Annotated in this window: 101 protein-coding genes; 38 read left to right on the forward strand and 63 right to left on the reverse strand. The window is 57.9% G+C overall.

The features are described from left to right. Window positions 1–266: 266 nt before the first annotated feature. The gene (locus QC823_RS09530; protein WP_309656112.1) at window positions 267–587 is read right to left on the reverse strand and encodes a cupin domain-containing protein; all 321 of its coding nucleotides are present in this window, start codon (window positions 585–587) and stop codon (window positions 267–269) included. A 50-nt stretch (window positions 588–637) separates the two neighbouring features. On the opposite strand from QC823_RS09530, the gene QC823_RS09535 reads away from it, so the two are divergent. From QC823_RS09535 to QC823_RS09550, 4 genes are all read left to right on the forward strand, one after another. Continuing rightward, window positions 638–1,261, forward strand: coding sequence for a rhomboid family intramembrane serine protease (locus tag QC823_RS09535; protein WP_309656113.1), 624 nt, complete (start codon window positions 638–640; stop codon window positions 1,259–1,261). 357 nt (window positions 1,262–1,618) lie between these two features. Next, window positions 1,619–2,671, forward strand: a complete 1,053-nt coding sequence (locus QC823_RS09540; protein WP_309656114.1) for a type 2 periplasmic-binding domain-containing protein — start codon at window positions 1,619–1,621, stop codon at window positions 2,669–2,671. An 84-nt stretch (window positions 2,672–2,755) separates the two neighbouring features. Then, the gene (locus tag QC823_RS09545) at window positions 2,756–3,271 is read left to right on the forward strand and encodes a TRAP transporter small permease subunit (protein ID WP_309656115.1); all 516 of its coding nucleotides are present in this window, start codon (window positions 2,756–2,758) and stop codon (window positions 3,269–3,271) included. A 20-nt stretch (window positions 3,272–3,291) separates the two neighbouring features. Beyond that, complete coding sequence (locus tag QC823_RS09550; protein ID WP_309656116.1) at window positions 3,292–4,596, forward strand: TRAP transporter large permease; 1,305 nt, start codon at window positions 3,292–3,294, stop codon at window positions 4,594–4,596. A gap of 140 nt (window positions 4,597–4,736) precedes the next feature. Here QC823_RS09550 and lhpI read toward each other — a convergent pair whose 3' ends face one another. The 5 genes from lhpI to uraH form a co-directional block, all read right to left on the reverse strand. After that, complete coding sequence (gene lhpI / locus QC823_RS09555; protein ID WP_309656117.1) at window positions 4,737–5,681, reverse strand: bifunctional Delta(1)-pyrroline-2-carboxylate/Delta(1)-piperideine-2-carboxylate reductase; 945 nt, start codon at window positions 5,679–5,681, stop codon at window positions 4,737–4,739. Window positions 5,682–5,912: 231 nt separating this feature from the next. Beyond that, window positions 5,913–6,680: an AraC family transcriptional regulator gene (locus QC823_RS09560; RefSeq protein WP_309656118.1), complete on the reverse strand. Its 768-nt coding sequence runs from the start codon at window positions 6,678–6,680 to the stop codon at window positions 5,913–5,915. A gap of 115 nt (window positions 6,681–6,795) precedes the next feature. Further along, window positions 6,796–7,521 (reverse strand): GntR family transcriptional regulator, encoded by a 726-nt coding sequence (locus tag QC823_RS09565; RefSeq protein WP_309656119.1) that lies wholly within the window; start codon window positions 7,519–7,521, stop codon window positions 6,796–6,798. Between the two features lie 11 nt (window positions 7,522–7,532). Beyond that, window positions 7,533–8,732, reverse strand: a complete 1,200-nt coding sequence (locus QC823_RS09570) for a urate hydroxylase PuuD (protein WP_309656120.1) — start codon at window positions 8,730–8,732, stop codon at window positions 7,533–7,535. Between the two features lie 41 nt (window positions 8,733–8,773). Beyond that, the gene (uraH, locus tag QC823_RS09575; protein WP_309656121.1) at window positions 8,774–9,130 is read right to left on the reverse strand and encodes a hydroxyisourate hydrolase; all 357 of its coding nucleotides are present in this window, start codon (window positions 9,128–9,130) and stop codon (window positions 8,774–8,776) included. 96 nt (window positions 9,131–9,226) lie between these two features. Between uraH and uraD the strand changes: the two genes are divergently transcribed. Continuing rightward, entirely contained in the window at window positions 9,227–9,769 is a 543-nt protein-coding gene (gene uraD, locus QC823_RS09580) for a 2-oxo-4-hydroxy-4-carboxy-5-ureidoimidazoline decarboxylase (RefSeq protein WP_309656122.1), read from the forward strand. Here uraD and guaD read toward each other — a convergent pair. The 4 genes from guaD to xdhA are packed head-to-tail and all read right to left on the reverse strand — an operon-like array spanning window position 9,766 to window position 15,980. Next, complete coding sequence (guaD, locus tag QC823_RS09585) at window positions 9,766–11,103, reverse strand: guanine deaminase (RefSeq protein WP_309656123.1); 1,338 nt, start codon at window positions 11,101–11,103, stop codon at window positions 9,766–9,768. The two genes, uraD and guaD, sit on opposite strands and share 4 nt — an antisense overlap. Before the next feature lie 2 nt (window positions 11,104–11,105). Further along, the gene (gene xdhC, locus QC823_RS09590) at window positions 11,106–12,017 is read right to left on the reverse strand and encodes a xanthine dehydrogenase accessory protein XdhC (protein WP_309656124.1); all 912 of its coding nucleotides are present in this window, start codon (window positions 12,015–12,017) and stop codon (window positions 11,106–11,108) included. Continuing rightward, window positions 12,014–14,509 (reverse strand): xanthine dehydrogenase molybdopterin binding subunit, encoded by a 2,496-nt coding sequence (gene xdhB, locus QC823_RS09595; protein WP_309656125.1) that lies wholly within the window; start codon window positions 14,507–14,509, stop codon window positions 12,014–12,016. The genes xdhC and xdhB overlap by 4 nt, the downstream gene beginning before the upstream one ends. Further along, the gene (xdhA, locus tag QC823_RS09600; RefSeq protein WP_309656126.1) at window positions 14,493–15,980 is read right to left on the reverse strand and encodes a xanthine dehydrogenase small subunit; all 1,488 of its coding nucleotides are present in this window, start codon (window positions 15,978–15,980) and stop codon (window positions 14,493–14,495) included. The genes xdhB and xdhA overlap by 17 nt, the downstream gene beginning before the upstream one ends. A gap of 100 nt (window positions 15,981–16,080) precedes the next feature. On the opposite strand from xdhA, the gene QC823_RS09605 reads away from it, so the two are divergent. Next, window positions 16,081–16,740, forward strand: a complete 660-nt coding sequence (locus QC823_RS09605) for a TetR/AcrR family transcriptional regulator (protein WP_309656127.1) — start codon at window positions 16,081–16,083, stop codon at window positions 16,738–16,740. A 168-nt stretch (window positions 16,741–16,908) separates the two neighbouring features. On the opposite strand, the gene folK is transcribed toward QC823_RS09605, so the two are convergent. Then, complete coding sequence (gene folK, locus QC823_RS09610) at window positions 16,909–17,358, reverse strand: 2-amino-4-hydroxy-6-hydroxymethyldihydropteridine diphosphokinase (protein ID WP_309656128.1); 450 nt, start codon at window positions 17,356–17,358, stop codon at window positions 16,909–16,911. 184 nt (window positions 17,359–17,542) lie between these two features. On the opposite strand from folK, the gene QC823_RS09615 reads away from it, so the two are divergent. Further along, complete coding sequence (locus QC823_RS09615; protein ID WP_309656129.1) at window positions 17,543–18,301, forward strand: SDR family oxidoreductase; 759 nt, start codon at window positions 17,543–17,545, stop codon at window positions 18,299–18,301. A 93-nt stretch (window positions 18,302–18,394) separates the two neighbouring features. On the opposite strand, the gene ybiO is transcribed toward QC823_RS09615, so the two are convergent. The 6 genes from ybiO to serA form a co-directional block, all read right to left on the reverse strand. Then, entirely contained in the window at window positions 18,395–20,722 is a 2,328-nt protein-coding gene (ybiO, locus tag QC823_RS09620) for a mechanosensitive channel protein (protein ID WP_309656130.1), read from the reverse strand. 92 nt (window positions 20,723–20,814) lie between these two features. Continuing rightward, window positions 20,815–21,243 (reverse strand): YqaA family protein, encoded by a 429-nt coding sequence (locus QC823_RS09625; protein WP_309656131.1) that lies wholly within the window; start codon window positions 21,241–21,243, stop codon window positions 20,815–20,817. A gap of 6 nt (window positions 21,244–21,249) precedes the next feature. Further along, on the reverse strand, window positions 21,250–22,071 hold the full coding sequence (locus tag QC823_RS09630; RefSeq protein WP_309656132.1) for an IclR family transcriptional regulator: 822 nt from the start codon (window positions 22,069–22,071) through the stop codon (window positions 21,250–21,252). Window positions 22,072–22,197: 126 nt separating this feature from the next. Next, complete coding sequence (locus tag QC823_RS09635; RefSeq protein WP_422823644.1) at window positions 22,198–22,989, reverse strand: enoyl-CoA hydratase; 792 nt, start codon at window positions 22,987–22,989, stop codon at window positions 22,198–22,200. 17 nt (window positions 22,990–23,006) lie between these two features. Beyond that, window positions 23,007–23,972, reverse strand: coding sequence for an oxygen-dependent tRNA uridine(34) hydroxylase TrhO (gene trhO, locus QC823_RS09640; RefSeq protein WP_309656134.1), 966 nt, complete (start codon window positions 23,970–23,972; stop codon window positions 23,007–23,009). 121 nt (window positions 23,973–24,093) lie between these two features. Continuing rightward, the gene (gene serA / locus QC823_RS09645) at window positions 24,094–25,338 is read right to left on the reverse strand and encodes a phosphoglycerate dehydrogenase (RefSeq protein WP_309656135.1); all 1,245 of its coding nucleotides are present in this window, start codon (window positions 25,336–25,338) and stop codon (window positions 24,094–24,096) included. 254 nt (window positions 25,339–25,592) lie between these two features. Here serA and QC823_RS09650 point away from each other — a divergent pair, with 254 nt between their 5' ends. From QC823_RS09650 to QC823_RS09670, 5 genes are read left to right on the forward strand one after another with little or no spacing between them, the layout of a single operon-like run. Next, on the forward strand, window positions 25,593–25,892 hold the full coding sequence (locus tag QC823_RS09650) for an exodeoxyribonuclease VII small subunit (RefSeq protein WP_309656136.1): 300 nt from the start codon (window positions 25,593–25,595) through the stop codon (window positions 25,890–25,892). Beyond that, window positions 25,886–26,779 carry a (2E,6E)-farnesyl diphosphate synthase gene (gene ispA, locus QC823_RS09655; RefSeq protein WP_309656137.1) on the forward strand — a complete coding sequence of 298 codons (894 nt, stop codon included), beginning with the start codon at window positions 25,886–25,888 and terminating at the stop codon, window positions 26,777–26,779. Before QC823_RS09650 ends, ispA begins: the two co-directional genes overlap by 7 nt. A 22-nt stretch (window positions 26,780–26,801) precedes the next feature. Further along, window positions 26,802–28,736 (forward strand): 1-deoxy-D-xylulose-5-phosphate synthase, encoded by a 1,935-nt coding sequence (dxs, locus tag QC823_RS09660; RefSeq protein WP_309656138.1) that lies wholly within the window; start codon window positions 26,802–26,804, stop codon window positions 28,734–28,736. A 30-nt stretch (window positions 28,737–28,766) separates the two neighbouring features. After that, window positions 28,767–29,525 carry a co-chaperone DjlA gene (gene djlA, locus QC823_RS09665; RefSeq protein WP_309656139.1) on the forward strand — a complete coding sequence of 253 codons (759 nt, stop codon included), beginning with the start codon at window positions 28,767–28,769 and terminating at the stop codon, window positions 29,523–29,525. Window positions 29,526–29,566: 41 nt separating this feature from the next. After that, window positions 29,567–30,190 (forward strand): glutathione S-transferase family protein, encoded by a 624-nt coding sequence (locus QC823_RS09670; protein ID WP_309656140.1) that lies wholly within the window; start codon window positions 29,567–29,569, stop codon window positions 30,188–30,190. 14 nt (window positions 30,191–30,204) lie between these two features. On the opposite strand, the gene trhA is transcribed toward QC823_RS09670, so the two are convergent. After that, window positions 30,205–30,891, reverse strand: a complete 687-nt coding sequence (gene trhA / locus QC823_RS09675; protein ID WP_309656141.1) for a PAQR family membrane homeostasis protein TrhA — start codon at window positions 30,889–30,891, stop codon at window positions 30,205–30,207. A 47-nt stretch (window positions 30,892–30,938) separates the two neighbouring features. Continuing rightward, window positions 30,939–31,574, reverse strand: a complete 636-nt coding sequence (gene ribA / locus QC823_RS09680) for a GTP cyclohydrolase II (RefSeq protein ID WP_309656142.1) — start codon at window positions 31,572–31,574, stop codon at window positions 30,939–30,941. A 205-nt stretch (window positions 31,575–31,779) separates the two neighbouring features. On the opposite strand from ribA, the gene hemE reads away from it, so the two are divergent. The 6 genes from hemE to QC823_RS09710 all read left to right on the forward strand — a co-directional run bounded on the left by hemE (window position 31,780) and on the right by QC823_RS09710 (window position 38,168). Then, window positions 31,780–32,862 carry a uroporphyrinogen decarboxylase gene (gene hemE, locus QC823_RS09685; protein WP_309656143.1) on the forward strand — a complete coding sequence of 361 codons (1,083 nt, stop codon included), beginning with the start codon at window positions 31,780–31,782 and terminating at the stop codon, window positions 32,860–32,862. Continuing rightward, the gene (speE, locus tag QC823_RS09690; RefSeq protein ID WP_309656144.1) at window positions 32,859–33,719 is read left to right on the forward strand and encodes a polyamine aminopropyltransferase; all 861 of its coding nucleotides are present in this window, start codon (window positions 32,859–32,861) and stop codon (window positions 33,717–33,719) included. The genes hemE and speE overlap by 4 nt, the downstream gene beginning before the upstream one ends. A 217-nt stretch (window positions 33,720–33,936) precedes the next feature. Next, window positions 33,937–34,959, forward strand: a complete 1,023-nt coding sequence (locus QC823_RS09695; protein WP_309656145.1) for an amino acid ABC transporter substrate-binding protein — start codon at window positions 33,937–33,939, stop codon at window positions 34,957–34,959. Window positions 34,960–35,049: 90 nt separating this feature from the next. Next, entirely contained in the window at window positions 35,050–36,240 is a 1,191-nt protein-coding gene (locus QC823_RS09700; protein WP_309656146.1) for an amino acid ABC transporter permease, read from the forward strand. A gap of 16 nt (window positions 36,241–36,256) precedes the next feature. Beyond that, window positions 36,257–37,357: an amino acid ABC transporter permease gene (locus QC823_RS09705; protein ID WP_309656147.1), complete on the forward strand. Its 1,101-nt coding sequence runs from the start codon at window positions 36,257–36,259 to the stop codon at window positions 37,355–37,357. A gap of 49 nt (window positions 37,358–37,406) precedes the next feature. Next, window positions 37,407–38,168 (forward strand): amino acid ABC transporter ATP-binding protein, encoded by a 762-nt coding sequence (locus QC823_RS09710; protein ID WP_309656148.1) that lies wholly within the window; start codon window positions 37,407–37,409, stop codon window positions 38,166–38,168. A gap of 7 nt (window positions 38,169–38,175) precedes the next feature. Here the strand turns inward: QC823_RS09710 and QC823_RS09715 are convergent, their stop codons facing one another. After that, window positions 38,176–39,657 carry a sensor domain-containing diguanylate cyclase gene (locus QC823_RS09715; protein ID WP_309656149.1) on the reverse strand — a complete coding sequence of 494 codons (1,482 nt, stop codon included), beginning with the start codon at window positions 39,655–39,657 and terminating at the stop codon, window positions 38,176–38,178. 152 nt (window positions 39,658–39,809) lie between these two features. Here QC823_RS09715 and QC823_RS09720 point away from each other — a divergent pair, with 152 nt between their 5' ends. Beyond that, window positions 39,810–40,244 (forward strand): host attachment protein, encoded by a 435-nt coding sequence (locus tag QC823_RS09720; protein ID WP_309656150.1) that lies wholly within the window; start codon window positions 39,810–39,812, stop codon window positions 40,242–40,244. Window positions 40,245–40,409: 165 nt separating this feature from the next. Then, a complete protein-coding gene (locus tag QC823_RS09725) occupies window positions 40,410–42,269 on the forward strand; it encodes a methyl-accepting chemotaxis protein (protein ID WP_309656151.1) in 1,860 nt (619 codons plus the stop codon). Window positions 42,270–42,293: 24 nt separating this feature from the next. Here QC823_RS09725 and QC823_RS09730 read toward each other — a convergent pair whose 3' ends face one another. Continuing rightward, window positions 42,294–43,220, reverse strand: coding sequence for a LysR family transcriptional regulator (locus QC823_RS09730; protein WP_309656152.1), 927 nt, complete (start codon window positions 43,218–43,220; stop codon window positions 42,294–42,296). Window positions 43,221–43,408: 188 nt separating this feature from the next. Here QC823_RS09730 and QC823_RS09735 point away from each other — a divergent pair, with 188 nt between their 5' ends. Further along, window positions 43,409–44,185, forward strand: a complete 777-nt coding sequence (locus QC823_RS09735) for a ferredoxin--NADP reductase (protein WP_309656153.1) — start codon at window positions 43,409–43,411, stop codon at window positions 44,183–44,185. Window positions 44,186–44,354: 169 nt separating this feature from the next. On the opposite strand, the gene glnK is transcribed toward QC823_RS09735, so the two are convergent. From glnK to QC823_RS09750, 3 genes are all read right to left on the reverse strand, one after another. Further along, on the reverse strand, window positions 44,355–44,693 hold the full coding sequence (gene glnK / locus QC823_RS09740) for a P-II family nitrogen regulator (RefSeq protein WP_009098335.1): 339 nt from the start codon (window positions 44,691–44,693) through the stop codon (window positions 44,355–44,357). A 136-nt stretch (window positions 44,694–44,829) separates the two neighbouring features. Beyond that, entirely contained in the window at window positions 44,830–46,080 is a 1,251-nt protein-coding gene (locus tag QC823_RS09745) for an ammonium transporter (protein WP_309656154.1), read from the reverse strand. Window positions 46,081–46,124: 44 nt separating this feature from the next. Continuing rightward, window positions 46,125–46,463: a P-II family nitrogen regulator gene (locus tag QC823_RS09750; protein ID WP_106231078.1), complete on the reverse strand. Its 339-nt coding sequence runs from the start codon at window positions 46,461–46,463 to the stop codon at window positions 46,125–46,127. 347 nt (window positions 46,464–46,810) lie between these two features. Here QC823_RS09750 and QC823_RS09755 point away from each other — a divergent pair, with 347 nt between their 5' ends. Together QC823_RS09755 and QC823_RS09760 are read left to right on the forward strand one after the other, a co-directional pair. Beyond that, window positions 46,811–47,155, forward strand: coding sequence for an accessory factor UbiK family protein (locus tag QC823_RS09755; protein WP_309656155.1), 345 nt, complete (start codon window positions 46,811–46,813; stop codon window positions 47,153–47,155). Window positions 47,156–47,238: 83 nt separating this feature from the next. Continuing rightward, window positions 47,239–48,750, forward strand: a complete 1,512-nt coding sequence (locus QC823_RS09760) for a YifB family Mg chelatase-like AAA ATPase (RefSeq protein ID WP_309656156.1) — start codon at window positions 47,239–47,241, stop codon at window positions 48,748–48,750. A 76-nt stretch (window positions 48,751–48,826) separates the two neighbouring features. On the opposite strand, the gene QC823_RS09765 is transcribed toward QC823_RS09760, so the two are convergent. Continuing rightward, window positions 48,827–49,801 carry an alpha/beta hydrolase gene (locus tag QC823_RS09765; RefSeq protein WP_309656208.1) on the reverse strand — a complete coding sequence of 325 codons (975 nt, stop codon included), beginning with the start codon at window positions 49,799–49,801 and terminating at the stop codon, window positions 48,827–48,829. 212 nt (window positions 49,802–50,013) lie between these two features. Between QC823_RS09765 and QC823_RS09770 the strand changes: the two genes are divergently transcribed. Together QC823_RS09770 and QC823_RS09775 are read left to right on the forward strand one after the other, a co-directional pair. Further along, window positions 50,014–52,188, forward strand: a complete 2,175-nt coding sequence (locus QC823_RS09770) for a malate synthase G (protein WP_309656157.1) — start codon at window positions 50,014–50,016, stop codon at window positions 52,186–52,188. Window positions 52,189–52,337: 149 nt separating this feature from the next. Continuing rightward, window positions 52,338–52,754 carry a PaaI family thioesterase gene (locus QC823_RS09775; protein ID WP_309656158.1) on the forward strand — a complete coding sequence of 139 codons (417 nt, stop codon included), beginning with the start codon at window positions 52,338–52,340 and terminating at the stop codon, window positions 52,752–52,754. A gap of 65 nt (window positions 52,755–52,819) precedes the next feature. On the opposite strand, the gene QC823_RS09780 is transcribed toward QC823_RS09775, so the two are convergent. Further along, window positions 52,820–53,197 (reverse strand): DUF423 domain-containing protein, encoded by a 378-nt coding sequence (locus QC823_RS09780; protein ID WP_309656159.1) that lies wholly within the window; start codon window positions 53,195–53,197, stop codon window positions 52,820–52,822. Between the two features lie 117 nt (window positions 53,198–53,314). Here QC823_RS09780 and thiS point away from each other — a divergent pair, with 117 nt between their 5' ends. The 3 genes from thiS to trmB all read left to right on the forward strand — a co-directional run bounded on the left by thiS (window position 53,315) and on the right by trmB (window position 55,164). Continuing rightward, window positions 53,315–53,536: a sulfur carrier protein ThiS gene (gene thiS, locus QC823_RS09785; RefSeq protein ID WP_422823638.1), complete on the forward strand. Its 222-nt coding sequence runs from the start codon at window positions 53,315–53,317 to the stop codon at window positions 53,534–53,536. A 34-nt stretch (window positions 53,537–53,570) separates the two neighbouring features. Then, window positions 53,571–54,365, forward strand: a complete 795-nt coding sequence (locus QC823_RS09790) for a thiazole synthase (RefSeq protein WP_309656160.1) — start codon at window positions 53,571–53,573, stop codon at window positions 54,363–54,365. Between the two features lie 64 nt (window positions 54,366–54,429). After that, window positions 54,430–55,164: a tRNA (guanosine(46)-N7)-methyltransferase TrmB gene (gene trmB, locus QC823_RS09795; RefSeq protein WP_309656161.1), complete on the forward strand. Its 735-nt coding sequence runs from the start codon at window positions 54,430–54,432 to the stop codon at window positions 55,162–55,164. A 28-nt stretch (window positions 55,165–55,192) separates the two neighbouring features. Here the strand turns inward: trmB and QC823_RS09800 are convergent, their stop codons facing one another. Together QC823_RS09800 and QC823_RS09805 are read right to left on the reverse strand one after the other, a co-directional pair. After that, window positions 55,193–55,807 carry a glutathione S-transferase family protein gene (locus tag QC823_RS09800; RefSeq protein ID WP_309656162.1) on the reverse strand — a complete coding sequence of 205 codons (615 nt, stop codon included), beginning with the start codon at window positions 55,805–55,807 and terminating at the stop codon, window positions 55,193–55,195. A 268-nt stretch (window positions 55,808–56,075) separates the two neighbouring features. After that, the gene (locus QC823_RS09805; RefSeq protein WP_309656163.1) at window positions 56,076–57,005 is read right to left on the reverse strand and encodes an AEC family transporter; all 930 of its coding nucleotides are present in this window, start codon (window positions 57,003–57,005) and stop codon (window positions 56,076–56,078) included. Window positions 57,006–57,119: 114 nt separating this feature from the next. Here QC823_RS09805 and QC823_RS09810 point away from each other — a divergent pair, with 114 nt between their 5' ends. Beyond that, complete coding sequence (locus tag QC823_RS09810) at window positions 57,120–57,623, forward strand: hypothetical protein (RefSeq protein WP_309656164.1); 504 nt, start codon at window positions 57,120–57,122, stop codon at window positions 57,621–57,623. A gap of 4 nt (window positions 57,624–57,627) precedes the next feature. Continuing rightward, window positions 57,628–58,290, forward strand: coding sequence for an SCO family protein (locus QC823_RS09815; protein WP_309656165.1), 663 nt, complete (start codon window positions 57,628–57,630; stop codon window positions 58,288–58,290). Window positions 58,291–58,321: 31 nt separating this feature from the next. On the opposite strand, the gene QC823_RS09820 is transcribed toward QC823_RS09815, so the two are convergent. The 7 genes from QC823_RS09820 to QC823_RS09850 all read right to left on the reverse strand — a co-directional run bounded on the left by QC823_RS09820 (window position 58,322) and on the right by QC823_RS09850 (window position 64,620). After that, window positions 58,322–59,401 carry an alpha/beta hydrolase-fold protein gene (locus QC823_RS09820; protein WP_309656166.1) on the reverse strand — a complete coding sequence of 360 codons (1,080 nt, stop codon included), beginning with the start codon at window positions 59,399–59,401 and terminating at the stop codon, window positions 58,322–58,324. A gap of 2 nt (window positions 59,402–59,403) precedes the next feature. Next, a complete protein-coding gene (locus tag QC823_RS09825) occupies window positions 59,404–60,084 on the reverse strand; it encodes a BamJ family beta-barrel-assembly machinery protein (RefSeq protein ID WP_309656167.1) in 681 nt (226 codons plus the stop codon). A 145-nt stretch (window positions 60,085–60,229) separates the two neighbouring features. Beyond that, window positions 60,230–60,673 (reverse strand): universal stress protein, encoded by a 444-nt coding sequence (locus QC823_RS09830; RefSeq protein WP_309656168.1) that lies wholly within the window; start codon window positions 60,671–60,673, stop codon window positions 60,230–60,232. A gap of 29 nt (window positions 60,674–60,702) precedes the next feature. Beyond that, the gene (locus tag QC823_RS09835) at window positions 60,703–61,986 is read right to left on the reverse strand and encodes a TRAP transporter large permease (protein ID WP_309656169.1); all 1,284 of its coding nucleotides are present in this window, start codon (window positions 61,984–61,986) and stop codon (window positions 60,703–60,705) included. A 62-nt stretch (window positions 61,987–62,048) separates the two neighbouring features. After that, window positions 62,049–62,627: a TRAP transporter small permease gene (locus tag QC823_RS09840; RefSeq protein ID WP_309656170.1), complete on the reverse strand. Its 579-nt coding sequence runs from the start codon at window positions 62,625–62,627 to the stop codon at window positions 62,049–62,051. 222 nt (window positions 62,628–62,849) lie between these two features. Then, on the reverse strand, window positions 62,850–63,887 hold the full coding sequence (locus tag QC823_RS09845) for a TRAP transporter substrate-binding protein (protein ID WP_309656171.1): 1,038 nt from the start codon (window positions 63,885–63,887) through the stop codon (window positions 62,850–62,852). Between the two features lie 157 nt (window positions 63,888–64,044). Continuing rightward, window positions 64,045–64,620 (reverse strand): TIGR02444 family protein, encoded by a 576-nt coding sequence (locus tag QC823_RS09850; RefSeq protein ID WP_309656172.1) that lies wholly within the window; start codon window positions 64,618–64,620, stop codon window positions 64,045–64,047. Between the two features lie 31 nt (window positions 64,621–64,651). Here QC823_RS09850 and QC823_RS09855 point away from each other — a divergent pair, with 31 nt between their 5' ends. Beyond that, complete coding sequence (locus QC823_RS09855) at window positions 64,652–66,610, forward strand: ABC-F family ATP-binding cassette domain-containing protein (protein ID WP_309656173.1); 1,959 nt, start codon at window positions 64,652–64,654, stop codon at window positions 66,608–66,610. 7 nt (window positions 66,611–66,617) lie between these two features. On the opposite strand, the gene dtd is transcribed toward QC823_RS09855, so the two are convergent. The 10 genes from dtd to QC823_RS09905 form a co-directional block, all read right to left on the reverse strand. Continuing rightward, complete coding sequence (gene dtd / locus QC823_RS09860) at window positions 66,618–67,055, reverse strand: D-aminoacyl-tRNA deacylase (protein ID WP_309656174.1); 438 nt, start codon at window positions 67,053–67,055, stop codon at window positions 66,618–66,620. Window positions 67,056–67,118: 63 nt separating this feature from the next. Continuing rightward, complete coding sequence (locus QC823_RS09865; protein WP_309656175.1) at window positions 67,119–67,718, reverse strand: chalcone isomerase family protein; 600 nt, start codon at window positions 67,716–67,718, stop codon at window positions 67,119–67,121. A 106-nt stretch (window positions 67,719–67,824) separates the two neighbouring features. Continuing rightward, a complete protein-coding gene (locus tag QC823_RS09870) occupies window positions 67,825–68,670 on the reverse strand; it encodes a universal stress protein (protein WP_309656176.1) in 846 nt (281 codons plus the stop codon). A 241-nt stretch (window positions 68,671–68,911) separates the two neighbouring features. Next, entirely contained in the window at window positions 68,912–69,742 is an 831-nt protein-coding gene (gene thiD, locus QC823_RS09875) for a bifunctional hydroxymethylpyrimidine kinase/phosphomethylpyrimidine kinase (RefSeq protein ID WP_309656177.1), read from the reverse strand. A 139-nt stretch (window positions 69,743–69,881) separates the two neighbouring features. After that, complete coding sequence (locus QC823_RS09880) at window positions 69,882–70,994, reverse strand: TRAP transporter substrate-binding protein (protein ID WP_309656178.1); 1,113 nt, start codon at window positions 70,992–70,994, stop codon at window positions 69,882–69,884. Between the two features lie 125 nt (window positions 70,995–71,119). Continuing rightward, entirely contained in the window at window positions 71,120–72,526 is a 1,407-nt protein-coding gene (locus tag QC823_RS09885; protein WP_309656179.1) for a TRAP transporter large permease, read from the reverse strand. Beyond that, window positions 72,526–73,086, reverse strand: a complete 561-nt coding sequence (locus QC823_RS09890) for a TRAP transporter small permease subunit (RefSeq protein WP_309656180.1) — start codon at window positions 73,084–73,086, stop codon at window positions 72,526–72,528. The genes QC823_RS09885 and QC823_RS09890 overlap by 1 nt, the downstream gene beginning before the upstream one ends. 106 nt (window positions 73,087–73,192) lie before the next feature. Then, a complete protein-coding gene (locus tag QC823_RS09895) occupies window positions 73,193–74,002 on the reverse strand; it encodes an endonuclease/exonuclease/phosphatase family protein (RefSeq protein WP_309656181.1) in 810 nt (269 codons plus the stop codon). Between the two features lie 34 nt (window positions 74,003–74,036). Next, window positions 74,037–74,669, reverse strand: coding sequence for a thiol:disulfide interchange protein DsbA/DsbL (locus tag QC823_RS09900; RefSeq protein ID WP_309656182.1), 633 nt, complete (start codon window positions 74,667–74,669; stop codon window positions 74,037–74,039). Window positions 74,670–74,788: 119 nt separating this feature from the next. After that, entirely contained in the window at window positions 74,789–75,415 is a 627-nt protein-coding gene (locus tag QC823_RS09905; RefSeq protein ID WP_309656183.1) for a c-type cytochrome, read from the reverse strand. A gap of 290 nt (window positions 75,416–75,705) precedes the next feature. On the opposite strand from QC823_RS09905, the gene yihA reads away from it, so the two are divergent. Further along, complete coding sequence (gene yihA / locus QC823_RS09910) at window positions 75,706–76,344, forward strand: ribosome biogenesis GTP-binding protein YihA/YsxC (RefSeq protein ID WP_309656184.1); 639 nt, start codon at window positions 75,706–75,708, stop codon at window positions 76,342–76,344. A gap of 65 nt (window positions 76,345–76,409) precedes the next feature. On the opposite strand, the gene QC823_RS09915 is transcribed toward yihA, so the two are convergent. The 8 genes from QC823_RS09915 to QC823_RS09950 form a co-directional block, all read right to left on the reverse strand. Next, on the reverse strand, window positions 76,410–77,150 hold the full coding sequence (locus QC823_RS09915; protein WP_309656210.1) for an HAD family hydrolase: 741 nt from the start codon (window positions 77,148–77,150) through the stop codon (window positions 76,410–76,412). An 11-nt stretch (window positions 77,151–77,161) separates the two neighbouring features. Continuing rightward, window positions 77,162–78,100: a tyrosine recombinase XerC gene (locus tag QC823_RS09920; protein ID WP_309656185.1), complete on the reverse strand. Its 939-nt coding sequence runs from the start codon at window positions 78,098–78,100 to the stop codon at window positions 77,162–77,164. After that, the gene (locus tag QC823_RS09925) at window positions 78,093–78,803 is read right to left on the reverse strand and encodes a DUF484 family protein (RefSeq protein WP_309656186.1); all 711 of its coding nucleotides are present in this window, start codon (window positions 78,801–78,803) and stop codon (window positions 78,093–78,095) included. Before QC823_RS09925 ends, QC823_RS09920 begins: the two co-directional genes overlap by 8 nt. 146 nt (window positions 78,804–78,949) lie before the next feature. Then, window positions 78,950–79,783, reverse strand: a complete 834-nt coding sequence (gene dapF, locus QC823_RS09930) for a diaminopimelate epimerase (RefSeq protein ID WP_309656187.1) — start codon at window positions 79,781–79,783, stop codon at window positions 78,950–78,952. Beyond that, entirely contained in the window at window positions 79,783–81,072 is a 1,290-nt protein-coding gene (gene lysA / locus QC823_RS09935) for a diaminopimelate decarboxylase (protein ID WP_309656188.1), read from the reverse strand. Before lysA ends, dapF begins: the two co-directional genes overlap by 1 nt. Continuing rightward, window positions 81,073–81,198: an LPS translocon maturation chaperone LptM gene (lptM, locus tag QC823_RS09940; RefSeq protein ID WP_309656189.1), complete on the reverse strand. Its 126-nt coding sequence runs from the start codon at window positions 81,196–81,198 to the stop codon at window positions 81,073–81,075. Further along, window positions 81,195–82,598, reverse strand: coding sequence for an argininosuccinate lyase (argH, locus tag QC823_RS09945; RefSeq protein ID WP_309656190.1), 1,404 nt, complete (start codon window positions 82,596–82,598; stop codon window positions 81,195–81,197). Before argH ends, lptM begins: the two co-directional genes overlap by 4 nt. Before the next feature lie 111 nt (window positions 82,599–82,709). Then, a complete protein-coding gene (locus QC823_RS09950; protein WP_309656191.1) occupies window positions 82,710–85,583 on the reverse strand; it encodes an EAL domain-containing protein in 2,874 nt (957 codons plus the stop codon). A 159-nt stretch (window positions 85,584–85,742) separates the two neighbouring features. On the opposite strand from QC823_RS09950, the gene hemC reads away from it, so the two are divergent. Together hemC and QC823_RS09960 are read left to right on the forward strand one after the other, a co-directional pair. Continuing rightward, entirely contained in the window at window positions 85,743–86,684 is a 942-nt protein-coding gene (gene hemC / locus QC823_RS09955; protein ID WP_309656192.1) for a hydroxymethylbilane synthase, read from the forward strand. Then, on the forward strand, window positions 86,681–87,457 hold the full coding sequence (locus QC823_RS09960; RefSeq protein ID WP_309656193.1) for a uroporphyrinogen-III synthase: 777 nt from the start codon (window positions 86,681–86,683) through the stop codon (window positions 87,455–87,457). Before hemC ends, QC823_RS09960 begins: the two co-directional genes overlap by 4 nt. A 36-nt stretch (window positions 87,458–87,493) precedes the next feature. Here the strand turns inward: QC823_RS09960 and QC823_RS09965 are convergent, their stop codons facing one another. Next, on the reverse strand, window positions 87,494–87,877 hold the full coding sequence (locus QC823_RS09965) for a hypothetical protein (RefSeq protein ID WP_309656194.1): 384 nt from the start codon (window positions 87,875–87,877) through the stop codon (window positions 87,494–87,496). 55 nt (window positions 87,878–87,932) lie between these two features. Between QC823_RS09965 and QC823_RS09970 the strand changes: the two genes are divergently transcribed. Further along, window positions 87,933–88,955, forward strand: coding sequence for a uroporphyrinogen-III C-methyltransferase (locus tag QC823_RS09970; RefSeq protein ID WP_309656195.1), 1,023 nt, complete (start codon window positions 87,933–87,935; stop codon window positions 88,953–88,955). Next, window positions 88,952–90,232 (forward strand): heme biosynthesis HemY N-terminal domain-containing protein, encoded by a 1,281-nt coding sequence (locus QC823_RS09975; RefSeq protein ID WP_309656196.1) that lies wholly within the window; start codon window positions 88,952–88,954, stop codon window positions 90,230–90,232. The genes QC823_RS09970 and QC823_RS09975 overlap by 4 nt, the downstream gene beginning before the upstream one ends. Window positions 90,233–90,298: 66 nt before the next feature. Here the strand turns inward: QC823_RS09975 and aroQ are convergent, their stop codons facing one another. From aroQ to QC823_RS10020, 9 genes are all read right to left on the reverse strand, one after another. After that, the gene (gene aroQ / locus QC823_RS09980) at window positions 90,299–90,739 is read right to left on the reverse strand and encodes a type II 3-dehydroquinate dehydratase (RefSeq protein WP_309656197.1); all 441 of its coding nucleotides are present in this window, start codon (window positions 90,737–90,739) and stop codon (window positions 90,299–90,301) included. 102 nt (window positions 90,740–90,841) lie between these two features. After that, on the reverse strand, window positions 90,842–91,495 hold the full coding sequence (locus QC823_RS09985) for a NapC/NirT family cytochrome c (RefSeq protein ID WP_309656198.1): 654 nt from the start codon (window positions 91,493–91,495) through the stop codon (window positions 90,842–90,844). Next, entirely contained in the window at window positions 91,492–91,983 is a 492-nt protein-coding gene (locus QC823_RS09990) for a nitrate reductase cytochrome c-type subunit (RefSeq protein WP_309656199.1), read from the reverse strand. Before QC823_RS09990 ends, QC823_RS09985 begins: the two co-directional genes overlap by 4 nt. 20 nt (window positions 91,984–92,003) lie before the next feature. Then, on the reverse strand, window positions 92,004–94,508 hold the full coding sequence (napA, locus tag QC823_RS09995) for a nitrate reductase catalytic subunit NapA (RefSeq protein ID WP_309656200.1): 2,505 nt from the start codon (window positions 94,506–94,508) through the stop codon (window positions 92,004–92,006). 32 nt (window positions 94,509–94,540) lie between these two features. After that, window positions 94,541–94,813, reverse strand: a complete 273-nt coding sequence (locus tag QC823_RS10000) for a chaperone NapD (protein WP_309656201.1) — start codon at window positions 94,811–94,813, stop codon at window positions 94,541–94,543. Between the two features lie 12 nt (window positions 94,814–94,825). After that, a complete protein-coding gene (napF, locus tag QC823_RS10005; RefSeq protein ID WP_309656202.1) occupies window positions 94,826–95,347 on the reverse strand; it encodes a ferredoxin-type protein NapF in 522 nt (173 codons plus the stop codon). A 70-nt stretch (window positions 95,348–95,417) separates the two neighbouring features. Further along, on the reverse strand, window positions 95,418–95,600 hold the full coding sequence (locus tag QC823_RS10010; RefSeq protein WP_309656203.1) for a periplasmic nitrate reductase, NapE protein: 183 nt from the start codon (window positions 95,598–95,600) through the stop codon (window positions 95,418–95,420). 153 nt (window positions 95,601–95,753) lie between these two features. Then, window positions 95,754–96,143: a fluoride efflux transporter FluC gene (locus tag QC823_RS10015; protein WP_309656204.1), complete on the reverse strand. Its 390-nt coding sequence runs from the start codon at window positions 96,141–96,143 to the stop codon at window positions 95,754–95,756. A 34-nt stretch (window positions 96,144–96,177) separates the two neighbouring features. After that, window positions 96,178–96,591 carry a fluoride efflux transporter FluC gene (locus QC823_RS10020; RefSeq protein ID WP_309656205.1) on the reverse strand — a complete coding sequence of 138 codons (414 nt, stop codon included), beginning with the start codon at window positions 96,589–96,591 and terminating at the stop codon, window positions 96,178–96,180. Window positions 96,592–96,621: 30 nt separating this feature from the next. Here QC823_RS10020 and QC823_RS10025 point away from each other — a divergent pair, with 30 nt between their 5' ends. Both QC823_RS10025 and QC823_RS10030 read left to right on the forward strand, forming a co-directional pair. Next, the gene (locus QC823_RS10025) at window positions 96,622–97,476 is read left to right on the forward strand and encodes a DUF72 domain-containing protein (RefSeq protein WP_309656206.1); all 855 of its coding nucleotides are present in this window, start codon (window positions 96,622–96,624) and stop codon (window positions 97,474–97,476) included. 277 nt (window positions 97,477–97,753) lie between these two features. Beyond that, entirely contained in the window at window positions 97,754–99,097 is a 1,344-nt protein-coding gene (locus tag QC823_RS10030; RefSeq protein WP_309656207.1) for a sodium-dependent transporter, read from the forward strand. Window positions 99,098–99,251 lie beyond the last annotated feature (154 nt).

Here is a 99,251-nt window from a genome sequence, read left to right on the forward strand (position 1 = left end):
CGTCGTTCGATAGCCTCAACGCGCCCACCATGCAGACGTAAAGCGCTAAATAATGGCCCTACCACTGCCGCGATGAATGAGGCGGGTTAAAGGGTGTCTACAGGCGGCGCCCACGAAGGGGGCTTCGCTCACGTTCCATTGTATACAACAATAAAGGCCATCACTCCCCGCTTCGTTTTGCGTATTCAAATGCCCGCCGCCAACGGAAGGCGCCGCGGTGCAATCCAGGGGCGCTACGGCAGCTGGGATCGATTGATCGTCTAAGTTCACGCTTTTGGATAATGCACGGCCAGCCAGACGGTTGGCCGTGCAGGGTGGGTCCATTTGACGCGATGTTGGCAGCGGGCGGGGATCATCAGATGATCGCCCGCTTTAAGGTGCGCGTCTTCGCCATTCGCAAAGGCCACCACGGCCTCTCCCTCAAGCACCGTCACCCATTCGTGCCAATCTTGATCGTACCAGCCGCTAACCGGCGAGGATTGGCCGTGAGAGACGATTCGCTCCACCCGAACGCCCTCTTCATCGACAATATTCTCAAACACCTCCGCGTCGCGGTTATCAGGAAGGTCTTGCAGAATGTTTCGCATCGGTCTTCTCCTGCTACCCTAGAATCCACTGTTTCCCCGGAGGTCTAAAAATGTTGGATTTGAGTCAAACCCCCGTCACTTTGCTACTGCTTGGTGTCAATATTCTCTTAAGCCTGTTTGTATTGATGCGTCAGCCGGCCCTTCTCGATCGCCTGAGCCTTGTACCGGTGCGCGTGCTGCAAAACGGCGAAATTTATCGATTAGTAACGGCTGGCTTCGTGCACGTCAACGGCACGCATCTGCTGGTCAACATGATCACTCTCTACTTCTTCGGCCCCTGGATGGAGATCACGCTAGGCTCGGCAGCCTTTCTGCTGCTCTACTTCGGTGCCGAACTCGCGGCCCACGGGGTTTCCCTGGTCATCCACCGGCGCAATCCGCGCTATGCGGCAGTGGGCGCCTCGGGCGCCATCAGCGGGGTGCTCTTCGCCTTCTGCCTTTATGAGCCCTTCCGGCTACTGTTTTTGTTCTTTGTGATTCCCATCCCCGCTATTGTCTTTGCCATCGGCTTTGTCATTGTCTCGCTAATAGCCATGCGCCGGCAGGCAGGCCAAGTCGGCGGATTCGCCCACGAGGCTCACCTCGGCGGCGCGTTAGGCGGTGTGGTGATCGCCATTGCCCTTAACCCAGCGGTGCTGCCGGCATTGCTGCAGACAATAACGCTTAACGGGTGATGTCAGGCGCCCACCCGCGCGCCTTACGCGTAGATCGACTCCATGCTCAGGTGACGATATCTCCAGCAACAGCGGCTGGGTATAGATTATTCGTAGCGGCTGCAAAGCCTGAGCACCTCCCCACTCGCTCGTCCTCAATCACGCCATGCATCACAGGAATACCGTTTTGCTGACTGAGCGATGACTCATCCAACCGTTTTTATGCGTTGAGCTTGCTCACTTCTGAGGTTCAGCATAATACTTCTGAGTTTGGGCCAAATGCCGTACACGCGAAGGTGGTAACTTCAAAAAAAAACGATAACTATAAGAAATGGTCAGCGCACACACTTAGAACGCTCCGTTAATGAGGAAACCACTATGTATAACGTAAATAAAATCGCCCTAGCAGTTGGTCTAAGTATTGGCGTGTCCGCCACTGCCGCCGCAGCAGATATCAATTGGCGTATGGCAACGCCCTGGAGCGGTGGCCCGTGGCTTGAGCGCGATGCGCAGATGTTTGCTGATCGCGTTAGCGAGCTCACCAACGGCAAAATCGCTATCGAAGTCTACCCAGGCGGCACACTCGGTAGCGCACTGCGTGTTACCAACACCGTTACGTCTGGAGTTGCCCAAGTTAGCCATAACTACATTAACTATGACTATGGCACCGACCCCACTACCGCTTTGTTAGCAGGGCACTCCAGCGGCCTAACGCCGGAAGAGTTCATGCTATGGATGTATGAGGGCGGTGGTGCATACCTTTACGAAGAGTATCGTCGTGAAGTATTCGATGTCGTCGCGTTCCCGTGTGCCATTCTCGGCACCGAGATTTTCCTTCACTCTAATAAGCCGGTTAGAACGCTTGAAGACTTCCAAGGGCTGCGGCTGCGGACCTCTGGCGCATGGGCAGAAATTGCCTCTCGCTTAGGTGCTTCTACGGTCGTCATGGCGGGTAGCGATATCTACAGCTCTCTAGAGCGAGGCGTGATTGATGCGGCCGAGTGGGGTAGCCCTGAAATGAACCGACCGACAGGGTTTCAGGAAGTCGCGCAGTACGTGATTACCCCTGGCGTTCACCAGTCCGGTGGTTTTCTTGAGTGCCAGGTGAATAACGACACCTGGGAAGAGTTAACGGAGCAAGACCAAAGCATGCTGCGTCTTGCCGGTAAATTGTCGGTTTTTGACACCTGGCTTGCGAGCTCGTTTGCTGATCTTGAGGCCTATCAAGCGTTAGTTGACGGCCCTAATGAGATGATCGAACTGGATCAGTCCTTCATCGATGCCATCTATGAAGAGACAACCAAGTGGGAAGATGAGTATGCCGCTGAAAACGAGTGGTTTGCCCGGGTTCTCGAATCTCAGCGCTCCTTTAAAAACGACATGAACAGCTGGTCGGAATATCGACTGCCCATTGGTGTCATGGGCCGTTAATACCCACTGTTACAACACTCAGAGGGGCCTCAACGGGCCTCTCTTTTGTTTGTTGTTATGTCCCTGACCCGTTGAGACTCCCTCATGAAACTAATCCGATCCATAGAGGCGCTAACTCGCTTTGCTGGCTGGGTGGGCGCGCTCCTCATTCTTCCTTTAATAGGTGCATTGATCATTGAAGTATTTAGCCGCTACGTAGTCGGTAGGCCAACAGTATGGGCCTTTGAAGTGAGCTACATGGTAATGGGGGCAATTTTCATGCTGGGTATGGCCAATGCATTGCGTATAGGCCAACACGTTAGCGTCGATATTGTCACGCTAAAGCTGAGCCAGCGTGCCAATGCGGCCATTCGCACGATAGGGTACGTGCTATTTCTGCCCGTATTGGCGTGGCTGGTATGGGAGCTATCCAAGTATGCACTGTCTGCTTTTGAAACCAATGAACGCTCAGGTCGTTCCGCTTGGAACCCGGTGGTTTGGCCGATATTCACGGTATGGTTCGTGGGATTTGCGCTCCTAGCACTACAGGTAGTGGCTGAGCTTCTAAAATCACTATGTTTGCTAATGGGTAAACATCCAACAGAGGAGTCAGCCGAATGAGTAGCTACCTTTCGTTGTTGATGTTCCCTGCGCTGATAACCTTAATTATTGCGGGTTTTCCGATCGCTTTTTCAATGATTTTGGTAGCAACCGGCTTTGGCATTATCCAGTTTGGTGATGTTGCCGCTTATCAGTTGTTGACCAAAATCGAAGATACGGCGTCTAACTCAATCCTTGCGGCCGTACCGCTGTTTATCTTTATGGGGGCAATGCTTGAGCGTTCAGGCATCGCCGAGCGCTTATTTGAAGCGATTCATATGTGGACGCGCCGTCTGCCTGGTGGGTTGGGTATCGGAGCCATTATTTTGGGCACACTGTTTGCCGCTTCTAGCGGTGTTGTAGGGGCAACGGAAGCGGTCATTGGTATGCTGGCCATTCCCGTTATGCTCAAGCATCAATACAGCAAAAGCCTGATGTCAGGCACTATCTGTGCTAGCGGCTCATTGGGAACGGCGATACCACCGTCGATTACCGTCGTAGTTCTAGGCCCTGTTGCCGGGGTGTCGGTAGGTTCACTGTTCAGTGGTTTGCTGATCCCAGGTTTCTTAATGGCGTTGATGTTCATGGCCTATATCATTGGGGTTGCGTACTTCAAGCCAGAGATGGCGCCACGCATTCAAGATCAAGAGCCGGATATTGCGCTCGGTGAAAAATTGCGCATTACATTGGTGGCGTTAGTGCCGACCATGCTGCTGATTTTTACCGTGCTGGGCACTATTCTGTTGGGTATGGCCACCCCCACAGAAGCGGCCGCCTGTGGTGCTTTGGGTGCAGTTCTCTTGGCGGCGGCTTACCGAAATTTGACTGTCTCTGTCCTTTCGACATCAGCCGTGAAGACCGTCAATATTTCCGCGATGATCCTGCTCATTGTGTTAGGTGGCAGTATGTTTGCTGGGGTATTTTTTGCCTCAGGCGGAATGGCGACGGTTCAGGCATTGCTGATGGACACCGGCTTAAGCCCATGGATGATTTTAGGCATGATTCTGCTGATTGCGTTTATTGCCGGGTTTGTGCTGGATTTGATCTCGGTGGTGCTTATCATTATCCCTGTGGCGATGCCCATTGTAAGAATACTGGGCTTTGATGAGATCTGGTTCTGTGTTGCGTTCTTGGTGGTCCTGCAAACCAGCTATCTAACCCCGCCATTGGCACCGGCAATATTCTACTTAAGGGCGATCACTCCTCCAGAAGTGACCCTCAAGCATATGTATAAAGGGGTTGTGCCCTTTATCCTAGCGCAATTGGTGGTGTTAGCGCTGGTATTAGCGTTCCCACAAATCGCGCTGTGGTTGCCGGATGTCATGGGAGGCCCTTCCTGGCGCTAGCGACCCATTAGCGACGCGCCTCGCACAGCACGATTCTCACGCTGCGCGAGGCGCGACCACTACTGCGGGTATTAAAGGCGCGGCTATTAAAGGCCTTAGCATCAGGCCAAGTGGCCGCCCTTGAGCAGGCAATTCAGCCTTTAGCTCGGTGAGCGGGGTAGCGACTCCCACAGTTCAATGGCGGCGGCCAGGTCTTCTAACGACGCACCGACGGATTTAAACAAGGTTATCGCATCTTCAGAAGTGCGCCCTAGTTGGGTGCCTGATAACACTTCCTCTAGCTCGCCACGGATCTCGTCAAAGCGAAAGCCCTCTTCCTCAATGGCTTGCAGAATATCCCCCGCTTCGCCTTTGGCCCCGGCGTAGGTGTCCACAAACACATCGGCACGGCGCAAGCACTCTGCGTCGGTTTCGCGCATTTGCGGCCGAAACGCACCAATTAAATCCAGGTGCGTTCCTGGCGTCAGCCATTCGCCCTTGATAATCGGTTGGGTTGAGAGCGTCACACAGCTCACGATATCCGCCTCTGCGACGGCGGTGGGTAACGACTCCACCACCTGCGTGTCAAAACGGTCAGCGTACTCGTCGGCAATCGCAGCAGCCTTGCTCGGGTTGCGCCCCCAAATCAGCACCCGTTTGATAGGCCGAACGCTGGCGTGGGCTTCGATCACCATCGGCGCCAGCTTGCCCGTTCCCACCACCAGCAGCGTCTCTGCGTTCTCATTGGCTAACGCTTGAGCGGCCAATGCCGAGGCAGCGGCTGTGCGGCGGCGGGTTAATTCGCTGCCGTCGATACAGGCCAACGGTTGGCCGTGCTTGCCTTCGCTAAGCAGGTAAAGCCCCGAAATAGCGGGCATACCGTGATCGGCATTTTGCGGAAATACGTTAACCATTTTGACGCCGATATAGCCTGCTGCCTCCCAGGCGGGCATCAGCAGCATGGTCGCTTCGCCATCGGGGCGGTGCATGGCGTGGTGGTGACGCGGCGGGGACTCAACCCCGTTCACAAACGTATGATGCAACCGGCGAATCACGCCCTTCCAACTAAGATAACGTGCCACATCTGGCGCGGAAACAACCTGCATGGCTTAGCCCTCCCGCCATGCCACATCGCCCCGAGAGGGCTGATAGGACGGTATGTTGTTGGCTAAAGTCAGCGCGTGAAAGCGGTGACAGTCTGGATAAGAAGCGCCCATTGAGAGATCTCCAATCATAGTGGTAGACATTGGAGCCTACGACGATGCAAAACCGCGTGCTTGCCCGAAACTATGACAAATTTGCCCGGAAATCAGGAAGACAGGGGGGGCAAGCGCAGCTTATCTTTCAGAAGAAGGGGAAATCGCAAAGTAGCGCCGGTAGGCTCGGGAGAAGCTGCCCTGGTCGCGAAAGCCAACCAACATGCCAATATGCCCCAACGTCAGCGTGCTGTGACGAACGAGCGTACGCGCATGCTCTAAGCGCCTGCGTTGCACATAAGCCAACGGTGTCAACCCGGTTAGCTCGCGAAAGCAGCTATGAAAATGCCCAGGGCTTAAGGCACAAAGGGCGGCTAACTGCTCAACACGCACTTCATCCGCTAAATGCTGGTCTAGCCAGGCATCCACACGCGCTAAGTCCAGCCGTTCGCTGATACAACGGACACCCATCTGACCTGTCGCTTGCTTCGACGTATCTTGCAGGTACATATAAAGTGCCCGCAACAACAGCACGGCGATCTCATTTTGCAACGCCGGGCACTGTTCAAGCTGATGGGTAAGCGCATGGGTGAGCTGGTTCAATGCAGGAGGCACCGTAAAGAAACGCGGCTTATCGAATAAGCGCTCAATCTCACTGCCTTTTTCCAGCGTGGCTAAGTGCTGTACGGGAATATCCAGCACCAGCGTTCGGTTGCTGCCATCGCCCTGATACTCGTGATGGCGCGAGGAGGGGATCAAACATCCCCGACGAGCGGTCACTCGCTCTCCCTGGCCTTCCATGGCAAGCTCTGTGACACCACACGTCGCCAGAATCAGCTGGTGAAAATCGTGGGAGTGCGCCACATGTTCTGGGGCCAAATTGCGGCTATTCAGCTCAAACTGGGCCATGGGCATACCGTTAGGTTGGTTCTCAACAACACCATTTACTATAAAACGGTTGCGCTAAAAATAACCAGCACGCAATAAACTATTAACTAACGCAACGCCACACAGAAGTAACGCGCTAGCGCATAGCGCCCTTACCCCCGAATATCTGCTGCAGATCGGGTGCGCTATCGTCTTCTTCGACCATGGATAGCGACGCTTCAATCGCTTTCAAGTGGCGGCTCATAAAGGCTTTGGCCCGCTCGCCGTCATTTGCCTCTAGGTAGCCAATCAAGTCATCGTGGTCGTGGGATTCGCAGCCTAAATGGCCACGCTGACCGTAAACGGCAAGGATCAGCGACGAGCGTGAGCAAAGCTGCTCAACAAACGCCGCTAGCGTGGTGTTCCCCGATAGCCGCGCCAGGTGAACATGAAAATCCGCGGAGAGCTTAATCGCCGCACTGCGCTCACCGCTGCGTAGCGCTTCCCGCTCTCGGCGGGCCATCTCGCGCAGCACGGCCGCCTCGTTTGGCTCCATTTGGCGCGCGACATCGGGCATAAGGCCGCACTCTACTAGCTGGCGAGCGTCGAACACGTCTTTGGCTTCCTCCGCCGTTGGACGCGTCACGCTGGCCCCGCGCCGCGGGGTTAACGTGACCAACTGCTCCAGCGCCAGGCGCTGAAGAATCTTGCGCACCCCGGTGCGGCTGACGTTAAACACCTCGGCCAGGGCATCTTCGCGCAACCGCGCGCCGGGCTTTAAGCGCTGCTCGATAATCGCGTCGCTCAATGCCTTATAAATTGGCTCGTGGCGCGCTTCGCCTTTTTTTTTCACCAAATGTGGTGCTCCCTGCGCATCGTTCATCGTGGCTCCTATTACTTCTCCCAGGCCGCGATGATATCGCGCTCCTCGGCGGTCATGTTAGTGACGTTGCCAAGCGGCATGTAATGGTTACCCACGACTTGCTGAATTACGCTCTGCTGGCGCTTGATCGCCTCCCAGCTTTCAAACGCATAACCCGCCGGCGGCGCATTAAAGCCCGCGTGCTCGGGGTCGCGAGCGTGGCACTGCACGCAGTGCTGCTCGATCACCGCGCTCACCTGCTCGCGGCCCGGCGCTTCACCCTCCCCTGCGGGTGGGCCTGAAGCGCTCGGCGCGCCAACCCAGAATGCCAGGACGATCAATCCCGCCCCGGCCACTAGGTAAAGCGGCTTTTGCTGGCCTGCGTGCATCAGCACGAAGAACTGGCGAATCACCGCGCCGGCGAAGATCAGCAGCGCCATGACCACCCAGGCCATCTCATGCGAATACAAAAACGAGTAGTGGTTGCTGACCATTAGCAGCACCACCGGCAGGGTGAAATAGGTGTTATGCACCGAGCGCTGCTTACCGCGTTTGCCGTCGAGCGGGTTGGGCGCCTCGCCTGCCTTCATGGCCTTCACCATGCGCCGCTGCCCAGGGATGATCCAGAAGAACACGTTGGCCGACATGGCCGTGGCCATCACCGCGCCGGTGAGCAAAAAGGCCGCGCGCCCGGTGAAAAGCTGGGTGCTCAGGTACGCCACCACCACTATCATGACCGCCACGGCGAGGCTTAGCAGGCCATCGCGCTCCATGTTGGGGCTGATACGCTTGCACAGTTCGTTATAGACCACCCAGCCGCCAAGCAGAAATGCCAACGCCAACAAGTTAGCCTGCCAGCCACTGAGGCTCGCCGCCCACGCCCAAGGGCTATTGGCATTCACCAAATAAAATGCCGGGCTTGCCATGTACAGCACCACGAACAGGCCAAAACCGGTGAGCCAGGTAGTGTAGGCCTTCCAGAACGACCAGTGCAGGTCATTGGGCAGTTTGGCGGGCGCGGTGGTGTATTTCTGGTTGTGGTAAAAGCCGCCGCCGTGAACGGCCCACATTTCGCCGAACACGCCCTTGTCGCGGTCTTCCGCAGCCTTGGGGGCTCGCAAGCTGTTATCCAGCATCACGAAATAGATCGACTCGCCAATCCACGCAATGGCCGCAATCACATGCAACCAGCGCAACAGCAAATTGACGACATCACCGATGTAGCCGTACATGGCGCTCTCCCTTTACGCGTCGTCTTTCGTTATTAACGACATTAGCTGCCGCGATAGGTGGTGTAGCCGTAAGGCGAGAGCAAAAGCGGCACGTGGTAGTGCTGGCTGGCATCGGCGACGCCAAACCGCAGCGGAATCATATCCAGAAAGCGCGGCTCAGACGCCCCCTCGTGATGGCGACGCAGGTAGTCGCCGGCGTGAAACACCAGCTCATACTCCCCCGGCGTGAACGCCTCGCCTTCCAGCAGCGGGGCATCGCAGCGGCCGTCATCATTGGTGGTGACACTGGCGAGATGATCGCGCTGGGTACCCGACAAGCGATATACATCGATGGTAATGCCCCTGCCGGGGCCGCCTTTCGCCGTGTCCAGCACGTGCGTGGTGAGATAACCCGTCATAATTAACCTCGTCTGCTATTAGCCTTAAAAAGTATACGTTTTGGTATTTTATTGTATACGATAAAATACCTGACCGCGCCGCCAAAGGAGACCCTCATGGCTACCCATACGCCCACCAACGCACTGTTATCACCGCGCCCTAGCGAACTTGGCCGCGAGGCGTTTGTCACCCACTACGGCGATATTTTTGAACACTCGTCTTGGGTCGCCGACGCCGCCTGGCACGCGGGGTTAACCGCTACCCACGACACCCCCGACGCTTTAGCCGAGCACATGGGCGAGCAGCTCAAACAGGCAGCGCCGGAGCAGCAGATCGAGGTGATCCGCGCCCACCCTGATCTGGCCGGCAAGGCCGCGATGCGCGGCGAACTCACCGCCGACTCGACCCAAGAGCAGGCCGGCGCCGGGCTGGATCAGTGCTCTCCCGAGGAGTTCGCTCGCTTTGAACAGCTCAATAACGCTTACAAAGCGAAGTTCGATTTCCCGTTTGTTATCGCCGTCAAAGGGCTTGATCGCCACGCGATTTTGGCCGCCTTTGAGCAGCGCCTGAACAACGACCCGGCGAGCGAGCGGCGCACGGCAATTGCGCAGATTATTCGCATCGCCACGCTACGCCTGCGCGCACGCGTCGACGGCTAGCGCCGATGCTGGCAGTGGCCGTTGGCCCAGGTTTCAAAAATTGCTCGGTCGTCGCCGAGCATCATCAACGCAAACAAACGCTCGGCGAGGCTTTCACCGCGCGCGGTGCGCCGCGCGAGTAGCGGCGTCGCGGCCAAATCCAGCACCACGAAATCCGCCTCCATCCCTTCGGCCAACCGGCCAATGTTAGCGTCAAGCGAAAGCGCCTGTGCGTTGCCCAGCGTTAGCGAATAAAACCCCTGCCACGCGGTCAGCGCCTCCCCGCGCAGCTGGCCCACTTGATACGCGGCTTTAAGCGTCGCCATCCCGGAAAGGTCAGTGCCGGCACCGATATCGCTTGCCACACTCACCCCAAGCCCCGCCTCACGGGCGGCGCGACGATCAAACAAGCCGCTGCCCAGAAACATATTGGAGCTGGGGCAGAAGGCGATATTAGCGCCGCGCTCGGCCAGGCGGGCGCGCATGCCGTCGTCCAGGTGAATACCGTGAGCAAAGGTGCTGCGCGGCCCCACCAAACCCGACTGCTCGTAGACGTGCAGATAGTCGCGGCTTTCCGGGAACAGCTCGGCGACCCAGGCGATCTCGCCGGTGTTTTCGGCCAAATGCGTCTGGAGCCACAGGCTTGGGTCGCTGCGCAAAAGCCCGCCGGCGCCGTCGAGCTGCGCGCGGGTGGACGTCGGCGCGAAGCGCGGTGTCACGCTGTAGCCGAGGCGCCCCTTACCGTGCCAATCCGCGATCAACCGCTCGCTGTCGCGAATACCGCCAAACGTGTCCTCGGTGAGCGCTTCGGGAGCGTGGCGGTCCATCAGCACCTTGCCGGCGAGCATGCGTAGGCCGCGGCGCTCGCTGGCGGCAAAGAAGGCGTCAATGGAAGCCGGGTGGCTGGAGCCAAACACTTGCGCCGTGGTGGTGCCCACACGCAACAGTTCCTCAAGAAACGCCTCGGCGATGGCGTCGGCGTGCTCGCGCGCGGCAAAGCGGCACTCTTCGGGGAAGGTGTAGTCATTAAGCCAATCGAGCAGCTGGCGCCCAAAGGAGGCCATGATGTCCAGCTGCACGTAGTGCACATGGCTATCGATAAACCCCGGCATGATCAGCTTGCCGCGATGGTCGATCACCTCGATGCCCTCGGGCAGCTGGGGGGCAAGGCGCGCGTAATCCTCCACGGCGCGAATGCGGCCCTTGTCGATCCACAACGCACCATCGGCTAGATGGCGCACGCTACCCGGCAGCGGCGTATCGCCCTCGCCGGGGTCGGCGTCAAAACTTAACAGTTCGGCGCGCAGCACAAAGGCGCCGTTGCGGGGAGCAGTGAAAGCGTCAGTAGCGGTCATGGTTAGGTTTCGTCAGCGTTAACAGAAGGAGTAGAAACAGAAGGAGTAGAAATATAAGAGGGAGAAAACAGCGGCCGCAGCGCGTCAGCCGATAAGCCGCGTTGCTCACCGCGTTCAGGGCGTGCCACACACGGTAAAAGCTCGGCGACGGCGGCCAGCGCGATGGCGTAAGGGGTTTTGTCACCACCCGTCGTTTTTTCACCGTTTGGGCCGCTTGCCATGCCAATAGGGCAGCGCACCTTGGAAAGCGTCGCCTCGTCATGGCCTGCGCGGTGGAGCCAGCCGCGAAAGCTTGCCCACTTGCTTTGCGAGCCGATCAACCCGATCGAGGCGCAATCGCCGCGCGCAAGCAGCGCGTGGAGTAGCGCGCGATCTTCGCCGTGGTCGTGGGTCATCACCAGCGCATGCACCCCGGCGGGCAGCGGCGCAGCGTCCGGGTCGTCTGTGTGATGGCAACTTAAGCGCGGTTGCTCAGCGGCCCACCCGGGAAAAGCCGCTTTGCGGCTATCAAACCACAACATGCGCCAGCCCAGCGGCGCGGCAAGCGGCACGATTTCACGCCCGACGTGGCCGGCGCCAAATAGCGCCAACGTCGTGAGGCTACCCGGAAAGACCTCAATCAATACGTTCACAAAGCCGCCGCAGCACTGGCCGCTGCGCCCTCCGAGCGAAAACGCTTCAAGCGACATCCCCGTCTCGCCTGCGGCGAGTTTCTCGCGCGCGGCGGCGATGGTCTGCCACTCAAAGGTGCCGCCGCCCAGGGTATCGAAAACCGTATCTTCAGTGATCACCATGCGCGCCCCCGGCTCCCGGGGCGTGGAGCCGGCGCTGGTCACTTGCGTTGCCAGCACGTGGGGCAGGCCCTCGCGCTGCAGCCGGTGGAGCGCGGCGTGCCAGGTGTCGGCGGCGTTCACGTTGTCTCCTGGGCGCGCAGTGCCTCAGCGGCGAGCAGCACGCGTTCCGGCGTGGCCGGGGTATCCAGGCGCGGCGCCTCGCGATAACCGGCAAGGCTGGCTAAGGCATCGCGCAGCGCCGACCACACCGAAATCGCCAGCATAAACGGCGGCTCGCCCACTGCTTTCGAGCGGTAGATACTCGCCATGGAATTGGGGTGGCCTTCCATCAGCGCGACGTTAAACACCGGCGGCAGATCGCCAAACGTGGGGATTTTATAAGTCGCGGGGCCGGTGGAAAGCAGCTGCCCGGCGTCGTTCCACTTGAGCTCCTCGCTGGTCAGCCAGCCCATGCCCTGGATAAAACCGCCCTCGACCTGGCCGATATCAATCGCCGGGTTCAGCGAATCCCCCACGTCGTGGAGGATATCCACCCGCGTGACCTGGTATTCGCCGCTTAAAGTATCGACGCTGACTTCCGAGACCGCCGCGCCAAAGGCGTAATAATAGAAGGGGTTGCCCTGGCCGACGCTGCGGTCGTAATGGATCAGCGGCGTGGCATAGAAGCCCTTTTCCGAGAGCGATACACGGCCAAAATAGGCCGCCTGAACCAGCTCGCCCCACGGGATGCGCTGCTCGCTCTCGCCATACCCGGCGATGAGGTAGCCCGCTTCCAGGCGCATATCGTCGCTATCCGCGCCCTGCCCTGGAAAAAAGTGATCCGCGGCGAAATCAAACAGGCGCGCTTTGAGCTTCACGCTGGCATCGCGCGCCGCCTGGCCGTTAAGGTCCGCCCCGCTGGAGGCGGCGGTGGGCGAGGTATTGGGCACCTTGTCGGTGCGCGTGGCGCTGATACGCACCACGTTGACATCCAATCCTAGCTCGCGGGCCACCACCTGGGTGATTTTGGTGTGCAGGCCCTGGCCCATTTCGGTACCGCCGTGGTTGATCATCACGCTGCCGTCGGTGTAGACGTGCAATAGCGCCCCGGCCTGATTGAGGTGTTTAGCAGTGAACGAGATACCGAATTTCACCGGCGTCAGCGCCAAGCCCTTTTTGATCACGCTGCTTTGTGCGTTGAAAGCGGCGATTTCCTCGCGACGCGCCCAATAATCGCTGCTTGCTTCCAGCTGCTCGACCAGCGTATGCAGCAACCCCGTCTGGTCCACCGGTTGGCCATAGTGGGTAATGTCGCGGCGGGTCGTCTGATGATCTTTGCGGTAGAAATTGCGCTTGCGCACCGTGAGCGGGTCTTCGCCCAGGTGCCTTGCGATGTCGTCCATCGCCGCTTCGATCGCCATCATGCCCTGGGGGCCGCCAAAGCCGCGAAAAGCCGTGTTCGAAGCGGTATGAGTGCGCGCCCGGTGGCCGGTGACGCGCGCCGCGCCCAGTGAGTAGGCGTTGTCGCTGTGGAACATGGCGCGGTCGACGATGGCGTCCGAGAGATCCGGCGAGTAGCCGCAATCGCCAATCACCGTAATCTCGCCACCCTGAATTATGCCGTTTTGATCCACGCCCAGCCGGTAGCGATTATGGAACGGGTGGCGCTTGCCGGTGGCGCGCATATCCTCGCTGCGCGGCAGGCGCACGCGCGCGGCGCGCCCGGTACGACGACAGAACAGCGCAGCAATACACGCCCAGGGCGAGGCTTGGGTTTCCTTGCCGCCGAAGCCGCCGCCCATGCGGCGTACTTCCACGGTTACCGCGTGCAGGGCAATCCCCAGCACCTCGGCCACCAGTTTTTGCGTTTCGCTGGGATGTTGGTTCGAGGTGTGAACCACCACGCCCTCATCTTCGGTGGGCGTCACCAAGCAGGCCTGGCCTTCCAGATAAAAGTGCTCCTGACCGCCAACAAACTGCTCGCCTTCGATCACGTGCGCGGCATCCGACAGCGCCTTTTCCCAATCGCCGCGCTGCTGCACGTGGGTGGGCCGCACGAACTCGCCGCGCTCGGCGGCGGCCACGGCGTCAAGGCTTGGTAGCTCGACATCGACGGTGATCATATTGGCATCGAACGCGGCCTTAACGGCTTCCCGCGCCGCGCGATAGCTCTCGGCGGCCACGGCAAACAGCACCTGCCCGGCGTAGCTGATCTCTTCCTCGACGAAAATCGGGTCGCCGGGAAACACCGGGCCGATATCCGTATGCCCCGGCACGTCGTCCAGGCCGACGGCATCGACCACGCCGGGCAGCGCCCGAATGCGGGCCAGGTCGAGGTGGGTCAAACGCCCGTGGGCCACCGGAGAAAGCCCCAGCGCAATATGCAGCGTATCAGCGGGCGCCTTGAGATCATCGATATAAGCGGCGCGGCCGGTAACATGCTTGACCGCGCTTTCGTGGGCTTGAGCGTGCTGGTGAACGTGCCGATGAGGCGGCGCCTCCACGGTATCGCGCGCTAGCGGGCCGTCACCCTTGATGCGCCCTGCTTGTTCCTCGCGGGCAGCGGCGGAATCGTCCCCCACATCAGAGGCAGCCTCTGGGTCCAACGGGTTCAACTTAGTGAGCGTACGCATTGAGCATCACCTCCTCGGCGGTGTCAGTGGCGGTCACCACGCGGCGCAGCCGTTCCAGCAAATTGGCGGCGGCTAACTGGCGGTAATCAGCGCTGCCGCGTACATCGCTCATGGGCGAAAACTCATCAAGCAAGGCCGCGCGGGCCGCCGTGAAAGCCGCCTCGGTGGGGGCTTGGCCCTCCAGTGCGGCCTCGGCGATATACGCGCGCTTAGAAATGGCCGCCATGCCGCCAAAAGCCAGCCGCACCTCGCGCAACACGCCTTCTTCCAGGCGCCAATGAAAAGCCCCCAGCAACGCGGAAATATCGTCTTCCCGGCGTTTGGAAAGTTTCCACACGTTAAGATTTCCCGTTGGCTCAGGGTGAGGCAAAAAGATGGCGCGGATCACCTCGTTCTCGCGCAGGGCAGTTTTTTTATAATCGAGGAAGAACGCATCCAACGCCAGCTCCCGCTCACCCTCGGGGCCGGCGAGCAACAGCCGCGCGTTTAGGGCGAGCAGCACCGGCGGGGTATCGCCAATCGGCGAGGCGTTGGCGATATTGCCGCCGAGCGTGCCGCGGTTGCGAATCTGCGCCGAGCCCAAGCGGTGAAGCAGATGGGCAAAGGCGGGGTAATGTTCGTCCAACAGCGGCGCCAACCGGGAGTAGGTCACCGCCGCGCCGATCCACCACCCTTCGCGCCCATCGTCTAACGTGGCGGTTTCGATACGCGAAAGCTCGTCGACGCGACTGACATCGATCACGCCGTCATAGCGCGTCAGGTTCTGGGTGACGTTTAGCCACAGGTCGGTCCCGCCGGCCACCAACGGCGCGTCAGGGAAGCGCACCCGCTCGGCAAGCAGCGCGGCCAAGGTGGTCGGCTGGAGAAAGCGCTCGCCGGGTGGTGTACTATCGGTCTTTACTGCATCAGTCTTTACTGCATCCGTCTGTGCCGTGTTCATCGGCGCCAGCGCCTGGCGCCACCACGCTTGGCGCGGCGCCGGGTGCTCGCTCATGGTCAAAGCGGCGTCGCGGATCGGCCGGTAGCCGGTGCAGCGACACAGATTGCCACCAAGCGCGGCTTCTAAGCGCTCGGGGGTTAACGGCGCGGGGGTCGCGGTTTGCGCCTCGTGCAGGGTGAACAGCGACATCACAATCCCAGGCGTGCAGAAGCCGCACTGGCTACCGTGGCAAGTGACCATCGCCGCCTGCGCCGGGTGCAGGGTATCCCCATCGGCCAGGCCTTCGACCGTCACCAGTTGGCGGCCTTGCAGCTGATGGGCGGGCATGATGCAGGCGTTTGCACTATGGTAGTGCATTTGCCCGGCGGCATCGGGTTCACCGATGGCCACGGTACAGGCGCCGCAGTCGCCGGAGGCACAGCCCTCTTTGGTGCCCGTCTGGCCGAGCGTGTCGCGCAAAAGTTCGAGCACGCTGGTATCGGGCGCGGCCGCCACGCTGCGCGGCTGACCGTTTAGGTGAAAATTGATCATGGCATTAACTCACATGTTGACCAAATGGTCAGGAACATACCCAAGCATGGGTCAGTCCGTATCGCAATGCAAGTCTCGGACCATTATGGCAGGAGCCGATATGTCGCAAGAAAATGCCGCCACGAAAACACCGGTTAAACGCAATGAGGCCACGCGGGCGCGCAACGAGCAGGCCATTCTCACCGCTGCCGAGTGCATTTTCGCCCGCCACGGCTACCGCGGCGCGAGTGTGCAGGCCATCGCAGAGGCGGCGGGGCTGCCCAAATCCAATGTGCTCTATTACATGGGCAGCAAGCAGGCGCTTTATGTGCGCCTACTCGCGCGGATGATGAAGCGCTGGAACGCACTGCTCGACGATATCTCGGTAGAAGATGACCCCGCCGAGGTACTGACGGCCTTCATTCGCCGCAAAATGGAGCTCTCGCGCCGCCACCCGGAGGGCTCTCGGCTATTTGCCGCGGAAATTCTCGGCGGCGCGCCCTTTTTACAAGAGTACCTGCGCGGCGAGCTGCGCGAATGGGTGGAGGACCGTGCGCGCGTTTTTGAACAATGGGCCGAACGCGGCTTAATGGACCCGGTTAACCCAACGTGGCTGATTTTTCTGATCTGGTCGTCGACCCAGCACTACGCCGACTTCGAAGCCCAGGTGCTAGGCATCACCGGCAAAGACGCCCTCGACGATGACGATACCGAAGAGATCACCGCCTTTCTTACCCGCATTGTGCTGAAAGGTTGCGGCGTGCGGGCGAAAAGGGGATAAGAGAAATGCCGAACGCATTTTTTAAAAATTTTAAAAACAATAAGTTAAAATTATCTTTGTATGCTTATGCGGCATTTGTAAAGAGATGACGCGCATGCGCGTTGATTAACTGTTGTAGGTGAAAATTCCAAAACGCTGCATGCTTCAGGCATTAGCTTCAAGTAAGTATTAACGCCCGTCGCTCAGCGTGCGCCCGCTTTCGGCGAGTAGCGCATCGACCGGTTCGCGTACGTAGTCGTGCTGGTAGTAACCATCGTCGACCACCTCGCCATCCCAGGCGACGATATCCAGATCCATCGTCCGTGGGCCGGATTTAATTGGCCCGCGCTCGCGGCCTAGCCGGTCCTCCACGGCTTTGAGATACGCCTTGAAATCCACCCGAGTAAGCGGCGTGGCCACCAGCACCGCGCTATTGAGAAAATCTGGCTGCGCCTGATACCCCACCGGCGTGGTGAGAATGGGCGTGGTGTGGGCGATTAGCTCGCACTCTTGGTTAAGAATCTCGATCACCTGCGCGTAGTGATGTTCGGGGTCGATGTTCGAGCCCACCGAAATCACGCACTCGTGCCGCGGCGGCGTAGCCATTGAGGTGGGAGACGTCGCTGAAGCGTGAGGCATAAACACATCCTTGGCTTGGCCGGATCGTAGTGTTGGCTTACTAGCCTAGCGTTTCCTCTTTTTTGTGCAAGCCCTGTTTGTGAAAGTACTGTACAACTTATTGACAATAGCCACGCGCCCGCAGACAGTAGCGGTCTACACAATACACTATCGTGACGAGGACATTTGCCATGAGGACACTGACATGAGCGCCCACGCCGCACTGGTGACCGGAGGCGCTACACGCTTAGGTCGCCACTTTGCCGAAGCATTGGCGGATGCCGGCTACGATATCGCCCTTCACGTCAACAGCTCGCGCCATGAGGCCGACGAGGTCGCTAAAGGCATTCGTAAGAAAGGCCGCGCGTGCGAGGTCTTCGCCTGCAACTTTTTAAGCGATGCCCCAGAAGACGATCTTGGCCTGTTGATAAGAAACGTCAAAGCGCGCTTCACAAACGTAAGTGTGCTGCTTAACAGCGCCTCAGCCTACGAGCCCGCGACGCTCGCCAAAACGGATTTAGGCATGCTGGAAACGCAGTTTCGCGTCAACATGTTCACCCCGCTTTTGCTCACACGCCACTTTGCCAACGTCGTTGATGAAGGCTGCGTGGTCAATATCATCGATAACAAAATCGCCTACCACCAGTACCCCTATGCGGCGTATCTATTATCCAAAAAGAGCTTGGCCGAGATGACCCGCATGGCGGCATTGGAGTTTGCCCCGCGCATCCGCGTCAACGGCATCGCTCCCGGCGTGGTGCTGCCCGCTTCACAGCGGACGAGCGACTATATTCAGTGGCGCATTGAGGGCATTCCGGCCAAACGCCAAGGCGATCCGGAACACCTCGTGGCCGCGCTTCATTACGTGCTGGATAACCCCTTTGTGGCCGGGCAGATTTTATTTGTCGACGGCGGCGAATCGATCAACGTCGAGGGGCGCCACTCGGAAAACTATCCCGGCTAATTGTTTAGCTTAACGCGCTCTTTAAGCCCCAAAACAAACCGGGCCGCCCCTGAGGGCGGCCCGGTTTGTCTGGCGAATACAACACCTAACGCATTAGGTGGCTTCTTCGTCGGTGGGTTTGGTGTGGTCTTCCTCGGCGGATGTCTGCACTCCCTTATTTGGGTCATCGTGGCTGATCGCTTGGGAGGACGTGCGATCCCCCTGGGCCTGAAGCACCCGCACATTCGCCGCCGGGGAGTTGCCTTCCTTGTCCTCGCCGAAGTAGAGCGTGGTATGCGGGAACGGAATTTCGATTCCGGCCTCGTCAAAGCGTAGCTTGACCAAGCGGTTGTAGGCGCGGCCCACGGCCCACTGGTCGCCCGGCGTGGACTTGATCACCACGCGGATATTCACCGAGCTATCCGCCAGCGCCGTGACGCCGGCCACGGTAAGGTCATCCAGCAGCTTATGGCCGTGCTCTTCACTGGCTTTCAAGTCTTCAAAGGCCAGCTTGAGCTGATCCACCGCATCATCGATGCTCTCACGGTAGGCGATGCCGTATTCACCCACGTGGTTGCCGTATTCGCGCATGTAGTTGGACACGGTGTCCACGCTTGAAAACGGTATCAGGTGGAAGGTGCCGGAGAGATCGCGAATCCCCACCGAGCGAATGCTCAACTTCTCGGCGGTGCCAGTAATACCGCCCACCGTGACCACGTCGCCGGTATTCATGGCGTTTTCCACCTGAATAAAGATCCCGGTGATGACATCCTGCACCAACTTCTGGGCACCAAAACCAATCGCCAAACCAAGCACACCGGCACCGGCGATCAGCGGGCCGATGTTGATGCCGATTTCGGACAAAACGATCATGCCAGTGATGGTCACCATGGCAATCGCCAGCGCGTTACGGAACAGGCTCAGCAGGGTTTTGGCCCGGGCGGACGGTTCGCCGTAGCCCGTTTCCGGGTTGAGCTTGTGCTCAATCAAGCTAGCCAGCCCCAGCCAGATCCCCAGCGCGAAAATCAGAATCACCGCGACGCTGGTGAGATTCCCGACGAGGTTGGCGCCGCTCTCAGACGCGTACCACGTCGCCAAATCAAAGGCGCCCCAGGCATCGAGCACCACCATGATCACCGCAATACCGATCACCGTGCGTAGAACCCGCAGGGCGTTGGGGACGTAGCTATTCAGGCGCTTTTCCAACAGCGGTAGCTTGCGACGCAAATCCGCCGAAAGCGTAATCCGCCGACCAATGGTCTGAGTGAGAAATGACGAAGCCAAAAGCCCAACCACCACCGCCACCAGCGTTTTCAACGTGGCAAACATCACAAAGGGCAGCGCATCACCGGGGCGCGTAAGCGTAAGCACAAACACCACCAAAAAGTAGAGCAGTGCGAACAGATGCCAGCTGCGTGCAAAGAGCTGCAGCGACACGCGGCTAGCGGTAAAGCTGGCGTTGGCAGACATCGCGGTCAAGTTGTCGCGCAGGCGCGCGCGGTTTTTCAAAATCACTGCCACGGCATAAATAAACGCGGCCACCATGATCAAGGTGCCCAGCGCCTGGCCGAGGGCGGGCGCCACGTAGAAGTTCACCAGCGGCACAACCACCATCAACCCGTAGCCGACCATCCCGACAAGGCGCGCCAACCAGCGGTTCCAGTAGGAAGCCTCGGGCGCGGAAATCGGCAGCAACCGCAGCCCTTCGTAGCGCGACGAGAATAGCATCCGCACCGCGGCTTTGATCAGCTCAATCACCAGGAAGGCATTAAGAAATAGTGACGCGCGCGTGGAAAGTTCCCCGCTCTCGCCAACCGCAAAGGTGGCGATGAGGTTACCGCCGACATAAGCAAAGGAGACGATCAGGACATCGACCAACGCGGCCACTGCGACGCACACAATCAACCGCAGTACCGGCGTTAACCCGGTGCCATTTTGCGACCAGAGGCTAATCTTGCCGAATAGCGGTTTGCACAGCCGGCGAAACAGCGTAAACAGCACAAAGGTGGCGAGAATCACCAGCCCTAAGTTAATCGCCGCCGTGGTGAATGCTGACAGTTCAAACGTGCTGGCACCGGCGCCGCTGAAGAGGTCGCTGACAATGGTCACCGACTGCTCCAACTGCCCGCCCACGTCATTCACCACACGGCTGGTAAGCTGGGCTAGCTGGCGCGGCAGCGACACCTCGTCAGGCGCCATCTCGCTGCCTTGCGCGGCTTCACTTTCCAGCTCGCCAGGCGCCTGCGTTGCTTGGTTACGCAGCAGATCAATCAGCTCCTGGCGCGACTGTTCGTTTTCCAGCAAGTCGGCCAAATTCGTTAAAGAGACTTCACCACCATTGCCCGCTTCACTAGCGGTTTGTGCCATTGCCGGTGTCACCATCAGCGCTAAGAGCGCCAATAGCCAAACGCTAAGCCAGGGCAAGAGTCGTAATCGCGTCACACTGCTTCCTCCTTATTGAGTCGTGTTTATCGAGACACGGTTTGCGCGGTAGACTAACACGCTGTTTGGCGAGCTTCGCGCCCTTAAAGGGTCTAGCATAGAGGCACAAGCCATGTCTGTGCCAGAACCAGCACCAGGGCGTAGCGCGTACCCTTCGCCAGCAAAATCCATAAAATGGCGCGCCACCAGGGCAGGCGAAACACGCCAGCCAGTACGGTAAGCGGGTCGCCAATCACCGGCACCCAAGAAAGCAGCAGGCTGTATTCCCCCAGGCGGTGATACCAACGCTCGGCGCGGGCAAGCCCTTGCGGGGAGGCGGGAAACCAACGGCGGTCTTGAAACTGGCGGGCATAACGCCCAAGCGCCACGTTGATTAAACTGCCCAGCGTATTGCCCAACGTGGCCACTACCCACAGCGCCAGCGCCGGCTCATTCAGGCACCACTGCCGCGCCAGCCACACTTCCGAGCCACCGGGCAGCAGCGTGGCGCTCGCCAACGCAATAAAAAAGAGGCTAAGCAAGGATCACTATGCCGGCACGTGGCCGCCTAGTTGCGCGGTAATTTCCGCCGCGGTGGCCTGCACCAAACCACCGAGCTCTCGTAACCGCGTTTCGGGAATGCGCGCCATGGGGCCGGAAACGGAAATCGCCCCCAAAGGGCTGCCATGCTCGTCGTAGATACAGGCGGCAACACAGTGCAGGCCAATGGCATGTTCTTCGCGGTCACAGGCAAAGCCATCGGCGCGCACGCGGACCATCTCGTCTTGCAGCGACGCCGTCGTGGCGAAGGTATTGTCGGTCACTTGCTCCAGCTCGCGGCCTTCAAGCAGCTGCGCGCACTCATCGGCGGGCATCCCTGCCAGCAGCGCTTTGCCCACGCCCGAGGCGTGCAGCGGCGCTCGCGAGCCCAAGCGCGTGATCATGCGCATCATCTGGGGGGATTCGTGCTGGGCGAGAAACACCACCGTGGCGCCATCGCGAATGCCGAGGTTAGCGGTTTCACCGGTTGCCTGGGTTAAACGGCGCAGAAACGGGCGGCTGGTGGCGACAAAGTCCCGCGCTTCGAGAAAGCTATTACCAATACGGAAGGTTTTAACATCGATGCGCCACAGTCCCTGCTCGTTCTCCTGGGTGACAAACCCCTGGCTTTGCAGGGCCTGCAGCAGCCGATGGGTGGTCGAAGGCGCGAGCTCCGCCATCTCCGCCACCTCAGAGAGCGAAAGCCCGCGCGGGCTTTGCGACAGATACGCTAAAAGCGTTAACCCGCGTACCAACGATTGACTATGACCACCGCTTGCTTTGGTCGCACTCGCCGGCCGCCCGGCGGCTTTGCGCTTAACCTCGCTCACCCTAGAGTCTCCTAACGCTGCAAAAGCGAGAGGATAACGCGCTTTGGCGCCGGCTGTCGCGTTTACGGAAACGCTTTCCAGCTTTTAAGACCGCCTCCAACACACGCGCAGGCAGTTTGGCGCACGCTAGCGGTGCTTCCACTCGGGCGGGCGTTTCTCAATAAACGCATCAATGCCTTCGGCCACGTCGTCGGCGAGCATATTGCACGCCATGGTGTCGCCAGCATAGGCGTAGGCCTCATCGAGTGGCATGGCGAGCTGGCGGGCAAACATGGCTTTGCCGGTACGCACCGCCACCGCGCTTTTCGCCCGGATACTGTCGGTCAACGCGGTAAGCGCCTCATCCACGTTATCGTCTTCGGCGACGCGGTTGATCAAGCCCCACTCCGCGGCGGTGTCGGCGCTGATAAACTCACCGGTTAGCAGCATTTCCATCGCTCGCTTGCGCGGCACATTGCGCGACAGCGCCACCGCCGGCGTCGAGCAGAAAAGCCCCACGTTGATGCCAGACACGGCAAAGCGCGCGCTTTTGGCCGCCACCGCCAAATCGCAGCTCGCGACTAGCTGGCAGCCGGCGGCGGTCGCAATGCCTTGCACCTTGGCAATCACCGGCACCGGCAGATTCACGATCGACTGCATCACCGCGCCACAGCGGGCAAAGAGCGTCTGATAGTAGGCTTTATCGGGGTTGGCGCGCATCTGCTTTAAATCGTGCCCGGCGCAGAAGGCCTTGCCTTCGGCGGCGAGCACCACGCAGCGCACGCTGTCGTCGGCTTGGATCTCGTCAAGTGCGCCTTGTAACGCATCGAGCATGGCCTCGGAAAGCGCGTTGAAGCTTTTCGGGGCGTTGAGCGTCAAGGTGACAACACCTTGGTTATCGTCGCGTGTTACCAGCGATTCAGCGGTTGTTTGCGTCATTGTCATTGTTCTCTCTCCTATCGCTTAGCATCGCGCGGGTCGCGCCCAAGGGGGTGCGGCTTGCCGCGCGCGATGGCTAACTCAATCTGGCGTTGGCGCTCACGCGCCGCCGCACGGGTTTTTTCCGGCAGCGAATCAATGCAGTGCGGGCAACTGATGCCCGGTTCGTAATCCGGCGAGCGCATGTCCTCAGCAGAAATCGGCCGACGGCAGGCGTGGCACTGCTCAAATTCGCCTTCGCTTAAATCGTGGCGCACAGTGACGCGGTTATCAAACACAAAGCATTCGCCGCGCCACAATGACTGTTCTTCCGGGACTTTTTCCAGGTAGTTCAGCACGCCGCCTTTCAAGTGATACACCTCGTCAAAGCCCTCTTTGAGCATAAAGCTGGAGGCTTTTTCGCAGCGAATGCCGCCGGTGCAAAACATGGCGACTTTTTTGTGCCGGGTGGGATCATAATGCGCGCGCACGTAATCGGGGAATTCGCGGAACGTCGCCGTTTTGGGGTCAATCGCGCCTTCAAAGCTGCCGATGTCGACCTCGTAATCGTTGCGGGTATCAATCACCAGCACTTCTGGGTCGGCAATGACGTCGTTCCACTCTTCGGGCTCGACGTAGGTGCCGACCGTATCGTTAGGATCGATCCCCGGCACGCCAAGCGTCACGATCTCTTTTTTGAGTTTGACCTTGGTGCGGTAAAAGGGCATCTCGTCGCAGTACGACTCTTTATAATGCGCCGCGTTATGGGGAATATCACGCAAGCGTGGGTCGGCGGTAAGCCAGGTAAGCAGCGCCTCCACCCCCGTGCGAGACCCCGCGACGGTGCCGTTAATGCCTTCTTTTGCCAACAGCAGCGTGCCTTTGACGCCGTTATCCAGCATGGTTTGGCGCAGCGGCTCGCGCAGCGCTTCAAAGTCATCGAGCGTGACAAATTTGTACATCGCCGCGACCACTATGGGCGACGCTTCGGTGGGGTGTGGCATGTAAAACTCCTGGTTGTCGCCCCCGTAAAGGGCGGACCATTAACAACGACGACGCCCCACATCAGCGGGGCGTCGAATACGACAACAAAAAAGACTAAGCGTTGAGCCGTTTTGCGCCAAGCTAGCTATTTTGCGCCGAATAAAGTACGCGAATTTTCAGCGTGTGCGTGACTTTCTTCAAGGCTTCAAGCGCCTGCGGGCCGTAGGCTTTGTCCACGTCGATGACCACGTAGCCGACTTTTTCGTTGGTCTGCAGGTACTGCCCAGAGATGTTGATGCCGTTTTCCGACAGCACGCGGTTAATCTCGGAGAGCACACCCGGCACGTTATCGTGGATATGCAGCAAACGGTGTTTATCCGGATGCGCCGGCAGCGCCACCTCGGGGAAATTCACCGAGGTCACAGTGGTACCGTTATCGGAGTAGGTGATCAGCTTCTCGGAGACTTCGATGCCGATGTTCTCCTGCGCTTCCAACGTCGAGCCACCAATGTGCGGGGTCAAAATCACGTTGGGCAGACCGCGCAGCGGGCTTTCGAACTCTTCGTCGTTGCCTTTCGGCTCGACCGGAAAGACGTCGATCGCCGCGCCGTTGAGCTTGCCGGCTTTTAGCGCTTCGGCCAGCGGTTCAATTTCCACCACGCTGCCGCGCGAGGCATTGAGTAAAATCGCCCCCGGTTTCATCGCCGCGATCTCTTTCTCGCCGATCATCCAGCGGGTCGAGGGTAAGTCCGGCACGTGCAGGCTCACCACATCGGCGCGCGTCAGAAGTTCTTCAAGACTGCCGACCTGGGACGCGTTACCCATGCCCAGTTTTGAAATGACATCGTAATAAATCACGTTGAAGCCGAGCGACTCCGCCAGCACGGAAAGCTGCGCGCCGATGTTGCCGTAACCCACGATCCCCAGCGTTTTGCTGCGCGCTTCGTGAGAGTTTTTGGCTGATTTCAGCCAGCCGCCTTCATGAGCGCGGGCATTCTTTTCGGGGATACCGCGCAGCAACATGATCGCTTCGGCCAGCACCAGCTCGGCCACCGAACGGGTGTTGGAGTAAGGCGCGTTAAAGACCGCAATACCGCGCTTGAGCGCCGCATCAAGGTCGACCTGGTTGGTCCCGATACAGAAACAGCCAACACCAACGAGTTTCTCCGCCGCCGCAAACACACGCTCGGTGAGCTGAGTGCGTGAGCGAATGCCGATGAAGTGAACGTCGCGAATCTTCTCGATCAGCGCGTCTTCATCTAACGATGTCGGCAGGTGCTCGATGTTCTCGTAACCTGCGTTATGAAAATTGTCCACCGCGCTTTGGTGGACGCCCTCGAGTAGCAGGATCTTGATCTTGCTCTTGTCCAGGGACGTTTTAGCCATGGCTGAATCAACCTCATTGGTCGGCGCTTGCGCCGTGTATCGGTTCACGAAAGGCCCGTATACTAGCATAGCCACGGCGCTCGCGCCGGGCGGCACGGATGAAAAGTCTACGCGCTTGGCATGAACGCGATGCATCCACCCGCCTATTTAACGACATTCGTCCAAACCCGGGCAGACGCGCCGGGGGGTGGTCGGTGTATACTGAGCGGCCATTTTCCATGACACTGGTCGTAAACAAACGTGGACTTTGAGACATGACACCTTCCTCCCCGCAGGACGATCCCGAACAGGGCGCTCCCAAGCAGGACTTTGCGGCCACGGTTGAGCAGCTAGAAGCGCTCATCGAGCGGTTGGAATCAGGCGCACTGTCGCTTGAGGATTCGCTCACGGCGTTTGAACAAGGCGTGCGCCTCACCCGCGAGGCACAAAACCGCCTGGATAACGCCGAACTGAAAGTGCGCGCGCTAAGCGAGGATGGCGACGGCCGGCTGGCGGTCACACCGTTTAACGCGCCAGACGATGACGCCACCGGCGAGGAGACGCCGCCATGGTAGCCACTCAAACGCCCGTTCTGGAAACCTTGCGTCACGCGAGCAATGCCCGCGTCGATGCCACGCTTTCCGCACTGTTTGAGGCGCGTCCGGCCACCGCCCCACGGTTAGAAGCGGCCATGCGCCACGGCCTACTGGTCGGCGGTAAGCGTCTGCGCCCGCTTCTGGTTTACCTTGCGGGCCGCGCCCTAGGCGCCGATGATGAAGCACTCGATGCCCCAGCGGCAGCGATTGAGCTGATCCACGCCTACTCGCTAATTCACGATGACCTGCCGGCAATGGACGATGACGACTTGCGTCGCGGCCAGCCCACCGTCCATATCGTCTATGACGAAGCCACCGCGATTCTTGCCGGCGATGCGCTGCAGACGTTAGCGTTTGAGGTGCTGGCCAATACGCCCCACCCGCGTTTAGGCAGCCTTGTGCGCACGCTGGCGACCGCCTCCGGTCGTGATGGCATGGTGGCCGGCCAAGCGTTGGATTTGGACGCCGTGGGCGGCCACCCGGACGTTGACGCCCTGGCGCACATGCACGCACACAAAACCGGCGCGCTGATCGAGGCCGCCGTGCGCTTGGGCGGTTTGGTCGCAGTGGCCGAGACCGACCCGCGCCTGGAGGCGCTATCTCGCTACGCGCGCGCGATTGGTCTCGCCTTTCAAATTCACGACGACGTATTGGATGTTATCGGCGATACGGCGACGCTGGGTAAAACCTCCGGCGCCGATGCGGCCCGGGAAAAGCCCACCTACCCCGGTTTGCTCGGGCTTGAGAACGCACAGCTTAAAGCCCAGACCCTAATTGACGAGGCCATCGCCGCGCTTGCCCCGCTGGGCGAGAACGCCGTACCGCTGGCCGATTTAGCCCATTATATGATCGAGCGCGACCACTAGCGCTTCTGATAGACGAGTGCCCATGAAGCTGTTCGACGAGATTCCCCGCGAGCGCCCGGCCACGCCGATGCTCGACTCTTTTGATCATCCCGCACCGCTGCGGGCCATGAACGTGGCGCAGCTTAAAGAGCTCGCCGACGAACTGCGCGCCTATTTGCTCTATAGCGTCGGCGTTTCCGGCGGTCACTTCGGTGCCGGATTGGGTGTGGTGGAACTGACGGTGGCGCTACACCACGTTTTTCACACCCCCCACGACCGGTTGGTATGGGACGTGGGCCATCAGGCTTACCCGCACAAGGTGTTGACCGGGCGGCGCGACGCGATGCTCGGCATTCGCCAGCAAGGCGGGCTGGCGGCGTTTCCGCGCCGCGCCGAATCCGCGTACGACACCTTCGGCGTCGGCCATTCGAGCACCTCGATTTCCGCCGCGCTGGGGATGGCGCTGGCGGCCAAAGCGCAAGGCGAAAACCGCCGCGTTTGCGCGGTGATCGGCGACGGTGCGCTCAGCGCGGGCATGGCGTTTGAGGCGTTGGCCCACGCCGGGCACGTCGACGCCAACATGCTCGTGATCCTCAACGACAACGAGATGTCGATCTCCGAGAACGTCGGCGGCATGGCAACGTATCTGGCGCGGATGTTGTCCAGCAAGCCGTACCTTAAGATGCGTGAAGAGGGCAAAAAGGTACTCTCTCACCTGCCCGGCGCCTTGGAGCTGGCGCGCCGCACCGAAGAGCACATGAAAGGCATGGTCAGCCCCGCCACCCTGTTTGAGGAGATGGGCTTTCACTACGTTGGCCCCATCGACGGCCACGACCTGGACTCGCTTACCCAGGCGCTGACCCATTTAAGCGAGCTTGATGGCCCGCAGTTTTTGCATATCAAGACGGTCAAGGGCAAAGGCTTTCTTCCTGCCGAGGCCGATCAAATTGGCTACCACGCGATTACCAAGCTGGAAAAAACCGAACCGTTGACGACGAAAACCGTTACCGCGCCGGCGCCAGCCTCTTCTGCTCCTAAAAACTCAGTTCCTAAAAAGAAATATTGCAACGTTTTCGGCGACTGGCTGTGCGACATGGCGGCCGCGGATAGCCGCTTGATGGGGATTACCCCGGCGATGCGCGAGGGCTCCGACCTGGTGCGTTTCTCCCAGCAATACCCCGAGCGCTACTTTGACGTGGCGATTGCCGAGCAGCACGCGGTGACACTCGCCGCTGGCATGGCCTGCGAGCACATGAAGCCCGTCGTGGCGATCTACTCGACCTTTTTGCAGCGCGGCTATGATCAGCTGATTCACGACGTCGCCGTGCAAGCGCTCGACGTGACGTTTGCCATCGACCGCGCTGGGTTGGTGGGCGAAGACGGTCCCACCCATCACGGCAGCATGGACCTTTCATTTCTGCGCTGCGTGCCCGGCATGGTGATTTTAGCGCCGGCGGACGAAGCCGAGTGCCGCGCCATGCTAAGCGCGGCTTATCATCATCCTGGCCCGGCAGCGGTGCGTTACCCGCGCGGCACCGGCCCCGGTGTAGAGATCCCCGCGCACCTTGAGCCATTGCCCATCGGCCAGGCCGAAATCCGCCGCAGCGCCCAGGGTGGCGAGGGCATGCGCATTGCACTACTTGCTTTCGGCAGCCTCAACGGACCCGCCGCTGACGCTGCCGATCGATTGAACGCCACGCACATCAACATGCGCTCGATCAAACCGCTCGACCGCGACGCGGTACTTCACGCCGCCGATGAACACGAGCTTTTGGTCACGCTGGAAGAAAACGTGATTGCCGGGGGCGCCGGCAGCGCGGTCAACGAACTCCTGGCCGCCGAAGGCGTTCAGATCGAAGTCCTCAACCTCGGCCTGCCGGACGCTTTCGTTGAGCACGGCACCCCCGCCGAGCTTTTACTCGACTGCGAGCTGGATGCCGCGGGGATTGAGCGCGCCATCCGCGCCCGGCTGCCGTAACCTTTATTATTTTCAACGCTAGAGACTGCCATGTTATTTCTGATTATTGTGTTTGCGCTGATCGGCCTTGCCATTGGCGGCCCGCTTGGTTTATTGATTGGCGGCGGCCTGGGCTGGTGGCTAGGGCGACGCCTCAAACGCCGCCTGAATATTGCGCGACAACGCCTTCAAGAGGGCTTTCTGGACTCCATTTTTTCGGTCATGGGATGTTTGTGCCAAGCCGACGGTAAAGTGACCGACGGCGAGCTGGGCATTGCCGAAAAGCTATTCGACCAGATGCGACTGCAAGGTGAACAGCGCGACCGGGCACGCGCGGCATTTGAACGCGGCCGCGCTGACGACTTCGACCTGGACGCCGAGCTTGCCAGCGTAAACCGCCTTACCCGCCACCAGCCCGTCATGCGCCAGGTGTTCCTGCAGGTTCAGCTATCGGCGATTGCCGCCGATGGCGTGCTGCACGACAGCGAGCACGAGATGATGCTGCGCGTCGCCCGGGGCGTCGGCTGCAGCGAGACCGAAGTGCAGCAAATTGAGGCAATGCTGCACGGCGCGGCGGCCAACTCCCAAGGCGCCAGCGAAGAAGCGCTCAAAGACGCCTACAAGGTGCTTGGCGTCTCCGAAGACGCCAGCGACGCCGACATCAAAAAGGCTTACCGGCGCCTAATGAGCCAAAACCACCCAGATAAACTGGCGGGCAAAGGGCTCCCCGAAAGCATGCGCGAAGTGGCGCAGGCGCGCACCAGCGAGATCGCCAACGCCTATGAGCGCATCAGCAAAGCGCGGGAATAACCCCGTGTGACACCCGTTCGATATCTTTGGCAGGAGGCGCCATGATCACCCTTTACAGCCACCCCAACTCTCGCTCGCTGCGGGTCGCCTGGACGCTTGAAGAGCTTGGCCTGGACTATCAGTGTCAGCACGTTGCACTGGACCAAGGCGAAGGCCAAGCCGCGGCGCACTTAGCGCGCCACCCGGATGGCAAGGTGCCGGTGCTGGAGGATGGCGATGTGACACTTTTCGAGTCGGCGCCAATTTGCCGCTACCTTGCCGAGCGCTACGGCAACGGGGCACTGCTGCCGGCCGATATTGCCGGGCGCGCAGCGGTAGATCAGTGGCTGAGCTTTATCATCACCGAAGTCGAGCAGCCGTTATGGACACAGGCTAAACACAAATTTGCCTTGTCGCAGGACAAGCGGGTGCCGGCCGTGATCCCCACCGCCGCGTGGGAATTTCAGCGTGCGCTAGCCGCGCTTGAACGCCGCCACAACGGGCAAGAAACCTTGGTCGGCGAGACGTTTACGCTGGCAGATATTTTTCTCACCCAAACGCTTGGCTGGGCCGTAAAAATGAAAAATCGTCTGCCGGAGGCGCTTGCCACCTACCGCGAACACCACGCCAAGCGCCCGGCGATGGCACGTGCTATTGCGCGTGAAACAGCGGCCGCTGAAGGCTAAGTCACCGGCAAACACTAGGTCGTCGCTGGGTGCGGCAAAACAGCGCTGTAAACAGCCGCGTAATGGCAGGCGCTTCCGGCAATCACGAACAGATGCCAAATCGCATGATTAAAAGGGATAGCGCGCACGGCGTAAAAGATAACGCCTAAAGTGTAGGCGATGCCTCCACTGGCCAGTAGCACAATGCCGGTCGACGATAGATTCGCCGCCATTTCATCTGAAGCCAGCACGATCATCCAGCCCATGAGCAGATAGATCACCACGCGTAGCACCGCAAAACGCTCGGGCCAGAGCAGTTTACAGGTAATCCCTACCAGCGCCAGCGACCACACAGCGGCAAACAGTACCCAGCCCGTGGGGCCGCGCATGTTAACAAGCAGAAAGGGGGTGTATGTCCCCGCGATGAGCAGGTAAATCGAGCAGTGATCCAGCAGCCGAAAGCGCTGCTTCCAGCGCTGATGAGGGATGCCGTGGTACAGAGTCGAGGCGGTATACAACAGGATCAGCGTCGTCCCATACAGACTCAAGCTGACGATCTTCCACGGGTCAACATGACTCGCTACGCTTGCGGCTACCAAGAGTACCGCCATTCCCACCAGGCTAAACACAGCACCGATACCGTGACTAATGCTGTTTAGGCGCTCTTCCATATCACTGAACTCGCACAATGCTTCACATGATTCTTCACGTTCGATGTTCATCACAGGGCACTCCCCTCTAACGCCCCCGTACCATCATCACCGACCCATCATCCCTTGCGTTCGATATCCACATCGCTTGCCTGAGTGAAGTCGCCCAGCACCATCATGTGCCCGAGCTTGCCTGCCTTGGTGGTGAGGTACTGCTCGTTGTGGGGGTTCAAACCGGTGGTGATCGGTAAACGCTCAACAACGTTAACGCCATCGCGGGTTAAGGCTTCGACCTTGCGCGGGTTGTTGGTCATTAGCTTAAGCGCCGTAATCCCCAGGTGATCGAGCATCGGCACGCAAAGGTCGTAACGACGCATATCGGCACCAAAACCCAACCGCTCGTTGGCCTCTACCGTATCAGCGCCTTGGTCTTGCAAATGGTAGGCGCGAATCTTGTTCAAAAGGCCAATCCCGCGGCCTTCCTGGCGTAAATAAAGCAACACGCCACGCCCTTCCGCGGCAATGCGCTTGAGCGCCTCTTGCAGCTGATAACCGCAGTCACAGCGCATAGAAAACAGCGCATCGCCGGTTAAACACTCCGAGTGAACACGCCCGAGTACCGGAATATCCCCGGTCACGTCACCGAGCGTCAACGCGATATGATCTTTGCCCGTCGCTTCATCTTCGAAGCCGTGCATGGTAAATGTCGCCCAGGGGGTGGGCAGCTGGGAAGCGGCAATAAAGCGAATGGTCACAGGTTACCTCGGTGATCAGCACACCCGTACATGAAAAGCGTGTTAACAAAATGGTGACTTATTTTAGCAGGAACCGTCAGCAATTACCGCGATGAACGCCGAATCCGATAAGCGCTTGGCATATCATCCGGCGGCCCTGCTGCCCTATAATCGGCACCATCGTATATCTACCCCAAGAGCCATTCGACGCCGAGAGCCCCTATTTATGACTCAAGCCCTTCACAATGACCGTTTTCTTCGCGCACTCGCGCGCCAGCCCGTCGACCGCACGCCCGTGTGGATGATGCGCCAAGCCGGCCGCTACCTGCCGGAGTATCGCGCCAGCCGTGCCGATGCGGGTAGCTTTATGGACCTATGCCGTAACCAGGATCTGGCCTGCGAGGTTACCATGCAGCCGCTTGAGCGCTACCCGCTGGATGCGGCGATTCTGTTCTCGGATATTCTGACGATTCCCGATGCCATGGACTTAGGGCTTTACTTTGTTACCGGCGAGGGGCCTAAATTCAAAAAAACCGTGCGCACCCCAGAAGAGGTGGACGCGCTGAAAGTGCCCGATGCCGAGCGTGATTTGGACTATGTCATGAACGCGGTCTCGACCATTCGCCGCGAACTCAACGGCCGCGTGCCGCTCATCGGCTTCTCCGGTAGCCCCTGGACTCTCGCGACCTACATGGTAGAAGGCAGCTCAAGCAAAGACTTCCGCCACGTCAAAACCATGCTTTACGACACGCCGGATGCCATGCACCAGCTGCTCGATAAGCTAGCACACGCGGTAACCGACTACTTGAACGCGCAGATTCGCGCGGGCGCGCAAGCGGTGCAGATTTTCGACACCTGGGGGGGAGCCCTGTCCACCCCGGCCTACCTTGAATTCTCGCTGCGCTATATGGAGCAAATCGTCTCCGGGCTGATTCGCGAGCATGACGGTCGCCGTGTGCCGGTGATTATGTTCACCAAAAACGGCGGCCAGTGGCTGGAGCATATCGCCTGTGCAGGCGCAGACGGCGTAGGGCTAGACTGGTCGACGGAGCTTTCCGACGCCCGTGCCCGCGTGGGGCATAAAGTAGCGCTACAGGGCAACCTTGACCCCAACGTGCTGTTTGCTCGCCCGTCCGCCATTCGCGCCGAAGTCGCACGGATTTTGGAGAGCTACGGCCCCGGTCCCGGTCATGTGTTCAACCTTGGCCACGGCATCAATCAGTTCACCAACCCCGATCACGTCACCGCCTTTATGGACGCGCTGCATGACCTCAGTCCACAGTATCATCGGGAGATCGCGACCCAATGAACCCGTTACCGCATGACGCATGGTTTACCGAAGTCTTTGACCACCATGGCAGCGCCTTTTCGCTCAAAGTGAGCGAAAAGTTGCTCGATTTTCAAAGCCCCTACCAGCATCTTGAAGTGTACGCCACCGACACCTACGGCAACCTGATGGTGCTGGATGGCTGCGTAATGCTGACCGAGCGCGATAATTTCCTCTACCACGAAATGATCGCCCATCCGGCGCTGTTTACTCACCCAGACCCCAAGCGCGTGGTGATTATCGGCGGCGGCGACTGTGGCACGTTAAAAGAGGTGTTACGCCACCCAGGGGTTGAGCACGTCACGCAAATCGACATCGATGAAGAAGTTACCAAAGCCGCCGAGCGTTTCTTCCCGTCGCTGGTGGAAGCCAACGACGACCCGCGCGCCGAGCTTCTCTTCGCCGATGGCGTCAAGTGGGTGGATAACGCGGAAGACGCCAGCATCGATGTGCTGATCATTGATTCCACCGACCCGGTCGGCCCAGCGGAGGGGTTATTTAAAACCGACTTTCTCAAGCGTTGCCACCGCATCCTCGCTCCCGACGGCGTGATGGTGCAACAAAGTGAATCGCCGCTTTACCATAGCGCTACCATCATCCGCGAGCTGCGCCATGATATGCGCGAAGCAGGCTTTAATAGCGTCGCCACACTGCCGTTCCCCCAGCCTGTCTACCCTTCCGGCTGGTGGAGCGTGACGCTTGCCGGTAAAGAGACCGATGTGAATCGCTTTCGCGAAGAGGCTGCCGCAGGCCACGGCATGCCGCTGCAGTACTACACACCTGAAGCGCATCGCGGCGCACTCGTGTTACCCCCCTTTATGCGCAACGCCCTTGCCTAGTCAAGACAGGGGCGCACGCGGCACGCATACGCACCAATAAAGTGCAAAAATTAGCCGCCTGAGGCACGTTTTATCGCAAAACGTGCCTCAATATCGCTGATATTACGTTGAAAACCGCTGAATTTCCCGGCGTATCTTCTTTGGCACATTCCTTGCTAGTTTTTATTGTCATGCATCTGCATGCATAACGACAGTAAACCAAGTAAGGGGAACGACCATGTTGAACAAGAAACACTTATTCCTGCTGGCCTCCACGGGTGCCATTACGTTAGCCGGTGCCACCGCTCAAGCCGACACCTTGGAAGACACCCAGGAAAACGGTGCCGTTCGTTGCGGCGTCAGCGACGGCCTGCCGGGCTTTTCGGCACCGGATGACGATGGCAACTGGCAGGGGCTTGACGTTGACGTCTGCCGCGCCGTCGCTGCCGCCGTACTTGGTGATGCTGACGCGGTAGACTTTATTTCTCTTAACGCTGTTGAGCGCTTCACCGCACTGCAGTCGGGGGAAGTGGATGTTCTTTCACGTAACACCACCTGGACCACCACGCGCGATACCACCCTTGGCCTTAACTTCACCGGCGTTAACTTTTACGACGGCCAAGGCTTTATGGTCGCACGCGACCTGGGCATTACCAGCGTTGATGAACTCGACGGTGCGTCGATTTGTATTCAGTCCGGTACGACCACCGAACTGAACCTGGCCGATTATTTCCGTGCCAACGACATGGAATTCAACCCCATCGTGTTCGATACCTCGGAACAGACCGTGGGTGGCTACCAGGCAGGCCGTTGCGACGTGCTGACCTCTGACACCTCTCAGTTGGCCGCACTGCGTATCCAGCTTGAGAACCCACAAGACTCCGTAATCCTCTCGGATGTCATTTCCAAAGAGCCGCTCGGCCCCGTCGTTCGCCAAGGCGATGACACTTGGTTCAACATTGTCAAATGGTCGCTGTTTGCCATGTTGAATGCCGAAGAATACGGCGTGACCAGCGACAACGCGGAAGAAATGCTGACCTCCGACGATCCTAATATCGCGCGCCTGTTGGGCCAAGACGGTAACTACGGCGAAGGCATGAACCTTGACGCTGACTGGGCTTACAACATTGTCAGCCAGGTGGGTAACTACGCTGAAAGCTTTGACCGCAACGTGGGCATGGACTCCCCGCTGGAAATTGAACGCGGCGTTAACGCGTTGTGGAACGAAGGTGGCTTCCAGTACGCACCGCCGATTCGCTAAGCGTCTCGCTTGACCCTGGCCCGCCGCCCCTTATTTTAAGGGCATAGGCGGGCCATCTGATTGACCTTGTGTATCGCGGAGACGCCACCCATGTCTGTACGACCCGATGCTCGCCCCGTCGGCCAAAAGCCGCCGTTTTGGCGAGACCGCGCGAAGCGCGCGCTTATTTTTCAGCTCATTTTAGTCGCCGCCGTCGTGGCGTTTCTGATCTATATTATCGGCAATACCCAAGCCAACTTGGATGCCCGTGGTATCACCACTGGTTTTGGCTTTTTAAACAACACAGCCGGCTTCGGTATTGGTCAAACGCTAATCGAGTACTCTTCCCAAAGCACCTACGGGCGCACCTTTATCATTGGCTTGCTTAACACCCTGCTGGTCGGTGGGTTGGGGGTATTAGCCGCATCGATTATTGGTTTTATCGTGGGTATCGCACGGCTATCGCCCAACTGGCTGATCTCTAAACTGGCCAACGCGTATATCGAAACGTTTCGTAATATCCCCCTGCTGTTGCAGATTTTCTTCTGGTACTTCGCCGTTCTGCGTACCTTACCCAGCGCCAGAGAAAGCATGGCGTTTGGCGAGGCGATATTTTTGAACGTGCGGGGGCTATATCTTCCCCAACCGCTGTTTGAATCCGGCTTTGGCTTGATTCCCGCCACCTTTGTCGTCGCCATTGTTGCCAGCATCGCACTGGTTGTGTGGAATAAACGACGTCACGAAGCCACTGGCAAGCGCCTGCCGGTTTTCTGGATGTCGCTGGTGCTTATTTTCGGCCTTCCGTTGCTGATCCTGGTGGTCACCGGCGTCCCGGTTACCTGGGAAATGCCGGTACTGCGCGGCTTTAATTTCGGTGGTGGTATCACCATTATTCCCGAATTTTTGGCACTGTGGCTGGCACTGTCCATTTATACCGCCTCCTTCATTGCCGAAATTGTGCGTTCGGGTATTCAGGCGATCCCGCATGGACAAACGGAAGCCGCTCAGGCACTCAGCTTGCCGCGCAAGCTCGTCCTGCGCCTGGTGGTCATTCCCCAGGCCATGCGCGTCATCATTCCGCCGCTCACCAGCCAATACCTAAACCTGATTAAAAACTCCTCACTGGCCACCGCCATCGGTTACCCCGATCTGGTCTCGGTTTTCGCCGGTACCACGCTTAACCAGACCGGTCAGGCCATCGAAGTGATTGCCATGACCATGGCGGTTTATCTGATCATCAGCTTGCTGGTGTCCATGTTCATGAACTGGTTCAACGCTCGCGTTGCGCTGGTGGAACGCTAGGCCGGAGGCGACCCTTATGATTCACAACAAAGACATGATACCCGAGCAGCCGGCCCCCAAAGGCACCATTGGGCCCATTGCGTGGCTACGCGGTAACCTGTTCAACGGCCCGATCAATAGCCTATTCACGCTGTTGGGCCTTTATGTACTCTACCTGCTGCTGGTGCCGACTATTCAATGGGCGTTTATCAATGCCGATTGGGTGGGCGATAGCCGCGAAGACTGTTCCCGGGTGGGTGCCTGCTGGGTGTTCGTCAACGCGCGTTTTTCCCAGTTTATATATGGCCTTTATCCCAGCGAGGAGTACTGGCGCGCCAATATCGTGTTTGCCATGTTCGCCGGCATTATCGCCTGGATGGTGATTCCCCGGCTGCCGTTCAAGCGCTGGGTAACCGTATTTGCCTTGTTAGGTTTCCCGGTCATCGCCTATGTGCTGCTGCACGGCGGCTACTTTGATTTGCCGCAGGTTTCCACTCACCGCTGGGGCGGCTTGATGCTAACGCTGCTGCTGGCCAGTGTCGGGATGATTGGCGCGCTGCCCATCGGCATCGTACTGGCGCTTGGGCGACGCTCCAATATGCCCATTGTCAAAACCTTCTGCGTAATCTTCATCGAGTTCTGGCGCGGTGTTCCGCTCATCACCATCCTGTTTATGGCGTCAGTGATGCTGCCATTATTTTTGCCAACAGAACTGAGTGTTGATCGCCTTATCCGTGCGCTGATCGGCTTGACGCTGTTCCAGAGCGCCTATATGGCAGAGGTGATTCGCGGCGGTTTGCAGGCGATTCCCAAAGGCCAGGATGAAGCAGCGGCCGCGTTGGGGATGACCTACTGGAAACGCATGGGGCTGATCGTCATGCCGCAGGCGCTGAAGATGATGATTCCCGGTATCGTCAACACCTTTATCTCGCTGTTCAAGGACACCACGCTGGTGATGATCATTGGGCTGTTTGATCTGTTGGGTATCGTGCAAGCGGCGCTTTCCGACTCGCGTTGGCTGGGCTTCTCGTTGGAGGGATATGTATTTGCCGCGTTTGTCTTCTGGATTTTCTGTTTCAGCATGTCGCGCTACAGCCAGTACTTAGAGCGCAAACTAAATACCGGTCATAAGCAGTAATGTCGTTTTTGATGCGTTTAAACATCCAGGTTTTGAGTAGGACTTCAACATGACACAAGCAGCCACTAACACCGCCGACCTGATGGTCGAGATGCACAACGTCAATAAGTGGTTCGGCGATTTTCACGTACTGCGAGATATCTATCTTGAGGTCAAGCGCGGCGAGCGTATCGTGGTGTGCGGCCCCTCGGGTTCGGGTAAATCAACGCTGATTCGCTGTATCAACCACCTTGAAGAGCACCAAAAAGGGGACATCGTCGTGGGCGGCGTCCCGCTGACCCAAGACGTGAAGCGTATCGAGCAGATTCGCCGCAGCGTCGGCATGGTGTTTCAGCACTTCAACCTGTTCCCGCATTTATCAGTGCTGGAAAACTGCTGTATCGCACCGATGTGGGTGCAGAAAAAGCCGCGCAAAGAGGCGGAAGAATTGGCCATGCAGTACCTGGAACGGGTGCGTATTGCCGAGCAGGCTACCAAGTACCCAGGGCAGCTTTCTGGCGGCCAACAGCAGCGCGTGGCGATTGCCCGCTCACTGTGCATGCACCCGGACGTCATGCTATTCGACGAACCCACGTCAGCGCTTGACCCTGAGATGATCAAAGAAGTGCTGGACGTGATGGTGGAACTGGCCGAGGAAGGCATGACCATGATCTGTGTGACCCACGAAATGGGTTTCGCCAAGACCGTCGCCGACCGGGTGATCTTTATGGACCAGGGGCAAATCATTGAGGAAAACGCGCCCGAGCCGTTTTTCAACAACCCGCAGTCCGAGCGCACCCAGCTGTTCCTGAGCCAGATTTTGGGGCACTAACGAACGCCTAACGCTGCCAATAGGCCACCACACGGTTACGGCCGCTTTCTTTGGCGATGTAAAGCGCTTGATCCGCTTGGGCGATGGCCATCGACTGGCAGTGGCCGACACTCTCACCCGGCATCATGGTGGCCACGCCCAAGCTGACCGTCATTGGTACGCTCACCTCGCAAGCACTCAGCGTACCGCCGATGCCGGGCAGGGCATCGAGCACAAACGGGTCTTCGGCAATACAGCAACGCAGGCGCTCAGCAAGCTGCAGCACCTGCGTTTCTCCCATCTCACCGACGACCACCGCAAATTCCTCCCCGCCTAAGCGCACTAGGCAGTCATCGGGGCGTAGCTCCCCAACAAGACGCTTGGCCAGGGTTTTCAACAAGGTATCTCCTGCCGGATGACCATAGCGGTCGTTAATGATTTTGAAGTGATCAATATCCAGCAACAATAAATACGGGCGCTGGCACTTTCGGCTTTCCAAAAGTTCGCGAATATAGCGCACCATGCCCCGCCGATTATGCGCGCCGGTGAGCTCGTCAAATTCCGCCTCCGTTTGCGCTTGCACCTCGCCTTGTTTGCGCTGAGAAATATCAATCGCCAAGCCGGCGATGCCCGCAAGCCGCCCGCAGGAGACGTAATGAGCCTCAATCACGAGTTCGTGCCAGCGGGTATTTCCTTGCAGGTCGATCAAGCGCACATCGACACGGCAGCTGCTGTTACACACCCCACAGCATTGGCGCAAAAGGGCCCATAGCGTAAGGCGATCTTCTGTCACGATATGCGCTAAGAGCCGCCGAAGCGGCAGCCGAGCATAATCTTGCGGATAACCCAGGGAAGCTAATAGCCCTGAAGAGCACCAGGTGGCACCACTAGCGGGGTTCACTTCCCAAGCACCGCAGGCGGCGACACGCTGGAGCAGATCGACCTGCCGCTTGCGGCTATTGAGCTGATGGCGGTAGATCGCTGAAGCAATCAGCTCTGCAGCAATGGTTAATGCTTGAAGCCCAGAGCCTTCCCAGGCGATTTCGCGCTCACAGTCATCAAAACCCAGCGTGCCCCACCATTGGCCGTTGACCATGATCGGCACCGTGACCATGGAGCGAATAGCCTGGCTTTCCAGGTTCTCGCGCAGCGGACCGGGGGAGAGTTGCGAGACAATGCAGGCATGAGCATCACCGCGCTGGCGGCGCGTGACCATATCGGCGTACTCAGGATCATCAATCGCCATAGAGAAAAAGCGAAAGCGCTTTTGCGTCAACTGGCGATAGTCGGTCGTGGACGCCCACTCAAACACATAGTCCTGGAGTAGGCCGCTAGGAGATTGCTCAAGCAGCTGAAAAATCCATACGCGACTAACACCCGAGGCCTCACCCAGTTCTTGCAACAACTGATTAACCCCGTTGCTCCAAAAGCGGCGTTGCAATAACGCCGCGCTGCCGGTGGCGAGCGCATTAAGCAAACGCGGCGCATCTGGGGTAAGAGGAACAGGCATCGTCGCACTTCTCAACATTGTTGAACGCCCTGAGCCTAGCACAGCATGGTTAACTTGCATTAGCGACACTCACTTGCATTTGACCAAACCACAAACGCTTGCCATGGTGGAAAGACAAGCAAGCACTCGCGAAAAGAAGGAGGATGCGTACGATGACAACCTATATCGTGGTAGCGGACGCCGCACGAGCGCGTATTTTTACCCGCGACGCTCTAACATTAGAAGAACACGGGAGTTTAGTCCACGCCGAAGGGCGCTTACACGAAGGCGATTTAATCACCGACCGCCGCGGCGGCGATGTCCACGAAACAATGTCCACCACCTCACGCTCCTCCGCCGGTGAAGAAGGCACTGCCTCGCAGCACGAAAACGAGCTCTTCGCCAAAGAGGTCGCCCAACGCCTTTATAGCGCTCGTACCGAAAATCAGATCAGCAAGCTTGTGCTGGTGGCGCCGCCCAAATTTTTGGGTCTTTTGCGCGAAAAACTCGATGGGCCGACGCAAAAGCTCATCATTCATACGCTACCAAAAGACTTAACCAAGTCTTCCCTGAAAGCTATTCAAGACGCTGTTAGCGACCTGCGTTAATACAATAAATCGTTTTTCGCTTACAACTATTCGTTTACAACTATTTACTTACAACTATTCGTTTACAACTAAAGAAGTGCGTATCTCTGCCGATGACAGGAGGATTCGCAAATGCCGCGTGGCACCCGCGCGGCATTTTCTTGTCTCCTGATCTTGAGAGCCACCATGTTTACATCCCTAAGAGTCCGCATTCTGCTCGCTGCTCTAGCGGCGGTCGCTATCGCCCTTATCGTCAATGGCATTGTCAGTTATTCCACGGTAAAGCATCATAATAACGCCCAAGTGAGCCGCAACCTCAACGCGGTCGTCAACGGCAACACGCAGGCGCTTAACGAGTGGTTTAATGCCCGCCGTTCCATGCTTGAAAGCATGGATGAAGCCGCCCGGAGCGACGACCCCAGCGCCGCCCTGCGCCAGCTCACCGCTTCCGGCGATTTTATGGCCACTTATATTGGCTACGCCGATACCGGGGAGACGATCTTTTTTAACGACTGGCAGCCCCCGAGTAACTTTGACCCGCGCGAACGTCCTTGGTATAAGGCCGCCGTTGCCAAGCGCGACACTATCATTACCGCGCCTTACGTAGATGCTCAAACCGGCAATTTGGTCGTCACTTTTGCCCGCCCCTACTACGCCGATGGCGAACTGACGGCGGTGATCGGCGCCGACATCACCATCACTGAGGTCATTGAGATCGTGGCGAATATCGCGCCCACGGATTCAAGCTTCGCCTTCTTGACCACGGCAGACGGCACCTTGGTGGCCCATCCCGATGCGGATCTCACCTTAGAGCGCGCCACCGCGATCAGCGACACCTTGACGCCGGAAAAACTGAGCGCGATAGCCCGCGCCAAACAGCCTACGCCACTAACGCTTCAAGGCAGCGATAAACGCCTACTAGGCGGCAATGTCGGTGGCGATAGCGGCTGGCAGCTGATTGTGGCGCTTGATGAGCACGAAGCCACCGCCGGTCTTCGCGCCATCGCCACCACCACCACCATTACACTGGTGATTGTCGCGGCGTTAACCGCGGTTGTGCTGAGCCTACTGCTCAAGCTGTTGCTACGCCGCTTGCTTTCCGCGCGCGATGCCATGAACAGCATTGCCTCGGGCGAGGGCGACCTGACCCAGCGACTGCCCGAAGACGGCAACGATGAAGTGTCCCAAATCGCCGCGGCGTTTAACCGCTTTGTGGCGCGCATGGAAGCCGTGCTGATCGACGTGCGCCAAAGCAGCGAGGCGGTCAACAACGCCGCCACCGAAATTGCCCACGGCGGCCATGATCTCTCCCGACGTACCGACAACACTGCGTCCAGCCTGCAGCAAACCTCTGCGTCAATGGAAGAGATCACCAGCACCGTTGAGCACACTGCGTCATCAGCGCGAGAGGCAAACACGCTTTCACAGGGCGCCTCTGACGTTGCCGAACGCGGCGGCCAAGCGGTGTCTCAGGTGATTGCCACCATGGACGATATCGCCGAATCCTCGGGCAAAATTGGCGACATCGTCACGCTGATGAACGGCATTGCATTTCAGACCAATTTGCTCGCGCTTAACGCCTCGGTGGAGGCCGCGCGCGCGGGCGAGCACGGCCGTGGGTTCGCCGTTGTCGCCGAGGAAGTGCGCAATCTGGCGAGCCGTTCCAGCGAGGCCGCCAACGACATCAAGAGCCTGGTCGAAACCTCGCAAGGTAAGGTGGAAAATGGCACCAAGTTAGTGCAAAACGCGGGCGCGACCATGGACGAAATCGTCAGCCATATTGCGCGGGTCACGGAAGTGCTTCGAGAGATCACCTCGGCCGCCGGTGAACAAAGCGATGGCATCAGCCAAGTCAACGTCGCCGTGGCCGAGCTTGATCGCATGACCCAAGAAAATGCCGCCATGGTCGAAGAGTCCACCACCGCCGCTGAACAGCTGCGCGAACAGGCGGATCACCTCACCAGCGTGATTAGCCGCTTTAAGCTCTCATCGGCCCCTTCAACAACGCCCGCACTCGGCGCTCCGCGCAAACGCGACTGCCGCTGACTCTTGTCACTGACGTGTTCATGGCTAGGGAATCGGCGGCAGCGTAATATCATCGCTGCGCTTGGCGCCGGCGGTCATCTCACGGCACAGGCGCAAGAACTCGCGCACCCCGGTGGTGAGGTACTTGTGCCGGTGCCAGATAAAGGTGAACTGGCGCTTTAAATCGAGCTCCGGCGTGAGGAGCGGTACCAAGCTCCCGCGCCGGAACGCATCGCGCAGGGCCAGCCGCGAAATACAGCCAATTCCCAGTCCGGATTCCACCGCCCGCTTAATGCCTTCGGTGTGCTCAAGCTCTAGCAGGGTATTAAAACGCCCGCGTCGGTGGCGGGCGGCCTGCTCTAGGGTTAGCCGCGTGCCGGACCCCTCCTCGCGCATGATCCAGTCTTCGCGCAAAAGCTCATCCAGTTCCAGGTGCTCACGCCCGGCAAGCCGGTGACGTGGCGAGCAAAACACGCACAGCTCATCTTCCACCCACGGCTGGCTAATAATCCGCTCGTCGTCACATAACCCTTCGATCAGCCCAACATCCAGCGTGTGCTGGCGCACTCCTTCGATAATATGCCGCGTATTGCGCACCGCTAAACGCGCCCGGCTACCGGGGTGGCGCTGCATAAAATCACTGATCAATAGCGTGGCCAGGTAGTTGCCGATGGTCAGCGTGGCGCCCACGTCCAGCGTGCCAACCCCCTGCTGGCCGCGCAATAGTTCCTCGACCTCCTCGGCACGGTCCAAAAGCGCCACCGCCTTGGGGAGCAACTGAAACCCCAGCGCATTGAGCTTTAACCGCTTGCCCAAACGGTCAAGCAGCAAGCAATCAAACTGGCGCTCCAGCTCAGCCAGTGCCGTGCTCGCGGCGGATTGCGAGAGTGACAACGTTTTTGCCGCATGGGAGACGCTTTCGTGTTGTGCCACCGCGACGAAGACTTCCAACTGACGCAGGGTAAAGTGCATAAAAACTGACCTATATCTATATACTAGATAAACGTTATCAATATAATTCGCTTAACAGATATACCACGCTTTTTTTAGACTTGGTAGAAACACTTAATCTATTTCTTATTCTTTTTCAGCATATAAAGCCGGTGCGTTAACACGTGTAGCGCTGGTTAGCCTACATAACGGGTATATTAGGAGCCATTATGAGCAAATTTGCCTTGGAAGAAGTGCTCAGTGTTCATCACTGGAATGACTCGCTGTTCAGCTTTCGCACCACGCGCGAGCGCAGCCTGCGCTTTAAAAACGGTCAATTTGTGATGATTGGTCTGGAAGTCAACGGCAAGCCCTTGATGCGCGCCTACTCCATCGCCAGCCCTAACTACGAAGACCATTTAGAGTTTTTCAGCATCAAGGTGCCGGATGGCCCGCTCACCTCACGGCTGCAGCATTTAAAAGTGGGTGATCAAATCATGGTCAGCCGCAAACCCACCGGCACATTGGTGACCGACGATCTCCTGCCGGGGCGTAATCTCTACATGCTTTCCACGGGCACGGGCTTGGCGCCCTTTTTAAGCCTGATCCAAGACCCGGAAGTTTACGAGCGCTTTGAAAACGTGGTGCTGGTTCACGGCGTGCGCCACGTCTCCGAGCTGGCCTACGATGACTTCATTACCCAAGAGCTTCCGGCGCATGAGTACCTGGGCGACGATATCGCCGAGAAACTCGTTTACTACCCCACGGTCACGCGTGAAGATTTTCACACCATGGGGCGTCTCACCGATCACATTCGGACCGGCAAGCTGTTTGAAGACACCGACCTTCCGCCCATCGACCCGCGCCAAGACCGCGCGATGATCTGCGGCAGCCCCTCCATGCTCGACGACACCAGCGCCTTGCTGGATGAGCTGGGCCTGAATATCTCACCACGCATGGGTGAGCCGGGCGACTACGTCATCGAACGCGCGTTCGTGGAAAAATAGTGTAAGTGGAAAAATAGAGTAAGAGGAAAAACAGAACCATCTGCTCTTCGATAGGCTCAGAGCGAACGGTTTCGTCGGTCTTACTTACGCGCAACCTGTTGCCGGTCATCCTGAGCTTGTCGAGTTGCCGGTCATCCTGAGCTTGTCGAAGGACAACCGGCCACCCCTCCTACACCGCGTCTTTGCCCGTTTCACCGGTACGAATACGGATTACCTGCTCAAGCGGCATGACAAAGATTTTGCCGTCGCCGATCTTGCCGGTATTGGCCACTTGGGTAATGGCATCAATCACCTGTTCGGCCATGTCGTCATCCACGGCCACTTCCAGCTTTACCTTGGGCAGAAAGTCCACCACGTACTCGGCGCCACGGTAGAGCTCGGTGTGCCCTTTTTGGCGGCCGAAGCCTTTCACTTCCGTCACGGTAATACCCTGCACACCGATATCGGAGAGCGATTCGCGCACGTCATCAAGCTTGAACGGCTTGATAATGGCAGAAATCAGTTTCATGGAAGATGTCCTCTAGCGCTTGTGAGTCACACGTTAACGTTAACCCGCCAAGCATACACCGCTATCGCGCAAGAATAAAAAAGCCTCCCCGAAGGGAGGCCAAGAGGAGCACGCCAGCTCACTTAATAAGCATCGCTTATTTATTCGCGACGCTAAACTCGGGGTAGGCTTCCATACCGCACTCGGTAAGGTCGACACCTTCATACTCTTCTTCTTCGGTCACACGAATTCCCATGATCGCCTTGAGAATCAGCCATACCACAAGACTGGCAATAAAGACCCAGGCGAAGATACCCACGATACCGATAAGCTGCGGGCCGAACGATGCACCATCATTATTTAATGGCACGGCCAACACGCCCCAGATACCCACCACACCGTGAACGGAGATGGCACCGACCGGGTCGTCCAGTTTAGCTTTATCCAGCGTGACGATGGCGGCAACCACAATCAGACCACCAATCGCGCCAATAATCGTCGCACCCAACGCTGAAGGCGACAGCGGGTCAGCCGTAATGGCGACCAGGCCAGCCAGCGCGCCGTTAAGCGCCATGGTGAGGTCCGCTTTACGGAACCACAGCTTGGCAAGGATCAGCGCGGCGATCACACCACCTGCAGCCGCAGCGTTGGTATTCACGAACACCTGGGCAACATTGTTGGCGGAATCGACCGCAGCCAACTTCAATTCAGAGCCGCCGTTAAAGCCGAACCAGCCCATCCACAGGATGAAGGTACCCAGCGTGGCCAGCGGCATATTGGCGCCGGGAATCGCATGGATAGAACCGTCTTTGCCGTACTTGCCCTTACGCGGACCCAGTACGATAACGCCTGCCAACGCGGCGGCGGCACCGGCCATGTGGACAATGCCCGAACCGGCGTAGTCAGAATAGCCGACTTCGGCCAACCAGCCGCCGCCCCAGGTCCAGTAACCGGAAACAGGATAGATCACCGCGGTCATGACCACGGCGAAGGCCAGGAAGGCCCACAGTTTCATGCGTTCAGCGACAGCACCCGAGACGATCGACATCGCGGTTGCCACAAACACAACCTGGAAGAAGAAGTCGGAGCGCATGGAGTAATATGGCGCGTCATCCCCGCCTGCGGTGACTGCATCCACGCTGTTCTCAGCGCCGATCAGGAAGCCCAGGTTGGGCAGGAAGCCACCGGCGTTGCCGGAATACATGATGTAGTAACCCACCAGCAGATACATGGTGCAGGCAATCGCAAACAGCGCAATATTCTTGGTAAGAATTTCGGCGGTGTTTTTGGAACGCACCAAGCCAGCTTCAAGCATCGAGAAGCCAGCGGCCATCCACATTACCAACACACCGCAAATCAAAAAGTAAAACGTATCGAGCGCGTAGCTCAGATCAGTCAACTCATTCATTGTAAGTTCCCCGTTGAACTAAAAAATGATCCGTAAAGCCAGGTTTAAACGGCGTCCGCACCGCGCTCACCCGTCCGAATCCGGATAACGTCTTCAAGCGGCGTAACAAACACCTTGCCGTCGCCGATTTTGCCGCTGTTGGCCGCGCTGCAGATCGCATCGAGCACCGTCTCCAAGCGCGAGTCATCGACAGCGACTTCCACTTTGACTTTGGGCAAGAAATCGACCACGTATTCAGCACCGCGATACAGCTCGGTATGGCCTTTCTGGCGGCCAAAGCCTTTTACCTCGGTGACGGTAATGCCTTGAACACCGTTGTCGGCCAGTGCTTCACGCACGTCGTCGAGCTTGAACGGCTTGATGATGGCGGTGATGAGTTTCATCCCGTATCCCCCTTGCATGGTTAACAAGTGCTGGTAAAAGCAGCATGACTGCATATACCAGGTGCTTGCTTTACCTAATGCGCATTGCGTGCCAAATATAAAAAAAACGTTAAAAACCAAAAATATAAAATCAAAAAATCATACCAAGCCAGCATCAAAAAACACCGCGGCGCGCCACACGTTTGCCTCGCGCACCAAAAAAGCGCAACGCCTTAGCCATCCTGCATCATTACAATGCAACGAATTTCACCCGATAAATTTGCCCAATTCACCGCCCGACACATGCGCGAAAGCCCTGGGTTGCGTATCCTTACGGAAGTGATTGACCATTGAGAAAGGAGAGAGCCATGATGCCTCACGACCGTATCAGCCAGCTGGCGCAACAAATCGGCGACCGTCTGCAGAACGCCTCGCAAGCGCCTGACGATATTCAAAAAGGGGTGCAGCAAGTCGTGCGCGGCGCCTTTGACCGTTTGGAGCTGGTATCCCGAGAAGATTTCGACATCTTGATGGACGTACTGCAGCGCACCCGTTCTCGCGTCGAAGCGCTAGAGGGCCAAGTTGCCGCCCTTGAAACCGCGATTGTTGCCAAGGAAGAGGGCGTAAATGCGCCGGCTCCAAGCGAGCACGATACCGCCGAAAGTAGCCCGGAAAGTCCGCGCGACGAAGAACCCGGTTCTGAAAAAACGTAACGGAGTGCCTATAACCCTATACACATGCTTATTACAGGGAATCTGTTAGCTCGGTAGGTTCATTACGCGAGGGAGCGCACGTCATGACATTAGCCATTGTCGCCACCCGGGCAGGGCTTGGGTTGGAAGCACCGCCGGTGCATGTGGAAGTCCATCTAGCCAACGGTTTGCCGGGGCTGACGCTTGTTGGCTTACCCGAAGCCGCCGTTAAAGAGAGCCGCGAGCGCGTGCGCAGCGCGCTGGTCAACGCCGGCTTTGATTTCCCCAACACTCGGCGTATCACTTTAAACCTTGCCCCGGCCGATTTGCCCAAAGAGGGCGGCCGTTTTGACCTGCCCATTGCGCTGGGCATTCTCGCCGCCTCGGGCCAAATCCCCGTTGAAGCCTTGGAAGGCATCGAGTGTGCCGGGGAGTTAGCGCTGGATGGCAAACTGCGCGCCGTGCCCGGCGTATTGCCCTTCGCACTCGCCACCAAAGCCGCCGGACGCGCGCTGATTGTGCCCCGCGCTTGCGCCGATGAAGCAGCGCTCGCGGGGGCGTCGCTCACCGTGCTGCCCGCCGATTCGCTGTGGGAGGTGGTTTCGCACCTGCTGGATCAAGAACGCATTGCCCCGCACCAGCTGAGTGTGCCTCCCGCCGCCAAAGTCCCAATGGCCGACCTCGCTGACGTACGCGGCCAGCAGCAGGCGCGCCGCGCGCTGGAGGTCGCCGCCGCCGGCGGTCATAACCTGCTTTTCGCCGGGCCACCCGGCACCGGCAAGACCATGCTGGCGAGCCGCCTGCCCGGGATTCTGCCGCCGCTGTCTGAAGAAGATGCCCTGGCCGTGGCTGCCGTGCGTTCAGTGTGCGGGCTATCGCTTGACGAGCACTGGGGGCAGCGGCCGTTTAGGCAACCCCATCACAGCGCCAGCGCCGCCGCGCTGGTGGGCGGCGGCTCAAAACCGAAACCCGGCGAAATCTCGCTCGCGCACAAAGGCGTGCTGTTCTTGGATGAACTGCCGGAGTTTTCCCGCCACGTACTAGAAGTGTTACGCCAGCCGCTGGAAACCGGTGAAATTCACCTCGCCCGCGCCAGCCACGAACGGCGTTTTCCCGCCCAATTTCAGTTGGTAGCGGCAATGAACCCATGCCCTTGCGGGCATTTGGGTGACCCCCGCCAACGCTGCCAATGCACCGCCACGCAAATTCAGCGCTACCAGGCGCGACTTTCCGGCCCATTACTGGATCGCATCGACCTACAAGTGGAAGTACCGGCGCTGCCGCCAGAGCAGCTGACGGCACAAACCGAGGGCGAATCTTCGGCGGCGGTACGCCAACGCGTCATTGCCGCCCGCGAGCGGCAGATGACCCGCGGCGCCCTCAACAGCGAGCTCAGCGGTAAGGCCCTGGAAGCGGCCTGCGCGCTGGATGATGCGGAGCGCGCTTGGCTCGCCGGGGTGCTGGAAAAACTCAAGCTTTCCGCCCGCGCCTACCATCGGGTGCTGCGCGTCGCGCTCACCCTCGCGGATTTGCAGGGTGAACCCAAACCTAGCCAGCCGCACTTGATCGAAGCCATCGGCTACCGCCAGTTGGATCGGCTATTGAAAGGGGGATAATCTTATCTGAAGAGTTTATGCAGCCGATGGGGTTGAGCAAAAACGCATTAGCAAAACAGATGGGGGTGCCACCCTCCTAAGCACCGGATAAACCGTCGACAAAATCATCAATCGCGACAAATAGCTCCCCACGAATAGACTCGGTTTCATTGACCAGATGATGGCGCGCCTCAGGATGGCGGTGAATTTCAGCGTGGGGAAATTTCTTTGCCAGAACCTGCAAGTTCCACGCCCAATCGACGGTGAGGTCCTGTTCGCCTTGCAGGATAAGCGTCGGCACGGAGACCGGCTCTAGCGCCAACAGCTGCGGCATCCAACGGCGCATGGCGCTGATCCACGCCACACTGAGCTTGTCGGGCTGAAGCGGATCGTGATCGCGTAAAAAGTCGGTAAAAGCCTCATCGTTAGAGTTAACCCGGTGCTTGCGCGGGATTTCCTTAACAAACGGGCTAGCAATCCAATGCAGCCAACTGGATTGATGCCAGCCCCAAGGCCGCACCAGCGGCGCCAATAGCACCAGCCCCGCCCACGGTGAAGGCTCCCCCTGGCTTAACGCATGGGTCGCCAAAATGGCCGCACCGGTGCTCTGCCCCACCCCTAACCACGGCGTTGGCGCCAGATTTTCATCGCACAAGTGGGTTTGTAGCGCCGTTAAGCAGTGCTGGTAGTCAGCGAAATCGTCGATTGAGGCGCGTGCCCCACTCGAAAGCCCATGGCCCGGCAAATCCCACAACACCACCCGCCAATGCTTGGCCAGCAAACACTCCAGTAAATGGCGATAGAGCCCCAAGTGGTCAAAATAGCCGTGTACCACAAACGCCGTACCGCACGGTTCGGGCGGGCTCCACACCTGACACCAAAGCGAAAAGCGCCCGGTATCCAGAAAGCCCGCGTGCACGTCACGGGTATCGCTCAACAGCGCACTTAGCCCGTAATGGCAAAAGTAACCTTCCAGCGCTTGCGCCAAAGCCCCGCCGGGCTGCAACCGAGCTAACGTCGCCTCCCCCGGCACGCGGCGAAATAGGGCTTCAAGGTGATGAAAGTCGTGCACGTTCACGTGTTCTTCTGCTCCCACGGCTTTTTTTGACAACGCTGTCTGCCTTTCTGGGGTCAAATCCTATCTTTTGGTCGAGCATCGTGGCGCTTTACCGTCTATGCTGTTTACATGCCACCACATATGTGGAATTATTTTCCATAAATCATTTTACCGCACTAAGTTGGCTCTAACGAATCAACTTAACGCCCTCAACAGGAGAATTTTCGATGAGCGAGCGTATCACGCGCCACCGTTTACAAGTGGCAACCGATCTAGACCGTTTTATCAACGAGCAAGCATTGCCGGGCACTGGTGTCGATCAAGACGCTTTTTGGGCCGGCGTGGATGCTCTGTTTCACGATTTGACCCCGAAAAATCAGCAATTACTTGAAGAACGCGACGCGCTACAAGCGAAGCTCGACACCTGGCATCGCGAAAACCCCGGCCCGGTGAAAGACATGCCGACCTATCGCGGCTTTTTAAAAGATATCGGTTATCTCACGAATGCCCCCGCCAACGTCAAGGCCACCACGGCCAATGTTGATCGGGAGATTGCCGTGCAAGCCGGTCCGCAGTTGGTGGTACCGGTGAGCAATGCCCGCTACGCCTTGAATGCCGCGAACTCGCGCTGGGGTAGCCTCTACGACGCACTCTACGGCACCGATGCCATTTCTGAAGAAAACGGTGCGGAGAAGGGCTCAAGCTTCAACCCCAAGCGCGGCGAAAAAGTCATCGCCTACGCCCGTGGCGTGCTCGACCGGGCCGCCCCCCTGGCGACGGGTTCGCACCGTGACTCGGTGAAATACGCCATTCGCGACGAGCACTTGATCGTGACGCTGGAAGGCGGCCGCGAAACCGGCCTGAAAGACCCGGATAAGCTGATTGGCTTTACCGGCGCGATGGCCAAGCCTGATACTATTTTGCTGGCCAACAACGGCCTGCACGTTGAGATTCAGATCGACGCGGAACACTCAATCGGCAAGACCGACCCAGCCCATGTGAAAGACGTTGTCGTCGAAGCGGCGTTGACCACCATCATGGACTGCGAAGACTCCGTCGCCGCGGTAGACTCAGAAGACAAAGTAGGGGTTTACACCAACTGGCTCGGCCTGATGAAGGGCGACCTGGAAGAGAACATCGAGAAAGGCGATAAAACCTTCAAGCGTCAACTCAACGCTGACCGCACCTGGCAAACCACCGATGGCAGCAGCGTGACCCTTCCCGGCCGTTCGCTGATGTTCGTGCGTAACGTGGGCCATTTGATGACCACGCCGGCGATTCTGGATGAAAACGGCAACGAGCTGCCGGAAGGCCTGCTGGATGCGGTCATGACCTCGCTGATCGCCCTGCACGACCTTAAGAAAGACGCCGACCAACCGCGAAACTCGCGCACTGGCTCGGTGTACATCGTCAAACCCAAGATGCACGGCCCCAAAGAAGTCGCTTTCTCCAACGAGATCTTTAACCGCGTGGAAGACATCCTCGGCATGAGCCGCGACACCCTAAAAATGGGCATCATGGACGAAGAGCGCCGTACCACCGTCAATCTTAAGGCGTGTATTAATGAGGCCGCCTCGCGCGTGGTCTTCATCAACACCGGCTTTCTGGACCGTACTGGCGACGAAATGCACACCGCCATGGAAGCGGGTCCGATGGTGCGCAAAGGCGATATGAAAAGCGCCGCGTGGATTCAGTCTTACGAGAAGAATAACGTCCAAGTTGGCCTCGCCTGTGGCCTACGTGGGCGCGCGCAAATCGGCAAAGGCATGTGGGCGATGCCCGATTTGATGCACAACATGCTGGAGCAGAAAATCGGCCACCCGAAAGCCGGTGCCAACACCGCGTGGGTGCCCTCGCCCACCGCCGCGGCCCTGCACGCGCTGCATTACCATCAGGTCAACGTCACCGACGTTCAGCGTGAACTGGAAGGCTTGGGCGAGCCAGACTACCTTGATGACCTGCTCACCGTGCCGGTCGCAGAAAACACCAACTGGTCAGATGACGAGATTCAGCAAGAGTTGGATAACAACTGCCAGGGCATTCTGGGCTATGTTGTGCGCTGGGTAGAGCACGGCGTAGGCTGCTCTAAGGTGCCGGATATCCACAACGTCGCCTTGATGGAAGACCGCGCCACGCTGCGTATTTCCAGCCAGCATATCGCTAACTGGCTGCATCACGGCATCGTCGATGCGCCACGCGTCGAAGAAACCTTAAAGCGTATGGCCAAAGTCGTCGATGAGCAGAACGCCGGTGACCCGAACTACACCGCCATGAGCGCTCATTTTGACGACTCTACGGCGTTTAAGGCCGCGTCGGATCTGATCTTCAAAGGCCGCGTACAGCCATCCGGCTACACCGAGCCGCTGCTGCACGAATGGCGCCAGGTCCACAAAGCGAAGTAAGCGCCAAGTCTACACACGACAAATCTACACATTAGACGATAGTCGCTATGCACCCCTTAAGGTCTCGCACCTTAAGGGGTTTTTGTTTAGCTTAGGGCAGCATTAACGTTTACGTTCAGGTAAGCAAAAGAACAATGGAAGGAAACACTATGACCGTCATGACCGTCGAACAGATCGAGCACTTCCTCGATGACGTCTTCCCCCAGCACATGGGCAAGATCGAAAGCGTGGGGGACATGCGCGCCACCATGCGGCTCACCATCGGCCATGAGCATTTGCGCCCTGGCCCGCGCGTCTCAGGTCCTACCATGATGGGCTTTGCCGATGTCGCGCTTTATGTCGCGATCCTGGCCCAGATTGGCCCCGAGCCAATGGCGGTGACCAGCGATTTGAATTGCCACTTTCTACGCGCCGCCTCGGGTGAGCACGACATCATCGCCCACGCCAAGCTGATCAAACTGGGACGCCGCCTCGCGGTAGGCGAAGTGCTGATTGTCTCCGCCGCCGACGAAACCAAGCCCGTGATCCATGTCACGGCAAGCTACGTACTACCAGATAAAGCATAGTTTTATAAAGCACAGTTGCGTAGAGCATAGTTGTGTAAAAAATAGCTGTATAAAACATAGCTGCGTTAGTGTTGGCGCAGCGCCACCACGCCCAACCCCAGCCAACCTGCGATCAATAGCATGCCACCGAGTGGCGTCACTAATCCCAGGTTGAGCCCTGCTAGCGCCATGAGATAAAGCGAGCCGGAAAAACACGTCATACCCAACGCCCAAAGCGCCATCACCCAGCGCAGCCCGGCAAGCGGGGTGACGCTTTGCCATACCAAAAGCGCCATTATCGCGAGCGTATGCCACGCCTGATAGCGCACACCGGTTTCAACCGCGCTGACGAATTTCGCGCTGACACGCGCGTCCAGGCCATGAGCGGCGTAAGCGCCTAGCGCGACGGTTAGCGCACCGGAGAGCGCCACGCCGACCCACGCCCACTGATTCACTTGCTGCACCGATTACCTCCTGCGACGTTTTGTGCTGTTTTATGGCTGTTTGCTTGCGTTGAAACGGCTACAATGGCGCCCCATCTATTAAGGGATGCATGCACCCGCCAACTCGGGCCGAACGCCATGTCTCAAATTCAGATTCGCCTTAATGGCGAGCCGTACACACTCGAAAGCACCCTCGACACCTCTGTCTCTGCCGCTGACTTGGTCGAACAGTTAGGGCTTAGCGGGCGGCGTATCGCGGTGGAAATCAACGAAACCATTGTGCCCAAAAGCCAGCTTGCCGACACGCGCCTGGCCGAGGGTGACCAGGTCGAAATCGTCCACGCCATTGGCGGCGGTTAATCGCTTTTCAAGGGCTAGCCTCAAGGAGTTCACCATGACCCAGCTCACCGATACACCGCTTGCCATTGCTGGCCGCGAGTTCAACTCTCGCCTGCTCGTTGGCACCGGCAAGTATAAAGACTTCGATGAAGCCGGCGCGGCGATTGCCGAAAGCGGCGCCGAAATCGTTACCTTTGCCGTGCGCCGCACTAACCTTGGGCAAGAGGCCGACGCCCCCAGCCTACTAGACGCGGTATCCCCTGAGCGCTACACGCTTTTGCCCAACACCGCCGGCTGCTACACCGCTAAAGACGCCGTGCGCACCTGCCGCTTGGCGCGCGAGCTGCTTGACGGCCATAACTTGGTCAAACTGGAAGTGCTCGGCGATGACGCCACCCTTTACCCCAACGTGATCGAAACCTTGAAAGCCGCAGAAACGCTGCTCGCCGATGGCTTCGATGTCATGGTGTACACCAGCGACGATCCTATTGTGGCACGCGAACTGGAAGCCATGGGCTGCTGCGCCATCATGCCGCTGGGCTCGCTGATCGGCTCCGGTCATGGTATCCAAAACCCGTATAACGTGCGCTTGATTGTGGAGCAAAGCCAGGTGCCCGTACTGGTGGATGCTGGCATCGGCACCGCCTCGGACGCCGCCATGGCGATGGAGTTAGGCTGCGACGGCGTGCTGCTCAATAGCGCCATTGCTCACGCCCGCGAGCCTTTGCGCATGGCGCGCGCCATGAAACGTGCCGTTGAAGGGGGGCGCGATGCCTATTTGGCCGGGCGTATGCCGTGGCGCCAACACGCTGACCCGTCTTCCCCTTTTGCTGGCCGCATTAACGGCTGACACCCGATGCCATCGCAAAGACTCATCACAACAACTCATCACAGCGATTCACCACAGAGACACCATGACCGACACGACTGAGCCGACGACCGGCCCCGAAAACGCTGAGGCGCCGCTGCACCGTCGCGGAATCAAAAGCTATGTGATTCGCGCTGGCCGTATGACCCAGGCACAAACCCGCGGCTTGGAAGAGGTATGGCCGCGCTTGGGGCTTACCCTTGCCGACGGCCAGCAAGATCTCGATACGCTGTTTGGGCGGCGGGCGCCGCGCGTGTTAGAGATCGGCTTTGGCATGGGGCAATCGCTGATTGAGCAAGCCCAGACACACCCCGACACCGACTTTATCGGCATCGAGGTGCATGCGCCCGGCGTAGGCAAACTGTTAGATGAAGCGGACAAGCGCGGGCTAACCAATCTGCGCGTTTACCGCGAAGATGCGCTCGCCGTGCTAGAGCAGTGCATCCCGGAAGGCAGCCTGGATACGCTGCAGCTGTTCTTCCCCGACCCATGGCCGAAGAAAAAGCACCACAAACGGCGCATCGTGCAACCCGCCTTCGTTGAGCTGATCCGCACACGTTTAACGCCTGGCGGCACCTTCCATTTGGCCACCGATTGGGAAGCCTACGCCGAGTGGATGGCTGAGGTGATGGAGCCCGCGCCAGGCTTTACCAACACGGCCACAGCCGACACCGCACCTTTTGTTCCACGTCCCGAATTCCGCCCGCTGACCAAGTTTGAAGCACGCGGCGAAAAACTCGGTCACGGTGTGTGGGATTTAATTTACCGCCGTGAAGCCTAAACTGCCTAAAGCGCTTGAATAAAACGGCCTATTCAAACGCCGTAAGGGCAAAACTCTCGCTATCGATCACCTCAGCGTACCACGCTTGCAAGGCAGGAAAACGGTTTTCCCAATCAAATGCCGGCAAGCGAAAACTCAGGTACGCCAGGGCCACCGCCACCGCAATCCCGCCCAAGGTGCGCTCGGTTTGCGGCGCCTCAGTGGCAGAGTGCGTGTTCAGCATGGCAAGAGTGCGCTCAATGGCACTCACGCGGCGCATACCCAGCACACTGGTATCGGCTTCGCTGCCTTGGTGCTTACGCGCGATGACAGTCTGAAAGGCTGCCTCCATTAGCCCTTGACCAAATCCCGCAAGCGAGAGCACCACCTCCTGTTGATCTTGCGGCACAAGCGGCACATCTTCGCTGAGGCTGTCCAGGTAGTGGGCAATCAAAAGCGACTCGGTCAGCACCTGGCCGTCTTCTGTCACCAGCGCCGGTATGCGACTGAGCGGGTTAATATCCACAAGGTCGCTGTCGGCGGCCCAAGGGTCGCACCAGCGTAGCTCGGTCTGTTCAATTAAGCGGGTTTCATGCAAGCACACGTGTACCACGCGCGCGTAGGGCGATGACGTATTGAGATAAAGCGTGAGAGAAGGCTGCATGATGGTTTCCTTGTGCAAGAGGGAACTCATAGCATGCAAGGCAGCCGGGGAAAGTGCAATTTGCACCATCTATTACGACGGTAAAAAAAGAAAGCCGCCCGAGTGGGGCGGCAAAAAGACCGTGACTAGCAATGAGAGGGAGAAACCATGGCAGGAAACTGGCGGTTTCTGCCTTGGCTGTGGCGCCTCATCCAACGCCACAATCACAATATAATCATTCTCATTTAGTCCGTCAATACTAATGCGAATATTTTTTATTTACTTTCTTCTACCCAATGAGTTGCAACCAAAGCGGCAAGGTTAGCATGGCGATAAGCGTTTGACCGGTGATAATGGCCGCCATTAGCTCAGCATCACCGCCGAGCTGGCGTGACAAAATATACGCCGAGGTCGCCGTAGGGAGGGCAGCAAACAACAGGGCCACGTCACGCGTCACGCTATCCAAGCCCAAAATCCACGCCAGGGCTAATACCAGCGCAGGCAGCAGCGCAAGCTTCACACTATTGGTGGCCAGCACGCCGCGATCAAGACGCAAAAGCGCGGCGGGGCGCAGCGCCACACCCACCGCGACCAGCCCCAACGGCAGTGCGGCGCGGCCCAAAAGCGAGACGCCATCTTCGCTCCAGCCGGGTAACCCAATGCCTGAAAGGTTCAAGCCAATGCCTACCAGGCAGCCAAGAATCAGCGGATTTTTCACCAGCGCGGCGATACTTTTGCCCAGGCTCCCCCGCCCTAGCGTGCCCGCGGCGACAAAGCTTGCCACGCACATCACGTTAACCACCGGCACCATCAGCGCCACCGCCACGGCCGCCGTGGTCGCCCCGGCACTGCCATGCAGCGCCGCTGCCCCCGCCACACCGACGTAGGTATTAAAGCGAATAGCGCCTTGAAAAACCGAGGTAAACGCCGCGGAATCCAGCCCCAGCCAACCGCGCACGCACCAAAGTAACAGCGCAAACACGCTTATCGCCCCCAGCAACACTACCGCCAAGCGGGCAACGGGCACCTCCGACACATCTGCCGTTGCCAGCGTCGCCACCAACATCGCTGGAAACAGAACAAAATAAATCACTCGCTCCATTTGCGCCCAAAATTCAGCACTCGGCCAGCGCCGATACCCCAACACCGCGCCAAATAGAATCAGCAAAAATAACGGCCCTAACGCGCCGGTTATGCTTTGATCTGCAACCCCTTGCATTGCATCTCCTCACCTGCGACATCCCAGCACAGGGACATCGGCGGATTTGCTGTTAAAGTACGCGTATAAAGTAGCTTGCCACCACCTAACGGCTTGTGTCGCGATGATTTTGCCATGAAACCAACGTCAGAACCCGCCAATGCCGCTCGACTTCCCTTGCTAAAGGGGCTTATCTTGGTTACCGGCCTCGCTCTGGCGGCGCTTAGCTGGTATGCCCTTACCCACTGGCTGCGCGACGAGGCGAATATTACCTGGTATCCACCCACCCCTGGCTGTGATTTGCACAGTGCTCCCTGCTTGGCCACGCTGGGAGACAAGGGTCAGCTGCGCTTTGCGGTTGACGTAGACGGACGCATTGAAGCATTGGAGATTTTGCCGCTTAATGTCACCGTTGACGGCGTTGAGGCAAACACGGTGAAAGTCGACTTTATCGGCCGTGATATGGACATGGGGCTGCACCGCTTTACGCTAGACGCCACAGGCAACGGGCATTTTTACGGCCAGGGGCAAGTGAGTATTTGTACCCAAGCTGTTATGCCGTGGCGCGCGCGGGTTATTGTCGACACGCCTGACGGCCGAATCGGCAGTTGGTTTGATTTTGATGTCCTGAGGAGCTAATACCATGGCCAACTCTCGTTTTGGCGCTAACAAAACGCCCCCTAAAAACGACGTTTCTAACAATAGAGCATCAAAAAGCGCGCCCCTCTGGTTAGGTAGCGCGCTTTTTTTGCTGCTTGTGTTTGTTGGCGCATTGGGCCTTTATCGCTACATGGTAGCGCCCGACCAAAGCGGCGAGCCTATCGGCGGACCCATTGAGCTCCCCTCGACACAAGGTGATTTCTCGCTCACACAGCTTGGAGAAGACCAGTTCGCGGTGGTGTCGTTTGGCTACACCTACTGCCCGGATGTGTGCCCCATGAACCAGGCGGTCAAAAAGCAGGCTCTCGCGCAGCTAACACCCGAACAGCGCGAACGCGTGGTACCGTTAATGATCTCGGTTGATCCCGAGCGCGATAGTATTGAGCGCTTGCGCGAATACACCGGCTTTTTTGGCGAACAGTTTATCGGCGCGACCGGCAGCCAAGCACAGCTAGAAGAGCTTGCCGAACGCTACGGGGTCATTTGGCGCCGTGTCGAGGCCAAGGACTCCGCCATGGAATACACCATTGACCACAGCGCGTCGCTCTATGTGGTCAACCGCGAGGGCGACATCGTCCAGCGCGTGCTGTATTCACCTACCGCCGACGCGTTAACGAACACCTTAAAAACACACTTAGATGGCTAGACGCCTAACCTAACAAGGTAATGACAGAGCGCTAGCGCTCAGGCAACGATGACGCCTGTAGACGCGCCAGCATTGCCATTAAGGCGCTCACCTGCTCACCTTCACGGGTATCGTGTAATGGACTGAGCTGCCAAGTGCTTTCAGCAAAACCCCACCAATCCCAACAGCCTTGCGGGTTGGCTAAACTGCTTTCCGCCTGAGGATAAAGCACAATTTGCTGATGCTGATCCGCCCACGCGTTAAGCCCTGTCTGGCGCACGAACGTCTCACCGATCGCTTCCACGCTCATCTGGCAGCCGTGCAACGCCACGGTGACACCACACTCACCTGCCTCACAATTGGCGGGCACGTAGACGTAACCGGTATCTGCCAATCCTTTGGCATCAAACTCCCCTTGGGCGAATGCCAACAGCTCTCCATCGGTGTCAGGTGCCAATTGACGTCGTTCAGGGTGGAGCCACTCAAGCATCTCGCCGGCGATATCTTCATCACAGGCCAGCACGTGGCTACCACCGCCCTGGCGACAACCGCCTAACGCTTCGGGCGCGGTGCGCGAATCGCTTGGCAAACGCACCGGCCAGCCATGGCCGGTCGCTTCGCTGCGCGCCACTTTCAGTTGGGTATCATTGGTGAGCCACTGGCGAAGCTGCTCAGCGAGCAAATCGCCCAGTACCGGTTCTACCACCTTGTCAGCTTCACCGTGCCACACATACGCGCGCAGGTCGCTTCTTGCCGTTTCATCACCTACCTGCCCATCAGCCGCGTAGCGCGCCCAACGGGCGTCAAGTTCGGCAAGCGAAGGCTCACCACGGCGGGTCATCATGCATTGATTCAGCGCTAAACTGAGCGACCCTTGCGCGCAACCCCACGGCCCAGACGCCAGCACCCCTACGCCGCTAAAATGCTCGGGCCAAGCGATGGCCAATTGCAGCGCCATATAGCCACCTGAAGAGACGCCCACCACGCTGTTCTGCGCCTCACTTGCACTCAGCGCAGGCAAAGTAACAGGGTCACGCGCGGTCTCGGCCATTGCCGTCAGCGGAACAACAAGTCCTGCGCAAAGCAATCGCCGAGAGGCTTTAGCGATGGAGGGGGTGGCAGTCGTCAACATGATTATTCGATGTCCAGTAATTCAACGTTAAAGATCAGGACTTCATTCGGGCCAATCGGGCCTTGACCAGACGCACCGTAAGCCAATTCTGACGGAATATAGAGCTTCCACACGTCACCGACGCTCATCAACTGCAGCGCTTCTTGCCAGCCTTCAATCACCTGGTTGACGCGGAATGTCACTGGCTGACCACGCTCTAGCGAGCTATCGAATATGCTGCCATCGAGGAGAGTACCTTCGTAGTGCACCTCGACGCTATCCTGCGCACCGGGAGACGCCCCGTCGCCGGATTCGAGCACTTCGTACTGCAAGCCTGATTCGGTCACGGTGACGTCATCGCGCTGGGCATTCTCGGCTAAAAATGTGTCGCCTTCCGCTTTATTTGCCTCAGCAATCGCGGCCGTTTCCGCTTCACGCTCCTGCATGGCGCGCTCTTGGAAGGCGGTCAGCGCTTGGGCAATTTCCTCTTCGCCCAATGCCAACTCATTACCGGCAAACACATCGCGCATACCGTCGGTAAAGGCGTCGATATCGAGATCCTCCACATCGGCCTGCATGCTCTCGCCGAGGGTCACGCCGAGACTATACGCGAGGCGCTCGTCGTCGGTTTCCGGCGCCGCTGCGGCATAAGGAGCGATCAGAAGTGTGCCAATCAGCGCGGTGGAAGAAAGGAGTGTTTTCATCAATTAGAACCCTTATATCAAAAAATAATCACGCGCAAAGCGTAACACCCGCCGCCTTAGGCTGCATCTACCTAAGACGGCGGGTGTCAACGTCATCACTTAATGTTGTCGGTGAAACCAGCGCCAGTCCGTTTTACACCCCGTTTTACACCACCATGGTGGGACAGTGAGCCGCACCTGCCACGCGCTGGCATACGCTCCCGAGCAGCAAGTTTTTCTCGCCATTGGTGCCTTGTGCGCCAATCACGATCAGGTCGCACTCGCGCTTACGGGCAAAACGCACGATCGTCCGCGAAGGGCGACCGCCTTTAACAAAGGCACGCACACGAGCACTGTCAGCGCCTAATTCAATCGCATGCGATTTGGCGTGAACGGCAATCTCGGTGGCGTACTCTTTCAGCGCATCATCAGGCAACTCAAGCTTTTGCGGCCGCACCATGGAGAGCGACGCCTCAAGCAAACTGTGATGTTTAAACACACACAAAAAGTAGATTTCCGCGCCGGTGAGCATATGTAACCCCACCGCTTTTTCCAGTGCTTTCAAAGCCCCCTTAGAGCCATCTACTGGGACTAAAATGCGGTTAAACATTGGCCTATCTCCTTTAGCGATTCAGCGGCTTAGCGGAAAGCAACGTCACGCAAAAACAGTGCAATCTGCGGGAACATGATCAGCAAAGCGGCCGCAAAAATCAGTATGAAGATAAACGGAGGTGTTCCCTTAATCACTTCGAAGTACGGGCGTTTGAAGATCGCAATCGCCGTGAATATGTCACACCCGAATGGCGGTGTCGCCGAGCCAATCGCCACTTGTAGCGTGATCAAGATACCCACCAAAACAGGGTCGAGACCGGTGGCGGCAATCGCCGGGGCAAAAATAGGCGTCAGCACCAAAATGACGACGATGGGGTCGACGAACATACATGCCACAAAGAAAGAGATACAGATCGCAATCAGCACGCCGGTAGGCCCGGCATCATTCACCCCGACCGCTTCCAGAATCGCCTGGGGAATTTGCGCAAACGAAATAATCCACGAAAAACCGTTACCGGCCGCCACCAAAATAAAGACGACCGCCGTGATCAAGCCGGTCGATTTGGCGATGGCATAAATATCGTTCATTTGCAGCGAGCGAAACACCACAAATTCAAGCAGCACGGCATACAACACGCAGGCTGCCGCCGCTTCGGTGGGGCTGAAGATACCGCCATAAATCCCGCCCACAATAATGACCGGGAAGCCCAGCGGCCACAGTGCCTGCTGTACCGCTTTAGCGCGCTCTTTCCAGGTTGATTTCGGCTCGGTGGGCACATCCTTAACGATGGCATAGACCACACAGTACGCCGAGAACATCAGAAGAATCATAAGCCCTGGCCCAATACCGGCAATAAACAGCTCACCAATAGAGGTCCCCGAAATAACACCGTAGATGATCATGCCGATACTCGGCGGAATCAAAAAGGCGATATCGCTAGCGTTAATAATGAGTGCCAGCGTGAAAGGGTCAGAGTAGCCCGCTTTTAACATCTTCGGGCGCAGCGGCGAGCCTACGGCCACCACTGTTGCCTGTGTCGAACCCGACACGGCGCCAAATAACGTACACGACGCAGCGGTACTCACCGCCAGACCGCCTTTTACGTGGCCAATAAACGACATCACCATCGCAATCAAGCGGTTAGCCGATTGGCCGCGGGTCATGATATCGGCAGCCAAAATAAACATCGGCACGGCAATCAGCGAGGCGGGGCGAATCCCTGCCATCATCTGCTGAATCAGCGTATCCATCTGGCCAAAGCCGTTAAACATTATATAAAAGCCGATCACTGCTGCGGTGATCAGCGGTATCATCATCGGAAAGCCTAGCAGCAGCAGGCCGATCATGGTTCCTACCATTATGGTCGTCATAGCCGTTCCCCTGAGGTGTCACACCCTGATGCAAAGCGCTATTTATTACAAAGCTCTGCTACTCAGACTTCGGTTTCCGTGTCTTTATAACCATCCAGCGTCGTGGTCGAAAGGTAGACATCCCGCGACGTGACATTTTTAACTGCGGTGAGCAAGTACTGAATGCCAGTGATGAATAACCCCAGCGGTGCCCAAACGTAGATGATCCAGATCGGCAACTGCAAGGCAGGCAGCACACGGCCACGGCTCTGCATATCGAGGATATAAATAATCGAGTAATAACAGAGAAAAAACATCACCGCGGCGGTAAACAGCGAAATAAATATCATCAATACTTTGCGCCCACCGGCTGGCAGCGCATCGTAAATCGCAGACATGCGAATATGACGCCCATGACGCGCCGCATAGCCAACCCCAGCAAACGTGATCATGATGATCAAAATACGGTTCAACTCACCCGAGAACATAATGCTGTTGCCAAAGACAAAGCGCGCAATCACGTTGGTGACCGTGTTCAGCGCCATCAGCAATACACCAAGCGCTAAAATCACCGCCTCAAGCTTACTGATGAACGTATCAATAATTCCGAGAAACCCCGGCAAACCGGAGCGGTAATTCTTTTCGGATTCGTCTTCAGACATCGCCAAACTCCTTTAATAACGCCCTGGTTTTCCTAGGCCGAAAGGCCAAATTTTTGCTATCCGCTTAAAATCCAACTTGCTCAGGACTAAAAAAGGGGCAGCCATGCTGCCCCTTAGCGGTTATCGCGAGCACTGTATCAATTCACCTGTCGTGACAAACAGGTTGTGATAAACAAATCGCAAAACAGTGCACCGCGAACACGGAGCCTACTCCGTTAACGATTACTCGCTATCGCTTTGAACTTCTTCAAGATCTTCTTTGAACTGGTTCAAGAGCTCTTCACCGCGCTCGCCAGCCATTTCGACATAAGCTTCTTCAACCTGCGGTGCACGCTCACGGAACGCTTGGATCTCTTCTTCGGTTAGACGGTTGACCGTCACTTCATCAGAGGCTTCCTGGATCTTCGCGAGTGATTCATCCGCCAGGCCTTGAATGTGCTCAATGGTGTGATCATAAGCAACATTAGACGCTTCACGTACTAGTGCTTGATCTTCATCAGACAAACCTTCGAAGAAGTTCTGGTTGGCCATCATCGCGGTCGTGAACCAGCCATGACCGGTAAAGGTCAGGTGCGGTGATACTTCATACAAACCACCGGATTCGATCCAGAAGATCGGGTTTTCTTGGCCATCCAGAATGCCGGTTTGCAGACCACCGTAAACCTCGCCCCACGGCAGCGGCGTTGGCGTCGCGCCGAAGGCGTCATAAGTTTCAGACAGCAGCGGGTTGGTCATCACGCGGATCTTCTTGTTGCTAAGATCTTCCGGCGAGCTGATCGGCTCGTCGGTGGTCACCACCATTTCCCCTTCCGGGTACATCTGGAGAAGTTCAAGGCCCTGCTCGGCGTAGAGTTCCGGGAACATCTCATTGATGGCTTTACTCTCATCGAAGAACGTTAGTACGGTTTCTTCGTCGGTCGGCAACAGATAAGGAATGAAGAAAATCTGCGCTTCGGGAATCAGCGCGCCGGTAAAGCCGGGCGACTGGTTAACAAACTGCAGGATGCCACTTTGCGTCTGCTCCATGATGTCGTCAGACTCGCCCAGCTCACCAAAGCGGTAGACCTGGACCGTATGATCAGAATTATCTTCAACGTACTCTTTGAATGCATAAGCGAAGACGTCTTGTACGTCGCCTTCATACTCTTCGTGGGCGTAACGCCAGTTATCCGCAGAAGCGGCTGTGGAAAGACCCAGCAGCAGCGCGCTTACGCTTGCCGTGGTGAGCAGTTTGGTAGTAACCGTCTTGCTTGCTTTCATGCGTTATTCCTCTTGCATTGGTAAGCGCTGAAAAAGCGCAGAACCTGCTTTGACCTAGCCTCCGCTGACACCAAACAACGTTTGCGACGTAATGTTGTGCCGCTAGGTGTCATCAGACGCGACGTAGTGGTCACTTAAGAAGCAGTTAAAATTCAGGCTAGCGCGCTCGCGTGAAGCGGTCAAGCTGGTTACCCATGACTCCCCAGGCACTTTTCACTGTTAGGGGCTCTTCACCGGCACCCTCACTAAGTAAGTGAAAATGCGGCGAAAAAAACTGCAACTGCAGCCATCGTGTCGCATTACATGGCCACTGAGCGATATTTTTTAAGCGCTCAGGCGAGCTGATTTCCGGTAAAAGCGCCCATTGTTGCCAGCGTTGAAGGTTTTCACGCTCAGCAAGCAATTCTGCTTCTTTTATCGTAGCGCGCAGCTGAGCAACGCCATTATTTGTCTGCGCTTGCCCTTTCAAGGCACCTCGTAGCTCGCGCAATACACCGGTGACCTCTTGCTGCCAGCGTAGTCGCGCCTGACGCTCATTCGCCAACGCGTCGGGCTTGGCTTCAAGCCCATGGCGATAAAGCCAAGCGTGAAACAGCAGTTCGCACACATCGACCTGTGCTTGCTCCTGCAGGCACAGGCACGCGGCTTCGACCTCGGGCCGAGTGTAAAAATCGAGCGCGAAATCCCACAACGGATTCTGCTTGAGGGCCACCAATCGGGTAGAATTACACATAATATTGCCCACCTGACTTTCGGGAGAACGCATGATCGCACTGCGCCAAGTCGCCCTGCAACGCGGCACACAAACCCTGCTGGAAAACGCCGACCTGACACTACACAACGGCGTCAAAGCTGGCATCATTGGTGCTAACGGCGCAGGCAAGTCGAGCCTATTCAAGCTACTGCTAGGCGAACTCAGCGTTGATCAGGGCGAAATTGAGATCAGCGGCGGCCAACGTATTGCGCACATGGCGCAAGAAATGGACGCGTTGGACCGGGCGATTATCGATTACGTGCTCGACGGCGACCACGCCCTACGCCAAGCCGAGGCTGACCTTGCCGCCGCTCAAGCCGCAGACAACGCCCACCGGGAAGCAGAGCTGCATGGCCTGATCGAAACACTCGACGGCTATAGCGCGCAGGCCCGCGCCGCGCAGCTGCTCGTCGGCCTAGGCTTTGTGCAAGCAGACCTCACCCGGCCGCTTTCGGCTTTTTCTGGCGGCTGGCGGATGCGCGTCAATCTTGCCCGCACGCTATTCATGCCATCTGATCTTTTGCTACTCGATGAGCCCACCAACCACCTGGATCTCGACGCGCTGCTGTGGTTGGAGCAGTGGCTCACGCGCTACCCCGGCACCTTGTTATTGATCTCCCACGACCGCGACTTTCTCGATGCCGTGTGCGATCACATCGTGCACATGCACCACAAGTCGGTCGAACTCTACCGTGGCAACTACTCGCTTTTTGAGCGAACGCGCGCCGAAAAGCTCGCCCTGCAACAGGCTGAGGCCGCCAAACAGCAGGCGAGACGCGAGGAGATTGAGCGCTTTATCGCACGCTTTCGCGCTCAGGCAAATAAAGCCAAGCAGGCACAAAGCCGCGTCAAAATGTTGGAACGCATGGAAGATATCGCCGTTGCCCACGTCGATTCACCGTTCCACTTTAGCCTCCCTGCCGCGGATAAAACCTCGCACCCACTCTTGGTATTGGATCAAGCGCAGCTAGGCTACCGCAGCGACGCGGGCGATACCGTGCAGCTCGACCACGTTAACGTCACGCTACTCCCCGGGCAGCGCATCGGCCTGCTTGGCCCCAACGGCGCGGGTAAATCCACGCTGATCAAATCGCTTATCGGTGAGCTGCCGCTGCTTTCCGGCAAGCGCGTGCCCGGCGAGCACTTAGCGATTGGCTACTTTGCCCAACATCAGCTTGAAGGGTTGGATGTCACCACCACGCCCTTTGTCCACGTGCAGCGGCTCTCTCCCACCGTCAGCGACCAAGAGATTCGTAACTTTCTGGGCGGTTTTGGTTTTAAAGGCGACGATGCATTCAGTGACGTGGCGACGTTTTCAGGCGGGGAAAAGGCGCGGCTGGCGCTGTCTCTTGTCGCTTGGCAAAAGCCGAATCTCTTGCTGCTCGATGAGCCCACCAACCATTTGGACCTGGAGATGCGCGAAGCGCTGACCGAGGCGCTCGCCAGCTTTGAGGGCACGGTGATTTTGGTCTCGCACGATCGTCACCTTTTGCGCGCCACGGTGGATGAATTTTGGCGCGTGGCGGACCACCGGGTCACCCCCTTCGACGGTGACCTAGACGACTACCGCGCTTGGCTGAAAGAGCGCTTGGAAGCCGAGCGGCGTGACACCCGCAGTGAAAAGAGCGAGCGTCAGGGCGCGCAGCAAAATGACGACAGCCGCGAAGCACGCAAGGCCACCCGCAAAGCCGCCGCCGAGATGCGCGAAAAGCTGCGCCCGCTGAAAAAACAGCGCAATCAAGCCGAAAACGCCATGGAGCGTGAGCAAGCGGCCCTGACCAACGTAGAGGAAGTGCTCGCCGACCCAGAGCTTTACACCGACGAGGCGCGTAAAACCGAGCTAACCAAGACCCTCGCGCGCCAAGCCGAGATCAAAGCCCGCCTCGACGACGCCGAAGCGCAGTGGCTCGCCGCCGAAGAAGAATTGGAAACGATGGAAGCCGAGCTACTGGCCAGCGAAAACGGTTAAGGGGTGCTCAGGTTTCCAACAAAAACGTGACCGGGCCGTCGTTGATGAGAGATACCTGCATATTGGCGCCAAATTCGCCGGTGGCGACGGGGATATCGTGTTGGCGAGCCTGCGCTACAAGGTAGTTGAATAAGCGCTCGCCCTCCTCGGGTGGCGCGGCGCTGGAAAAACTTGGCCGCAGCCCTTTACTCGTATCCGCCGCTAGGGTGAACTGCGAGACCAGCAATACACCGCCCCTGGCCTGCTGCACATTGAGGTTCATCTTGCCGTCTGCGTCGCTGAAAACGCGGTAATGCACCAGTTTGTGCAGCAGTTTGTCAGCGCTCACTTCGCTATCGTCTTTTTCGACGCCCACTAGCGCGAGCAAGCCATGATCAATCGCGCCGACCGTTTTCGTCTCCACCTCCACACTCGCACGGCTGACCCGTTGAATCAGTGCCTTCATTCTCACTCCTTGCCCGCTTATTCTTGTCCCGCTTATTCTTTGTCGACTTAACTCATGGCCGACTTACTCTTTGCCTAATAATGCATCGCGAAAATCTTCACTCAGCGGTTTTTTCCCTAGCCAGATACCAAACATGGCACTAGCGGTTTCGCTATCACCGCCTTCATATATCACCTCGCCGTTGAGCGCTAAGCGCAGCGTATCACCGTCCCAGCTAAGCCGGTAGCGGTCGCCCGGCGCCACGTCTTGATAACGTTGGTTGATCGTCTCTATCTCTTGCTCAACCTGATTAAACTCGTAAAGAGTGAGCGATTTTTCCAGCGTCTTGGTGGTGGCCTCAGCAAAGTCACCGGCTTCAATATTATGAAAGTACGCCAACTCCAAAAGGCGGGGCACATCGCCGAGCGGCTGCGGCTCGATTTCACCCTCTGCTTGATAGTACGCCCCGGCGTAGGCGGTCCAGATCATGTAGGTAAACACGCCGCTGCCGAGCAACTCAAAGCGCTGATCGTATGCTTCCAGGTTACGTGGGAAAGTTTCCCCTTTTTCGCTGATACTCTTCTCAGTAGAGGCCTCAGTGTAGGCAAACGGTGTTACCAGCATTGACATTACCAGCGGCAAGGCGCGTAAGGGATAGAAAACGCGTAAAGGATAGATCGACATACAACCTCCTCATCAGATGGTACCCACATCTACACTTACCACCACGACGCGTAGAGGTTCCGTCTAAAACTAAGCTTACGACGCTTATTTACCGCGTGTGACGCATTTACCACGTACGGCAGAGCATGATGTCGCAATGGGGTTCACTTAACAGCATCTCGGTGAGTTGACTTGCATAATGAGACTGACTGCGACCACCGATCATGATCAAATCTGGCGTATGCCGCTTCATATAGTCTTTCACCACGTCGCAAGGTGAGCCCGGCTCTAACAGCAGCTCCACCGCGGGCACGCCATCAATCTCACGCATTAACGTCTCAATTTCGTCTTCAAGCTGAGCGCGCAGTCCGGCCACTTCACGTTCGCGCCACTGAGCATAACCACGCTGTGAGCCCAACTCTCGCTCACCCGGTAGCATCCAGGCGTGCAGCAACGTGAGCTTGGCCTCTGGGAAACGCCTCAGCGCCTCTTTTAGCGTATGCCGCGTGGTCAGCGAGAAATCGATGGGGAGCACAATATGCTCCCACGGTTGGGTAGGGAGGTAAGACGCCACCACGACCGGACATGGCGCGCTGCGCAATACGCGCATTACGGTCGTCCCTGCGAGCAGGTCTTTCTGCCCGCGCTTTCGGTGCATCCCCAACACAATCAGCTCTGCGCTACGCTCGTGGGCTTCGCGTACGATCTCGGTATAAGGCGCCCCGGTAACCGTCTGAATCAGCGTTTGTGGGGCTTCTAAGGCATAATCTTCGCGCAGATCGGTCAACGTGGCAGTGATATCTTCCACCACTGCGGCTTCTAAATCGTGCAATATCCGGCGGGGTAAATACGGGTCGATGACGTGAAGAATATCGAGCCGCGCGCCTTGGGCATAGGCTAAGCGCATCGCCCGGGCAAACGCCGCGCGGTTATCCGCAGAAAGGTCGGTGGCAAATAGCAGTGTGCGCGTCATGGCGAGGCCTCCTCAGCGTCCAAAGGTAGTGCGCGATGTGCTCCACCGTTTAGCATGGTGCGCTTATAGCCCGCGCGCAAGCGCCCCGTAACGACAGGGCTATTGCCGTTAACGCCGGATCGCCCCGAGCCTGTCGAAGGGCCTCCTGCTAATTGTATTCTTCGACAAGCTCAGGATGAGCGGTTTATTTCCTGTTAGCCATCCACGGCGATAGCCCTGCCCGTGGCAACGCCGAAAAGCCTCACCACCAAGCGTGAAAGTGATGCACCGGCCCACGCCCCTGGCCTACGTTTAGCTGCCCACTGGCTTCCAAGGCGGCATGTAGCCACTGTTTGGCTTGACGTATTGCCGCCACACTCGCCTCCGGCGTGGCATCACTTGGCAGTTTGGCCAAGCAAGCCGCAATCGCGGACGAGAGCGAGCAGCCGGTACCGTGGAGGTTCTCGGTGTTGATGCGCGAGGCCGGCAACCACTCGTGACCTTGCGGCGTTGCCAGCAGATCCGGACAGGTTTCTCCTTGCAAGTGCCCCCCTTTGAGCACCACATGGGGCGCGCCAAGCTGCGTCAGCGCCGGCAGCATCGCTTCCATGTCATCCAGCGTCGCGGGTGGCATGGCATCTAATAGCACGGCGGCTTCCGGCAGGTTGGGGGTAATCACATCCGCCAGCGGCACCAGGATATCGCGCACCGCGTGAATCCCGGCGTCATCGACCAAAATATCACCGCTTTTGGCCACCATAACCGGGTCGAGCACAATCCAGCGTGGCCGGCGCGCCGTCAGCGCAGCGGCAATGACGTCTGCCACCTCGCGGCTCGCTACCATGCCAATTTTCACCGCATCAAGGGCCACATCCGCGAGCAGCGTTTCTAACTGTTGCGCGATAAACTCGGCGGGTACCGGATGCACGCCGCGTACACCGCACGTGTTTTGCGCCGTCAACGCGGTAATAACGCTAGTGCCATACACCCCCAACGCGGAAAACGTTTTGAGATCCGCCTGAATGCCCGCCCCACCAGATGGGTCAGAGCCTGCAATCGTGAGCACGTTACGCACGCGGGTATCGGTAGACATAAAGTCTCTTTCCCATAGTGTTGAAGCTCTCAAGGATACCCAAGACGCACTTTTTTTGCTGCTCTTAACACGTAAATGGCCGCCCAAAGGCGGCCATTTCATCTCGCTCAAGGCGATATTGCTTGGGGGAAAGGAGGTATTACTTGGTGGTATCCCCATCAGGGTTGCGGGCGTTGTAGAACGCTTGCTCGGAGATCGCGTGGTAGTTTTCCACTTTTTCCTGGAACTCACGGTAAGAGTCGTAGATGCGAGTCGCAATTTCGCTCGATTCCGCTAGCTCAGCGACCACATCGTCCGAGTGCTCGCGCGCCTGCGCTAACACGTCATCAGGGATACGACGCAGCTCGACATCGTGTTCATTAACAAGCGTTTCCAAAGCGTCGTTGTTACGCGCCGTATACTCGTCTAGCACGTTAGCGTTGACGTCGCGCACCGCCGTTTTCAGGATCGCTTGAAGATCCGCGGGCAATTCTGCCATCGCGTCTTCGTTGACGATGGCTTCGAACATCACGGTCGGCTCGTGCCAGCCGGGATAGTAGTAGTAATCCGCTGCCTGGTGCAGGCCAAAGGCCAAATCATTATACGGGCCGATCCACTCGGTGGCGTCAATCGCGCCGGACTGCAGCGAAGTGAAGATTTCCCCACCCGGCATATTAACAATCGCAACGCCCATGCGGCTCATGACTTCACCGCCTAGGCCCGGCATGCGCATTTTGAGGCCGTTAAGATCGTCAACCGAGTTGATCTCTTTATTGTACCAGCCGCCCATTTGCACGCCTGAAGCACCTGCCACTAATACATCCACGCCGAAGTCGTCGTAGAGCTCGTTCCACAGCTCCATACCGCCACCGAAGTGCAGCCACGCGTTCATTTCTTGCGCGTTCATGCCAAACGGCACGGCGGCGAAGAACTGTGCTGCGGGCGCCTTGCCTTTCCAGTAGTAAGAGGCGGAGTGGCCCATTTCAGCGGTTCCCTCGGAAACCGCATCAAACACCTCGAAACCCGGCACTAATTGGCCAGCCCCAAAGACTTCAATGGTTAAACGGCCATCGGACATCTCGTCGACCAGCTCGGCAAGACGCTCAGGCCCCTGGCCCACGCCGGGGAAGTTTTTCGGCCAAGAGGTGACCATCTTCCAGCGATAAGTCTCGTCTTGGGCTTGCGCCTGGTTATCCAGGCTTGAAACGGCGAACAGGCCTGCCGACATGGCGGTGGCCATGGCGATGGAAGCAGATAACGTTTTAATTTTCATATAACCCCTTATTGTTGCTGTTTTTACTTGGGAAGGCGCTCGCGCGTTAGCGTGACATTCTTCCTATCACGTTTCACATTGCCACGCGCAAGCGTTGATAGCAGCCCCTACTTTCAACTAATGGGCTAGCCAAACTGGGCAGGTAGCCACGTCGCCAGCTCAGGAAAAAAGGCCAGCATCAATAACATACCCAGCTGAATCAAGATAAACGGAATGACACCGCGATAAATTGCCGAGGTGGGCACTGATTCGGGCGCCACACCGCGTAAATAAAATAACGCAAAGCCAAACGGCGGGGTCAAAAAGGATGTCTGCAAGTTAATGGCGATCATGATGCCCAGCCAGATCGGATCGAGCCCCATTGCCAGCAAAATCGGCCCGACAATCGGCACAACGACAAAGGTGATTTCGATAAAGTCGAGGATGAAGCCGAGCAGGAAAATTACCAGCATCACGATCAATGTCGCCCCGACGACGCCACCCGGCATGCCTTTGAACAGATCGGTAACCATGTGCTCGCCGCCATACGCACGGAAGACCAACGAGAACAACGCCGCCCCGATCAAGATCAAAAACACCATAGTGGTCACGTTGGTGGTCGAACGCAGCACCTCTTTGAGCGTGGACCAACTCAGCTGGCGGTAGGCCAGCGCCAGCACCAGCGCGCCAAATGCCCCCACTGCGGAGGCTTCCGTAGGTGTGGCAAAGCCCGTGAGAATCGAGCCTAACACGGCCACGATCAGCACCACCGGCGGCACCAAGCCCTTAAGCAGCAGCATACCTAGGCCCTTCGTGTGACCGAGCTCTTCCATTAGCTCTTGGCGGTCAGCCGCTGGCGCGGCTTTTGGGCGCAGCCACGCAATCACAACGACGTAAACCATGTACATCGCGACCAACAGCAGCCCCGGTACCAGCGCCCCCATAAAGAGATCACCAACCGACACCGTTTTAGGGCTAAAAATCCCCATGTCCAGCTGCGCTTGCTGATACGCCGATGACAGCACATCCCCCAGTAGTACCAACGCAATGGACGGCGGAATAATCTGCCCGAGCGTGCCGGTCGCGCATATCGTGCCGGTCGCAAGCGACGTGGAATAACCGCGTTTCAGCATGGTGGGCAGCGACATCAGCCCCATGGTGACCACCGTGGCGCCAACAATCCCGGTCGAGGCGGCCATCAGCATGCCTACTAGCGTGACCGAGAGCCCCAGGCCGCCGCGAAGCGAACCAAACAGCAGCGCCATGGCATCGAGCAGCGATTCCGCCACTTTGGATTTTTCCAACAGCACGCCCATGAGCACAAAAAGTGGCACCGCTAACAGCGTGGTATTGGTCATGATGCCGTACAGGCGGTTAGGCAGTGCGGCTAAATAACCGCTATCAAAATTGGCATCGACACCGAGCGCTTCTAGGCCGAGGCCGAAGCCTGCAAAGAGTAGCGCGGTACCCGACAGCGAGAGCGCCACCGGGAAGCCAAACATCAGCACAATGCAGATAACGGCAAACAGAACGAGAGGCATGAACTCCAGCATCAGACGCGCTCCTCCAGGTGGCTTTCATCCTCTGATGGCGGCGTGATTCGCCCGGTCAGAATATACATATTGCGCACCACCTCGACGGCACCTTGAAGGAGCATGAGAACGGCAAACAAAGGGATCATGGTTTTGAGCACGAACACGGCAGGGATACCGCCGTAATCGGGCGAGGTTTCAAAAATCCGCCACGATTTGCTGACATAACCCGTGCTCGTCGCAATGATGAACACCATCACCGGCATTAAAAGCACTAAAATGCCGACCAAGTTGATCAGCGCTTGGCGCCGGGGCGACGTTTTGCGATAAAAAATATCGACCCGTACGTGGCCATCGTGGCGAAACGTATACCCCGCGGCGAGCATGAAGACCGCCGCGTGCATGTACATCACCAGTTCTTGCATGAAGATGCTGTTGATAGAAAAAACGTAGCGCAGAAGCACGATCAAAAACTGAATCAGCATCATGATGATGATCAGCCAAGATAGCGTGCGCCCTAACCAATCGGAGAAGCGATCCAGCGCTCCGATTAAAGGCGGTAGTTGTGATTGTTGCGACATGGGGAGTGTCTCGTATCGAACGACTGAAAAAAGAACGTAAGCGCCCAAGACAATAGCGCATCTTCCCTCACAATGCAGCGCTGACCACTCACGCGAATTGAACGCTTTATCGTTGGGCGTCGCGTAACGCAGTCAGGCAAGCGGCTGGCAGCGGAAGATCCACGGCGATAGGCAGGTGATCTGAGAATAGATGATCCAACACGCGCACCTCGGAAGCCTCCAAGCTTTGCGAGAGCAGGATGTGATCCAGCGCGCGGCGTGGCTGCCAGGAGGGGTAGCTGAGAAGCGGCTTGACCGGATGTAGCGGCAGCGAGTCACTGAACCGCTTGTGAGCGTGAATCTGCTCCGGCGTGCAGTTCAGGTCGCCCATCACGACGACATGGCGAAGCGGACGAATAATCTCGCTTAAATAGTCTAACTGGCGCGCGCGGCCGCGGTGACTCAACGCCAAATGGGCCACGAAAACGTGTAGGGCATCCGGGCCATTGCCAAAGCGCGCATGAATTGCCCCACGCCCCGGCAAGGTGCCGGGCAAACGGTGTTCTTCAACCTGTGTGGGCGCCAATCGCGAAAGCAAGCCGTTACTGTGCTGAGCAATACGGCCTAAGTTGCGATTAAGCTGCTGAAAATGATGAGAAAGCCCAGCGCGAGTGGCAAGGTATTCGACCTGATTAACGCGGCTTGAGCGAAAACTGCCGCCATCGACCTCTTGCAGGCCGACGACATCGAAACGCCCCATCACCTTGCCCATGATATCCAGGCGTTGGTTACGCTCAGGATGCGGGAGAAGGTGCTGCCAACTGCGGGTAACGTAATGATGGTAGGCGGAAGTCTGGATGCCCACCTGTAGATTGAAGGTAAGCAAACGCAGGTGACCATCCGCCAACAGCGGTGACCGGGCATCCAGGTGACTCATGGGCTTACTTCCTAGCAGCGTGCAATCAGCGCGATTACTCTGCGCGCTCCTCGCGGACTCGCTCAACCAGCGCGTCGGCAATTTGCGGCATATTAGCCAAGCTACCGGCACTGCTCGGGGTGACGAGATAGCGACCATCGACCATCAGTACCGGCACGCCCATCAGCTGCATATCGCGCATGCGGCTATTGGCACGGCTAACGTCGCTGCGCACACTAAAGGAGGTCAATGCTTCACGGGCTTCCTCTTCACTTACGCCGTAGTTGGCAAAGAATTCTGCCAAGGCATCGGTATCGGTGAGTGAGCGATCTTTCTCGTGAATCGCGTGGAAGAAATCAGCATGAAGCTCTTCTTGAATACCCAGCGATTTTGCCGCGTAGAACGCCGTGGCGTGCGTATTCCAATCGCCGCCCATGGTGGCGGGCAGATGCACAACCTGCACATCATCTTCCAGGGTTTCGTACCACTCGGTCACCTCAGGCTGCAGGCGATAGCAGTGAGGGCAACCGAACCAAAACGCTTCGGTGATTTCGATTTGATCGTCATCCACCTGCGTCTCTACCGGTGTTGCCAAGCGCTCATAGTGCTGGCCTTCTACCAGTTCTTGGGCGCTGGCCACGGCAGAGAGCGTAAGCCCTGCAACCGCCATCGTTAATGCTTTCCACATAGTGAGCGCTCTCCACGTCAAGCAGGCCCATAAGCAATGGGCAACGAATAAATAGCAAACCATAAGACCGCTCTCGCGGCCTCATGGTTCATGGATACGACACAAAAGCGCAAGGCTGCTTAATGCAGACCCAGTACGTAGTTGGCCACCGCTTCCATGTCGTCATCGCTCATTTTGGAAGCAATATCACGCATGATGGCGTTGGGGTCGTTGTGACGCACACCGGCGGCAAAATCTTGCAGTGTCGAAATCGTGTACTCCGGATGCTGGCCAGAAAGTGCCGGATATACCGCCGTGCCAATACCCTGACCGGTCGGCGTGTGGCAAGCAGCACACGCCGGGATGCCTTTGTTCATGTCACCAGCGCGATAGAGGGTTTCCCCGCGGGTGAGCAGCGCTTCGTCGTCTTTCGCTTGGCCGATGTTAGGGTCCATTTCGGCAAAGTATGCCGCGACGTCCCAGGCGTCTTGGTCGGAGAAACCGTCAACCTGCCCCGCCATTTGCGCGACTTCGCGGTCGCCATCGCGGATATCCATGATCTGCTTGGCGAGGTAAGACATCTGCTGACCGGCTTGATTGGGAAACGCGCCAATCGCGCTAATGCCATTTTGCCCGTGGCAGGCCGCACACGAGGCAGCCAGCTCTTGGCCAGCATTCGGGTCTGCATTGGCTTGCAGGTCTTCTTGGGCGTGAACGGTGCCAACGGCACCCATGGTAATTGCCAGGCTTGCCAGTAACTTTCTCATTGCTATTCCACTATGCCGTTAGTTGGTGACTGGTGTGCACCCTGGGCGCTGCCCAGGTTCAGCAAACTACCAGGGACAGCTCTGAGCGCCGCAAACAACCCACACAAAGCGCGAATTGTCGCTGACGGATAGAGCGCGATGGTACACTAGCGCCCCAGGTCACAGATATAAACCACTTGTATTATAACGAATCACCTCACCGGCGGGAATGCAATACCACGCCTGCTTTATGGGTAATTCCAGCGCGCTTTCGCGCCTACTTCTGCTCTATTTTGCCAGGATGTACACCGATGACCGCAACACCTGCCACCGCCCCGGCACTTAACTACTCGACCGCACATTTTATGCTTAGTGCCCCTTCACTCGCCCAATGTCCTAATGACAACGGTGCTGAAGTTGCCTTTGCCGGGCGCTCAAACGCGGGAAAGTCCAGCGCTATCAATGCGCTAACACGGCAAAACGCGTTGGCACGCACCTCGCGCACGCCAGGACGCACACAGCTAATCAATTTTTTCAGCGTAATGAATGCTACCTCACAACGCCTCGTGGATCTGCCTGGCTACGGCTATGCCAAAGTACCCGAGTCGGTAAAGCGCGAGTGGCAAGAGCATCTTTCTGACTACTTGCGCGGCCGCCAAAGCCTTCGCGGTCTCGTACTACTAATGGATGTGCGCCACCCGCTCACCGAGTTTGACCAGATGATGCTGGGCTTTGCCGATGAGCGCGACCTGCCGGTACAGATTCTGCTGACAAAGGCGGACAAACTGAAAAAAGGCCCTGCTAATAACTCGTTGCAAAAAGTGCGCTCGCAACTAAGCGACTGGGAAGATTTAGTCTCCGTTCAGCTTTTTTCGGCGCTGAAAAAAGACGGCCTTGAGCCACTCTCAAAGCGCTTAGATCAGTGGCTAATGCACCCCACCGAAGCCTAATCACGCGCCGACGACACGCCTTTCCCGCCATTATCTCTCCGACGGATTCCTCTCCGACGTCTTCTTTAAAGGCGTCGCCCACCATGCCAGGCCAGCACCTCGGGCAGCTCTTTGACGTGAGCGATCCGCGTTACCCGCTCGGGCAACGCCTGATCGCCCGTTTCGTTAATCCATACCGCGTGCATGCCTAGCCGCTGCGCGGGCAAAACGTCCTCTTCCCAGGAATCACCCACGTGCATCGCCCGTTCGGGCACCGCGTCAAGCTTTGCCAGCGCGGTAAGAAAGGGCGTGGGATCGGGCTTGGGGGCTAGCAACTCGCCCGCCGCAATGGCCACGGGGAAGTGGTGCGCTAGCGGCTGACGCGCTAAGTGGATATTGCCATTGGTAATCGCCGCCAAACGGTAGTGCTTGCGCAACTCATGCAAAAGCGCATCGACTTCCGGATGCGGCGTCACCTGAACGCGCAGGCGGTGAAACTCGTTCATTGCCGCGGCTGACCACATCAGCGCGGTACTTTTCGCTACCCCATGGGCTTGTAGCTGATCCTCCAAGGCGCGTAGGCGCAGCCAGGTAAAATCGCCGCGCCGCTTGGGCACCTCACTGGCCAGGCGCTGGCGGCGCGTCGCGTAATCCTGCAAACCCTCTTCATAGCTAAGCGCCAGAGGCGGCTCACCGCGCTCAGCCAGCCAGACATTAAACGCGGTGAGTAGCCAACGGTAATGGCCTTCTTCAGTACGGGCCATCACGCCCTGGTTGTCCCACAGGGTATCGTCGAGATCAAAGGTAATCGCTTGCAGCGTGGCAATTTGGCGCATGGCTATGACTCGGGTGGTAAATCAGAAGGCGTTGTCGACGCCCGGCGCCGCGCGCGCGGATGCGCCGCATCGTAGCTCTTGGCTAAGTGCTGCCAATCCAGCCGCGTATACACCTGGGTCGTCGAAAGGTTAGCGTGACCCAAAAGCTCTTGCACCGCGCGCAAATCCTGGCTGGATTCCAACAGATGGCTGGCAAACGAGTGGCGCAACCGATGCGGATGCAGATGCTCCGGCAATCCGCGCGCAATGGCAAGCGTAGCCAAGCGTTTTTGTATCGCGCGATGCCCCAAACGGCTGCCGCGCTGCCCCACAAAGAGCGCCGTTTCGTTCGTTGGGGCGAGTTGCGCCCGCGCCGCCAGCCAAGCATTCAGTGCCTCACGGGCGCGCCGCCCTACCGGCACTTGGCGCGGTTTAGCGCCCTTGCCGATGACTCGCACGCGCTGCGGCGCTAGGTCGGTCACATCCAGCGCGGCAAGTTCCGCTAAGCGCAACCCGCTGGAGTATAAAAGCTCCAGCATCGCCTGATCCCGTAGCGCCAGCGGTGTGCCATCGTGGAGCTTATCAAGGAAATGGGCCAGCGTATCCACATCCAACGGGCGCGGCAGGTGGTTGGGCTGTTTTGGCGTGCGCAACAGCGTAACCGGGTTATCCGCCAGTACGCCACGCGAAACGCAATCATCGGCAAAGCGCGATAGCGCCGCCCGCCGCCGCGCTAGGCTGCGCGGTGCCAACCCGCGGCTTCGCTCGCTGGCGAGAAACCCGCGCAGAAAGGTGGTATTCAATTCGCTGGTGGCGACGAGACCACGTGCCTCGGCAAACGTGCAAAGCGCCGCCAAATCGCGACGATACGCCGCCACGGTGGCAGGGCTTGCGTGCTGGCTCAGCGCCGCAAGGAACGCCTCGATCTGAGTCGCCAAATCCGCCGCCGATGCGTTACCCATGGGGTGATAGGCGAATCAACAAACGGGCCGTGATATCCCCCAGATACTCGGTAAATAGCGTATCCATACTCGCGCGATATTGCTCTGGGTCGGGGCTGGCCAACAGCAAATAGCCGAGCGGCTCGCCCGCCGAGAGGCGCGTCACCGCGCAGGAACCGGCTTTCTTAGGTGGTGTTACATGGGGCAGCAGGCACTTCCAGTCACTCAAACCCAGCTTGGCGCAACGGCTGGTGCGGCCATCCAAAAGCGCCGCCAGCCTAGCGCTTGCGTGCTGGTTGAGCACATGACGCGGCGGCTGCGGCAGGGCAGGCTCAGTGTCGCTTAGTTCGGGTGGGCACCAAAGCGCCAAGGCCGGCGTGTCGAAACGCTCGCTCATCTGCGTGGCCAGCGCCTGCGCCAAGGCATCGCGATCTTCGGCTTCAACCAGCGCCAAGAGCGTTTCACGCAGACGGCGATACTGCGCCTCGTTATGTCGCGCGGCGTCGAGCAGTTGCTCTAGGCGCTCTTCCGCCGTTTCTGCACGGGTGCGTAGGTCAATCACTAACCGCTCCAGCAACGAGACGGCGCCGTCGATGTTCGGGTGCGGCACCTGAAGCTGCTGGAGTAACCCCTCACGGCCGACGAAAAAATCGGGATGGCGGGCCAACCAGAACGCTACTTGATCGGGGTCGAGCGTCTTGCGCGGTTCAGGGGCTTGAGACATCGCCGTTCTCCCTAGAGGGTTTCCATCAGTACGGTCAATTCAGTACGTCTAATTCAGTACGTCTAATTCAGTACGTCTAATTCAGTACGTCTAATTCAGTACGACTAATTCAGTACGACTAATTCAGTACGACTAATTCAGTACGACTAATTCAATGTGACGCGGCCATCAAACACACGCGTCGCGGGGCCAACCATAATCAGCGACGCTTCCGGGTCGGGCCATTCGATGGAGAGCTCACCGCCTGGCAGGTGAACTTTCACCGGGCTCTTCAAAAGCCCCTGGCGAATACCGCTCGCCACCGCGGCACAGGCGCCGGTGCCACACGCCAGCGTTTCGCCACTGCCGCGCTCAAACACGCGCAGGCGGATTTCGCTGGGGGAAACCACCTGCATAAAGCCCACGTTGACCTTGTGGGGAAAGCGCGGATGCGCCTCAATCAAAGGCCCTAAGCGCTCAACCGGGGCGACTTCGACGCTATCAACCTCCAGCACGGCGTGAGGATTGCCCATCGACACCACGCTAATTTCCACCACTTCACCGTCAACGTCCAGCTCGTGTAACGGTTGATCGCCGGGGGCGTCAAACGGCAGTGCCGACGGCGTGAACCGCGGGCGGCCCATGTCGACGCGTACCTGACCATCGTGCTGAATCGTCAGCACCAGCGGACCACCGCCGGTTTCGACATGAATTTCGTTTTTATGCGTCAACCGCTGGTCGCGCACAAACCGGGCAAAGCAGCGCGCGCCGTTGCCGCAGTTCTCTACCTCGCTGCCGTCGGCGTTGAAGATGCGGTAGCGAAAATCCATATCCGGGTCGCGAGGTGGCTCCACCACCAGCAACTGATCGAAACCGATACCAAAGCGACGGTCGGAAAGCGCGCGGACATGGGTATCGGTCAGGCGTGCACGCTGGGTGACGAGATCCACCATCACAAAGTCGTTACCCAGGCCATGCATTTTGGTGAAGTGCAGCAGCATTATCGCTCCTCTGCCTGGCCCAAGGCACTAGCGGGCAGCAGTGCTTCGCCGGCCCACAGGCTCTCAAGGCTCTCGCGGCGGCGCACAACGTAACAGGCGTCGCCATCGACCATCAGCTCCGCCGGGCGCGGGCGGCTGTTGTAGTTCGACGCCATGACAAAGCCGTAAGCACCGGCGGAGCGCACGGCAAGTAAATCATTTTCGGCGATCGCCAATTCGCGCTCTTTGCCTAAAAAGTCGCCGGTTTCGCACACCGGACCGACCACATCGTAGACGGCTTTCTCGCGTGCGTTGCGGGTATCGACGGGGACAATCGCCTGCCACGCCTGGTAAAGCGAGGGGCGAATCAAGTCGTTCATGCCCGCATCGACGATGGCAAAGTTTTTGGTTTCACCCGGCTTTAAGAACTCCACGCGGGTGAGCATGACGCCTGCATTGGCGGCAATGGAACGGCCCGGTTCAAACAGCAAGGTGAGCTTTTTACCGCCTTGCCAGCGGGACAAGCGCGACAGCAATTGGCTGGCGTAATCATACGGCTGAGGCGGCTTTTCATCGCGATAGGGCACGCCAAGGCCGCCCCCGAGATCTAAATGCTCGATCTCGATACCGCGCTCGTGTAAGCGCTCCATTAGCACCAACAGGCGCTCCAGGGCATCCAGAAACGGCGCCGTTTCGGTCAGCTGCGAGCCAATATGGCAATCGAGCCCCACCACCTTGACATGCGCAAGGCTGGCCGCGAGTTCATACACCGCCAGCGCTTCATCCACCGGGATGCCGAACTTGTTGTCCTTAAGCCCGGTGGAAATATACGGGTGGGTGCCCGCGTCCACATCCGGGTTGACGCGAAGCGACACCGGCGCGGTTTTGCCTAACTCACCGGCCACGGCGTTTAAGCGCTCAAGTTCGGGGCGCGATTCGACGTTAAAGCATTTGATGCCGACCTCTAGCGCCCGGGCCATCTCGCTTGCCTGCTTGGCCACCCCGGAGAACACGACCTTCGCTGGATCGCCGCCCGCCTTGAGCACACGCTCAAGCTCGCCCACCGAGACAATATCAAAGCCCGCGCCGAGCTTGGCCAAAAGCCCCAACACGGCAAGGTTGGAATTCGCCTTCACGGCGTAGCAGATCAAATGCGACTGGCTACCCAACGCCTCAGTGTAGGCGCGAAAATGGCGCGCAAGCGTCGCCTTGGAGTAAACGTAGCAGGGCGTGCCGTGCTCGGCGGCGATCCGCGATAGCGGCACATCTTCGGCGTAGAGCACGCCGTCGCGGTAGTTAAAGTGATCCATTTACCCCTCCTGCTCGGCGGCATTTGCATTGGCGGCGTCATCTGGCAAGTAGAGCGGCCCTTTTTGGCCGCAGCCTGCCAGCAGCAGTATCACGGTGACGCCAAATAACAAGCCCTTAACGCTCATGCTTGATCCTTAAGCACGGCGAGCGCTTCGCGGGCCCGTTGCGCAGCCGCGCGGACTTGGTCCGGCGCGGTGCCGCCGATGTGATTACGTGCCGCCACAGAGCCCTCAAGCGTTAACACTTCGAAGACGTCACTTTCGATCGCCTGAGAAAACTGGCGCAGCTCGTCGAGCGACATCTGGGAGAGGTCTTTCTCTTCTTTTAAGCCATAAGCCACCGACTCACCGACAATCTCATGAGCGTCGCGAAAGGCCACGCCTTTGCGCACTAAGTAGTCGGCAAGGTCGGTCGCGGTGGAGAAGCCTTTGCGCGCGGCTTCAAACATATTGACTTTTTTCGGCTCGATGGCCGGCACCATATCGGCAAAGGCTTTTAGGCAATCGCCCACGGTGTCCACGGCGTCAAACAGCGGCTCTTTGTCTTCTTGGTTGTCTTTGTTGTAGGCCAACGGCTGCGATTTCATCAGCGTCAAAAGCCCCATCAGATGGCCGTAAACGCGGCCGGTTTTACCTCGCACCAGCTCCGGCACATCGGGGTTTTTCTTCTGCGGCATGATCGAGGAACCGGTGCAAAAGCGATCCGGCAGGTCGATGAAATCAAACTGCGCGCTAGTCCACAGCACCAGCTCTTCGCTCATGCGCGACATGTGCATGAGCAGTAGGCTGGCGAAGCTGACGAATTCGATGGCGAAATCGCGATCAGACACGGCGTCCAGCGAGTTCTCGGCCGGGCGCTCGAAGCCTAAAAGCTCAGCGGTCACGTGGCGATCAATCGGGTAAGTCGTGCCCGCCAGCGCGGCGGCGCCCAGCGGCATGACGTTAACGCGCTTGCGGCAATCGAGCAGGCGCTCGTGGTCGCGGGCGAGCATTTCCTGCCACGCCAACAAGTGGTGGCCAAAGGTCACCGGCTGCGCCGTCTGCAAGTGGGTAAAGCCCGGCATAATGGTGTCGGCTTCACGGTCGGCAAGTTCGACCATGCCCTCGCGCAGGCGAATCAGCTCGCCTTCGATGTCATCGATGGCATCGCGCATAAACAGGCGAATGTCGGTCGCCACTTGATCGTTGCGCGAGCGGCCCGTGTGAAGCTTTTTGCCGGTAATGCCGATTTTATCGGTCAGCCGCGCTTCAATGTTCATGTGCACATCTTCCAGCGGCACCGACCACTGAAATTCCCCGCGTTCAATTTCATCGCGGATCTCGTTGAGACCGGTCACGATGGCGTCGCGCTCGTCATCGGTCAACACGCCCACCCGCGCCAGCATGGTCGCGTGAGCCACCGAGCCTTGAATATCTTGCGCCGCCAGGCGTTGATCAAAATCAACAGAAGCCGTAAAGCGTTCGACAAAGGCATCGGTGGGCTCGCTGAAGCGGCCGCCCCAAGACTGGTTGGTAGTTTGACTCATGACAACGGTATCCTGCGTAAACATTAAAAAAATCGTTGGTCAAAGTGTACCAGAGTCGCCCTACCAAGCGGCACGGCGATTTGCGATTTACCCCGGGGGGATTTTTTAACGCTACGCGACCGGGGGAGGCCCTACTTCCCCACGGCGTCGCTGCTCGCGCTCGCCATGGCGAAACGCCTCTTGCACCAGGGCGCGTAATTCGTCGTCATCCCACGGCTTGGTGATAAATTTATACACCCCGCCTTGATTCACCGCTTCGGTCACGGTTTTCAAATTGGTGTAGCCGGAAAGAATCAGCTGCACCGTGTCAGGGTAGAGTTCTTTGGCCCGGCGCAAAAACTCCGTGCCGCTCATTTCGGGCATACGCTGGTCGCTAAGAATGACGTGTACGTCGTTCATGGCCATGTATTCGAAAGCGTCGCTAGCGCGCTCAGCGGCGATAATCCGGTAGCCATCGCGGCGCAACACTCGGGTGAGCGCGCTCAGGATATTGGGTTCATCGTCGAGCAAAAGCAGCGTGGGCTTTATTTCGCCCTCGGTGCCTGTCTCGCTCGGTAGCGCCGGACCCTGCTCGCGCACAAAGCGAACTAAATCGTCAAACGGCATGGGCCGCGCGAAGTAAAAGCCCTGGAAGGTATGGCATAGCTGCTTGCGTAAAAAAGCGTGCTGGGCGGCGGTTTCCACGCCTTCGACGAGCACTTCCAGCTCCATTTTGGCCGCCATGGTGACCACGCCTTCAATGATCGCGGCGTCGCGATGGTCGCTGATCACCTCGCGCACAAACGAGCGGTCGATTTTGATCTTGTTGATCGGCAAGCGCTTTAAATAACTCAGACTGGAGAAGCCGGTGCCAAAATCGTCCATGGCGATATGCACACCGAGCTGGCGTAGCGAATACAGGGCACCAATCGCTCGCTCGGCGCTCTCCATCAGCACGCCTTCGGTGAGTTCAAGCTCTAACAGCGTCGGGTCGAAAGCGCTGGCTTTTAAAGTTTGCTCAACCGAATCAAGAAAACCGGGGCGCTGAAACTGCATGGGGGAAATATTCACCGCCATACTTGTGCGGCCAAAGCCCAGCGTATTGAGCTTTTGTCCATCGCGACAAGCCGTCGCCAACACCCACTCGCTGATCGGGATAATCTGGCCCCTGTCTTCGGCCAGGCTGATGAATTCACCGGGCGGAATATAGCCACGCTCAGGGTGACGCCAGCGTATCAGCGCCTCCACGCCCACCACACGGCCACTGGGGCTATGGATTTGCGGCTGGTAATGAAGCTCAAACTCTTCTTGCTCAATGGCCTTTTGCAAGGCACTGCGTAGCGCCACGTGAGCGCTCACTTTTTGATTGAGCTCTTCGGTATACCACTGATACGTGTTGCGCCCTTGGCGTTTGGCTTTGTACATCGCCAAGTCCGCCTCCTGGATGAGCGTCTTTGGACGATCCGTTTTGCCGTCGCTGGTGGTAATGCCGATACTCGCGGTGATGCGCATTTCACTGCCATTATGCCAATACGCAGAGGCCAGCCGGTGCAGAATCCGCTCCACCACGTAGAGCGCATCGCGTTCATCAGCAAGGTCCGGCAGCACCGCAACAAACTCATCGCTGCCAAAACGCGCGATGGTATCCCACGGGCGCAACACGGCCTCCAAGCGCCTGGCGACTTCGACCAGAATAAAATCGCCCACCTCGTGGCCGAGGGTGTCGTTAATGGGTTTGAAGTCGTCCAAATCTATAAACAGCACGGCCAAATAACGCTGATGACGTTGGGCTATTTGGCAGCCCTGCGCTAGGCGCTGCGCCAGCAAGGTGCGATTTGGCAACCCCGTCAGCGCATCATGGTTGGCGTTGTAGTCGATTTGTGACTGATATTCGCGCTGCTCGGAAATATCGTTTTGTACGCCGATGAAGTGTGTGACCACACCGCTCTCATCGCGCACTGGAGAAATATACAAATCATTCCAAAACAGCGCGCCATTGCGGCGATAGTTGCGCAGCGTCAAGTGCACGTCACGCTCGGCGTCAATGGCCTCGTGCAACACTCTGACGGCCTGTGGGTCGGTCTCGTCCCCTTGCAAAAAGCGGCAGTTACGCCCCATCGCCTCCTCACGGGAGTAACCGGTAATGCGCTCAAAGGCGGCATTAACGTAGACGATCGGCATACCGGGCTGCCTGGCATCGGCAATCACAATACCGTTGACGCTCGATTCCACACCGCGCTCAAGCAGCTTAAGCTGCCCTTCGGCCACTTTGCGCGCCTGGATATCTTGGGTAGAGCCCTGCACTTGCACAATCCGGCCGCTTTCGTCACGCACGGCTTGCCCCACCACCCGCACCCAACGCGTTTCCCCCTGGCGGGTGAGGATTTCTAACTCCTCATCAAAGCCTTCCCCCGCTTCGCTGCATTGGGCAAAGACGTAACGAATGCGCGCTTGCGAGCTGGGTGTATAAAAAGCGATAGCACTTTCTATCGTGGGTTGATAGCCCGGCTCGACGCCATGAATCCGGCATATCTCATCGGACCAGATCGGCAACCCGTCACGCAGGTTGACGTACCAGCCACCAATCAGCGCGGTGTCGCCGGCAATGTGAAAAAGCCGCTGATTATGCTGCAGCTGCGCTTCCAGTTGTTTGCGCTCGGTGATTTGGCGTGCGACGACGTAAATAATGCCATCCGCGCCTAGCGAGGCACTGACTTCCACCCAATGGCGCCGGCGTGAGGCGCTGACGATTTGTAGCTCAAACACCTCTACCACGTCGCCGTGCGCTAACCGCGTGAGGACATTGGCGACCAGCGGCTGATCCTCTTCGCTAACCACGAGCGCATAAGGGCGCCCGATCACCGCGTCTTCGCTGAACTCAAGTAAGGCCAAAAAAGCAGGATTTACCTGCAAAAAGGTGCCGCCTAAGTCCACGCTGCAAAATAAGTCATGGGACAGAGTAAAAAATTGTGCTAACTGCCCCGGTGTTGGAGCTTGAGCCATCATTGCCATTACATCCTATTAAAATTGTGTCGTCTAACGGGGAGGATCAAAACGCCGGCCAACGATGTTTTTATAGCGCTGATTTTTACTGTGTGGCCGGGTGCTTTATGATGAGAACTAACATAGTTTATTGGGCCGTGATAGCGGCGAAGGGAGAATAACGTGCAATCCATCACCAAGCTGCGTATCGCCACGCGAAAAAGCCAACTGGCCATGTGGCAAGCCGAACATGTGCGCGACCGCTTAATGGCCGCCAATCCTGGGCTCGAGGTCGAGCTGATCGCCCTTTCCACCAAGGGCGATAAGATTCTCGACACGCCGCTTTCCAAAATCGGCGGCAAAGCGCTGTTCGTCAAAGAACTCGAAGAAGCCATGCTGGATGGCCGTGCGGATATCGCCGTGCACTCGATGAAAGACGTGCCGATGCACTTTCCCGAAGGGCTGGGCCTGTCGGTGATTCTCGAAGGCGCCGACCCTACCGATGCGTTTGTCTCCAATCACTATCACAGTATTGATGAGTTGCCCGAAGGCGCGCGTGTCGGTACGGCGAGCCTACGCCGCGGCCTACAGCTTCGCGAGGCGCGCCCCGACCTTGAGATTCTTAATCTGCGCGGCAACGTGCAAACCCGCCTAGGCAAGCTCGACGCTGGCGATTTCGACGCCATTATCCTCGCCACTTCCGGCCTTAAGCGCTTAGGGCTTGAAGAACGCATTGCCCAAGCACTGCCGCCGGAAATCTGCCTGCCCGCGTGCGGCCAAGGAGCGCTGGGCATTGAGTGCCGCCTGCACGACCCGGAGCTGACCTCACTGCTCGCCCCGCTTGATGATGCCGACACCGCCACCCGCGTGCGCGCCGAGCGGGCGATGAATACGCGTCTCGATGGCGGCTGCCAGGTGCCCATTGGCGGCCATGCCGTGCTGGACAGAGCGAGTGAAACCCTGTGGTTGCGCGGCTTGGTCGGCAACCCAGAAGGCACCGAGGTGCTGCGCGCCGAAGGCAAAGGGTCTATGCACGAGCCCGAAGCGCTGGGCATTCGCGTGGCGGATGAGCTACTCGACCTCGGCGCAGGCGATATTCTGGCTGAGGTTTACGGTAGCCAGTGATGTCACCGGTACTGATCACTCGCCCCGGCGAGCGCGGCGCGGTACTCGCCGACGCGATTAAGCGGTGCGGCTTCACCGTGGAGCCGCTTGCCGTCATGCAGCTAGAAGCGCTGCCCGAAGACCCGGCGTTACGCAACCTATGGTTACATATTGATCAGTATCAAAAAATTATCGTCGTCAGTCCCTTTGCCGCAGAGTGTTTGAGTGCCGCATTTGATCGTTACTGGCCTCAACTGCCCATCGGCATTGACTACTACACTGTCGGCAGCGCCACGGCGCAAACGCTTCACGCGCAGTTAGAGGTACGGGTCCATGTGCCGACAAATGGCAGCGAAGATACCAGCGAGGCACTGCTCGCGCTGCCCTCACTACAGCACGTCGACCAGCAAAACGTGTTAATCGTCGCTGGGGAAGGTGGCCGCACATTGCTGGCCGATACCCTCAGCGCTCGCGGCGCCAACGTCACCCGCGCAAGCGTCTACCGCCGCGTCTACGGCCCCCCTGATGACCGCGCTCAAGCGCGGCTAACCCAGGGGAATTATCGGGCGTTGATCGTTACCAGCGGCGAACAGCTGCAACATCTGGCAAAATGGTGTGATCAGGCAGCCTTGAACCAACCGCTAATCGTTTCCAGTCGCCGTTTGGCTACACTGGCTGAAACACTGGGCTTTCGAGCCCCTACGGTAGCGTCAGGAGCAACACCGGCTGCGCTGACAGCCGCGTTGGCTCGGACCTGCAACCCGCCGGGGACCGATGTCGATCAAGGAACTTAACAAGGGCTAGCGACAGATGAGCAAACAACCAAACGATCAGGACGATACGCAGAAGGCGTCCGCCGCGTCGTCGAACAGCCAACCGAAAGCCGGTGGCACTAAGAACAGCGGCAATACGGCAAGCGCCAACACGGCCAAAACCGGTGCCAATAGCTCGAGTACCAACAGCGCGGGCTCAAAGCCAACGTCCAACGCCTCGAATTCAGCCAATAACACGAGTTCGAATACGGAAAGCGCGCGCCCTTCTGGCAACAAACCGGATGGCAAAGAAGGTAAAGAGAGTAAAGATTCGGATAATAAAGCGCCGCGCAGCACGAGCGATAAAAACGCCGCCGCCAAGCCCGACACGAAAACCGCTCCTGCAAGTGGTGCGTCAGGCCAAGCGTCGGCCAATAAAAGCAGCGGCAGCGACTCAAGCACGACCCCGCCTCCCGCCAGCCAAGACAAAGGCAAGGGCGGCGGCAAAGGCGGCGTCGTGGCGATTATCCTGGTGATTCTCCTAGCGGTTGTCCTGGCGTGGCTCGCCTGGCAAGGCTGGCAACGCTTGGAGAATCAGCAGCAGCGTATTGATGAGATCTCACAGCAGGCAAGCAACAGCGCCTCGCAAGAGGCGCTCAGCGCCCTCGAATCGCGCCTTGAAAGCGCCGAAGCGCAGCGCAGCCAAACGCTTGACGATACCGTTAGCGAGCTGCGTGACGACTTTGCAAGTTATCGCTCCGACGTCAACAGCACATTAGATAATGTGCTCAGCCAGCTCTCCCAAGAGCAAGAGACCGACGAGCGCGAGTGGCTACATGCCGAAGCGGCCTATCTGTTGCGCCTCGCCAATCAGCGCCTGCAGCTTGAGCGCGATGTCGAAGGTGCTGCCGCGCTACTGCGCACCGCTGATGAACGCTTAGCCGATGCCGACAACCCGGCGCTCACCCCAGTACGCCGCGAAATTGCCAGCGAACTGGCCGCGCTTGATGCTGTCCCCCGCGTTGACCGCACCGGTATCTACTTGGCACTCAATGCGCAGCAAGAGCGCATTGCGACACTGCGGTTGAACCAAGAAGTCGTCGATGCCGAACCGGTCACGTCTAACATGGAAGAGCCCCCCACCGGCACGTTCCAGCGCCAGCTGGCACGCTTTGGTGAAGAGCTCAAAGAGCTGGTGGTCATCCGCGAGCACGACGAAGCGCTCGAAGCGTTGATCACACCAGAGCAAGAATCGTATCTGCGCCAAAGCCTGCGCTTAATCCTTGAGCAATCGCAGTTGGCCCTACTCAAAGAAGAGCAAGCATTGTTTGAAGCCAGCCTCGATAAAGCACTGACGCTTCTTGATGGCTACTACGACACCTCGCGCAGCGACACTCAGAGCGTTATCGAGCGCCTAGAAACGCTCAAGCAAACCGAGGTAACGCCAGAGCTTCCCGATATCAGCGGCTCTCAGCAAGCGCTTAGCGAGTTCATCGACAACCGCTATCAATCGCGCAACGTAAACGGAGGTGAGGCATGAGAAAGCTTGTTCTCCTCATCATTGTCGGGCTGGCCGTCGGTGCTTTTTTCGGCCATCTGATGATGTCCGTGCCCGGCTACTGGCTGATACGGGTAGGCGACACCTCCGTGCAAACCTCGTTCTGGTTTGGCTTGGTACTGCTGCTCGGTGCGTTTATCGTCTTGCACTTTGCGCTGCGCCTGTTGGGCGGCATTATTCGCCCGGTCGGCCGTTTTCGCAGCTGGAATAGCCGTGCTCGCAACCGCCGCGCCATGAAGCGCACGGTCCGCGGGCTTGTCGCGCTGACCGATGGGCGCTGGAAAAAAGCCGAGAAGACCCTTGTGCGTGCGGCGGATGATTCCAGCACGCCGCTAGTCAACTACCTCTCCGCGGCTCTTGCCGCGCATTACCAAGGAGACTACGAGACATCGCAGGAGCACTTAAACAAGGCACAGCTCACTACCGAAGGCGCTGATACCGCCATTGGCTTGATGCAGGCGCAGCTGATGATCGACCGTCAGCAGCCGGAAGACGCCTTGGCGATTCTTAACCGCCTGGATAAAAAGCTCACCAATCACCCCCAAGTGCTCAAGCTACTCAAGCAGGTGCATTTAAGCGTCAACGATTGGGACGGCTTGCGCCGGTTGGTGCCGCGTCTTGCCGTGCAAAAGCTCATCTCGACCACCGAGCGCGAGCAGCTTGAATACCGCGCCTACCGCGAGCTGATTGTGTTTGAAAGCAAAAACCCCAGCGACGTTGAGCGTGTGCGTAGCCTCTGGGCCGATATGCCCGACTACCTGCGCGCCAATACCGAGCTGATCGTGCTTTACACCGAAGCGCTGGTGCAGGCGAGCGAAGAGCCTATCGCCGAGCGGCTTTTGAGCCACTCCCTCGACCATCACTGGGATGCGCGCTTGGTAAAACGCTTCGGTCTGCTTAATGTTGATGCGCGGCGCCAGCTCACCAAAGCCGAGCAATGGCTGAAAGAGCGCCCCAACGACCCTGAGCTCTTACTTGCCTGCGGGCGTCTTTCGCTACGCACCGGCCAGTGGAGCAAAGCGCAAGAGTATTTCGAAGCCAGCCAGCGCCAGCGCCCCAATGGCGAAGTGTGCGCGGAACTGGCGCGCTTGTACGCAAGCCTTGGCGAACATCAAAAAAGCCAACTCTACTACCGCCACAGCGTGGAGATGCTGGCGAAATCGTTGCCCTCGCTACCGCAGCCTAGCGATAGCAGTGCGTCAGGCACCGATGCGTCTAGCAAAAAAGCGACGAAAAGCGACGCGAAAAAAAGCGCTTAGCGCTTCGTCACCTCACACTCTTTAGCAACCCACACTGCGGGTGCCCCTTGGGGCACCCGCTTTTTTTTACTTCGCCGCCCGCATAATCGCCTCTAGCGCCGCATGGTAGCCCTGGGTGCCTAGGCCTGCTATCACCCCATCAGCGCGCAGTGACACATACGAATGGTGGCGAAACGCTTCGCGCTTGTGGACATTCGAGATATGCACCTCAATCACCTTGCCATCAAAGGCGTTAAGCGCATCCAAAATGGCCACGGAAGTGTGGGTATAGGCTGCCGGATTGATAATAATCGCGCAGGTACCGTCCTCACGCGCCGCCTGGATGACATCAATGAGTTCGCCTTCGTGATTGCTCTGGCGATAAACCAGCTCCCACCCGGCAAGCAGGGCTTGTTCGTGCAGGGCGTGGTTTACCTCCTGCAACGTTTCATGGCCGTAGATCTCCGGCTGCCGCGTGCCCAAAAGGTTAAGATTCGGCCCGTGTAATACCAAGATTTTTTGTTGCATCGATTGCGCTCCTTTAACGTTGCGCCATCATACAAAAAAGCGGACCTGGTGACGTCAACCAGGCCCGCTTATCCGCTTTTATACCGCTGTATCGTAAACGCGCTACTGCAACGCTTCGTCTAGCGTCAGATTAGTTGCCGCCCAAGACACGATATCCGACGACATGTCCAGATTCGCTTCATAGGCGGGATGCATGTCCGGCAACTTGTGGGCAATGCCTTTGTGGCAGTCGATACAGGTTTCCTCCCCTGAAGCTAACGACGTCGAGTGCGAACGCGCAGCGCGCTCGCTCTGCTCGGTGAAGTCCATCGAGTCAAACTCGTGACAGTTGCGGCACTCCAGCGAGTCGTTGGCTTCCAGTCGCGCCCACTCACGCTCGGCGAGCTCTCGACGCTTGGCCTCAAACTTCTCTTCGGTATCAATCGTGCCGAAAATCCAGCCCCACACCTCTTTTGATGCCTCCATTTTACGCGCGACTTTATCGGTCCAGTCGTGCGGCACGTGGCAATCCGAACAGATGGCGCGCACGCCCGAGCGGTTCGTGTAGTGAATCGTCGACTGAAGCTCCGCCAAAGGGCGCTGCATTTCATGGCAGGAGACGCAAAATTGCTCTGTGTTGGTCGCCTCCATCGCCGTATTAAAACCGCCCCAAAAGAGGATCCCGGCAAGAAAGCCACCTAGCGTCAAAAACCCCAGACTATAATGAACGCTTGGCCGGGTGAGAATGCGCCAATAACGGGCAAGAAATCGCTTCATGGTTCACCTCCCTCACGCTCACGAATCGCCTCTTTTAGCACTTCATCCACGGTGCGAAACTGACTTTCCACCAACGGCTTGGCATCGGTTTGCGGCACGTGGCACTGAGTGCAGAAATAGCGATCCGGCGAAACCGCAGCGAGCACCTGCTTATGGCGATCCATAAAGTGGGTAATGCTCACCATCGGCGCCCCGGCATCCACCGCATTTTCACGGCTATGACAGGTCAAGCAGCGATTGCTGCGTTTATCTACCTGATAATCGCGAATCGTGTGGGGAATAACCGGCGGCTGTTCGGGGTAATTCAACACCTCACGCCCAGCTTGTCTTGGCTCGCCGGCCATCGGGGCAGCCGGTAGCGTTTGACTGGCGGTGCCACCGGCGCGCAGACCATCCGGCGCAGACGGATCACGCAACTCCTGCGCTGTCGCGCTGCCTGCAACCAGCACGAAGAAAAAAGCGAACAGGGAAACCATTAACCGTTTCATCACAAGGCTCCTTATGGCGCTTATGCCAAGTTGACAAGTTCAAGGCGCACGGCGCACTTCTTGAAATCGGTTTGTTTTGAGATCGGATCGGTCGCATCCAACGTGACCTTGTTGATCAGGTGTGAAGCATCGAAAAACGGCACGTATACCAATCCTTTTGGAGTTTTCACGCGACCACGGGTCTCAACGCGCAAATGCACCTCGCCACGGCGGCTAGCAACCTTAACTTCACTCCCACGGCGGAAGCCCTGCTCGCGAGCGTCATCTGGGTGCATGTAAACCAGCGCTGCCGGCACCGCGCGGTGGAGCTCCGGCACCCGCCGGGTCATGGAGCCGGTGTGCCAATGCTCCAACACACGCCCCGTACACAGCCAGAAGGGGAAGTCGTCGTCCGGCGCCTCGGCGGGCGGCTCATGCGGCACGGCAAAAATCAGCGCCCGATTATCCGGCTTGCCGTAGAACTGCACGCCCGAGCCCTCTTCCACGTAAGGGTCGCGCCCCTCGCGGTAGCGCCACAGTGTCTCCTCGCCATCGACCACCGGCCAGCGCTTGCCGCGGGTTTCGTGGTACACCTCAAAGTGATCGAGGTCTTTGCCTTTACCGCGGCCAAAGCGGGCATACTCTTCAAACAGCCCTTTTTGAAGGTAGAAGCCGAAATCTTCCGATTCGTGGTTGTTATACTCCTGGGGAATATCGGAAAGTGGGTATTGGTCCACCTGCCCATTGGCGAATAGTGCGTCATACAGCGTTTTATCGCGCAGCTCCGGGGCTTTGCTTAGCTGCTCCTCGGGCCACACTTCATCGACACGGATGCGCTTAGAGAGCGCGACCGTTTGCCACAAATCAGAGCGTGCCTCACCGGGTGCTGGCACCAGTTCACGGAAAAATTGCGTGCGCCGCTCGGAGTTGCCAAACGCGCCTTCTTTTTCCACCCAACCGGCGGTGGGCAGAATCAAATCGGCGTTCTGCGCTGAGACGGTGGGGTAAATATCCGAGACGATGACAAAGGCTTCAGGGTTACGCCAGCCGGGTAGAATCTCCTGCATGGCGTTAGGGCCGGCCTGGACGTTGTTCGTTACCTGCGTCCAATAAACCTTCAGATCACCATCTTTTAAGCGACGGCTTTGCTCCACGGCGTGAAAGCCCACTTTGGCGGGTATGGTGCCTTCCGGTAGCTTCCAGATCTCTTCGGCTCGCTTACGGTGATCCGGATTCATCACCACCATATCGGCGGGCAAGCGGTGAGCAAAGGTACCGACCTCGCGCGCCGTACCGCAGGCGGAAGGCTGACCCGTGAGCGAAAAGGGGCTGTTGCCCGGTTCGGAAATTTTGCCGGTTAGGAGATGCAGGTTATAGATCAGGTTATTCACCCACACGCCGCGGGTGTGCTGGTTGACGCCCATGGTCCAGAACGTCATGACTTTCTTGTCGGGGTCGGCGTAGAGCTCGGCAAGGGCTTCCAAGCGGCTCTCCGATACGCCGGATTCGCGCGCGGCGCGCTCTACCGTATAAGGCTTAACGTACTCGGCGAACTCCTCAAACGACATATCCGACCAGCTGTTAGCGTTATCCGCGTTGGCGGCCGCCTGCTGCAGCGGGTGTTCATCGCGTAGCCCGTAGCCAATATCATCGGTGCCGCGGGCAAAGTTAACGTGGCGATCCACGAAGTCACGGTTCACGCGGTCGGTTTGGATAATGTGATTGGCGATGTAGTTGAGAATAGGAATATCCGCATGGGGCTTCATCACCATGGGGATATCGGCCAAATCAAAGCTTCTGTGCTCAAAAGTCGAGAGCACGGCGACTTGCGTATCCGGGAACGAGAGCCGACGGTCGGTCACTCGTGTCCAGAGAACCGGGTGCATTTCCGCCATATTAGAGCCCCAAAGCACAAAGGCGTCGGCGTGCTCAATGTCGTCGTAGACGCCCATCGGCTCATCCGAGCCAAACGTGCGAATAAAGCCGAATACCGCGGAGGCCATGCAGTGACGTGCGTTGGGGTCGATGTTGTTGGTGCGAAACCCGCCCTTAAAAAGCTTGCTTGAGGCGTAGCCTTCCCAGATGGTCCACTGGCCCGAACCGAACATGCCCACACTTTCCGGGCCATGGTCACGGATGGCCGCTTTAAACTTATCGGCCATGATGTCGAGCGCCTCATCCCACGAGACAGGCTCGAAATCGCCGTTTTTATCGTAGACTCCGTTGCTCTTGCGCAACAACGGCTGTGTCAGACGGTCTTTGCCGTACAAAATTTTCGACAGAAAATAGCCTTTCACGCAGTTAAGGCCGCGGTTCACCTCGGACTGATTATCCCCGTGCGTGGCCACGATCTTACCGTCGTGCGTCCCCACCATCACACTGCAGCCCACCCCGCAAAAGCGGCATGGGGCTTTATCCCAGTTAAGCCGCGTGAGTTCAGTGTTGGTGATCAAGTTACTGGCACCGGCCGGGATCGTCATCCCCGCCGTTGCCGCCGCCGCCGCCGCGGCATTGGCTTTCACAAATTCTCGGCGTGTTAGCTTCATGGCTCCCCCTTCTTTTTTTTGGTCTTGAGACGCTAGTCTTGAGGCTCATCAGCGGTGTCTGCCGCTAACACCTCGTGGTACACCAGCGCGGCATCCAAGACCCCTGGCTGATCGCGTACCGTCTCCATCAGCTGTAGTAGTGCTTTTTCGTCATTATTTTCTGCGACAACGACAAGCTTTCCCGCCTCGTCTTCCCCCCGGATGTCGCAATTGGGCTGCTCGGCCAACCACTGCACCGTCGCGGCCAGTGCGTCGGGTTTTACGTGAACAATAAAACTCACGATGTGCAGCGTGTTATCAGGCATAGGCGTTTCCTTTTATGTTCCGGCCGGGCGAAGATTCTTCATAGTGATCGCGTCGTTTGGGCAAGCGGGCTGGCAGGCTCCACAGCCGGTACAGCTCTCGCTATTTAGAACCGGTATGGGCGGTTGACCTCCCGCCATCAACGGAAACGCAATCGCTCGCCATTCGCAGGCGTCCTGGCAACTTTGGCAATGGATCCCGGCAAACGCTAAGCAGTGCGAGGCGATATCAGCGCGCCAAGGAAAAGCCGCCGTATGACGCTCCTCACCCGTCGGCGGTGCAATGGCAACGGGCTCGCACACCTCAGCGCATTCACCGCACAGCGTGCAGCCCTCTTGGGCAAACGAAATTTCCGGAAAGCCTCCGCCGCCACGGACTAACACGTGCTCAGGGCATTGCGTAATACAGGCATCGCAGCGCGTGCAGACATCGAGAAAATCATCCCGTGCCCAGGGCGGACGCTTAACACTCGCTTTTCCCGTTAAAGCACGAAACATTTGGCGCCGCTGATTATTATGTGAGTTACGTGAGCGCATACCGCGAATACTTTACCCCCAACTTCCTTTAAACCTTCATGCACTCCATTACCCATTGCGCCGTTTCGGCTTAGGTCGGCGGCCCAGGCGGACCGGCAAGCATTTGAAATATCCAAACGGCAAAGCCATAGCCGCCTACAACCCCAAAGGCTAAAATAGGAAAGAGTAAAATGATGATAAATAAAAAGAGTTTTAATTCTTTGGCTTTAAGCGATTTGTTGTCTTCTACTATATCGTTATTATTTTGTGACATTTTATCCCCCTCTCGATTTTTTCCCCTCAAAAAGACACCACTTTTATGATGGCAATCGCTAATTCGATAGCATGCCTTTATTTTATTGATGCATTATAAGTATTAATGTTGACGTAATGTTTAACCTACATCAACTTCATCAGATTCGCGAGTTTAATGCCTATGTTTTTGGCTCGCTAAGATGTGCCCCACGTAAGCGCCGAGAATCCAGCCACTGACACTAAGCAATACATAAAACGCCGCCAACACCGCTTGCCCTCGCTGCCAAAGCAGCAGCGCTTCTAAGCTGAAAAGCGAAAAGGTCGTAAAACCGCCACAAAAGCCGGCAAGCCAAAAGTGGTGCCAACGAGAAACATGGCCCTGCGGGTGCGTGAGGGCATGAGCCGCAAGCCAGGCAATAAGCCCCGAGCCGATCACATTGACCATGAGCGTTCCCCAGGGAAACCACGGCCCCAACGTTTGCCAGGCACTCATTGCGATCACATGGCGCAATCCAGCACCCAGCGCACCGCCAAGTCCGACGGCGGCATAAGCTTTCAACATATTATTGTCACCTACGTTACGAGCTGACATAACGCTACCCCAGCGCCTGTGCCAGCGCGTCACTTGTTTCATAGCCCGTCAAATAGCCCAATACGGCCACGGCAATTCCCCCCGTCGCGCTGATTAACAGGTAGCCTATGGCCGCTTGCCGGCGTGTTTGTTGCCACAGCGTAAGCGTTTGCAGGCTCAACGACGACACCGTGGAGTAGCCACCTAAAAGCCCTACTGCGGCGACCTCCCAGCCTAAACTATCGAGCGACATCTCCAGCGCTTGCCACACGCCAAACGCGACGCCAAGCAAAAACGCCGCCGACAGATTCACCACAAGCGTACCCCAGGGAAAGCGCGTGCCCGCGCGGCGCGTCACCGCATTGCCCACCCACAGGCGCAACATGGCCCCGACAGCCCCCCCTAACATCACGCCAATTAGGCCTGTCGCTGTTAACATGTCATTTCTCCACCATTTGATTCCCACGCCATGACACCACCGCTCTACCTAGGCCTCCCCATGTGGGCCAACCACGATTGGCAAGGAAGCCTTTACCCGCCCCATGCGAAACGCGAACTGCTGCGTGACTATGCCGCCGTTTTTACCAGCGTGGAAGGCAACACGACGTTTTACAGCGGCGCACCCAGCGCTGCGACGATCAGCGCCTGGGCAAAGCAAGCGCCCGACACGTTTCGCTTCTGCTTTAAATTGCCGGCTTATGTCACGCACGATAAGCGTTTGCGTTGCCTCGACGACGCTTGGGCCTTTTTAGACGCGCTCACCCCGCTACATTCTCGACTCGGGCCGACCATGGTACAGCTGCCACGTGATTTCGGTCCTTCTGAGCTGCCCAAACTGGAAGCGTTACTCGCGGCTTGGCCCGCCGAGTTACCCTGCGCGGTGGAAGTCCGCCACCCGGAATTTTTCCACAAGGGGAGCGCCGAGCGTGATCTCAACCAATTGTTGATAACTTTTCATGCTAACCGCGTCATGCTGGATGTACGCCCGCTCTTTTCCACATCGCCCCAAGACTCGCCAGGCCTTGGGCACGCGCATCAGGAAAAGCCGAGACTCCCGCTACACGTGCTTTCCACGGCAGACCAGCCGGTTATTCGTTACATTGGTCATCTTGACAAACAGATTAATAGCGACTATTTCGAGCCATGGAAAAAACAGCTCAGCTTGTGGATAAATCAGGGGAAAACCCCTTTCTTATTTGTGCATACTGCCGATAATCGCCGCTCACCAGAGCTGGCTCGCCACCTTTATCGCAAGCTTGCTGAGTGCATCTCCCTACCTGAGCTCGCGGCGTTTGCGGCGACAAAGCAAGCCCCGCTGTTCTGACACTCTTTCAACTCTAATACTCTTTCAGCTCTAATACTTTTTTAGCTCTAACGCCCTTATCAGCTCTAACATCCTTTCAGCTTTAACGCCTTTTCAGCCAACTCGACTGGCATACGCGCGTTTGATCAGATAAATTGCCCTTACTTTCGGAAAACGCTGGCAATTCGATATACGATAGCGGCTATCTTTGGCTGTTTTCGTACGTCACTTTCCGAAACAGTGTGTTAAAACACTAACCCAATACAGCATTACAACGTAATCCAATAATAGGTGATGTATGGCAAAACTTGCGCATGCGCAATGGTCATCGAAGATGGCATTTGTGCTCGCCGCTGCGGGCTCTGCGGTCGGCCTAGGCAATATTTGGCGCTTTTCTTACCTTGTGGGTGAGAGCGGCGGGGCAGCATTCGTTCTCGTTTATCTCGCCTGTGTGGCGTTGGTGGGCGTGCCGATTTTGATCTCGGAATGGATGATTGGCCGTCGCGGGCAGAAAAATCCCATTGACAGTATGGCGGAGCTCGCCGAGAAGAGCGGTAAAACGAAAGCGTGGGCGCTGGTGGGTTTCAGCGGCATGCTGGCGGGGTTCTTGATCCTGTCGTTTTATAGCGTGATTGGCGGTTGGTCGCTCAACTACACCTTAAACGCGGTCACCGGTGTCTTTAGCGGCCAGGATGCAGACAGCATCAGCGCGATCTTCACCGGCATGTTGGCAAGCCCTGGTACGCTGCTTTTATGGCACTCGGCCTTTATGCTGCTGGTGATTGGCATTGTCGCCCGCGGTGTCACCAAGGGCCTTGAAAGCGCCGTGCGCTCGATGATGCCGGCGCTGGTAATATTGATGCTGATTCTGGTCGGCTACGGCATGACCACCGGCCACTTCGGCGAAACGCTCGCGTTCATGTTTAGCCCTGATTGGGGCGCCTTGGATGGCGGTGTTGTCTTAGCAGCCATGGGGCAGGCCTTTTTCACGCTTTCGCTGGGCATGGGCATTATGATGGCCTACGGCTCTTATCTGGGCGAAGACGTCAAGCTACTCAGCACCGCGCGTACGGTGATCATTCTCGACACGGTGATTGCGTTACTTGCCGGTCTTGCGATCTTCCCCATCGTCTTTGCCAACGGCTTAGATGCCGGTGAAGGTCCGGGACTGATCTTTATCACGCTGCCCAACGCCTTTGGCAACATGACCGGCGGTGTGATTCTCGGCCTGATGTTCTTCTTGCTGCTGACCTTTGCCGCACTCACTTCCGCGATTTCGCTTTTGGAGCCAACGGTCGAGATGCTAGAAGAACGCACCTCGCTGCCGCGTGTGACGGCCACGATCGTCAGTGGTATTGCCGTGTGGCTACTGGGTATCGCGGCACTGCTATCGTTTAACGCCTGGTCCGAGTTTTTGATCTTTGGGCTTAATGTCTTCGATCTCTTGGATACCTTTACCGCGAAGATCTTGCTGCCGTTGACTGGCTTGGGCGCCGTGGTCTTTGTTGCCTGGCGCTTGGATCGTAAGAGTGTGGAAACAGAGCTTGAACTCTCTGCCACCGGGCTTACGGTGTGGAACATTGTGGCACGTGTGATCGCGCCCATTGGGGTTATCGCGGTATTCATCGCTGGCTTTATGTAAAGCCTCCGCTACCACGTTAACTCTAACGCCCTGCCGCTACGGCAGGGCGTTTTTCTTTCCTACCTGTTTGGTCCCGGATGATGAAATCGCCCATAGAAGTTATCCTCTGCTAGCAGCCAGGGAGCTTCTTCATCAATTTATCCGGGAGCAGGTT

This window comes from Vreelandella vilamensis (assembly GCF_031451755.1).
GTDB lineage: Bacteria > Pseudomonadota > Gammaproteobacteria > Pseudomonadales > Halomonadaceae > Vreelandella > Vreelandella vilamensis.

Coding starts and splice junctions, on each gene's coding strand:
- QC823_RS09530 (WP_309656112.1), bottom strand. CDS start 587: ATGCGAAACATTCTGCAAGACCTTCCTGATAACCGCGACGCGGAGGTG.
- QC823_RS09535 (WP_309656113.1), top strand. CDS start 638: ATGTTGGATTTGAGTCAAACCCCCGTCACTTTGCTACTGCTTGGTGTC.
- QC823_RS09540 (WP_309656114.1), top strand. CDS start 1,619: ATGTATAACGTAAATAAAATCGCCCTAGCAGTTGGTCTAAGTATTGGC.
- QC823_RS09545 (WP_309656115.1), top strand. CDS start 2,756: ATGAAACTAATCCGATCCATAGAGGCGCTAACTCGCTTTGCTGGCTGG.
- QC823_RS09550 (WP_309656116.1), top strand. CDS start 3,292: ATGTTCCCTGCGCTGATAACCTTAATTATTGCGGGTTTTCCGATCGCT.
- lhpI (WP_309656117.1), bottom strand. CDS start 5,681: ATGCAGGTTGTTTCCGCGCCAGATGTGGCACGTTATCTTAGTTGGAAG.
- QC823_RS09560 (WP_309656118.1), bottom strand. CDS start 6,680: ATGGCCCAGTTTGAGCTGAATAGCCGCAATTTGGCCCCAGAACATGTG.
- QC823_RS09565 (WP_309656119.1), bottom strand. CDS start 7,521: ATGAACGATGCGCAGGGAGCACCACATTTGGTGAAAAAAAAAGGCGAA.
- QC823_RS09570 (WP_309656120.1), bottom strand. CDS start 8,732: ATGTACGGCTACATCGGTGATGTCGTCAATTTGCTGTTGCGCTGGTTG.
- uraH (WP_309656121.1), bottom strand. CDS start 9,130: ATGACGGGTTATCTCACCACGCACGTGCTGGACACGGCGAAAGGCGGC.
- uraD (WP_309656122.1), top strand. CDS start 9,227: ATGGCTACCCATACGCCCACCAACGCACTGTTATCACCGCGCCCTAGC.
- guaD (WP_309656123.1), bottom strand. CDS start 11,103: ATGACCGCTACTGACGCTTTCACTGCTCCCCGCAACGGCGCCTTTGTG.
- xdhB (WP_309656125.1), bottom strand. CDS start 14,509: ATGCGTACGCTCACTAAGTTGAACCCGTTGGACCCAGAGGCTGCCTCT.
- xdhA (WP_309656126.1), bottom strand. CDS start 15,980: ATGATCAATTTTCACCTAAACGGTCAGCCGCGCAGCGTGGCGGCCGCG.
- QC823_RS09605 (WP_309656127.1), top strand. CDS start 16,081: ATGTCGCAAGAAAATGCCGCCACGAAAACACCGGTTAAACGCAATGAG.
- folK (WP_309656128.1), bottom strand. CDS start 17,358: ATGCCTCACGCTTCAGCGACGTCTCCCACCTCAATGGCTACGCCGCCG.
- QC823_RS09615 (WP_309656129.1), top strand. CDS start 17,543: ATGAGCGCCCACGCCGCACTGGTGACCGGAGGCGCTACACGCTTAGGT.
- QC823_RS09635 (WP_422823644.1), bottom strand. CDS start 22,989: ATGACGCAAACAACCGCTGAATCGCTGGTAACACGCGACGATAACCAA.
- trhO (WP_309656134.1), bottom strand. CDS start 23,972: ATGCCACACCCCACCGAAGCGTCGCCCATAGTGGTCGCGGCGATGTAC.
- serA (WP_309656135.1), bottom strand. CDS start 25,338: ATGGCTAAAACGTCCCTGGACAAGAGCAAGATCAAGATCCTGCTACTC.
- QC823_RS09650 (WP_309656136.1), top strand. CDS start 25,593: ATGACACCTTCCTCCCCGCAGGACGATCCCGAACAGGGCGCTCCCAAG.
- ispA (WP_309656137.1), top strand. CDS start 25,886: ATGGTAGCCACTCAAACGCCCGTTCTGGAAACCTTGCGTCACGCGAGC.
- dxs (WP_309656138.1), top strand. CDS start 26,802: ATGAAGCTGTTCGACGAGATTCCCCGCGAGCGCCCGGCCACGCCGATG.
- djlA (WP_309656139.1), top strand. CDS start 28,767: ATGTTATTTCTGATTATTGTGTTTGCGCTGATCGGCCTTGCCATTGGC.
- QC823_RS09670 (WP_309656140.1), top strand. CDS start 29,567: ATGATCACCCTTTACAGCCACCCCAACTCTCGCTCGCTGCGGGTCGCC.
- trhA (WP_309656141.1), bottom strand. CDS start 30,891: ATGAACATCGAACGTGAAGAATCATGTGAAGCATTGTGCGAGTTCAGT.
- hemE (WP_309656143.1), top strand. CDS start 31,780: ATGACTCAAGCCCTTCACAATGACCGTTTTCTTCGCGCACTCGCGCGC.
- speE (WP_309656144.1), top strand. CDS start 32,859: ATGAACCCGTTACCGCATGACGCATGGTTTACCGAAGTCTTTGACCAC.
- QC823_RS09695 (WP_309656145.1), top strand. CDS start 33,937: ATGTTGAACAAGAAACACTTATTCCTGCTGGCCTCCACGGGTGCCATT.
- QC823_RS09700 (WP_309656146.1), top strand. CDS start 35,050: ATGTCTGTACGACCCGATGCTCGCCCCGTCGGCCAAAAGCCGCCGTTT.
- QC823_RS09705 (WP_309656147.1), top strand. CDS start 36,257: ATGATTCACAACAAAGACATGATACCCGAGCAGCCGGCCCCCAAAGGC.
- QC823_RS09710 (WP_309656148.1), top strand. CDS start 37,407: ATGACACAAGCAGCCACTAACACCGCCGACCTGATGGTCGAGATGCAC.
- QC823_RS09715 (WP_309656149.1), bottom strand. CDS start 39,657: ATGCCTGTTCCTCTTACCCCAGATGCGCCGCGTTTGCTTAATGCGCTC.
- QC823_RS09720 (WP_309656150.1), top strand. CDS start 39,810: ATGACAACCTATATCGTGGTAGCGGACGCCGCACGAGCGCGTATTTTT.
- QC823_RS09725 (WP_309656151.1), top strand. CDS start 40,410: ATGTTTACATCCCTAAGAGTCCGCATTCTGCTCGCTGCTCTAGCGGCG.
- QC823_RS09730 (WP_309656152.1), bottom strand. CDS start 43,220: ATGCACTTTACCCTGCGTCAGTTGGAAGTCTTCGTCGCGGTGGCACAA.
- QC823_RS09735 (WP_309656153.1), top strand. CDS start 43,409: ATGAGCAAATTTGCCTTGGAAGAAGTGCTCAGTGTTCATCACTGGAAT.
- glnK (WP_009098335.1), bottom strand. CDS start 44,693: ATGAAACTGATTTCTGCCATTATCAAGCCGTTCAAGCTTGATGACGTG.
- QC823_RS09745 (WP_309656154.1), bottom strand. CDS start 46,080: ATGAATGAGTTGACTGATCTGAGCTACGCGCTCGATACGTTTTACTTT.
- QC823_RS09750 (WP_106231078.1), bottom strand. CDS start 46,463: ATGAAACTCATCACCGCCATCATCAAGCCGTTCAAGCTCGACGACGTG.
- QC823_RS09755 (WP_309656155.1), top strand. CDS start 46,811: ATGATGCCTCACGACCGTATCAGCCAGCTGGCGCAACAAATCGGCGAC.
- QC823_RS09760 (WP_309656156.1), top strand. CDS start 47,239: ATGACATTAGCCATTGTCGCCACCCGGGCAGGGCTTGGGTTGGAAGCA.
- QC823_RS09770 (WP_309656157.1), top strand. CDS start 50,014: ATGAGCGAGCGTATCACGCGCCACCGTTTACAAGTGGCAACCGATCTA.
- QC823_RS09775 (WP_309656158.1), top strand. CDS start 52,338: ATGACCGTCATGACCGTCGAACAGATCGAGCACTTCCTCGATGACGTC.
- thiS (WP_422823638.1), top strand. CDS start 53,315: ATGTCTCAAATTCAGATTCGCCTTAATGGCGAGCCGTACACACTCGAA.
- QC823_RS09790 (WP_309656160.1), top strand. CDS start 53,571: ATGACCCAGCTCACCGATACACCGCTTGCCATTGCTGGCCGCGAGTTC.
- trmB (WP_309656161.1), top strand. CDS start 54,430: ATGACCGACACGACTGAGCCGACGACCGGCCCCGAAAACGCTGAGGCG.
- QC823_RS09800 (WP_309656162.1), bottom strand. CDS start 55,807: ATGCAGCCTTCTCTCACGCTTTATCTCAATACGTCATCGCCCTACGCG.
- QC823_RS09805 (WP_309656163.1), bottom strand. CDS start 57,005: ATGCAAGGGGTTGCAGATCAAAGCATAACCGGCGCGTTAGGGCCGTTA.
- QC823_RS09810 (WP_309656164.1), top strand. CDS start 57,120: ATGAAACCAACGTCAGAACCCGCCAATGCCGCTCGACTTCCCTTGCTA.
- QC823_RS09815 (WP_309656165.1), top strand. CDS start 57,628: ATGGCCAACTCTCGTTTTGGCGCTAACAAAACGCCCCCTAAAAACGAC.
- QC823_RS09820 (WP_309656166.1), bottom strand. CDS start 59,401: ATGTTGACGACTGCCACCCCCTCCATCGCTAAAGCCTCTCGGCGATTG.
- QC823_RS09825 (WP_309656167.1), bottom strand. CDS start 60,084: ATGAAAACACTCCTTTCTTCCACCGCGCTGATTGGCACACTTCTGATC.
- QC823_RS09830 (WP_309656168.1), bottom strand. CDS start 60,673: ATGTTTAACCGCATTTTAGTCCCAGTAGATGGCTCTAAGGGGGCTTTG.
- QC823_RS09835 (WP_309656169.1), bottom strand. CDS start 61,986: ATGACGACCATAATGGTAGGAACCATGATCGGCCTGCTGCTGCTAGGC.
- QC823_RS09840 (WP_309656170.1), bottom strand. CDS start 62,627: ATGTCTGAAGACGAATCCGAAAAGAATTACCGCTCCGGTTTGCCGGGG.
- QC823_RS09845 (WP_309656171.1), bottom strand. CDS start 63,887: ATGAAAGCAAGCAAGACGGTTACTACCAAACTGCTCACCACGGCAAGC.
- QC823_RS09850 (WP_309656172.1), bottom strand. CDS start 64,620: ATGTGTAATTCTACCCGATTGGTGGCCCTCAAGCAGAATCCGTTGTGG.
- QC823_RS09855 (WP_309656173.1), top strand. CDS start 64,652: ATGATCGCACTGCGCCAAGTCGCCCTGCAACGCGGCACACAAACCCTG.
- dtd (WP_309656174.1), bottom strand. CDS start 67,055: ATGAAGGCACTGATTCAACGGGTCAGCCGTGCGAGTGTGGAGGTGGAG.
- QC823_RS09865 (WP_309656175.1), bottom strand. CDS start 67,718: ATGTCGATCTATCCTTTACGCGTTTTCTATCCCTTACGCGCCTTGCCG.
- QC823_RS09870 (WP_309656176.1), bottom strand. CDS start 68,670: ATGACGCGCACACTGCTATTTGCCACCGACCTTTCTGCGGATAACCGC.
- thiD (WP_309656177.1), bottom strand. CDS start 69,742: ATGTCTACCGATACCCGCGTGCGTAACGTGCTCACGATTGCAGGCTCT.
- QC823_RS09880 (WP_309656178.1), bottom strand. CDS start 70,994: ATGAAAATTAAAACGTTATCTGCTTCCATCGCCATGGCCACCGCCATG.
- QC823_RS09885 (WP_309656179.1), bottom strand. CDS start 72,526: ATGCTGGAGTTCATGCCTCTCGTTCTGTTTGCCGTTATCTGCATTGTG.
- QC823_RS09890 (WP_309656180.1), bottom strand. CDS start 73,086: ATGTCGCAACAATCACAACTACCGCCTTTAATCGGAGCGCTGGATCGC.
- QC823_RS09895 (WP_309656181.1), bottom strand. CDS start 74,002: ATGAGTCACCTGGATGCCCGGTCACCGCTGTTGGCGGATGGTCACCTG.
- QC823_RS09900 (WP_309656182.1), bottom strand. CDS start 74,669: ATGTGGAAAGCATTAACGATGGCGGTTGCAGGGCTTACGCTCTCTGCC.
- QC823_RS09905 (WP_309656183.1), bottom strand. CDS start 75,415: ATGAGAAAGTTACTGGCAAGCCTGGCAATTACCATGGGTGCCGTTGGC.
- yihA (WP_309656184.1), top strand. CDS start 75,706: ATGACCGCAACACCTGCCACCGCCCCGGCACTTAACTACTCGACCGCA.
- QC823_RS09920 (WP_309656185.1), bottom strand. CDS start 78,100: ATGGGTAACGCATCGGCGGCGGATTTGGCGACTCAGATCGAGGCGTTC.
- QC823_RS09925 (WP_309656186.1), bottom strand. CDS start 78,803: ATGTCTCAAGCCCCTGAACCGCGCAAGACGCTCGACCCCGATCAAGTA.
- dapF (WP_309656187.1), bottom strand. CDS start 79,783: ATGCTGCTGCACTTCACCAAAATGCATGGCCTGGGTAACGACTTTGTG.
- lysA (WP_309656188.1), bottom strand. CDS start 81,072: ATGGATCACTTTAACTACCGCGACGGCGTGCTCTACGCCGAAGATGTG.
- lptM (WP_309656189.1), bottom strand. CDS start 81,198: ATGAGCGTTAAGGGCTTGTTATTTGGCGTCACCGTGATACTGCTGCTG.
- argH (WP_309656190.1), bottom strand. CDS start 82,598: ATGAGTCAAACTACCAACCAGTCTTGGGGCGGCCGCTTCAGCGAGCCC.
- QC823_RS09950 (WP_309656191.1), bottom strand. CDS start 85,583: ATGATGGCTCAAGCTCCAACACCGGGGCAGTTAGCACAATTTTTTACT.
- QC823_RS09975 (WP_309656196.1), top strand. CDS start 88,952: ATGAGAAAGCTTGTTCTCCTCATCATTGTCGGGCTGGCCGTCGGTGCT.
- aroQ (WP_309656197.1), bottom strand. CDS start 90,739: ATGCAACAAAAAATCTTGGTATTACACGGGCCGAATCTTAACCTTTTG.
- QC823_RS09985 (WP_309656198.1), bottom strand. CDS start 91,495: ATGAAGCGATTTCTTGCCCGTTATTGGCGCATTCTCACCCGGCCAAGC.
- QC823_RS09990 (WP_309656199.1), bottom strand. CDS start 91,983: ATGAAACGGTTAATGGTTTCCCTGTTCGCTTTTTTCTTCGTGCTGGTT.
- napA (WP_309656200.1), bottom strand. CDS start 94,508: ATGAAGCTAACACGCCGAGAATTTGTGAAAGCCAATGCCGCGGCGGCG.
- QC823_RS10000 (WP_309656201.1), bottom strand. CDS start 94,813: ATGCCTGATAACACGCTGCACATCGTGAGTTTTATTGTTCACGTAAAA.
- napF (WP_309656202.1), bottom strand. CDS start 95,347: ATGCGCTCACGTAACTCACATAATAATCAGCGGCGCCAAATGTTTCGT.
- QC823_RS10010 (WP_309656203.1), bottom strand. CDS start 95,600: ATGTCACAAAATAATAACGATATAGTAGAAGACAACAAATCGCTTAAA.
- QC823_RS10015 (WP_309656204.1), bottom strand. CDS start 96,143: ATGTTGAAAGCTTATGCCGCCGTCGGACTTGGCGGTGCGCTGGGTGCT.
- QC823_RS10020 (WP_309656205.1), bottom strand. CDS start 96,591: ATGTTAACAGCGACAGGCCTAATTGGCGTGATGTTAGGGGGGGCTGTC.
- QC823_RS10025 (WP_309656206.1), top strand. CDS start 96,622: ATGACACCACCGCTCTACCTAGGCCTCCCCATGTGGGCCAACCACGAT.
- QC823_RS10030 (WP_309656207.1), top strand. CDS start 97,754: ATGGCAAAACTTGCGCATGCGCAATGGTCATCGAAGATGGCATTTGTG.